Genomic DNA, 115343 nt, shown 5'->3' on the forward strand with positions numbered 1-115343 from the left:
GGCAGTGCGTTTACAAGAGCTGTTTGGCCTGGCCGAAACCCCGCGTATCGCTGGTGGCCGGCAAGTGGTCAAGCTGCACCTACTGTCCCCGGCCCGGCGCCCGGTGCAGGTGACTCAGGATCTGGCCAACTTCTGGCGCAGCACCTATGCCGAGGTGAAGAAGGATTTGAAGGGGCGCTATCCGAAGCATTACTGGCCGGATGATCCGTTGGTGGCTGAGGCGACGGCGCGGATCAAGCCGCGCAAGCCCTGATGCCCGCTGCCCGGTGGCGTGGTTGACGCGCGTAGTCACGGGACCCATCATGCAAAACGAGCCTGACTGTCATTTCTTAATCATGCCCAATATCGAAATCGCCAAAAAACCTGCCAGCCCACCGGGACGTGGACGTCCACGAGAGTTCGACGTCGATAGCGTTTGCGAGGTCGTTGCGCAGGTCTTTTGGGCGCGTGGCTATCGCGGCACGTCATTGGATGAAATCTGTAAGGCGACGGGGTTGATGAGGGGCAGCCTGTACGGTGCTTTTGGTGACAAGCATGGGATGTTGCTGGCGGCGATCGAGCATTACAGCAACGGTTCTATCGCCCAGTTGGCGGCGCGGCTGAACACCATCGAGCCTGCCGATCAATCGTTGAGGGCAGCGTTGATGCATTACACGCGCTCGGCTTCGGCGCTGGAAGAGTTGGATGGTTGCTTCATCGTCAACACCACCCTGGAAATGATGCCGGAAGACACCGCCCTGTATGCGCGCATCGAATCCTTCATGAGCCGGACCCTGACCTTGCTGACGGCGACGGTCATTCGTGGTCAGTCTGAAGGGGTGTTCAACGCGGCGCTGGATGAAAAGACCGTGGGGGATTATCTGCTGTGCATGATCCAGGGGTTGCGGGTGTTCGGCAAAATGGTGCACGAGGAGTCGCGATTGACGGCCATCGTGGACATGTCCATGGCGTCCATTGCACGTCGATGACCTGCATTCGCTGCGCCGAATACACCGATGGCCGCCTGATTGGGGCGGCCATCGGTGCAACTTCATGCGCGTTCTAGCTCATCAGACTTTCTTGAATACATATTGATAAACGCTGCTGGACACCTTCAGCTCGCCATCCTGCCGGCAATATTTCTCGATGAGCTCACTGGCCGCGTGCTTCAAGGAATCATCGCCGACCTGTTGGGCGATGTTTTTGTAGCGCAGGGTGCGCGTGTAAAAGTTCAGCACGGCGTCCGCGTCCGGGAACACCATGGTGCCGTCGAACCAGGGTTTTTTAACCAGTGTCAGTGATTGCGGCACGAACCTCATGATGTTGGCTTCGCAGAAGCTGTTGGTGCCTGGGGCAGTCAAGGCCGGGCCATCGAACGGGAACCCGAGTGTGAGCAGGGCGTGGTCCTGCAGCCGATTCAACTCACGCATCCAGTCGAAGTCGGCGGTCAGCAGGGCGATGTGTCCACCGGGCTTGACCAGGGTCGCCAGTTTTTCGAACGCCACTTTGATGTCTGGCACATGGTGCAGCACCAGGTTGGCCAGGATCAGATCGAAACTGCCTGGTTCAAACGGTGCATCCTCGATAGACGATTGAATGAAGCGGTGGTTGCCCGGCAAGGCTTCCACGCGTTCACGGGTGGCTTGCACCATTTCGGGGGAAATATCGATCGCCGTGATGTTGACGTCTTTCGAGCGCGCCACCGCATCGCTGAAGCGGCCCAGGCCAGCACCCGCATCCAGCACTTCGGTGAACTTCAGCTCTTTGAGTTCTTCGGCATACCATTGGCTGATGGAGTTCTTAGCCAGTGTTTCCCATGAGTCTGACCGCTGCTTGTAGTCTTCTGTCGTTGCGTAATGCGCTTCCAGGTGCTTGCGATCAAAGTAAGTATTCAGGCCCATCTTCAACTCTCCTTGCTGGTTTTTGTTTAGGTATGAACGAGGTGTAGCCAGTGCAGCCAATGTGAACGGTCGGGGTCCGTCAGCTCAGCGCGTTCAGGCGCTGAGCCGGTACGGCCTGATTGTTGGGGTGTGCGCGGATGAATGCGGGTTCGACCATGCTGTTGCCGACAACCCGGGCCAGGTTCGGCCATGGGTCGATGGGCAGTTCCAGGCGCTGGGCCGCGTAGACCTGAGGCGCCAGCGCGATGTCGGCGAGGGTCAAATGTTCGCCATGGGCGAAGCGCCCGGTCGTGGCGCTGCGGTCCAGCAGCGTCTCGATCGCCGTGAAACTTTCCTTGAGCCAGTGGTGCTGCCACTGGCGAACCTGATGCTCGTCGGCACCGTGCTGCGTTCGTAGGTAGTGGCCGACGCGAAGGGTGGTGACGTGGTGGGTGTCGGCGGCGATCAACTGGTACAGCGCCCGCACCCGTGCCCGGCCGGGTGGGTCCGGCGGCAGCAGCGGCACCTGCGGATAGACCTCATCCAGATACTCGATGATGGCCTGCGACTGCGTCAGTACCAGACCATGCAGTTCAAGGGCTGGCACCAGGCCTTGCGGGTTGACGCGCAAGTAAGGCGCCTGGCGATGTTCGCCCCGGGTGAGGTCGTGCTCAATCGAGATGTAATCCAGCTCCTTGAGGTTCAAGGCAATGCGCACCCGATAGGTCGCCGATGAGCGATAGAAGCCATGCAATCTGATCAAGAGCTGCTCCTTGAAAGCGCCGCCGCCGAGCGGCTGGATTCATCATTGGCCGATGCCGGAAAGGAAAGGTGAGAGTGACTGCTGATCGAGTCCCACAGGCCCAGGACACACCGTTGGGCATCGAGGGTCTGGCGCGAGGCGATGCCCGGACGAGGCAGGGCATGGGTGTAGAAATGCTGGCCTTCGACGGGGTAACCGATCGCCCATAGGCGCTTTTCTGGCTTGCCCTGCGCACTCAGGGGATGCAGGTCAGCGTCGATGTCGATCCCGCCTGGGTGGTAGTCGCCATTGCGGTAAGGCTGAATCAGCCCGCGAGACATCAGGTTCTTGGTCAACGCAGCGCCATCGCTCAAGGGCGAATAAGCGTCCAGCCGCGCAATGACCAACGCATCGGCATAACGTTGCTCGGTGTGTTGCGGGTAGTGGGTGTCGATCCTGAATTGGCCACGCTCGGCGTCCATGCTCAATTGCGCCCCCGGGCCTCCGGCGATATCGATCAAACCGGCCTCGCGCAATGCCAGGTACTCGAAGTTGCGCTGCCTGGGCGGCCCGAATGAGACACGGTTGGTGATGGCGTTGAACTGCTCCACGAAGAACCGATGGGAGTCAGGCGTCAGGCCGCTGAACTCGACGGCTACCCGCAACGCTTCGCGAGTGTCTCGAAGCACGTCGGTGGCGGCTTTCACCGGGCTGCCGATATTGCCCTTGAGCGCTTGATCCAGGTCGTCGCGAACCAGGGCTTCAAAAAATCGTCCGAAATCCTCCTGGCTGGCGAATGCCTGACCGTCGAGCGGCCACAGAATCCGGTTGATCGCCGCCCGTTCTTCGGCACTCGGCTCGAAACTTTCGGGGGCAACCGGTTGGCCGGTGGCGGCCACTCGATAGGCATACGCCATTTCCTTGATTACCAACGGCAACACGTCTTGGCGAAAATCCAGTTGCGCACTGCCGGTGCGAGCCAGCACCCGTTCGCGCTGCGCCAGCATGGCGGCCGGGGTGAAAAACTGCGCCACGTGCTTGCCGGTCAAACCTTTCTGATTAATGCCGCGGGAGGCGAAAGGCAGGCAGTTGCGAGAGAACAGCAACAAGCCCGGTTCCTCGCCAGACGGCAGATACTTCAGTCGCCCTTGCTGCTCGACGTAACGCCCGCCACGGCCCAGCGTCAGCGCCGAAATAACATCGTGGGCGGTCAGGCCGAAACCCTGGATGGCCACGGTTGCCTGAGGGGCAATCGTGTTCAGGTCTTGCACAGGATAAGGCGTGGGGAAATAGCTCAGGTGCGGATTTCTGGGGGCCTGCTGTACGGCAAATGTCGAAAACGCCAGGTCTTGAGCCGTCGGCTCGCGGTTGCCGTGGCCCGTGGTGATCACGGCATAGTCCACCTGACTGACTTCACCGTTATCCAGGACCACGTCGTAGCCTTCGTGCCGGGGGATCAGGTCGATGACGTTGTGGGGCCTCGGGTTGAGCGTGATGGTCGAAGGCAACTGCTGCGCCAGATGGTTATAGAACCAGGCGAGGTATTCCCCCAGCAAGCTGCGCGGCAGGTGGTCTGCGTCAGTGATCGGTTCACTGCTGTCGACGCAGGTACGGCAAAACAGTCCGCCGATGCGGCGGTAGCCCTCCAGGCGCGCCCATTGCACAAGGGACAAACCCTGCCCGGCGGCGCCCGCGATGCTCGACGGTGCGAACATCGTGACCTGGGACGACACCGTATTGATCAACAGGTGGTCCGGTTGTTGTGAATCGTGGACCCCTTCCCCAAGAGGTCGGCGATCGAAGATCTCGACCTGTAACCGCTTGCCGGCCGGGAGCGTGCGTGCGTGTTCCAGCATTCTTTCCAGCACAGTCAGGCCTCTTGGCCCCATGCCGATAATTGCCACTTTAATTAGCTGCATTGTTCGAACCTCCATGCTCTGCGCCAGCCCGGTGTGAGCCCTTTCATTCATTCGCCCAAGGGGCCGCATCCAGTGCCAGGGTGGAAACCGGCTGCTCGTGCAGGGCGACGATGTCCGGGTCGCCCTGCCAGGTAGGAAAGCGCAGGCGAACCGCCGGGTCGTGGCCCGGAATGATGTGCTGCGGCCCATCGGCCAGATGTTCGATGCGCTGGTGGCCATCCAGCATGTCGGCCACGTCGAGCACGATCGGGAATGGCCGGCGCGAGCGCAGGTTGTCCCAGTAATGCGCGGCATCGCTGGCCAGCACGACGAAGCCGCGAGCGGTATGCACCCTGACCACTTGCAGGCCCGCGGTATGGCCGCCGAGCAAATGCACGCTGATGCCAGGCGCAATGGTTTTGTCGCCGTCGGCGAACTCCACCCGTCCCGCATACAGACGCTCGATCGCCGAGGCGACGTCCCGCGCTTCGAACGGCTTGCGCAGCGGCACATGGCACATGCAGCGCCCGGTGCAATAGGCCATCTCGGCTTCCTGCAAATGCAGGCGCGCGTTGGGGAACGCATCGATGTTCCCCGCATGGTCGTAGTGCATGTGGGTAATGATGATGTCTTGTACCGCACCCGCATCTATGTCCAGGCGCTCCAGCAATTGCACCGGCGATTGCAGGTACGTGCGCTTGCGGCGCGCGGCCATTTCGGCGCTGAACCCGGTATCGACCAGCAGGGTGCGCTGGCTGTCCCGGATGACCCAGACATAGAAGTCCAGCGGCATCGAAATATCATCGTGGGGGTCGTCGCCCAGATAGTTTTCGGCACTGCGTCGTTCGCCATGGGTGGCATAGCGCAGGGCAAAGACTTCGTACTGGGGGAGCGGCGCGTCAGACGCAGAAGCATTCATTCCATGACTTCCAGCAGGGGTTCGTCGTCATCGAGCAACTCGACCGGGATCACGTCGTCGTTGGCGGCGAAGTGTTGTTCGAAGAAGAAATGTTTTTCGCCAAAGGCCGGCACAAGGTCGTCAAGCCAGGTGGCTTCGGGGTCGAACTTGGCGAAGAACGGACGGCGCACCCACAACGGATTACGCGCCTGCAGGAACTGCAGGACGAAGACCTTTTCCCCGGCGATTTCGGTGATCCCGTCAATCATGACCTTGCCCGGGAAAGCGCTCATCGAAGGGCCTCTGACCGTGCGCGCCAGGCCCGAGACGATGCGATAAGCCTGGGTAAAGATTTCATAGGCGCGGGCCAGCGGCAGGTTGAAGTACTCGCTGGGGCCGGTGTCGCGTTCCACGAACATGTAATAAGGAATGGCCCCCAGGCGAACCGCGGTGGTCCACAGCTCTGCCCAGTCCTCCGGCGCTTCGTTGACGTGCCGGATCAGCGGCGCCTGGACGCGGATGGTCGCGCCGGTGGCAATGATGTTGCGCACCGCTGCCTGTGCGATGGGGTGCTTGAGTTCACGCGGGTGGTTGTAATGACCCATGATCGCCAGGCTTCGTCCGGCGGTGACGACGCTCTCGAACAGGTCCAGCAGGTCGTGCGAATCTTTGTCGCTGATGAATCGCTGGGGCCAGTAGGCCACTGACTTGGTGCCTATACGAATGTTCTGCACATGCGCCAGTTCATCCGTGAGCAATGGCTCGATATAGGCCCGCAGCGCCCGGGCGCTCATGACCAGCGGGTCGCCGCCGGTAATCAGGACGTCGGTGACTTCGGGGTGCAACTTCAAGTACTCGACCAGATTCTGCGAGCATTTGGCATTGAACTTCAGGTCTTCCATGCCGACAAACTGCGGCCAGCGGAAACAGAAGGTGCAGTAGGCATGGCAGGTTTGCCCGGCGCTGGGGAAAAACAGCACGGTCTCGCGGTATTTGTGCTGGATGCCCGCCACCGGTTTGCCGTGCAGGAGCGGCACGTTATGGGTCATCTGGCCGGCAGGGTGCGGGTTCATGCGCTGGCGAATGATACTCACCTGCGCATCAATGGCTGCCTGCGGTGCACCAGCCGTCAGGAGATCGCGCAAGGCCACGTATTCGTGCTCACGCAGCATGTCGCGATGGGGGAAAGTCAGCCGATAGATCGGATCATCGGGGATGTTGTCCCAATCGATCAATTCGTCGAGCACGTAGTTGTTGACCCGAAACGGCAGCACCAGGGAAACGACGCTGATCACCTCCCGCTGCTCCTGCGTAAAGAATGCCCACTGCGGCGCCTTGCTGATGGATTGCCGGGTATAGGGTTTGAACGTCCACACTTGGTTATCTTCCATGAGCCCTCTCCTGAAGGATGGAAATCAAAACTAAAGGCCGGCAGGTGCCGACAGTCTTCGGGGGTGAAAATGCCGCAGGGTTTAAAGATCCAGCGTGACGTCGTACTCACCCAGCCAGGTATTCAGGCCAATGGCCATTTCCATACCAATCCGGTTCTGACGCGCCGAAGAAGCGCCGACCTCGGTGCTCAGCACCTGCTGGATACGTTGGCTGTCCAGCAGTGGCCGGGCCGGTGCATTGGGGTCGTTGGCAATCTGGCTCATCGAGGCGCGCAACTGGCGCTCGTAGGCCGGATCCTGGGTTGCCGGGTAGGGATTCTTGACGCGATCAAGAATCGACGCCGGCAACAGATCCTTCACGGCGGCGCGCAGGATGCTTTTCTCCCGGCCATCGAAGGCTTTCATTTCCCACGGAATGTTGAAGGCGTAATCGACCAGGCGGTGGTCGCAAAACGGCACCCTGACCTCCAGGCCTACCGCCATGCTCATGCGGTCCTTGCGGTCCAGCATGATCTGCATGCAGCGCGTCAGGTGAACGTAGGTTTCCTGGCGCATACGCCGGTTAACCGCGCTTTCTGCGGCCAATACCGGGACTTCATTGACGGCCTGGGCGTAGCTGTCCTTCAGGAACGTCGGAATATCCAGTTGCTTGACCAGGCCTGGATCGAGGAGGGCCTTGCCATCGAAATACTTGCCAGTGGCTGACGTCATCCAGCCAAAGGTGTTCTCGGCAATGGCCTGGGGATCGTGAAACCAGCGGTAGCCGCCAAACAATTCGTCTGCCGCTTCGCCTGACAGCGCGACGGTGGAGTGTTTGCGCACTTCCTCGAAAAGCCGATAGAGCGAAGGCCACATGTCGCCCCAGAACGCGGGCGGCAGATCCAGCGCGCGCACGACTTGAAGGTGCAATTGCGGGTCAGCCATCAGCGCGCTGTCGAGAATCACTTCTTCGTGGGTCGAATGAATCATCTCCACCAGCGCCTGGACGAAAGGCGCATCCGGCGTGAGGTTGAAGTTGTTGGCGACAAAGTCCTGGCCGTGGTCGCGGAACTCCAGGGAGTACGAGCGAATATTGTCTTTGCCGTTTTGCAGAAGTTTTTTGGACGCCAGCGCGGTGATGATCGAGGAGTCCAGGCCGCCCGACAGCAGGCTGCACAACGGCACATCCGCCACCACTTGGCGCCCGACGATGTCTTCGAGCAAGTCGCGGGTGTGGCTGATGGTCTGGCTGAGACTGTGCTCGTGCTCACGGGCCTGCAATTGCCAATAGCGCTGCTGGACAAGTCCATTGCGGGTGACCCGCACCCACTCGCCGGGCAGTACTTCACGCATGCCTTCGAAGATTGCATGGCCCGGTGTTTTGACCATCTCGAGGATTTCACGCAAACCATCGGCCTTGACCCGGCGCGGCACCAGCGGATTGGCCAGCAATGCCTTGGGTTCGGAGCCAAATACCAGGCCGTCACGGGTCTGGTAATAAAACAGTGGCTTGACGCCGGCGCGGTCGCGCACTAACAGCAACTGTTGGGTGCGAATGTCCCAGATGGCAAAGGCATAGATGCCGTTGAGCCGGTCAACAAAGGCTTCGCCCCATTCCAGATAAGCCACCAGCACGACTTCCGTATCACTGCGTGTCTCGAAGCGGTGGCCGCGAGATTGCAGTTCAGCGCGCAACTCCTGGAAGTTGTACACCTCGCCGCTGTAGGTGATGACGGCAGCATTCTGGCCGGTCTTGCCCTTGGCCAGCATTGGCTGACGACCTCCTTCAAGGTCGATCACCGACAGGCGTCGATGACCCAGGCCCACTGGTCCATCGATCCACAAGCCTTCAGCATCCGGCCCGCGCAACGCCATGGTATCGGTCATGTCCTGCAATACCTTGCGTTGTAAACGCAGGTCCTGGCTGTACGAAACCCACCCTGTGACTCCACACATACCGTGCTCCCTGTATTTTTATTGTGTATGACCGCGGCACACGCGCACACGAACAGCCTCCGTTGAATCAACGGAGGCCGATCTTTTAAATAGCGTGTTTGTATATATAAAACTTAGTTTGTTGCCAGTACGCGTTTAGCGGGTGCAAATATAAAGACGCTGATGGCTGCCAGTAACCACACACTAATACCGCCATATAACATCAGGATGCCAAATCCATGGGTTAATGCGTCATGCATGGCTGTCGAGGGTAATACGGCATTAAGTGTCGGGCTGATAAACGTACTGCCGGCCGCGACGGATTCCGCTAACGCACGCAAGTGAGTGCTGTCGACGTAGCCCGGTAACAGTTGTTTCAACTGCGTATAAACAGCTTGGGAAAGAATAAGCCCCATCAATGCAATATTGATGGCCAGTGAAATCATGCGGGCACTCATATCGATGCCCGATGCCATGCCGGCACGGCTGCTGTCTACGGAACCGGTGGTGGAGTTGGTCACCGGTGTGTTGGTGATGCCCAGGCCGATACCGGCCACCAGGCAGCCAGGCAACATCGTCAACCAACTGGCGTGTTCCAGGCTGCTGCCAAACTTCATCAGCATAAAGCCCAGGCCGATGGTGAACAGCCCGCAAGGAATCACGATGCCTGGGCGGTAGCGCAGGGCCAGGCGCTCACCGACGGGCGGGAATACCAGGGTCGGCAAGGTATAAGCGAGCAGGGCCAGGCCCGCCATGACCGGGTCGTAGCCCAGTCCGCTCTGGAAGTAGATGGGCAGGTAGATCATGAACGGCCAGAAGCTGAAGTTCATGCCGATCGAACCCATCAGCGCACCCGAAAAATTCCGGATCTTGAACACCGAGAAGTCGAACATGGGGTGGGGATGGGTCTTCTCGGCATACAGAAACAGCGCAAAACTGATCAGCGTCGCGGCCAGCACACCCAATGACTGCGGGCTGTCAAAGCCCAGGGTCGGGCCTTGGGTAATGAAGTACGCCAGGCCGAATACGGCCAGTGACAAGGTGACAATCCCCATGCTGTCCAGCTTCCTGGCCTGTGGATCCCGGGATTCCGTGACACCGACGAACACCAGCAGCAAGGTCACCACAGCGATCAGCACGTGAACCAGAAATACCCACTGCCAGTTGGAAACGGCGAGGATCATGCCACCAATGATCGGGCCGAAACCAAGGCCGACGCCAAACACGATGCCCCAGACGCCAAAGGCTTTACTGCGCTCGCGCCCTTCCTGGAATTGATGGGAGAGGATGGCGACCTGGGCGATAAGCATCGCGCCACCCGCCAGCCCCTGGAGGAAACGACTGGCGATGAGCACCGCCACGTCCTGGGCCATGCCGCAAATCAATGAAGTGATGCCAAACGCCAGGATACTGATAATGAATACACGCCGACGGCCAAATCGGTCAGCCAGTGTTCCGGTGGCCATCATGATGGTTGTGCAGGCAATGGTGTAGGCATTCATGATCCATTGCATTTGTTTAAAGTCAGCCTGCAAGACTGTTTCCAGTCCCGGCAGAATAACCGGCACGCTGGATATCTCCAGGCCAAACATGAGGGACGCGAGGCAAATAGCCGCCAGGGCTATATTATTTTTAGATCGGTGCGTAAGAGACACGGGTAAGCTCCCTGCAATTATCGATTAACGAGAATTGACATTTATCGAATGTACGAATGACAACTTGCCGACAGCGCAAAACGCTTTAACGTGCAGCGGCGCCTTGTACCTTAAGTTGTGAACGCCGGATCCAGGCCGCCACACTTCGCAAACTGATTGCAATGACTAACAGACTTACGCAAAGGACGACGTGAAGTTCCACGGTAGGTCGATGTAGGGTGTAAATGGTGAACGCGGAAATGAACATCGACCAGAGATAGTAACTTCCTACCCGATGCAGCCATTTCCAGGCGGATTTCCCCAGCCACGCAGCGGTTCGATCGAACGACGTGGCGACCATCGCATACATGAACAGGTAGCCGATGGCGCCGAGGATGCTGAAGGCAAAGGGTGGTTTAGCCGTGTCGAACAGCGCGGGTGCTGCGATGGCGAATGCGATGACCGCTGCCATGTGCACGGTGTGCGCGGCAGCGAAGGCCACCCCCAGGTAGCGCCGGTTACGTTTCAACCAGTGGGTGCGAGGTGCCGGCCATAGTGTGTGCAGCGCGGAAGCTGCGAATGCCGTGCAAAACAGCACCAGTGCAAAACGTGCGGAGAATACAGCCACCGCGCGCACTCCCACCACATCAGGCTGAGCGACCCCGATTGCCAGGGCGACAGCCAATACCACCGTCGTCAGGCTGGCGCACAGGTACCAGCCTTCCTGCCATTTTCCGTAATAGCTTGGGGTCGTCATGCCGACTGCTTCCAATGAATACACGTCCATGTTCCTCGAGTCAGCCGCTGGGTGGGCCGCGCTGACCAGAGTTTATTGGATCCAATAGATCCAGCTGGCGATGAACATATGACTGAGCATTCAATATGTCAAGATGTGTACGAAGAGAGGGCTTGGCGGTGATAGCCCGGTTTTATTGGGCTTAAGGCAGATTTGTCGGAGATTTTTCACATAAATAACGACACGTATTTATTTTTTAGCGGGTAATTATTGAATATTTATTCACTATTGTTGACCGCAGACGGCCGCAGTTCCCCAACCTGCGATGGACAGGTGCCGGGGACCGCTGGTGGTCATCATTGTTGGCTGGAACAGGCGAAGGGTTCTACGGCGCTGCCGGCAACAAAAACCGCGCAATCACCGGCAGATGATCGGAAATCCGCAGCGTATCGTCCTGCCGCACCGTAGCTTCCACCCGTTTGATCCGTGGACTGTAAAACAGGTAATCAACCGTTCGGTCCGGGCCATTCAAGCCCGGATCATTCGGGTAATGGGTCAGCCACTGCGCCCGATCGACGCCGCTGGCTTCATTGTTGGTGGGGATCATCGGGTATTTGTCCCACAGCACGTGCAGGGCGCTGTCGGCGGAGTAGGGCGTGCGCTGCTCGGCGGGCAGGCGTCGGTACTGGCCCAATGGCAAGAGATTGAAGTCGCCGCCGATCAACCACGGCGTGCCGCGACTTTCGTATTTATCGAGGACCTTGGCCACCGCCGTCATTTGGGCTTGCAGGGTGTCATCGGGTTGGCGGACACGGTCCAGATGCGTGTTGAGCACCGCGATCTGCCCGCCATCGCTCAACGGCAGGTACGTCACCAGCAAGGCGTTTTTCGGTTTGAACTGACGGCTGATGAAGTTGGCGGGCGCCACCGGCAGTTGCAGGCGTTCGGCATGTTCGATCTGGTAACGGCTCAGGGTTGCCAGTTGCCGGCCGACGCTGCCGAAGATGTGCGGTTCAGGGACGAAGTCAGCCTTCCAATCGAAGGCGTGGGCGCTGCACGGATAAAGGTCGGCGACCCGTTCCTGCAACAGTTTGAACTGATTCTGATAATCGCTGGCCTTGGCGCCGTCATCCAGTTCTTGCAGCAGGACCATGTCCGGTTGCTCGTCGCGAATCACCCGTGCTACCTCATCGAGGCTGAAGGCCATGTCTTCGAGGGTAGGTTTTTCGTCGTCGCCCTGGGCCAGGTCGTTCCAGAACACGTAGCGTTTGCCTGCCAGGTACTGGACGTTCCAGGTCATCACCTTCAAGGCTTGCCCTGGCACCAGAGTGGGCGCCTTGACGTTGCAACTGACGGGCAACACTTCCCTGGCATCGGGCCGCCAGGTGACGCTGTAGATCAACAGGCCCACCAGGCCGAGGATAATCAGCAGGCCCAGCAGGGTGTAGCGCAGTAGACGGGTCATTGGCTCGGCTTATAGCGTTACAAAGATGATCCCGAGCATACCCGAGAGCGGCGTCCGCGCCCAAGGGTAGAGCGGTCAGATGGGTCTATCGGTTTTGTCAGGTACTTCGCTGATCAACATGAACAGGCGGAACAGCACCACACTGGTGAACAATTGCAGGAAGCTGTGGGCGCTGTCGATCAGCAAGCCAAGCACCGGATTTTGTGGCTCCGGGTACATCTCCAGACTGGCACCCTTGAGCAGCCACAACGGCGCCATCACCGCGAGGATGCACACCAGGATGCGCAGGAAATGGCCGCGAGTCAGGCGCAGGCTTTCCTTCATCGCCGCCAACGGACCCATGCCGCGCAGCACCAGCAGGTACTCGGCGAAAGCCAGGGTCACCATCAGCCAGATACCCGGCAGGAAGTACAGCGACAGGCCCAGCAGAATCAGCAGCGTGTTGAGCGCTGTGAGCAGGGCGAAGCGTGGCCACAGGGAAGCGGAAGTGGCGAGCAGGTCGCGGATGCGCGGCGATTCGCCACGGCTGCGAGCGTCGAGAAACAGAATCAGCGCTGCGGTGTACAGCGGATACACCAGCAAACCGACGATCACGCTGTAACCGGGGAAACCATCCGGGCCGGCGGTGTTGTCGACCATTTGTTGCAAGAACGCTTCGAAAATCACCAGCGGCAGGCACAGTTGCACGATCTGGCCCAGATTGCGCTTGAAGAAATACAGGGAGTCACGCAGCACATCGAACGGATTCATCAGTCGGTATCGCAGGTTAAAAGCAGTCCCACACTTTAACCGATGAAGCGCCGGGGGGCGCAAACGTAAACGTTCGGTAAAGAGCATTGAAACATCCTGTATCAGCCCCATAACTGAGAGGCACCTTATCCACCGTGGATGAGGACGACGATATTCCCGGCAATCTACGAGGTCGCCATGAACAGCGAAGAACAAACCCTGATCGATGGACTGTTTTCCCGGCTGCAACAGGCCGAAACGGATTCAGCCCCGCGTGACGCCCAGGCCGAGGCGCGGATCAAGGAGCACCTGACTCGCCAGCCCGCCGCGGGCTATTTCATGACCCAGGCGATTCTGGTGCAAGAGGCTGCGATCAAAAGCCTCGACGAGCAGAACAAACAGCAAGCCCAGCAAATCCAGCAGTTGCAGGCCGAATTGCAACAGGCCAAGGCCTCCGCGCCGGCGCCGAGCAGTGGCGGTTTTCTGTCGAGCATCTTCGGTGGCGGCTCCCGCGATCCGCAACCTGCGCCGACGCAAAGTGCTCCGCCATCCACTGGCGGTTGGCGTGAACCGGCGCGGCCATCATTCAACTCGCAACCGCCACAGCAGAACTTCGGTGCACCGCAACAGAACTACGGCGCCCCGCAGCAAAACTACGCGCCGCAACAGCAAGCACCGGTCGGTAGCGGCTTCCTCGGTGGTGCACTGAAAACCGCCGCTGGCGTGGCCGGTGGCGTGATGCTGGCGCAAGGTATCAGCAGCCTGTTCCACGGCAACCAGCAACCGCAGGAAATCGTCGAAGTCATCAAGGAAGAGCCAGCCCAGGTCAACGACCACAGTGGCAATGACTGGAACAACGACCAGAACGTGGCCGGCAACGACTCCAACGATCAGAGCAATTTCACCGACGCCGACTACAGCGATGACAGCTCGTCATTCTTCGGCGGCGATGACGACGACTCCTTCGTCTGACCCACCACTCGTCCGGGGCGCACAAACGCCCCGGGCCGATTATTCGCGGAACAATCCTTCAGGCTGGCATACTGGGCGACTTTTCGGGCCTAGTGCCGGATTCAAGCCTGCGCCTGTGCGCCATGAGGGAAATGCGATGAAGAAAATCGCAGTGTTCGCCGACGTTCAAAACCTCTATTACACCGTGCGTCAGGCCTATGGTTGCCACTTCAACTATGCCGCGCTGTGGGCTGACATCAGCAAACAGGGCGAGATTGTCGAGGCGTATGCCTACGCCATTGATCGCGGTGACAGCAAACAGCAGCAGTTCCAGCAGATCCTGCGCAACTTGGGCTTCGTCGTGAAGCTCAAGCCCTACATCCAGCGCAGCGACGGCTCGGCCAAAGGCGACTGGGACGTGGGCATCACCCTCGACATCATGGACGCCGCCGACCATGTCGACGAAGTGGTGCTGGCTTCCGGCGACGGTGATTTCGATATGCTGTTGGAGCGCATCATCAGCAAACACGGCGTGCAAGCGGTGGCTTACGGCGTGCCGGGTTTGACCGCCAACTCGCTGATCCGCGCCGCCAGCCGTTATGTGCCGATCGAAGGCGCGTTGCTGCTCAAGAATTGATTTATACGGAGTTGAAACAGGTTTGGAACGCATAGCAGTCATCGACTTTGAAACCACCGGGATCTCCCCTAGCAGCAGCTGCCGGGCCACGGAAATTGCCGTGGTGATCCTCGAACAGGGACGCATCGTCGAGCGTTACCAAAGCCTGATGAACGCCGGCGTGCGCGTACCGGCCTTCATCGAACAACTCACCGGCATCAGCAACGCCATGCTGCGTACCGCGCCCTCGGCCGAGCAGGTGATGAACGAAGTTAACGAGTTCGTCGGCATCACCCCGCTGCTGGCGCACAACGCCGCGTTCGACCAGAAGTTCTGGGATTTTGAACTTGGCCGGATCAAACGCACGCGGTTGCAGAACTTTGCCTGCTCACTGTTGCTGGCCCGTCGGTTGATGCCGGCTGCGCCAAATCACAAACTCGGCACCCTCACCACCTTCGCCAGTTTGCCCAACACCGGCAAGGCTCACCGGGCCATGGCGGATGCGGAAATGGCCGCCAACCTGACGACGCATCTGGCTGAACAACTGCGCCAACAGCATGGGCTGCGCGAGCTGTCGCATGATCTGCTGGTCAGCCTGCAGAAAGTGCCGGCGGCGAAGATCAACGAGCATCTTAAGCGCCATCGCGGGTTCTGACTGACACCCCAACAATCCCCTGACACAACACAAATCCCCTGTGGGAGCGGGCTTACTCGCGAAGGCGGTGTGTCTGTCACATTGATGTTGGATGTGCCGACGCCTTCGCGAGCAAGCCCGCTCCCACATTGGATCTGCTGCGGCAATCAGATTGGTGTTTAACGACGCCTCCGATTCGATGATCGGTCCTACTGAATAATAGGGATTGTCTGTCTTGCCCCTCCTCTGGGGCATCGATAACCTTTTGTCCGTCGCTGCCAATGCAGCGATCGGGACTGCAAGCCCACCGATAGTTTGTTAGGTGCATACAAGCACACCTATAATCGCGTCGCTTTATCTGGCGACCATCGATTTATGGTAGCTGTGTGCGGGAGGCCTTCGGGTCTGCCGAGGTCCTAACAACTCGGTCTTGCAGACCTGCGCACAGCTGCCACCCATCATCTGCAAGTGATGACGGTAGCTCCAACTTTTGTTAGGACATTCGAATGGTCAAAATTACCCCCAATCCCCCAGATCACTACATCCCCCAAACCTTCATCCGCCATCACATCCAGCTGCGAGCACTTTTACTGCACGCAGAAGCCTGGTTTTGCGCCCGCGATATCGGCCGATTGATGGGTGTAGATATCGGCGGGCGACACGCGCTCAAGCTCGATGCCGATCAACGTCGGATGATGTGTTTGTCTGGAACCGACGAACCCCAGGAAACGCTGATGCTGAGCGAGTCCGGCGTGTACGCGATGCTGGTCTATCACTACTGCCCGGAGAACCGGAATTTGCGGCGTTGGCTGACTCACCATGTGGTGCCGATGCTGCGCGACGGTGCCGGAGCCGGTTCGAATCAAGCGCCAAGTTTGCGTTTGATGGAATGGGCGGGGGGCACATTAAGCCTGCTGCATTGGCGGACAGAACCATGGGTTCGTTTAAAAGACATGCCGTGTTTGCTAGGCGCCGGATATAGCGGCGTTCGCGGATTCTGACCACACCACTGAACCCCTGTAGGAGCTGTCGAGTGAAACGAGGCTGCGATCTTTTGATCTTGTTTTCAAAGCGCAAAATCAAAAGATCGCAGCCTCGTTTCACTCGACAGCTCCTACGGGATCGCTATTTGCCATTTCCTTCCAGCTGCCCCAACGGCACGCGCTTTTCTATCGCGCTGGACAACACAATCGATGTCTTGCTGAACCCGAACTTGGCAATGCGATTGATCAACTCTTCCAGCTCCGGCATCGACCCCACCGCCGCTTGCATGATCACGCACGGATCACCAGTGACCCGATGGCACTCGGTCAATTGCGGGATTTTGATCAGGTCGTCGTAGGCCTTTTGATTGCCGTGCTGGTTCAGGCGCAGCTCGATCACGCACTGGATTGGCAGGCCGATTTTCGACATGTCGACCGTCGCCTGGTAACCGGTAATCACCCCGGAGGCCTCAAGTTTGGCCACGCGCTCGGCGACGGCCGGGGCGGAGAGGTTCACTTTGCGCGCCAGTTCGGCGTAGGACGCCCGACCGTTTTCCAACAGGGCGCTGAGGAGCATGCGGTCGTACTTGTCCATCGTAAATTCCTGAAAATGACATGACTTTCGAAATCACGGTTTATCGCGCAGATCTCCGTGCTTTGAAAAGTGTACCGGCGCTATAAACAGGTTTTGTAACTTATTTTTAGCGCCTGGCCTTTCTAGAATATTCGATCTCCTTGTCTTGCCTGTCGAGCTGCCCATGCCTGGCTTACGTCGCTTCCCCTTGCCGTTGATCGCCGCATTTTTCGCGTTGTACGTGATTTGGGGCTCGACCTATCTGGTCATCCGCATCGGCGTGCAGTACTGGCCGCCGTTGATGCTCGGCGGCATTCGCTTTGTGATTGCCGGGACGCTGATGTACGCATTCCTGCGCTGGCGCGGGGCGCCGGCGCCGACCTGGGCGCAGTGGAAAGCGGCGGGGATCATCGGGATTTTGCTGCTCAGTTTCGGTAACGGCGCGGTGAGCGTGGCTGAACACACCGGGGTGGCATCCGGGGTAGCCGCGCTGGCGGTGGCGACGGTGCCGTTGTTTACCTTGCTCTGTGGATATTTCTGGGGCGCGCGTAATACCCGTCTCGAATGGGCCGGGATTGTGCTCGGGCTGATCGGCATCGCCATGCTCAACCTCGGCTCCAACCTGCAATCGAGCCCGTTGGGCGCGGCGTTGCTGGTGTTTGCCGCCGCGACCTGGGCGTTCGGCTCGGTGTGGAGCAAACATTTGCCGTTGCCCCAAGGCGCGATGGCCAGTGCCGTGGAAATGCTGGTGGGCGGCGTGGTGTTGCTGATCGGCAGTGCGGTCAGCGGCGAACACCTGGAGAGTCTGCCGCCGATGGAAGGCTGGGCCGCGTTGGCTTACCTGATCGGCTTCGGTTCGATCATCGCCTTCAACGCCTACATGTACCTGTTGAAAAATGTGCGTCCGGCGGCGGCCACCAGTTATGCCTACGTCAACCCGGCAGTGGCGGTGTTGCTGGGGATCGTGTTTGTCGGCGAGACCATTGGTATTGAAGAGGCGATTGCGATGGCGGTGATCATCAGCGCCGTGGTGTTGATCGGCTTGCCGCAGTGGCGACGGGCCCCGGTGCGACCTGCGGCGGTGGCGCCGACAGAATCCCGTGTGAATTAGGGTAAACTGCGCGCCATCGCCTATCCGCTCTGATTTTTCCTACGGTAATCCCATGACTTTCGCCTCCCTTGGCCTGATCGAACCCTTGCTGCGCTCTCTTGAGACGCTCGGCTACCAGACGCCTACGCCGGTCCAGGCGCAAGCCATTCCGGCGGTGCTGGCCGGTCGCGACCTGATGGCTGCGGCCCAGACCGGCACCGGTAAAACTGCCGGTTTCGCGCTGCCGCTGCTGCAGTTGCTGGCCATGGAAGGGCCGAAAGTTGCCTCCAACTCGGTGCGTGCGCTGATCCTGGTGCCGACCCGCGAACTGGCCGAACAGGTTCACGAAGCCGTGCGTCAGTACGCCGAGAACCTGCCGCTCAGCACTTACGCGGTGTACGGCGGCGTCAGCATCAACCCGCAGATGATGAAGCTGCGCAAAGGTGTCGACGTACTGGTGGCGACCCCGGGTCGTCTGCTCGACCTGTATCGCCAGAAGGCTCTCAAGTTCAATCAACTGCAAACCCTGATCCTCGACGAAGCCGATCGCATGCTCGATCTGGGTTTCTCCGAAGAGCTGGGGAACATCTACCGCGTACTGCCGAAGCAACGTCAAACGCTGCTGTTCTCGGCGACCTTCTCCGATGCGATCCGCTTGCTGGCCGGGCAAATGCTCAACGATCCGCTGAGTATCGAAGTCAGCCCGCGCAATGTGGCGGCCAACACCGTCAAGCAATGGGTTGTGGTGGTGGACAAGAAGCGCAAGCCGGAGCTGTTCATTCATTTGCTGCGCAAGGGCAAGTGGAAACAGGTGCTGGTGTTCGCTAAGACCCGCAACGGCGTGGACGCGCTGGTGGAAAAACTCCAGGGCCTGGGCATCAATGCCGACGGCATCCACGGCGACAAACCGCAAGCGACCCGTCAGCGGGCGCTTGATCGGTTCAAGGCCAGTGAAGTACAGATTCTGGTCGCCACAGACGTCGCGGCCCGTGGTCTGGACATCGAAGATTTGCCGTTGGTGGTCAACTTCGACCTGCCGATCGTGGCCGAGGACTACATCCACCGCATCGGTCGTACTGGCCGTGCGGGTGCCACCGGTGAGGCAATTTCCTTGGTGTGCGCAGATGAAGTGAATCAGCTGTCGGCCATCGAGATGTTGACCCGTCAGACACTGACTCGCCAGACCGAGCAGGATTTCGAGCCTGAGCATCGGGTTCCGGATACCGATTCCAGTGGTCAGGTGGTGAAGAAGCCGAAGAAACCGAAGAAGCCAAAGACCGCCGGTGGCGGTAAGCGCAATTTGGGTAAGTGGGTTGAGAGCGGGGACGCTTCGGCGGTGGAGCCTTCGATCAAGCCTGTGCGCAAAGTGCCGGTGTTTAACACTGGGCCGCGTAAGAAAAAGCCTTAATAAGATTCGGCGTCTGTTAGGCCGCCTTCGCGAGCAAGCCCGCTCCCACACTGGATCTGCATACGACACAGATCAAATGTGGGAGCGGGCTTGCTCGCGAAGGGCGCGCCGAGGTCTTCAGCTCTTGCGCTGTAGCCACTCCACCATCCCAAACCCAGCCGCGCGCCCACTGGCAAAACACCCCGTCAGCAGATAGCCCCCCGTCGGTGCTTCCCAGTCCAGCATTTCCCCCGCGCAGAACACGCCAGGCAGTTGCTTGAGCATCAAGCGCTCATCCATCGACTCGAACGTCACGCCACCCGCGCTACTGATGGCTTCATCCAATGGACGGGTTTTAACCAGCGTCAGCGGCAACGCCTTGATCGCTTTGGCCAGCAACGCCGGATCGGCAAAGCACTCGGCCGCCGTCAACTCTCTTAGCAACGCCGCTTTCACACCATCGATTCCAAGCTGACTGTGCAGGTGTTTGGACATCGAGCGCGAGCCGCGCGGTTTCTTCAGCGCAGTCTCAACTTTATCCACAGGCCGGCCCGGCAACAGGTCGATATGAATGGTCGCTGAGCTGTGCTGATTGATGGCTTCGCGAATCGGTGCCGACAGTGCATAGATCAAGCTGCCTTCAATCCCCGTGGCAGTGATCACACATTCCCCGAGGCGCGGGATGTCGTCATTCAAGCCAATCGCGATATTTTTCAGCGGCGCGCCAGCGAATTTGCTGACCATCAATTCGCTCCAGGCCTGCACCTCGAAGCCGCAATTGCTCGGTTGCAGCGGTGCCAGTCCTACGCCGCGCTGTTCCAAGGGCAGCATCCACGCGCCGTCCGAGCCCAGGCGCGACCAACTGCCGCCGCCGAGGGCGAGCAGGGTGGCGTCGGGTTTGACGGTGATTTCGCCGTCGGGACTGGTGATACGCAAATCACCGTGCTCATTCCAGCCGAGCCAGCGATGGCGGGTGTGGATAACCACGCCTGCATCGCGCAGTCGTTTGAGCCAGGCGCGGAGTAGGGGCGCGGCTTTCATGTCCGTAGGAAAAACCCGGCCAGAGCTGCCGACAAAGGTTTCGATGCCCAGGTCATGAATCCACTGGCACAGCGCATCGGCGCCGAATGATCGCAGCAACGGGGCGATTTGCGGCGCCCGTTCGGCGTAGCGCGAGAGGAACGCCGGGTAGGCTTCGGAGTGGGTGATGTTCATGCCACCGACGCCGGCCAGCAGGAATTTTCGTCCTACGGAGGGCATGCCGTCGTACAGATCGACTTTGATCCCGGCCTGGCTCAGGACCTCGGCGGCCATCAGGCCAGCGGGGCCGCCGCCGATGATGGCGATGTGCGGGGGGAGGGAAGTCGAGGGCTGGGTCATGGCATGCGCTGTGGTATGGCTGGATAAGCGGCGCATTCTATCAGCACAAGTCAGGGTGGGAGCGGGCTTGCTCGCGAAGGCGGAGTGTCAGTCGACATCTGCGTTGCTTGATACACCGCATTCGCGAGCAAGCCCGCTCCCACAGGGGATCACTGGTGTACTCAAAAGAGTGGTTAAAAAACAACCAGCGCTCTGCGCGCTATATACAGCCTGGGCTGCAGGCCCTTTCACTCAGGTTATCCACAGGCAGTTCCACAGGCATTGTGGGTAAAGATTCATACCTCAATGACAACCTGATGACTGCCACACCCGTTGTGCGCTGTGATGCAGGATGCCGTGGCGACGGGCCAGTGCCTGACGGTCCTTGCTGTAGCCGCCGCCGATCACCCCGACTACCGGAATGTCTCGGCCCAGGCAGTGTCGCATCACGCTTTCATCCCGGGCGGCGACGCCTTCGTCGGTCAGCTTCAGGTAACCCAGCGCGTCATCCTTATGCACATCGACCCCGGCGTCATACAGCACCAGGTCCGGTTGGTAGAGCGGCAGCAAATAGTTGAGCGCGTCGTCCACCACCTTCAAATAATCCGCATCGCCCATGCCCTTGGGCAAAGGAATGTCCCAGTCGCTTTCGGCTTTGCGTGCAGGAAAATTCTTTTCGCAATGCAGGGAAACGGTCACCGCGTCCGGGGTGTTGTGCAGGATCCGTGCAGTCCCGTCGCCCTGGTGCACGTCGCAATCGAAGATCAACACCCGATTCACCCGACCGCTTTCCAGCAGGTAATGGCTGATCACCGCCAGGTCATTGAAGATGCAGAACCCGGCCGGATAGTCGTAGTGCGCGTGATGGGTGCCGCCGGCCAGGTGACAGGCCAGCCCATGCTCCAGCGCCTGCTCGGCCGCCAGCAATGAGCCGCCAACCGCCCGCACCGTGCGCCGGGCCAGGGCTTCGTTCCACGGTAGGCCGAGGCGCCGCTGGTCTTCGCGGGACAACTCGCCGCTCATATAGCGTTCGATATACGCAGGGTCATGTGCGAGGGCGAGAATCTCTGCCGGACACAGTTCCGGGCGCAGCAGGTCGGCGTCCCGGACCAGACCACTGTCCACCAGGTGATCGCGCAGCAGGCGAAACTTGTCCATAGGGAAGCGGTGTTCCGCCGGAAACTCGGGGCTGTAGTCTTCGTGGTAGATCAAAGGCAGGGGCATGGCTGATTTGTGTAGGAATGCAGGTGGGATGAGTGAAGGATCCTACCAGCGATGTAGACTCGGAGTATGGAATTGGAGGGGCACAATGGAGCCGATACTGGAACTTGAAAGCGCACGCTTGCTGTTGCGGCAATGGAGCGATGAGGATTTGCCGGAGTTTGCGGCAATGTGCGCCGATCCGCAGGTGATGCGTTATTTCCCCGAGCCCTTGAGCCGACTGGAAAGTGCGTCGCTGATCGGACGGATCCGCGGGCACTTTGCCGAGCACGGTTTCGGCCTCTGGGCATTGGAGCGCAAGGACACCGGCGCGTTTATCGGTTTTACCGGATTGGGTGTGGTCGGTTTCGACGCGCCCTTTACCCCGGCCACCGAAATCGGCTGGCGCCTGGCCCGCGAACACTGGGGCCTGGGTTATGCCAGTGAAGCGGCGTGGACCGCTCTGCGCTGCGGCTTTGACCGGTTGGCGCTGAAAGAGGTCGTCGCGTTCACCGCGCAAGCCAATCTGCCGTCGGAGAAAGTCATGCAGGCCATCGGCATGCAGCATGATTCAGCCGATGACTTCGACCACCCGAAGCTCGCACCCGAGCATCCGCTGCGTCACCATGTCCTGTACCGCATCACCCGTGAACAATGGCTGCAAACCTTGCATGGATAAGCAGGCGCGGACGTTTACAATGGTCGCCATGTTGGCCTGGGCCATTAACTGAATCGACCGCCGCAGCCAAGACTGCGCGGCATTGCTTTGTGTGAGGAGAGCCTGAATGAGCCAAGTATTGGAAGATCTGGTAGACCTGCTGACCCTGGAACCGATTGAAGAAAACCTGTTCCGTGGCCGCAGCCAGGACCTGGGTTTCCGTCAGTTGTTCGGCGGCCAGGTGCTCGGCCAGTCCCTGTCGGCGGCCAGTCAGACCGTTGAAGAGGCGCGTCATGTGCACTCGATGCACGGTTATTTCCTGCGCCCGGGCGATGCCAAGTTGCCGGTGGTGTATCAGGTTGATCGGGTGCGCGATGGCGGCAGTTTCAGCACTCGCCGGGTGACGGCAATCCAGAAGGGCAACCCGATTTTCACCTGCAGCGCGTCCTTCCAGTACGACGAAGAAGGCTTCCAGCACCAGACCGAAATGCCCCAAGTGGTCGGCCCGGAAAACCTGCCGTCGGAACTGGAACTGACTCAACAACGCGCGCACTTGATCCCGGAACATATGCGCGAAAAACTGCTCTGCCCGAAACCGATCGAAGTCCGCCCGGTGACCGAGAAAGACCCCTACAACCCGCAAGCGGCCGACCCGATCAAGTACGTCTGGTTTCGTGCCGACGGTGCCTTGGCCGATTCGCCGGCGCTGCACAAATACCTGCTGGCCTACGCCTCGGACTTCGGGCTGCTGACTACCTCGCTGCTGCCCCACGGCAAATCGGTGTGGCAGAAAGACATGCAGGTCGCCAGCCTCGACCACGCGTTGTGGTTCCATTCCGACCTGCGCGCCGATGACTGGCTGCTCTATGCGATGGACAGTCCGTGGGCCGGTAATTCCCGTGGATTCTCCCGTGGCAGCGTGTTCAACCGTGCCGGGCAACTGGTGGCCTCGGTCACTCAGGAAGGCCTGATTCGTCATCGCAAGGATTGGGCATGAGCCTTACCGAGGTGCGGCACTGGGTGTTCGACATGGACGGCACCCTGACGGTGGCCGTGCATGACTTCGCGGCGATCCGCGTGGCGCTGGCGATCCCGGCCGAAGACGACATCCTGACCCACCTCGCCGCGCTGCCCGCCGAAGAAGCTGCCGCCAAACATGCGTGGTTGCTGGAGCATGAACGGGATCTGGCGCTGGGCTCGAAACCGGCACCCGGTGCGGTGGAACTGGTGCGTGAACTGGCCGGGCGCGGTTATCGCCTCGGCATCCTCACGCGCAATGCTCGCGAACTGGCGCATGTGACCCTGGAGGCCATCGGCCTGGCGGACTGCTTTGCGGTTGAGGATGTGTTGGGTCGTGACGAAGCGCCGCCCAAGCCGCATCCCGGTGGTTTATTGAAATTGGCCGAAGCCTGGAATGTGCCGGCGAGCGAGATGGTGATGGTCGGTGATTACCGCTTTGACCTGGATTGCGGTCGGGCGGCAGGGGCGCGGACGGTGTTGGTGAATTTGCCGGATAACCCGTGGCCGGAGTTGGCGGATTGGCATGCGGCGGATTGTGTTGAGTTGCGGCGGATGCTTTTCGCTTGAGTGGTTTGGTGTCTGGTTAATTGTCTTCGCGGGCAAGCCTCGCTCCTACAGTTGGAAATGCACTCCCCTGTAGGAGCGAGGCTTGCCCGCGAAGAGGCCCTGTCAGGCAACACAAAAACTCACTGACTGAACAGAACCTTCTGCCCCTCAGGCGACGTAAACATCCCATCCCCGTTATGCCCGACCCCAGGCACTTCGATCAGGCGCTGATTCACCCCTTGTGGATTTCGCCGCAGCAAATAATCAAAAAAGTTATGCCCGCGAGCCAGGCGATACGCCCCTTGGGCTTCCGCCTCGCAACCCTTGTCCAGCGCCGGGTGCTGCGGGTCGGTGTCCTGCTGACCCAGCAGATAAGTCACATCACGCTTGATGTAAACGCTCTCAATCTGCGGCGCCGTTTGCCCGCTGGCATAGATGGGCAGGTCTGTCAGACCATACTTCCAGCGATTGAAACCGGTGCAGCGCGCATGATCGAACGCCACCGGCCGCTGCTCGTTGAAGTAGGCGTAGGACGACGGGTTGGCCACCACGTAGCGGATTTTTACCCCGGCCGCCGTGAGCGCCGGTTGGTCGTGGGCCAGCAGTGCGTAGCGCTGCACCACCTGGCCGCCACCGGAGTGACCGGCGATGACGATTTGCTTCACGTCCGGAAATTGCCGGCGGTCGCTGAGCCGGTCGATGATTTGGTCGAGGGCGGCGAACGAACTCAGGGCAAACGGTGCGGTGGATAACCCGCCGGCCATCCAGTCATTCCCCTTCCAGCGCAACACACTGTCCGCCACGGGATGGCGCGTGACGTCGGTTTCATTGAGAAACTGCGGGGCGATCACCAGCGTGTTCGCGCTTTGCCCGGCCGCTTCAGCCGCCTTCTCGGCGCTGCGACGGTAGGTCTCGGCGTTGCGCAATCGACCATGGATGATGATCAGCACCCGCTCGATTTTCGCCGGCGCCGGGCCCATGCCCACCGCCATCTCACCTTCTTTCAACAATAGGCGCCCGGGGCTGATCTCTTTGACCCCGTGCTCGTCGGCCTGGGCACTCGCGCAGGCGATCAACAACACCAACAACCATTTATGCATTTACAGATTTTTCGCCGCAAAGGTATCGCACTGGCCGACCTGGCCCTGAGCGAAACCGGTTTTGAACCAGCGCACCCTTTGCGCTGACGTGCCATGGGTAAAGGAGTCCGGTACGACGCGGCCCTGACCTTGCTGCTGCAAACGGTCATCGCCAATCGCATTGGCGGCGTTCAGGGCTTCCTCGATGTCACCGGGTTCCAGCCAGTTCAGACGCTTCTGCGCATTGTTGGCCCAGACCCCGGCCAGGCAATCGGCCTGGAGTTCCTGACGCACCAGTAAACCACCATCGCCTTCCATCTGCCGACCTTGCTGGCGAGCGGTCTGAATTTTCGCGGAAACACCGAGCAAGGTCTGAACATGGTGTCCGACTTCATGAGCGATCACGTAGGCCTGGGCGAAGTCGCCGGCGGCGGAAAAACGCTGCGACATTTCCTGGAAGAACGCCATGTCCAGATAGACCTTCTGGTCGGCCGGGCAGTAGAACGGGCCGGTCGCGGAAGTGGCCAGGCCGCACGCCGAGTTCACCCGGTTGCTGAACAGCACCAGGGTCGGGTTTTTGTACTGCTTGCCGGCCTGTTGGAAAATCTGGCCCCAGGTGTCCTCGGTATCACCGAGGATCGAGCGCACGAACTCGGCTTGCTGATCATTCGCCGGTGGCGCCTTGCGCGTCTGGTTCGTGGCCGGTGCCGATTGCTCGGTCATTTGCCCGGTCAGTTGTCCAAGGATCTGCATCGGGTCCTGGCCGGTGATCCAGCCGATCCCGACAATCAACAGGATCGCCGTGAGGCTCAGGCCCTTGCCGCCGCCGAAGCGCATCCCGCCGCCACCACCGCCGACGTCATCACCTCGGGCATCGACCACGTTGTCGCTGCGTCGGCCTTTTTTCCATAGCATGTGGGAATCCTCGATGTGTACGTGGTGATGAGTGTTGTTGGTGTGTAGGTGCGGCGCCAGTCCGGTCGTCCATATTTCAACGTTAACCAGAAAACTACAGCGTTGTATTGAGCGTCAATCGCGCGGCAAATTCCGTCAGGCGCCGGGTATTTGTCCCAGAGATGGAAGCAGGGCGTTGTTCGCACACTTTTTTCGTTCGCCTGTGTAAGAATCTGGAACCAGGTTCTAAATTGTTGGAATTAAAATTCCAAAGGATTTCCATGACCATCAGCACCCCCCTCTCCGGTGTAAACAAACCCTTCAAAGGGATCTTGCTGATCGTTGCCGCGACGTTCCTGTTTTCCAGCCATGACGCGCTGTCCAAATACCTCTCCGGTTTCTACCCGATCATCATGGTGGTCTGGGCTCGTTACTTGGTGCACACCTTATTGATGGCCGGGATTTTTCTGCCGCAGTCGGGGTTGCGCGTCCTACGCACCAAGCGACCTTTACTGCAGTTGGCGCGGGCGTTGTGCTTGCTGGGGACCAGTCTGTTTTTCACCACCGGTTTGTTGTACATCCCCTTGGCCGAAGCCACGGCGGTCAACTTTCTTGCGCCGGTGTTGGTCACCGCGTTGTCAGTGCCGCTGCTCAAGGAACACGTCACTCGTGGCCAATGGATCGCGGTGATTTGCGGCTTTATCGGCGTGTTGATCATCGTCCACCCTGGCGGCGAACTGTTCACCCCGGCGATTCTGCTGCCGTTCTGCTCGGCGATGTTTTTCTGTTTCTATCAGTTGCTCACCCGCAAGCTCAGCCAGATCGACAGCCCGACCACCAGCAACTTCTTCGCCGGGTTGTGCAACACCCTGGTGATGAGCGCGCTGGTGCCGTTCTTTTGGCAGGTGCCGACCCTCGGTCATGGGTTGTTGATGCTGGCGTTGGGGAGCTGCGGGATGACCGCGCATTTGTTCCTGACCCAGGCCTTCCGCTACGCCGCCCCGGCGCTGCTGGCGCCGTTTGGTTATTGTCAGATTGTGTTTGCCGGGCTGCTCGGCTGGCTGTTGTTTTCCCACACCCCGACCCTGACCACGGTGGTCGGGATTGCGGTGATTTGTTGCAGCGGGCTGGCGGCGGCTTGGCAGCAGAGCCGCCGGTAGGGGATTAACACTGAACGAACTGTGGGAGCGGGCTTGCTCGCGAAGGCGGTGTGTCATTCAACATTATCGTTGCCTGACACACCGCCTTCGCGAGCAAGCCCGCTCCCACAGGGGGGTGGTGTTTTTACTGAGTGACGGTAGGAATCTTGCGCGGTGCCATGAAGTACATCCAGATCAGCGCGATGAAGTACATCGCCGGGATCATGGTGAACAGCACGGTGTAGTTGTTATTGGTGGCCGTCAGGATGTGCCCGACCAACTGCGTCATGAACATCCCGCCAATCGCCGCACACATCCCGCCGAAACCAAACACGGTGCTCATCATGTGTTTAGGCGTGTAGTCCATCACCAGGCTCCAGATGTTCGCGGTCCAGGCCTGGTGCGCGCCGATGGCCAGGGAAATGGCGGCCACCGCGACCCACAGGTTGCTCGATCCGGCCGCCATAATCACGCCGATGATGCAGCAGGCAAACAGGAACATGGACATCAGCCGCGCCTTGATCGGGTTGATCCCGCGACCGATCAGGAACGAGGACAGGATCCCGCCGCCGACACTGCCGAAGTCAGCCGTCAGATAAATGATGATCAGCGGGATGCCCATCTGGGTCACGTTGATGCCCAGGTTGTATTGCTGATTGAGGAACGGTGGCAGCCAATAAAGGTAGAACCAGAACACCGGCGCGGTCATTGAGTAGGCGAGGGCGAATGCCCAGGTGCCACGCATGCGCAGGATGGTGGAGAACGATACGCGGGATTGTTCCGGCTCGACTTCCTTCTGGATGTAGTCCAGTTCCGATTGTTTGACGGTTGGGTGATCTTCCGGGTTGAAGTACTTCAAGGCCCAGAACAGCAACCAGATCCCGCCCAGTGCCGACATGCACAGGAACGCTGCCTGCCAGCCCCATGCGTGAAGGATCAGTGGCAGCAGCATTGGCGTGAACATCGCGCCGACGTTGGTGCCGGCGTTGAAAATGCCGGTGGCCACGGCCCGCTCGCCGGCCGGGAACCACAACCGGGTGGTTTTCACACAGGCCGGGTAGTTCGCGGCCTCGGTCAAACCGAGAATAAACCGACAGACCATGAAGCCTGCGGCTGACGTGGCCAGGCCGTGGGCGCCGGTGGCCAGGCTCCACAGCAGCACTGCGCAGAAGAACACGCGCTTGACGCCGATCCGGTCGATCAACCGGCCTTGCAGCACGAAACCGATGGCGTAGCCGACCTGAAACCAGAAGTTGATGTTGGCGTAGTCCATCGCCGTCCAGCTCATTTCCTTGGCCAGGATTGGCTGCATCACGCCGAGTGCGGCGCGGTCGATGTAGTTCAGGGTGGTGGCAAAAAACACCAGGGCCAGCATGCCCCAACGGGTTTTGCCGACGGCCATGGCGCCGCGGATTTTATCGCCGATGCCACCGGAGGCAGGAGTCATGGAGGAACGCTCCATGGGAGAGCTTTGAGAAGGAGTCATGTAGGCCACCCGATTATTTTTATGTGGTGTTCTAGGTCTTTGGTAACCGAGCCTCGGCGGTTGATGGCCGGACTCAATGTGCAGTGGATGTTGGGCAGTGGACAAAAAATCGTCAATTCGCCAAGGGTCATTGTGTTCGATAATCGCACATAAAACTAACTGGCTAGTACACTTTGAATTGCCGTGTGGGAGCTTGGAGCCAATAATTTACCCCAAGAAAACGCGATCCTCGTAGGAGCTGTGTAGGAGCTGTCGAGTGAAACGAGGCTGCGATCTTTTGATCTTAAAAACCAACGTCAAAAGATCGCAGCCTCGTTTCACTCGACAGCTCCTACAGTCCACCAATCCTCCGTCCTACAGAGGGATGTGCAATCACCGGGAGTCGAGATATGCAACGTTCCATTGCCACCGTTTCCTTGAGCGGTACCCTGCCGGAAAAACTCGAAGCCATCGCCGCCGCCGGGTTTGACGGGGTGGAGATTTTCGAGAATGACCTTCTCTACTACGACGGCAGCCCCCGGGAAATTAGACAGATGTGCGCCGATCTCGGGATCGCCATCACGCTGTTTCAACCCTTCCGCGATTTCGAAGGCTGCCGCCGCGATCGTCTGCAACGCAACCTGGAACGGGCCGAGCGCAAGTTCGACTTGATGCAGGAACTCGGCACGGATCTGGTGCTGGTGTGCAGCAACGCGTCGGCCGATTCCCTCGGTGATGAACGCATCCTGATCGATGATCTGCACCTGCTGGCCGAACGCGCCGGCGCTCGTGGTTTGCGCATTGGCTACGAAGCGCTGGCCTGGGGCCGTCACGTCAATACTTATCAACAGGTGTGGAACATCGTGCGCCAGGCGGATCATCCGAGCCTCGGTGTGCTGCTCGACAGTTTTCACACGCTGTCGCTCAAGGGCGATCCGAGCGCTATTGCCGAAATTCCCGGCGACAAAATCTTCTTCGTGCAAATGGCCGATGCGCCGATCCTCGCCATGGACGTGCTGGAGTGGAGCCGGCATTTCCGCTGCTTCCCGGGCCAGGGTGAATTCGATCTGGCGGGTTTCCTCGCGCCGATCATCAAAAGCGGTTACACCGGACCGCTGTCGCTGGAGATCTTCAACGACGGTTTCCGCGCCGCGCCGCCACGGGCCAATGCCGCCGACGGTTTGCGCTCGTTGCTGTACCTGGAGGAGAAAACCCGCCAGCGCCTGGCGCAGGAAGCCAAGCCTGTGGCCAATGTCGACATCCTGTTCGAAACGCCCAAGGCTAGCGAATACAACGGCATCGAGTTTTTGGAGTTCGCGGTGGATGAAAGCCTCGGCGCCAAGCTCTCGCATTGGCTGGAGCGGCTGGGTTTCGTCAAGGCCGGGCAGCATCGCTCCAAGAGCGTCAGCCTGTTGCGTCAGGGCGATATCAACCTGATCCTCAACTCCGAACCGTACTCTTTCGCCCACAGCTTTTTCGAAGCCCACGGTCCGTCGCTGTGCGCCACCGCCGTGCGGGTCAACGACAGCGCCAGCGCGCTCGCACGCGCCGTGGCCTACAAGGGCCAGCCTTATCGTGGACTGGTCGGCCCCAACGAACTGGAGCTGGCGGCGGTGCGTGCACCGGACGGCAGCCTGATTTATCTGGTGGACCAGCACGCCGATGTCTACGGCACCGATTTCAATTTGCAACCGGCAGCCACCACCAGCGGTGGCCTGAAACGCATCGACCACATGGCCATGGCGCTGCCGGCGGACAGCCTCGACAGTTGGGTGCTGTTCTATAAAAGCCTGCTGGATTTCGAGGCGGACGACGAGGTGGTGCTGCCCGATCCGTACGGCCTGGTGAAGAGCCGGGCGCTGCGCAGCCGTGATAGTTCGATCCGTTTGCCGCTGAACATTTCCGAGAACCGCAACACCGCGATCTCACACGCGCTGTCGAGTTATCGCGGCTCCGGGGTGCATCACATCGCCTTCGACTGCGACGACATCTTTGCCGAGGTCAGCCGTGCGAAAGAGGCCGGCGTGCCGCTGCTGGATATCCCGCTCAACTATTACGATGACCTCGCCGCGCGGTTTGATTTTGATGACGAGTTCCTCAGCGAGCTAGCGTATTTCAACGTGCTCTACGACCGTGATGCCCAGGGTGGCGAGTTGTTCCACGTCTACACCGAGCCATTCGAAGGGCGGTTCTTCTTTGAAATCATCCAGCGCAAAAATGGCTACGCCGGTTACGGTGCGGCCAACGTCGCGGTGCGCCTGGCGGCCATGGCGAAGTCCCGAAGTGGTGCCGTACGTCAGGCAAAGTTGTAGGAAAATCGTAAATACGGGGTTAAACCACGGCCGCGCGACTTCCTTCACTGTGCAGCGCGGCCCATAATCGCCAGCCTGTGCAGTGATGGCCGTGAGCCCGCAATGACGATAACTTCAGAACTCCCCGTAGCCCCCGACGAACCACTTGTGGAGCCTCGCAAGAGTCGCAAGAACAACCCGGAAAAGACCCGCGAGAACATCCTGCAAGAGGCGATAGTCGAGTTCGTCCAGCAAGGACTTTCCGGCGCTCGCGTCGATGCGATCGCCGAACGCATCCACACCTCGAAACGCATGATCTATTACTACTTCGGCAGTAAAGAGCAGCTGTACGTCGAGGTGCTGGAGAAACTCTACGGCGATATCCGCAGCACCGAAAACCGTTTGCACCTGGCCGAACTGGCGCCGGTGGAGGCGATTCGGCGGCTGGTGGAATTCACCTTCGATCACCATGACCGCAATGTCGATTTCGTGCGCATCGTCTGCATCGAGAACATTCACAACGCCGAGTTTGTGAAGCGCTCCGATGCGATCAAGGCGATGAACAACACCATCCTCGATTCTCTGAATGAGATCCTGCGTCGCGGGGCTGAAGAGGGTGTGTTCCGGGCCGGCCTGGATCCGCTGGACGTGCATTTGCTGATCAGTTCGTTCTGCTTCTACCGCGTGTCGAACCGCCATACCTTCAGTGAGATATTTCAGATCGACTTGCCGGATGAAACCGTCAAGCAGCGTCATCGGGCGATGATTTGCGAGTCGGTTTTGCGCTATTTGCAGGCCTGACCTGTGGCGAGGGGGCTTGCCCCCGTTGGGCTGCGAAGCAGCCCCCCATTCAACCATTCAAACTCTGAAAATGCGCCAGCATCCGCGACGCATCCGGCACCACGCCACTGAACAATTCAAATGCCTTCACCGCCTGGAACACCGCCATGGTGCCGCCATCCAGTGTCCGGCAACCCAAGGCCCGGGCGTTGCGCAGCAGTTCGGTTTCCAGTGGGAAGTAAACAATCTCCGCCACCCACAAGTCAGTCCTCAACAGCTCCACCGGCACCGGCATGCCCGGCAGTTTTTTCATGCCCATGGGCGTGGTGTTCACCAGACCATCAGCCAGCGCCAAGGTACTCGCCAGATCATGCCCGGCCACGGCTCGGCCAGCACCGAAATGCTGATTGAGGTTGTTCGCCAGCGCCTGTGCCCGGCCGTCATCCACATCGAAAATGCTGAGTTGCTGGACGCCTTCGCTGAGCAACGCGTGGGCCACCGCCGCACCTGCTCCACCGGCCCCCATTTGGACTACACGCTCACGGGCAACGTCCTTCAAGCCTCGGCGAAAACCCTCGGCAAAACCCAGGCAGTCGGTGTTGTGGCCGATGCGTTTTCCATCCTTCAGCACCACCGTGTTGACCGCACCAATGCCCCGGGCCTCCGGGGACAAATCGTCGAGCAACGGGATGATCGCCTGCTTGCACGGGAAGGTGATGTTCAGCCCGGTGAAGTTCATGCGCTCGGCGGCCATCAGCAGGTCGGGCAGGGCGTTAAGGTCGAGCTGCAAATGGTCGAGGTCGATCAAGCGGTATAGATAACGCAGGCCCTGGGCATCGCCTTCATGCTCGTGCAGCGTTGGCGTGCGCGAGGCCTGGATGCCCGCGCCGATCAGCCCAGCAAGTACCACGGTGTTATGTGTCATGGCGCTCATCCCTTCAAACGTAGGCTGAAATGCTCCAGCGCCAGACGATAGCCGTGGCTGCCGAAACCGGCCATCACTGCGGTGGCAATGGCTGAGACGAAGGAGTGGTGACGGAACGGTTCGCGGGCGTGGACGTTGGACAGATGAACTTCGATCACTGGCAGTTCACAGGCGACCAAGGCATCGCGGATCGCCACTGAGGTGTGGGTCCAGGCTGCCGGGTTGATCACAATCCCGGCGCAGCGGCCACGGGCGGCGTGAATCCAGTCGAGCAATTCGCCTTCATGGTTGGTCTGGCGAAACTCCACCGTCAGGCCGAATTCCTCGGCGGCGCGTCCGCACATCGCGGAAATGTCGGCCAGGGTTTCGTGGCCGTAGGTCGCCGGTTCACGGGTGCCGAGCAGGTTCAGGTTCGGGCCGTTGAGCACCAGAACGATAGGGGGCATCGGATTCTCTCCACTTATTATTGTTGGCATTGGCTATTGATTTCAGCCTGTGGAGATAAATTGTACTAGCTGGTTAATTTGGTCAATTGAAGAGGTGGCGTCGCAGGTTTTTGTGTGCGGTGATCGGACGGTTTGAATATTCAGCGCGGCAAATGTTCGACCAGAAAATCTATGAACGCCCGCAACCTTAACGGCACATGCCGACTCTGCGGATACAGCAGGGTGAAGGGGCGCGAGCGTCCGCCATACGGTTTGAGCACTTCCACCAGCGAACCATCCGCCAACTCTTTTTCGACGATGAAACGATAGGTCTGAAACAAACCCGCAGCGTGTTTCGCCAGGGTCACGCCGCCCAGCACGTCGTCGGAGCAACTGAGGTTGCCCTCGGCAAGAATCTCCCGAGGCTCGCCATTGTCATTGAACAGCCAGGCAATCCGCCGGCCGCTGCTGGGCAATTCGTACTGAATGCATTCGTGCTGCGGGAGATCATCCAGGGTCTGCGGCACCCCGGCGCGCTTCAGGTAATCGGGACTGGCGATCATCACCAGCGCCGCGTCCTCCAGCTGCCTGGCGATCAAACCCGAATCCGGAATCGCCCGCACCCGGATCGCCATGTCATAGCCTTCGCCAACAAAGTCGATGTTGCGATTGCTGATATGCGTCTCGACCTTCACCGCTGGAAACCGCGCGCGAAACGCCGGCAGCAACGGCAAGATCCGGTGATGGGCATAGGTCGTAGGAATACTGATACGCAGGGTGCCGGACGGTTCCTGCTGCTGGCCCATGACCTCCCTTTGCGCTTCAACCAACTGCGCCAGCGCCTGACGGCATTCCTCGTAATAACGTCGACCACTGTCGGTCAACTTGACGCTACGGGTGGTGCGGGCGAACAACCGCACCGCCAAGCGTTCCTCCATGCGCGACACCGAACGGCTCACGGCGGCCGGCGTCACCCCGGCGACCAGCGCGGCGGCGGTAAAGCTGCCAGCCTCGGCGGCCAGGCAAAACAGCTCGATGCTGCCGAGCTGAAGATCGTCGAAATGTCGCTGCATGATTGATTACGCCGGGGATCAAATGAAGGCTCGAGCTCTGTATTTATCAAATGCCCGCGCATTAATACAGCCTGTTACTACGAAAGGATTGCTTACCATTTTCCGGGGTAGTGGGCAGGGCGTTCGTGGTCTCGAAAGCTAGGCTCAGTTCAGGTGGCTGATTTGGGGAAGTCAGCGCCAGTTATCGGAATTCCAAGGAATGTCGAGTCTTGCGACTTATTAACCTAACGGATGGGTTAGCATGAGATTATTCAGCTACAAAGGGTTTTCAATGGTGATCATGTTGCGCGATGAGCACTGCCCGCCACACGCGCATGTGGACGCCGGAACCTGGAGCGCGCGCTTCAAATTCAGTTTTTGGCACAACGCTGTCGAGCTTTGGGATGTGGTGCCGCTTTCGCGCCGCCCGCCGGTGGCGGTGCTGGAGGGATTGCGCCATGCCCTCAGGCAACCGGCCCACTTGCGCAGGGCGCGGGGCATCTGGTGGGACAAGTTGCACACCGCTTGCCTCGACAATCAGTTGTGGGACGGGGAGAGCAACGAAGTCGTGGTCATGAAACGGCTCGCCAGCACGACCTACATGATTGGGTCGGCGTATTACGAGCCTGATGAGAACAAGACCCTGCTGGCGCTGATAGGTGCACCGGAGGGCGTGGAGATCGAGTTATGAAAACGATATCGGCCAAACTGCAGGTGGATCGGCCAGTGACTGAAGAGGTGCTGGGCGAGGCAATTGAACGGGGGCGACTGCGCCACAAAAGTGCTTTGCAGGCGACGGCGGTGACCTTCCAGGATGGGTGCCTGACGATCCGCTTCGAGGATGGCGCTGGTTTGTTGCTACCTGTGAAACTCTTCCCGGAGTTCGATGGTTTTGAGGCCGAGGATTTTGCCGCCCTTACCGTCGGTTTTTCGGGCACCGCACTGTGCAATGAAGAGAAGGACTTGCACGTCTCCATCGCCGGGCTGATTTCCGCCAGCAAGCCGCTGATGAATATGGCGGCCTCGGTCATTTCCTCGCGCAATGGTCGCCAAAGCAGCGCCGCCAAGGCTGAAGCGGCCCGGGCTAACGGTAAAAAGGGCGGTCGCCCGCGCAAGGTCGAAGTCGTCCAATAAGCAGCACTCACAAAAAAGCCGTCATCAAGACGGCTGATTTGTATCTGGCACCTGCAATCAACGCCGGGTCAGCAGCACCCCGGATTCCATGTGATGGGTCCACGGGAACTGGTCGAACATCGCGCATTGGCTGATGCGATGGGTGTCATGCAGCTGGGCGATGTTGTCGGCCAAGGTCTGCGGGTTGCAGGAGATGTAGAGGATGTTGTCGAAGCGTCGGGTCAATTCGCAGGTGTCCGGGTCCATGCCGGCGCGCGGCGGGTCGACGAACACACTGCCGAACTCGTAGCTCTTGAGGTCGATGCCTTGAAGGCGACGGAACGGCCGCACTTCGTTCAAGGCTTCGGTCAGTTCTTCGGCGGACAAACGCACCAGGGTGACGTTATCCACAGCGTTTTCGCTCAGGTTGCTCAGCGCCGCGTTGACCGAACTCTTGCTGATCTCGGTGGCCAGCGCTTTGCGCGCACGGGTGGCGAGGGGCAGGGTGAAGTTGCCGTTGCCGCAATACAGCTCCAGCAAATCGTCGGTGCGATCGCCCAAGGCGTCGTAAGCCCAGTTCAGCATCTTCTGGTTCACGGTGCCGTTGGGCTGGGTGAACGCGCCTTCCGGCTGGCGGTAGCTGAACGTGCGGCCGCCGACTTCGAAGTGCTCGACCACGTAATCCTGGCCGATGACTTCGCGTTTGCCCTTGGAGCGACCGATGATGCTGACGTTCAGGTCCGCCGCCAGTTTCGACGCAGCGGTGTGCCAGTGCTCGTCCAACGGACGGTGATAGCACAGGGTGATCATCGCATCGCCGGCCAGGGTGGTCAGGAACTCCACCTGAAATAGCTTGTGGCTCAGGGCTGCACTCGCTTGCCACGCGGCCTTGAGCTGCGGCATCAGTTCATTGATGCGCAGGCTGGCGATCGGGAATTCTTCGATCAGGATCGGCGTGCGCTTGTCGTCCTGGGCAAACATCGCGTAGTGACGGTCGCCGCCTTCGCGCCACAGGCGAAACTCTGCGCGCAGGCGAAAGTTTTTCAGCGGCGAGTCGAATACGACGGGTTCTGGCGCACCAAACGGTGCCAGCAGGTCACGCAAACGCGTGACCTTTTCTTCGAGCTGTACGGCGTAGGCCTGGGAATCAAAAGTCATGCGTTGAACCAACCCAACTTGATCACGAACAGAATCGACAGAATCACCAGCGCCGGGTTCAGCTCACGGGCGCGGCCGGACAGCAACTTGATCACGGTCCAGGAAATGAAACCGAAGGCGATGCCGTTGGCGATGGAATATGTGAACGGCATGGCCAGCGCGGTGACCACGACCGGTGCGGCAACGGTGATGTCGTCCCAGTCTATTTCGGCCAGGCCGGATGTCATCAGTACTGCGACGAACAGCAGTGCCGGTGCCGTAGCGAACGCCGGAACGCTGGCGGCCAGTGGCGAGAAGAACAACGCCAGCAGGAACAGAATCGCCACCACGATGGCGGTCAGGCCGGTGCGGCCACCGGCACTCACGCCGGCTGCGGATTCGATGTAGCTGGTGGTGGTCGAGGTGCCCAGCAGCGAACCGGCCATGGCCGCGGTGCTGTCGGCGATCAGCGCACGACCCATTTTCGGCATGTGGCCGTCCTTGCCCATCAGGCCGGCGCGCTTGGCGACGCCGATCAGGGTGCCGGAGTTGTCGAACAGGTCGACGAACAGGAAGGCGAAGATCACGCTGACCAGACCGATGTCCAGTGCGCCCTTGATGTCCAGTTGCAGGAAGGTCGGGGCCAGCGAAGGTGGCATCGACATCACGCCGCCGAACGCGGTGAAGCCCATCACGATGGAAACAATGGTCACCGCCAGGATGCCGATCAGTACCGCGCCGCGCACGGCGAGTGCTTCGAGGGCGACGATCAGGGCAAAGCCCAGGGTCGCGAGGATCGGTGCCGGTTGTTTCAGGTCACCGAGGCCGACCATGGTCGCCGGGTTGCTGACCACGATGCCGGCGTTGTGCAGGGCGATCAGCGCCAGGAACAGGCCGATACCCGCAGCAATCGCCGAGCGCAGGGGCAGCGGGATGCTGTTGATGATCCATTCACGGATGCGGAAGATCGACAGCAGGAAGAAGCACACCGCCGAAATGAACACTGCACCCAGCGCCACTTGCCAGGTATGGCCCATGTGCAGGACCACGGTGTAGGTGAAGAATGCGTTCAGGCCCATGCCCGGCGCGAGGGCGATCGGGTAGTTGGCGATCAGGCCCATCACCGTCGAACCGAAGGCGGCGGCCAGGCACGTAGCGACAAACACCGCGCCCTTGTCCATACCGGTCTCGCCGAGGATGCTCGGGTTGACGAACAGAATGTAGGCCATGGCCAGGAAGGTCGTGACGCCCGCAAGAATCTCGGTCCGCACGTTGGTGTTATGTGCCTTGAGTTGAAACAGCCTTTCCAGCATGTCTGCTCCCCGTGGCGCGCAGTGCGCCGTGAATGTATCGACCTCAACAGCAAAGCACAGACTGCCCAGGGCGCCCGGAATTTTCTGTGGGTCGGAAAAAGCCGCGCATCATACCAGCCGCGTGGGGTAATGGCTGCGATCGTCGGCGATGTTTTGCCATTCGCTGAACTGAGCCATACTGCGCGCCTGTTTTGGGGGAGTCTTCATGGTTCGCATCAAGCGCAATTTTGTTCGGTCATTTGGGCTGTTTTTCGCGTTGCTGGCCGGTGTGCCTGCCGTAATGGCGGCGTCGGCACCGCCGTTGACCAATGTTCAGGTGCTCAAGGTCCAGTCCGCCACCTGTGGCATTGAAAATATTTCTGCCGGGCAAGAACGCACCACCTGCGATCACGGCGGGGCGAACATCAAGGTCTATGTGCTGGAAATGGGTTACGGACGCGGACCGCGTGCTTCCATCGACGGTTTTAGCGTCGCCGGCGGGCAGACCAACGTCTGCGCCTACGGCAACGGCAACCCGACGCAATGCACCAGCACCGAGACCAGGGTTGTCGGAAAGCTTTACGTCTATGACCTGGGCGACAGGCAGGAAGGGACATTCACCTTCAGCAACACCTCGATCAACGCGCCGGGCAACACGCTATCGACGCAGCTTTACATCAAGTAACGACCGGGCGCGAACCAGGGTCAATAAAGCTGACTACGCTTTAAGGATCATCCTGTGGACCGTGCCCATGACCTTTAGAGCTCTGATTACCCTCGCCGAGGGCATCGATGACCTGCAATGCGTGACTCTGGTCGATGTGCTGCGCCGCGCTCAAGTAGAAGTGGTGGTGGCCAGCATCGAGGGCCGGCGCATGCTCACTTGCGCCCGTGGCACCCGCCTGACCGCCGACGCCATGCTGGTGGATCTGCTGGCCCAGCCGTTCGACCTGATTGTTTTGCCCGGCGGTGCCGTTGGCGCGCAACACCTGGCGGCGCATCAACCCCTGCAACAACTGATCAAGGACCAGGCCGCCGCCGGGCGCCTGTTCGCCGGCATCGCCGAAGCCCCGGCGCTGGCGCTGCAAGCCTTTGGCGTGTTGCGTCAACGGCGCATGACTTGCCTGCCCACGGTCAGCAATCAATTGTCGGGCTGCACCTTCGTCGATGAACCGGTGGTGGTGGATGGCAACTGCATCACCGCCCAAGGCTCGAGCGCTGCACTGCCCTTTGCACTGGCGCTGGTGGAACAACTCTGCGGTAAAGCCACGCGCGCGACGGTGGCGGGGGAGTTGTTGGTTTAGAACCGATCAGGCGTGGACGGCAATCGGCTCGATGACCGGTTGCTCGCGATGTTCGGCCTGCCAGAGGTCATAGTCGATTTGAACCCCCAGCCACATGCGGGCTTTCCCAATGCCTGCCCGCTCCAGACGTACCGCCAGATCCGGGCTGATCGGCGCGTGGCCATGCAACACCCTGGAAAGATGTGGCCGAGCAAATCCGAGATGGCGGGCCAGTTCTGTGACACTGATGCCAAGCTCGGGCAGCACGTCCATCAAAAGCGTTTCACCGGGGTGTGGCGGGTTGTGCATGGGCATGATCCTGCCTCCTGTCAGTGATAGTCCAGATAGTCGACCAGTTCGATATCCGAGCCAATAAAACGAAAAATAACTCGCCAGTTACCCGAAACGCTGAGGGACCAATACTCGGCCAGTTCTCCCTTTAACGGGTGTAGCCGCCATCCCGGAAGATCAAGGTCCCCAGGCGCCACAGCGCGGTCCATGAACTGCAGCATCCGAGACAGATGTTTCGCATGGTCTGCGCGAATCCCACGAGTCGAACCTGATTCATAGAAGCCACGAAGGCCTTTGTGCTGAAAGGATTTGATCATGGGGGGGAGTGTAAGGCGATACATTACACTCGATGCGGTATCTATGTATCGCACTTGGTCGGCGAATATGTGCTTTGTGTGCGATTGCACCACAGATCAATTCCTTTGAACGCTCATCCAACCCCCGAAGTCGTACCCCTTATGACGGCGGTTTGCCAAAACGCCGCGAATGTATGACTAACCGTGAGGTGTTTATGAGCGCGACCACTCCCGAGGCGGCGACGCCGTCCTTCGCACGCCATCCGTTACGCCTGACGCTTAACGGCCAGGTGCGTCAGCTCGAGGTCCTGCCCTGGACCACGTTGCTGGATTTGCTGCGCGAGCAACTTGATCTGATCGGCACGAAAAAGGGCTGCGACCACGGCCAGTGCGGCGCCTGCACGGTGTTGCTCAACGGTAAGCGGGTGAATGCCTGCCTGACCCTGGCGGTAATGTGCGACGGAGCCGAATTGACCACCATCGAAGGCCTCGCCAGCGGCGAAGCACTGCACCCGATGCAGCAAGCTTTCATCAAGCACGATGCCTTTCAATGTGGCTATTGCACGCCGGGGCAGATTTGTTCGGCGGTGGGACTGGCCAATGAAGGTCGTGCTCACAGTACCGAAGAGATTCAAGAGCTGATGAGCGGCAACCTCTGCCGCTGCGGTGCCTACAGCAACATCCGCGATGCCATCGAAGAAGCCTTGCCCGCCTGTCGCCAAGGAGGTGGCCAATGAATCCTTTCCACTACAGCAAGCCGGACTCGGTGCAGGACGCCGTGCATCTCGCTGGCCCGGCGTCGCGCTTCATCGCGGGCGGTACGAATCTTCTGGATTTGATGAAGGAAAACCTGACCCGTCCCGAACATCTGATCGATATCACCGGTTTGCCATTGCGCGAGGTCACTGAAACGGCCTCGGGCGGGCTGATGATTGGCGCGTTGGTCAGTAACGCTGATCTGGCCTGGCACCCGTTGATCGAACAGCGCTATCCACTATTGTCCCAAGCGATTCTGGCAGGCGCATCGCCGCAACTGCGCAACATGGCCAGCACCGGTGGCAACCTGCTGCAACGCACCCGCTGCTATTACTTCTACGACGCCAATGTGCCGTGCAACAAGCGCGAACCCGGTAGCGGTTGCCCGGCGCGGGACGGGCTCAACCGGATTCACGCAATCCTCGGCGCCAGTGCGCAATGTGTCGCCACGCATCCGTCGGATATGTGCGTGGCACTGGCTGCGCTGGAAGCGGTGGTCCACGTGGAAGGTCGCATTGGTGCGAGAACCATCGAGTTCGCCGACTTTCACCGCCTGCCGGGCGACCACCCCGAGCGCGACAACCAATTGGCCGACGATGAGCTGATCACCGCCATCGAACTGCCCGCCACCGGTTTTGCCGAACACAGCCATTACCTGAAGATTCGCGACCGGGCGTCCTATGCCTTTGCGCTGGTTTCGGTGGCCGCTGCGCTGGATTTCACCGGTCCCGTGATTCGCCAGGCACGTCTCGCCCTCGGCGGCGTGGCGCACAAGCCGTGGCGCGACGAAGCGGTGGAGAGCTGGTTGGTGGGCAAAGCGGCCAGCGTCGAAACCTTCACCGCTGCCGCCGACGCCTTGTTGCAGAACGCGCAGCCTCTCGAACACAACGCATTCAAAGTCAAACTGGCCCGCCGGGCAATTGTTCGCGCCTTGAGCGATGCCGCGCGGGGAGGGCAAGCCTGATGACTACGTTCACTAAACCGATGGGGCAACCGCTGGATCGCGTCGATGGCCATCTCAAAGTCACCGGTCAGGCGCGCTATGCCGGGGAGTTTCCCGAAGACGGCCTGCTGCATGGCAGTGTTGTCTCCAGCCGCATCGCCTGCGGTCGTGTGCTCAACGTTGACGCGTCCAAAGCCCTCGCGCTGCCGGGCGTGGTCGCCGTGATCGATCACACCAATCGTCCGAAAATCGCCAGTTATGACAAGGACTATGAAGACGCCGACTCGGCTGACGGCTCTCCATTTCGTCCGTTGTACAACGACCGTGTCCTGTACAGCGGTCAGCCGCTGGCACTGGTTGTGGCGGATAATCTTGAGCTGGCGCGCTATGCCGGTTCGTTGATCGAGATCGAGTACGACGCCGAGAGCCATCAGACCGATCTCTTGAGTCTGCAGGGCGAAGCCCATCCCGCACCCGCCGAACTGCCGAAACCGCGTGGGAATTTTCAGGCCGAGTTCGCCGGCGCGGCCATGAGCCTGGATCTGAACTACAGCACGCCGATCGAACACCACAACCCGATGGAACCCCACGCCAGCACGGTGCTGTATCAAACCGATGGCAGCCTGCACATCCACGACAAGACCCAAGGCCCGCAGAACTGTCAGTCCTACGTGCAAAAGGTCTTTGGCCTGGAGAAAGAGCAGGTCAGGATTTTCGCTGCGTATGTCGGCGGGGCATTCGGTTCTGGTTTGCGTCCGCAGTATCAACTGCCGCTGGCGGTGATGGCGGCGCTGCACCTCAAGCGCTCGGTGCGAGTGACGCTGACGCGGCAGCAGATGTTCACCTTCGGCTATCGCCCGCGCACCTTGCAGCGCTTGCAATTGGGCGCGGCGGCCAATGGTCGCCTGCTCGCAGTGGCGCATACCGCCATCGGCCAGACTTCGCGTTTCGAAGACTTCACCGAGCATGTGGTGGAGTGGAGCGGCATGCTCTACCACTGCGACAACGTGCAGCTGACCTACAAACTGCTGCCGCTCGATGTCTTCACGCCGCTGGACATGCGGGCGCCGGGCGCGGCGCTGGGGCTGATTGGCCTGGAATGTGCGATGGATGAACTGGCCTGCGCGCTGGCCATCGATCCGGTGCAACTGCGCCTGATCAACTATTCCGAGCGCAATCAGAACGAAGACAAACCCTATTCCAGCAAAGAACTGCGCGAGTGTTACGCCCAGGGCGCCAAACGGTTCGGCTGGGAAAAGCGCGATCCTGAACCGCGCAGCATGCGCCAGGGCCGGCAGTTGGTCGGTTGGGGCATGGCCGGTGGCGTGTGGGAGGCGATGCAAATGAAGGCCAGCGCAAAGGCCTCACTCGATCACAACGGCAAGCTCACCGTCAGCAGCGCGACCACCGACATCGGCACCGGAACCTACACGGTGATGACGCAAATCGCCGCGCAGGCGTCAGGCGTTTCGCTGAAGGACGTCAACTTTGTCCTCGGCGACTCTTCATTACCCACTGCGCCGTTGCAGGGCGGATCGTTCACTGTGTCGTCGGTCGGCACGGCGGTGCAGCAGGCGTGTGAAGCGTTGAAGGAAAAACTGCTCGCCGTGGCTCGGCAAACGTCGCCGGCCTTCAGTGGCGTGACCTCGGAGCAGGCGGTGTTCGAAGACGGGGAGCTGTCATTCGGTGAGGCGCGAGTCCAGTTGGCCGATCTGGCCCGGGACAGCGGCGAGGATGCGATTGAGGTTCAAGTCGACGCCGAACCGGACAAAAAACGCGAAGCCTACGCCACTGCGACCCATTCGGCAGTATTCGTCGAAGTGTTGGTGGATGAGGATTTAGGCACGGTGAAGGTCAACCGGGTAGTCAGCGCGATTGCTGCCGGCCGGGTGGTCAATCCGAAAATGGCCCGCAGCCAGATCCTCGGCGGCGTGGTCTGGGGCATCGGCATGGCGCTGCATGAGGAGACGCAGACCGACCACGCGTTGGGTCGTCACATGAACCACAGCCTGGCTGAGTACCACATTCCGGTAAACGCCGATATTGGCGAGATTGACGTGCTGTTTGTCGAAGAACGCGACGAGATCGTCAACGCCCTCGGTTCCAAGGGCGTCGGCGAAATCGGTATCGTCGGGGTGGCGGCGGCGGTGGCGAATGCGATCTATCACGCCACCGGCAAACGGGTGCGGGACTTTCCCGTCACTCTGGACAAGCTGCTCTAGACCTTGGCTTCCTCGACCGCGACGTGCATGCGGTCGCGGTTGGCCAGGGTCGGGAACAGTTTGATCCAGGTCCCGGTCACCACCAGCGTACCGATGCCGCCCATGACCACGGCCGGCACGGTCCCGAACCAGTGGGCGGTGAGGCCGGATTCGAACTCGCCCAACTGGTTCGAAGCGCCGATGAACAGTCCGTTCACGGCGCTGACCCGGCCACGCATTTCATCCGGGGTTTCCAGTTGCACGAAAGAAGCGCGGATCACCATGCTGATCATGTCCGCCGCGCCCAGTACCACCAGCACCGCGAGGGAGAACCAGAACGAGGTGGACAGGCCGAAGGCGATGGTCGCCACGCCGAAGATGCCTACGGCGGTAAACATTACCCGTCCGACTTTGCGTTCCACGGCAAATCGCGCCAGGTACAGCGACATCAACAGCGCGCCCACCGCCGGCGCCGACCGCAGCAGGCCCAGGCCCCAGGGGCCGGTCAGCAGAATGTCCTTGGCGAACACCGGCAGCAGCGCGGTCGCGCCACCCAGCAACACGGCGAACAGGTCGAGGGAAATCGCCCCGAGGATGTCCGGGCGGCTGCGAATGAAGCGGATGCCGGCCAGCAGCGAATCCATGGTCGCCTTGCCCTTGTTCAACGGCGTCTGCCGTGCGGGCAGGTTGAGCATCAAGCAGCAGGCGATGATGTACAGAACGACCGTCGGGCCATACACCCAGACGCTGCCGAAGGCGTACAGCAAACCGCCGAGCGCCGGTGCCACGATGGTCGCTGATTGCTGCGCCGATTGCGCGGCGGCCACGGCCCGTGGGAACAGCGCACTCGGCACAATGCTCGGGAGCAGCGCTTGGGTGGTCGGCATCTCGAAGGAGCGTGCGGCGCCGAGCAGGAACGCGAGGATGAAGATCATTTCCCGGGTGACGTGATCGGTGGCGCTGCCGATGGCCAGGGACAACGCGATCAGGGCTTGCAGGGACTGGCAGATCGCCGCGACCTTGCGCCGGTCATAACGGTCCGCGACATGCCCGGTGTGCAGCATGAACAATACGCGCGGGGCGAACTCGACCAAACCCACCAGGCCCAGGTCCAGCACGTTGCCGGTCAGTTGGTACAGATTCCAGCCGATGGCCACGGTGAGCATCTGAAAACCGCTGGCGGTAAACACCCGGGCCAGCCAGAACGCAATGAAAGGACGGTGATGACGTAACAGCAGGGGCGCTTGGCTGGGCATCTGAAGGCAGGTCTTGAGCGAGGGGAGGGTTGAGACTATCACCAAGCTGTAACAAGAAGTTGCGCTGACCTAAATTTTAGGTAGCTAGACACCGATCTCCAAAACCCAGGAATCCCCCTGTGGGAGCGGGCTTGCTCGCGAAAGCGGTGTATCCGTCGAAATCAATTTGCCTGACCCACCGCTTTCGCGAGCAAGCCCGCTCCCACAGGGAATGTGTTGCTGCGGATTGCCAAAGCGATGAGGCAACCTGTCACGCGGCAAAAGACCACACCGTCCATCGTCAAAAATGGGACTACTCTTTCAACGTTGCTTGATCCAGATCAATACCCCACAAGGAATTGATCCGGCGGCCAGACGGCCAGACTCCCTACGTTGTGATGTTTGTAAAAAAAGAACGAATTCGAATTCGCCACACTCCATATCCGTGGGGGCAGAGTGGGTGCAGGGTCATAAGCCCTTCAGCCGGTATTACCTGACAGAGGAAGACTTATGTTCGGTTTGGAGGCACTTGATCTCGCCCGGATGCAGTTCGCGTTCACCATCTCGTTCCACATCCTGTTCCCGGCCATCACCATTGGCCTGGCGAGTTACCTGGCGGTACTCGAAGGGCTGTGGCTCAAAACCCACAATGACACCTATCGCGATCTGTACCACTTCTGGTCGAAGATCTTTGCCGTGAACTTCGGCATGGGCGTGGTCTCCGGCCTCGTCATGGCCTATCAGTTCGGCACCAACTGGAGTCGTTTCTCGGACTTCGCCGGGGCGGTCACCGGGCCGCTGCTGACTTATGAAGTGCTCACCGCGTTCTTCCTCGAAGCCGGTTTCCTAGGCGTCATGCTGTTCGGCTGGAACAAGGTCGGGCGCAAGCTGCACTTCTTCTCCACGGTCATGGTAGCCGTCGGCACGTTGATCTCGACGTTCTGGATCCTTGCGTCCAACAGCTGGATGCAGACACCCCAAGGCTTCGAAATCATCGACGGCCGAGTGATTCCGGTGGACTGGCTGGCGGTGATCTTCAACCCGTCATTCCCGTACCGCTTGATGCACATGGCGACGGCGGCGTTCGTGGCGACGGCTTTCTTTGTCGGTTCCTCGGCGGCCTGGCACTTGCTGCGCGGCAAAGACAACCCGGCGATCCGCACCATGCTCTCGATGGCCATGTGGATGGCGTTGATCGTGGCGCCCATTCAGGCAGTGATCGGTGACTTCCACGGCCTCAATACGCTCAAGCATCAGCCGGCGAAAATCGCGGCGATCGAAGGTCACTGGGAAAACATCGGTGATGAACCGACCCCGCTGATCCTGTTTGGCTGGCCGGACATGAAAGCCGAGAAGACCAAATTCGCGGTCGAGATTCCTTACCTCGGCAGCCTGATCCTCACGCACTCGCTGGACAAGCAAGTGCCGGCACTCAAGGACTTCCCGCCTGAAGACCGGCCGAATTCGACCATCGTATTCTGGTCGTTCCGGGTGATGGTTGGCCTGGGCTTCCTGATGATCTTCACCGGTTTGTGCAGCCTGTGGCTGCGTAAAAGCGACAGGTTGTACACCTCGCGGCCGTTCCTGTACCTGGCGTTGTGGATGGGGCCGTCGGGTCTGATCGCAATCCTCGCGGGCTGGTTCACCACTGAAATCGGCCGTCAGCCGTGGGTGGTGTATGGATTGATGCGCACGGCCGATGCATCTTCCAATCACAGCTTCATGCAGATGAGCATCACGTTGGTCATGTTCGTCGTGGTCTATTTCGCGCTGTTCGGTGCTGGCCTGGGCTACATGATGAGGCTGGTGCGCAAAGGGCCGAAGATCGACGAAGGCAAGGAAACCAACGACGGTGGTCCTGGCCAGAAACGTACGCCGGCCCGTCCGCTGTCCGCAGCTGACGATGATGACACCGACGGTGACCACCGCCACAGCCTGACCAAGGAGATTTGAATCATGGGTATTGATCTTCCGCTGATCTGGGCCGTGATCATCATCTTCGGCATCATGATGTACGTGGTCATGGACGGTTTCGATCTTGGCATCGGGATTCTCTTTCCGTTCATCCCGGGCAAGACCGACCGTGACGTGATGATGAACACCGTCGCCCCGGTCTGGGACGGTAACGAAACCTGGCTGGTACTAGGCGGCGCGGCGTTGTTCGGCGCCTTCCCGCTGGCCTATTCGGTGGTGTTGTCGGCGTTGTACCTGCCGCTGATCTTCATGCTGATCGGGCTGATCTTTCGTGGTGTGGCGTTCGAGTTCCGCTTCAAGGCCAAGGACGACAAGCGCCATCTGTGGGACAAGGCCTTCATTGGCGGTTCGGTGGCTGCAACCTTCTTCCAGGGTGTGGCGCTGGGGGCGTTTATCGACGGCTTGCCGGTGGTTAACCGACAGTTTGCCGGTGGTTCTCTGGACTGGCTGACGCCGTTCACGATGTTCTGCGGCGTAGCGCTGGTGATTGCCTACGCGTTGCTCGGCTGCACCTGGCTGATCATGAAGACCGAAGGCAAGTTGCAGGAGCAGATGCATAACCTGGCGCGGCCCTTGGCGTTCGTTGTGTTGGCAGTGATCGGTATCGTCAGCATCTGGACCCCGCTGGCCCATGCCGATATTGCCGCGCGCTGGTTCACCTTGCCGAACCTGTTCTGGTTCCTGCCGGTACCGATCCTGGTGCTGGTGACCATGTACGGTCTGATCCGTGCTGTGGCCCGCAACGCGAACTACACGCCGTTCCTGCTGACCCTGGTGCTGATCTTCCTCGGCTACAGCGGCCTGGGCATCAGCCTGTGGCCGAACATTGTGCCGCCGTCGATCTCGATCTGGGACGCTGCCGCGCCGCCGCAAAGCCAGGGCTTCATGCTGGTGGGCACGCTGTTCATCATCCCGTTCATCCTGGGCTACACCTTCTGGAGCTACTACGTGTTCCGCGGCAAGGTCACCCATGAAGACGGCTATCACTAGTAGGAGCAAAGCTTGCTCGCGATGGCGTCATCACTGACGCCATCCCCTTCAAGAGAGGATCGAACACATGTCCACCAAACCTTCCCTGCACGACATCGAACAGGCCGAAAAAAAGCCGCTATGGCAGCGGCTCGGATGGTTGGCGATGATCTGGACCGGCAGTGTCGTGGCCCTGTTTATCGTGGCCAGCCTGATGCGCATGTTCATGAATGCCGCAGGCCTGACCACCCACTGAAACACCCACAGTTCCCATCCCGATGCCTTGTGGCACGGCCTCAACCCTCCTGACGGAGGGTTTTTTTTGCCCGGGTTATTTGCGCGCCTTAAGAATCACGAATTTCGGGGTAGCCGCCACTTGCTCGACACCGCGGAACAGCCGCGCCAACTTGCTGTGATAACCCAAGTGACGATTACCGACGATGTACAACGCGCCGCCGACCACCAAAGCCTCCCGGGCCTGCTGGAACATCCGCCAGGCGAGAAAGTCACCGACGACTTGTTGCTGGTGGAAGGGTGGATTGCACAGCACCACATCCAGCGATTGCGGTTCCTGACCGGCCAAGCCATCGTCGGCGCGCACGATTACATCCCGTTCACCCAACGCCGCGCGCCAGTTTTCACTGGCCGATTGCACGGCCATGAATGACTCGTCCACCAGCGTGTAATGCGCTTCAGGGTTTTGCAGGGCGCTGGCGATGGCCAGTACACCGTTGCCGCAACCCAGGTCAGCAACCCGCGCTGCGCCGAGGTTTTTCGGCAGATGCGGCAGGAACGCCCGGGTGCCGATATCCAGGCCTTCGCGGCAGAACACATTGGCGTGGTTAAGCAGTTCGATCGCAGGCTCGTCGAGCAGGTAGCGCGATGGGTAGGGCGATGCGACAGGTGGTTTGGATTGCGCGGTGGCAATCAGCAACCGGGCCTTCTTCACCGCCAACGAGGCTTGTACCGGGCCGATGTAGCGCTCCAGCAAGTCCCCGGCAGCGCGAGGCAGGTGCTTGACCATCGCCGCCGCAATCACCTGGGCACCCGGGGCCAATTGGCCTTGCAGGCGAATCAGTTGTTCTTCAAGTAAGGCGAGGGTTTTCGGCACCCGGATCAACACCCGGTCGAACGGCCCAACGAACGCTTCACTGGCCGGCACGCTCGGCACTGCGTCAAACGCTTTCCCATTGCGGATCAGGTTCTTTTCCAGCCCCAGGAAGGCCAGGAACGAGTCGCCACTGCTGGTCACCTGAACCTTGCCTGCCAGGCTGGCGGCCAATGCGCCGAAACTGTCGTTGAGTACCAACACCCGAGAGTCCGCAGCCGGTTGTTGCTCGGCCAGATGATTGAGCAGGTATTCGTCGGCGGCATCGAACGCTTGCAGTGGTTCATTCTGCTGTTCGGGCTGGCGAATCAGGTCGAGTTGGGCGAAAGGTGTTTCGAGCAAGGGCATGGGGCGGGAGGCTCTGGATAATCAACGGGTATCCCGCAGCCAAGGGGCGATGTAGCGGGCAGAAACGACCGAGTGGACTGCGTCGTGAAGGGTCACACGTCACCACTCTGGAAGAATCGCAAATGGTACGTTTTTTTCTATTGGATTACCCGCAGGTTTTCCTTGAATCGAACCGCTTCAAATAACGCCGTGCCTGACCGCTTTGGTCACGGCGGCAGTTTTGTTGCAGACCCCGAGTTTTTCGATTGCCCGGTGCACGTGGAAATTCACAGTGCGCTCGCTGAGGCTGAGGATTATGGAAATTTCGTACGCGGTCTTGCCATCGGCGGACAGCTTCAATACCTCGACTTCTCTGGGAGACAGATGCGGTGCGATTGGTTTCGATACGCTTTTGGGCAATGCCTTGGCGGCCAGACTGTGCAGATGACGACTGATGAAAACCGTGAAGCCGAGATTTTCATACAATTCATAAGCGCTAATGGGGCAATGGCTTCTAGCCAGACTCAGAATGCTGCAAAGGCCGCTCTCCTGATCATGGATCGATTGCGACCAACCATGTTGAAGCCCTTCCTGTTGCAAGGCTTGCCACATCCAGGGCGTCTTTGAAAAAACCTCTTCGGTCCACATAATCGGCAACATGGATTGATTGCAATGAGCCACTATCGGGTCGATGGCAATGAATTTGTTTTCTTTATATTGGGTGTTCCATGCAGGGGGAAAGTTATTTCGGCTAAAGGTATGGTCCTGAGTACCAATAGTTTTTGATGTTATTGAAAACGCACAGAATTTATACCCCAGGTTTTTAATGAAATTGAGTGAAATCTGGTACGCGATGTCAATTTCATTGGAGTAAGACAATTGCGTTAACTGCGACTCCTTCCACATTTCCATTTTAGTCCTCCATATTTATGTATCACTGGGGTGGCCCTTTGGATCCAAGGATCCGGCACGCACCGAGTGTAGGAGGTTTCTGGTACGTACGCTCCAATTTTTTGGATATGTATGGCGTGCGAGAAGTGCATAACAGATTCTGGGTGTATGTAGCTGTGTGACGAAACTAAATTAATGTTGAAAAGCCATTTATGCGTTTAATTGTCATTTAGAACTAGCGTTTATTGTTATTTAAATAATAAAAAAGCCACCGCTGCTAAAGCCACTACAAATCGCCGGTGTTTAAGTCCTCGGCTTTGCGGGACACTGGGGGCACCTGTTCAATGGAGTGCCCCATGACCGCCAGTGCAGAAAAATTCACACGCCAGACCCTGCTCGACGTCCAGCCACTGACGCCGAGCCTGTTTACCCTGCGCACAACCCGGGACTCGGGTTTTCGCTTTCGTGCCGGGCAATTCGCGCGTCTGGGGGTGACCAAACCTGATGGCAGCACGGTGTGGCGCGCCTATTCCATGGTTTCGTCGCCGTATGACGAGTTTCTTGAATTCTTCTCCATCGTTGTGCCGGGAGGCGAGTTCACCAGCGAGCTGAGCCGTCTGGAAGTGGGGGATACGTTGCTGGTAGAACGCCAGGCCACGGGCTACCTGACTTTGGATCGGTTCGTCGATGGCCGCGATCTCTGGATGTTATCCACAGGCACGGGCGTGGCACCGTTCCTCTCGATCCTGCAGGATTTCGAGGTATGGGAAAAATTCGAACGCATCATCCTGGTCTACAGCGCTCGCGAAGGCCGCGAGCTGGCTTATCAGGACCTGATCGCAGGGCTGGCGCAGCGTGACTACCTGGCGGAGCATGCGCACAAACTGCAATTCATCCCGACGGTCACCCGCGAACAGATTCCTGGCGTCCTGAATGGTCGGATTACCACCCTGATTGAAAATGGCGAGCTGGAGCGGGCGGCGGGGCTAGAGCTGACGCCCGAGCATTCACGAGTGATGATCTGCGGTAACCCGCAAATGATCGATGACACGCGTAAATTGCTGAAGCTGCGTGATATGAACCTGAGCCTCAGCCGGCGACCCGGCCAAGTGGCGGTGGAGAACTATTGGTAATAAAAAACGGCGCCCCGAAGGCGCCGTTTTTACATCGCTACACAGCCTTCAAGGTCGGTCGTTCTGAGCCTTGAGCAGATCGCGGATCTCGCTCAGCAGTTCTTCTTCTTTGGTCGGCACCGGCGGCAGAGTCGGGGCCACGGCTTCTTCACGCTTCAGGCGGTTGATGGCCTTGACGCCCATGAAGATCGCGAACGCAACGATCACGAAGTCGATCAAGCTCTGGATGAACTTGCCGTACGCCAGCACCACCGCCGGGATGTCGCCATTGGCGGCCTTGAGCGTAACAGCCAAGTCACTGAAATCCACCCCACCGATCAACAAGCCGATTGGCGGCATGACCACATCGCCGACGAACGACGAGACGATCTTGCCAAACGCGGCGCCGATGATGATACCGACGGCCATATCGACCACATTGCCTTTGACCGCGAAGGCCTTGAACTCGTTAAGCACGCCCATAGGTTATTTCCTTGTTACAGATGAGGTTGGTGAACGCAGTGTAAATCAGCAAAACGCATCCTGCTCGACACAACTGCTTACAACGCTTGCCTGCTATCGACCTGCTCATTTGCAGAAAGTTTACAAAAGGCCACCATTCGCGCGCGGTTTACCCGCTCTAGGCCGGGCCTTCCAGCACCTTTTTACTATCGCCTCGGTGTGGCATTTCTATTTAGGTTTTGGGCTGGCGGTCACTAGCCTCTGTTGAGCGCACCTGGATGCGCTTTATAAAATCAGAGGAAACTCCTATGACAACTTCCCTTGGCCTTGGGGCTTATTCCCATCGCCGCGCCCTGGGCGTCTTGAGCGCCGGCCTGCTGTCCTTTTCCGTGAGTGCCGCGACACTCACCCGCGATAACGGCGCCGCCGTCGGCGACAATCAGAACTCGCAAACCGCCGGCGCCACGGGCCCGGTGCTGCTGCAAGACGTGCAATTGATCCAGAAACTCCAGCGGTTCGACCGTGAACGCATTCCGGAACGCGTGGTGCATGCCCGGGGTACTGGGGCCCACGGTACGTTCACTGTGACCGATGATCTCAGCGACCTGACCAAGGCCAAGGTGTTTGCCGGCGGCCAGAGCACGCCGGTGTTCGTGCGCTTCTCGGCGGTGGTCCATGGCAATCACTCCCCGGAAACCCTGCGCGACCCGCGCGGTTTCGCCACCAAGTTCTACACTGCCGACGGCAATTGGGACCTGGTGGGCAACAACTTCCCGACCTTCTTCATCCGTGACGCCATCAAATTCCCGGACATGGTGCACGCCTTCAAGCCGGATCCACGCACCAACCTTGACGACGATTCGCGTCGTTTCGATTTCTTCTCCCATGTGCCGGAAGCCACACGCACCCTGACTGAGCTTTATTCCAATTCCGGAACACCTGCCAGTTATCGGGAAATGGACGGTAATGGTGTCCATGCCTATAAGTTAGTGAATGTCAAAGGCGAAGTTCACTATGTGAAATTCCATTGGAAAAGTTTGCAAGGCATTAATAATCTCGATCCAAAGGCTGTCGAAAAAGTCCAGGGCAAAGACTACAGTCATATGACTAATGATCTGGTGGCTCATATAAATAAGGGCGACTTTCCGAAGTGGGACTTGTACGTTCAAGTCGTGAATCCGCAAGACTTGTCTAAGTTCGATTTTGATCCATTGGACGCCACCAAGATCTGGCCGGGTATTGCTGAGCGAAAAGTTGGACAAATGGTGTTGAACCGTAATCCGGCCAATGTGTTCCAGGAGACCGAGCAAGTTGCCATGGCGCCCGCCAATCTTGTTCCCGGTATTGAACCATCGGAAGATCGTTTGTTGCAGGGGCGAGTGTTCTCGTATGCCGATACGCAAATGTATCGCCTGGGGCCAAATGCTCTGCAACTGCCGATCAACGCGCCCAAAGTTGCGGTCAACAACGGTAACCAGGATGGCGCGATGAACAGCGGCGCCAGCAGCAGCGGCGTGAATTACCAGCCGAGCCGTTTGCTACCCCGTGAAGAACCTGAAGCCGCGCGCTACAGCCAATCGGCGCTGTCGGGCAGCACCCAGCAGGCGAAGATTCAGCGCGAGCAGAACTTCAAGCAGGCCGGCGATCTGTATCGCTCCTTCAGCCAGAAAGAACGCCAGGACCTGATCGACAGCTTCGGCGGCTCGCTCGCCACCACCGACGACGAGAGCAAGCACATCATGCTGTCGTTCCTTTATAAGGCCGACCCGGAGTACGGCACCGGCGTGACCAAGGTCGCGAAGGGTGATTTGGCGCGGGTCAAGGCGCTGGCGGCCAAACTGGTCGACTGATCCCCGTTTGCCTGAAACGCGGGGCCTCATTCGGGGCCCCGTCAGACCAAGGAGCCTACCCATGCGTTTTTATCTATCCCTGTTTCTGGCAGCCCTGTCGTTCAGCGTGTTTGCCGGACCGACGACGGAGGTCGCGAAAGATCCCGCCGCACTGAAAGCCCAATTGCAGGATTACTACTTCGATGCCGCGCGCCGTGGCGATGTGCCGATGCTCGACACATTTATCGAGGCCGGTTATTCCCTCGATACGAGAGACGACAAAGGCTACACCGCGCTGATTCTGGCGGCCTACCACGGCCAGAGTGCCGCCGTGGACCGCTTGCTTGCCGCTGGCGCCGATGCCTGCGCACAGGATCAGCGTGGTAACACGGCGCTGATGGGTGCCATCTTCAAGGGTGAAGTGCAGATTGCCCGGACCTTGCTGACCACCAATTGCAGTCCCGATCAGCGTAACGGCGCCGGGCAGACGGCGGCGATGTACGCCGGGCTGTTCAACCGTGTCGAGTTGCTGGATGCACTCAAGGCCAAGGGCGCCGACCTGAACGCCGAGGATCCGCTGGGCAATAGCGCCGCGCGTCTGGCCAGCGGTGAAATCCGCAACGCGCCGCCGCGCTGATCCGGCCCGGCTGCGCTATCATCGCGGTTTTTGCCGGGAGTTCAGATGGCCAAGGCCAAGCGCATGTACGGCTGCACCGAGTGCGGCTCAACCTTCCCCAAGTGGGCCGGCCAGTGCGGCGAGTGCGGGGCCTGGAACACGCTGACCGAAACCATGGTCGAGAGCGGCGGCGCTGCGGCGCCCAGCGGTCGTACCGGGTGGACCGGCCAACAAGCGCAGATCAGGACCCTGGCGGAAGTCAGCGTCGAAGAGATTCCACGTTTTTCCACAGCCTCCAGCGAACTCGACCGCGTGCTCGGCGGTGGCCTGGTGGACGGCTCCGTGGTGTTGATCGGCGGTGACCCCGGCATCGGTAAGTCGACCATTCTGTTGCAAACCTTGTGCAACCTCGCCAAGAGCATGCCGGCGCTGTACGTCACCGGTGAAGAATCCCAGCAACAAGTGGCCATGCGCGCGCGGCGTCTCGGTTTGCCCCAGGACAAGCTGCGGGTGATGACCGAAACCTGCATCGAAACCATCATCGCCACGGCCCGGCAGGAAAAGCCCAAGGTCATGGTGATCGACTCGATCCAGACGATTTTCACCGAACAACTGCAATCAGCACCCGGCGGCGTGTCCCAGGTTCGCGAAAGTGCGGCGTTGCTGGTGCGTTATGCCAAGCAGAGCGGCACGGCGATTTTCCTGGTGGGCCACGTGACCAAGGAAGGCGCCTTGGCCGGCCCGCGAGTGTTGGAGCACATGGTTGATACCGTGCTGTATTTCGAAGGCGAATCCGATGGGCGTTTGCGTCTGCTGCGGGCGGTGAAAAACCGCTTCGGCGCAGTCAACGAACTCGGCGTGTTCGGCATGACCGACAAAGGCCTGAAAGAAGTCTCCAACCCTTCGGCGATTTTTCTCACGCGGGCTCAGGAAGAAGTTCCGGGCAGTGTGGTCATGGCGACGTGGGAAGGCACCCGGCCAATGCTGGTCGAAGTGCAGGCGCTGGTGGATGACAGTCATTTGGCCAACCCGCGTCGGGTCACCTTGGGGCTGGATCAGAACCGGCTGGCCATGTTGCTGGCGGTGCTGCACCGTCACGGCGGGATTCCGACCCACGATCAGGACGTGTTCCTCAACGTGGTCGGCGGGGTCAAGGTGCTTGAAACCGCGTCCGACCTGGCGCTGATGGCTGCGGTGATGTCCAGCCTGCGCAATCGGCCGCTGCCGCATGATCTGCTGGTGTTTGGCGAAGTCGGGTTGTCGGGTGAAGTGCGCCCGGTGCCGAGCGGTCAGGAACGCCTGAAAGAAGCCGCCAAGCACGGCTTCAAGCGCGCCATCGTGCCCAAGGGCAACGCGCCGAAAGAGGCCCCGCCGGGGTTGCAGATTATTGCGGTGACCCGACTGGAACAGGCGTTGGACGCATTATTCGAATAACCACCGAACCCCTGTGGGAGCGGGCTTGCTGTGGCGAGGGAGCTTGCTCCCGCTTGAGTGCGAAGCGCTCACAAGATTTTGGGCCTGCTTCGCAGTCCAGCGGGAGCAAGCTCCCTCGCCACAAAAGCTCGCTCCCACATTTGGTATGGCGCCAGTCTTCAAACTTCGATCAACGCCCCCAATTCGCGCTCCAGTTCCTCTGGATCGCCCAGGTTGAACTCAATCAACCGCCGCAGGCGCTCGATGGATTCCAGGCTGATGTGTTTGCAGACAAATCCGAGCTGACCATGGTCATCGTGGGTCAACATCACGTCCATCTTGATCTCGACGTCGGCGTTCAGATGGATATCCACCAGGAAATGCCAGTCCGAATTACCCAGCCAGGGCTCGGGTTTTTCGATCAGCAGGCCCTTGAGCGACAGATCGATCAGCTTCACCGGCCAGGTGGATTCCCCCTGGCTCAGCTCGGTTCGGGCATCGAACGCAATACGTTTGAAGCGGCGGCGATCGGCAGGGTGGTCGCTCATGGCGCAATCCTCGTGAAGGTTGGCTGACTATAGACCTGCATCACCGAAGGCTGCCAGCACGGTAACGGCGCTCGACCAATGTCGGACTATGGTCTTTGGCGCCAGTAGAGCTAAACTCGAACTGGCTGTCTTTCTTGTCCACCCTGGCTGGAATAATAAAATGAAAAATAATAATAGCCTGCTACGCCATCTACCCTGGCTGCTGCTGGCAATCGTAGGAGCGTGCGCCCTGGGCGTAGTGGCATTGCGTCGAGGCGAGGCGATCAACGCCTTGTGGATTGTGGTCGCCGCCGTGGCCATTTATCTGGTTGCTTATCGTTACTACAGTCTGTTCATCGCCAACAATGTGATGCAACTCGATCCACGCCGGGCCACCCCCGCCGTGCTCAACAACGATGGCCTGGACTACGTTCCGACCAACAAACACATCCTTTTCGGTCACCACTTCGCAGCGATTGCTGGCGCAGGGCCTTTGGTCGGTCCGGTATTGGCGGCGCAGATGGGCTATCTGCCCGGCACGCTCTGGCTGATCGCTGGCGTGGTGCTGGCGGGTGCGGTGCAGGACTTTATGGTCCTGTTCATGTCCACCCGCCGCAATGGCCGCTCCCTGGGCGACATGGTCCGGGAAGAAATGGGCCGCATCCCGGGGACTATTGCGCTGTTCGGTTGCTTCCTGATCATGATCATCATCCTCGCGGTGCTGGCGCTGATCGTGGTGAAAGCCCTGGCCGAGAGTCCGTGGGGTATTTTCACGGTGATGGCGACCATCCCGATCGCGATGTTCATGGGCATTTACATGCGCTACATCCGTCCGGGTCGCATCGGCGAAATCTCCGTGGTCGGCGTGTTGCTGCTGCTGGGCTCGATCTGGCTGGGCGGGCAGATTGCCGCCGATCCGGTGTGGGCCAAGGCGTTCAGCTTCACTGGCGTGCAGATTACCTGGATGCTGGTCGGCTATGGTTTCGTCGCCGCCTCGTTACCGGTGTGGCTGATCCTGGCGCCGCGTGACTACCTCTCCACCTTCCTGAAAATCGGCACCATCATCGCTCTGGCGATTGGCATTCTGGTGACCATGCCCGAGCTGAAAATGCCGGCATTGACCCAGTTCGTCGATGGCACCGGGCCGGTGTGGAAGGGCGGTCTGTTCCCGTTCCTGTTCATCACCATTGCCTGTGGCGCGGTGTCCGGTTTCCACGCGCTGATTTCTTCCGGCACGACGCCGAAGCTGCTGGATAACGAAGTCAATTCCCGCTACATCGGCTACGGCGCGATGTTGATGGAATCCTTCGTCGCGATCATGGCGATGGTTGCCGCTTCGGTGATCGAGCCAGGCGTGTATTTCGCCATGAACAGTCCGGCGGCCGTGGTCGGCGGTGACGTGGTGGCTGTGGCGCAAACCGTCAGCAGTTGGGGTTTTGCAATAACGCCGGAAGCGCTGCAAGCGGTGGCCCATGACATCGGTGAAACCACCATCCTGGCCCGTGCCGGTGGTGCACCGACGTTGGCGGTCGGTATCGCGCAGATCCTGCACAGCGTGCTGCCGGGTGAAAACACCATGGCGTTCTGGTACCACTTCGCGATCCTGTTTGAAGCACTGTTTATCCTGACGGCGGTGGACGCCGGTACTCGTGCCGGACGCTTCATGCTCCAGGATTTGCTTGGTTCTTTCGTGCCGTCGCTGAAACGCACGGAATCCTGGACTGCCAACCTGATTGCCACCGCCGGTTGTGTGGCGATGTGGGGCTGGTTGCTGTACCAAGGCGTGATCGACCCATTGGGCGGGATCAACACCTTGTGGCCGCTGTTCGGCATCTCCAACCAGATGCTCGCCGGCATCGCGCTGATGCTTGCCACCGTCGTACTGATCAAAATGAAACGCCAACGCTATATCTGGGTGACCCTGATGCCAGCGGCGTGGTTGTTGATCTGCACCACCACTGCCGGCTTCATCAAGCTGTTCGACGCCAACCCGGCGATCGGCTTCCTGTCGCTGGCGAAAAAATACAGCGATGCCCTGGCCAACGGCCAGATCCTCGCCCCGGCCAAGGACATTACGCAAATGCAGCACGTAATCTTCAACGCCTACACCAACGCAACGCTGACGGCGCTGTTCCTGTTCGTGGTATTCAGCATCCTGTTCTATGCGCTCAAGGTCGGTATTTCGGCCTGGGGTACAAAAGAACGCACGGATAAAGAAGCACCCTTCCAGGCTGTACCGGACGCGTGATCGAGGATTGCAACGATGTTCAATGACCTGAGTCGCCTCGGTAAATACCTCGGTCAGGCCGCGCGCCTGATGGTCGGCATGCCCGACTACGACAACTACGTCGAGCATATGCAAAACAAACACCCGGACAAACCGGTGATGAGCTACGAGATGTTCTTCCGCGAACGTCAGGAAGCGCGTTACGGTGGCAAGGGTGGGCCGAAGTGTTGTTAAACCGATAGCCCGGTAGATGCAAATCCCCCTGTGGGAGCGGGCTTGCTCGCGAAGGCGGTGTATCAGTTGGATTTGATGTTGACTGACACACCGCCTTCGCGAGCAAGCCCGCTCCCACATTTGTTTTGTGTTGTTTTTTAATTTTGCGAACAGGAGATTCCAGTTGTCCTCTCCCATCCCGGTAACGATCCTCAGCGGCTTCCTCGGCGCGGGTAAAACCACGCTGTTGCGCTACCTGCTCAAAGCCGAGCACGGCCTGAAAATCGCCGTGATCGAAAACGAATTCAGTGACGCCGGCATCGACACCCAACTGTTGGGCGAAGAGCCGGTGCAAGTGATGACGCTGTCCAATGGCTGCGTCTGCTGCACCATTCACACCGACCTGACCAAGGCCCTGTACCTGCTGCTCGAACGCCTGGACAGCGGTGAAATCGCCTTCGATCGCCTGGTGATCGAGTGCACCGGCCTGGCCGATCCGGCCCCGGTGGCGCAAACCTTCTTCATCGATGAAGAACTGCGCGAGCGCTACATTCTCGACGGCATCATCACCCTGGTGGACGCCGCCCACGCCGAGACGCACCTGACCCAGACCATCGCCCAGGCGCAAATCGGTTTTGCCGATCGATTGCTGGTGAGCAAACGGGATCTGGTGGACGAGCCAACCTTCACCGCCCTCAGCGAGCGGCTGACCCGCATCAATCGTCGTGCGCCGATTCGCGTGGTCGAGCACGGCAAGATCGACCTGGCGGAACTGCTCGATGTGCGCGGTTTCAACCTCAACGCTGACCTCGGCGGTGGCGTGAGTCTGCGACCGGTGAGCAAAGCGCCGTCCATCGACCGCATCTCCAGCTTTGTGCTGCGCACCGACAAACCGCTGGATCTCGACAAGCTCAGCGAGTTCATGAACGAACTGCTGGAAGACCATGGCAAGCAATTGCTGCGCTACAAAGGCGTGTTGAGCATCGTCGGCGAGCCACGGCGCATGGTGTTTCAAGGCGTGTTGAAGTTGTACGGCTTCGATTGGGACACCGAATGGGCCGAGGGTGAGGCACGGGAAAGTGTGATTGTGTTTATTGCCGATGATTTGCCGGAAGAGAAGATTCGGGCGGGGTTTGAGCGAGTGGCGGCGGATTGAAATTGTCAGTTTGTCTGTGATGACGCCTTCGCGGGCAAGCCTCGCTCCTACAAGGGTGGCGACATACCTGTAGGAGCGAGGCTTGCCCGCGAAGACAATCTAACCAGCAACACGACTCTGACTGAGTGTCGGTCCAGCGTTCAACAACATCCCCTCCAGATAATCCAGATGCCGGCTCAGCAGTTCCACCGCCGTCACCGCATCCCGACGCTCCACAGCCTCCAGAATCCCCAGATGAACCTGCCACACGCAATAGTCTTGCGCCTGTGCATCAAACTGCGCAATCGCCAAGGACGTCAGTGGCACCAGGCTGCAGAGAAAATGCGCCAACGGTGCGTTCCCGGCCATTTCCGCCAAGCGCAAATGAAACTCCCCGGATAACCGAATCGCCGGACCGCGTGCGGTGCAGTGGCGCTCGCTGTCGATCAAGGCCCGCAATGATTTCAGATCTTGTGGACGGGATTGCTGACAGGCCAGTCGCACCAGCGTGATCTCGGTTAGCCGCCGGGCATGCAGCATTTGCCGGGTCTGCTCGTGATCCAGCGACGCGACGCGCGGACGATGGTTGGTGCGAAGGACGATGATCTGCTGATGCGACAGTCGCGTCAGTACGCCGCGAACGTCACTGCGACGGGCACTGAACATCTGCGCCAGGCTTTCTTCGGTAAAGCGACTGGCTGTATCGATGCGCAGTTCGAGAATCGCGTCGAAGATCTGTGAGTAGAGATCATCCGCCCGCCGGGGGAAGGGCAGGGCAGTGAGGGTTTGCGCTGAGGCGAAGCTGTTCATGGCCTGTCTCCAGTTCGGATTGTTTCAACTGCCGAGGTTGTCGTCCGGAATGTTCAGTTCGATGCCCATGCGCTGGCCTTCACGAAGGATGTGCCGACGCATTTCGGCGCTGGCCTGGGCGCTGTTCTTGCTGCGGATCGCACGGACCACGGCTTCGTTTTCCTCCAGGCGTTCGGCCAGATGCTCCGGCGAATTGCGCAGTACTTCGGCGCTTTGCTTGAGGGCGTTGCTGGTCTGTTGCACCACGCTCTGGAAGATCGGGTTCGAGGTCAGGGTGAACAGTTCTTCGTGGAACGCGATGTAGGCGTTGACCCCGGCTTCGGCGTCGTTGGCTTCCAGCGCTTCGCGCATGTCCATCAGGGTCAGGCGCAGTTGCCCGACTTCCTTACTGCTGATCGACTGGGCGACGAGGCCTACGATGAACGGCTCAAGGGTGTAGCGCAGTTGCAGCACGTCTTCCAGGCTGGCGCCGGCGACCGCGCTGTCGTGGTGTTGGCTGTCGCTGAGGTTGGCTTCCAGCACCACCACGCCTTTGCCCGGCATCGAGCGCACCAGCCCTAGGGTTTCCAGCACGATCACCGCTTCGCGCAGGCTCGGGCGGCTGATGCCCAGTTGTTCGGCCAGTTCACGCTGGCCCGGCAGCATGTCGCCGGAGCGCCACTGACCCCGGGCCAGCGCGGCCCGAAGTTTTTCTACGACTGAATTGACGACCGTTGAAGTGGTAATCACTGTTGGCTCCATGGGTAATGGCTGGGGAGCCTGCCCCGAGGCAGACTCCCGCATGATTCAAAATTCCTGTTGATGCGCCGGCGCGACCGGTTTTCTCGGCTGGAAGGTATAGCCCTGCTGCCCGGAAAGCACCTTGTTTGCGCGCTGGATATCGATGTCTTTTTCCCACCGGGCAATGGCCACGGTGGCGACGCAGTTGCCGATCAGGTTGGTCAGCGCACGGCCGATGCCCATGAACCAGTCCACCGCCAGTACCAGCACCAGGCCGACTACTGGAATTGCCGGGATCGCCGTGAGGGTTGCCGCCAGAATCACCAGCGCCGAGCCGGGGATGCCGTGGGCCCCTTTGGAGGTGATCAGCGACACCAGCAGAATCGTCAGCAGGTCGGTCATGGCCAGCGGCGTGCCGGTGGCGTTGGCGATGAAGACGATGGCCAGGGTCAGGTAGATCGAGAAACCGTCGAGGTTGAACGAGTACCCGGTTGGAATCACCAGCCCGACCGTCGAACTGCCGATGCCCAGGTGCTCAAGCTTGCGCATGATCTGTGGCAGCACGGCGTCGGATGAGGCGGTGCCCATGACAATCAGCAGCTTCTTCACGCAGGTACTTGAGCAACGGCCACATACGCAGGCCGGATAGGCGCATCACCAGGCCGAGGATCAGCGACACGAACGCGGCGCAGGTCAGGTAGAACAGGCCCACCAGACTGCCCAGGTGTTGCAGGGAATCCAGGCCATATTTGCTGGTGGTGAAAGCGATGGCGCCGAACACGCCAATCGGCGCCAGGCGCACGATCATGCCCATGATGCGGAAAATCACGTGGCTGAGTTCGTTGATCAATCGGGAAATGCCCGAGGCCGCTTCACCCACCAGATTCAACGCGCTGCCAAACAGTACTGAGAACAACAGCACCTGCAGGATGTTGTTGTCCGCGAACGCGCCGATCACCGACGTCGGAATCAGGTCCATCAGGAACTGCGTAGTGGTGTGCATGTGCTGGCCGCGCTGGGCGATGTCGCCTATATCGGCCGTGGAGAGCTGCTCCAGATGAATGTTCGCGCCGCTGCCGATACCGGTGCTGAAGGCGAACACCAGGCCGATCACCAGAGCGATGGTGGTCAACACTTCGAAGTAGATCACCGACTTGAGGCCGATGCGCCCGACCTTCTTCAAGTCACCGGCGCCGCTGATGCCGCTGACCACTACGCAGAACACGATGAGGCCGATGAGCATCTTTATCAGTTTGATGAAACCGTCGCCCAGGGGTTTGAGCTGTGCGGAGTATTCGGGAAGGGTCAGCCCGCAGACGATGCCGAGCACCAGTCCGAGAACCACTTGGAGGAAGATTGAACGCGAGCACCATCTGAGCATGGGAGGAATCCTGGTCGGTGTCCTGGCTGCCGTGCGCTTGAACGCATCAGATTCAGGACTTAATTATTGTGGTCTTACCGGTATGTCCAGTGCAGGCGCAGTCTAGGCGCTGTTTTTGGCGAATCGCAAGTGAAAAATGTACGATTGGCTTGACCGGTCTTACCAGTTGGGCGCAATGCCCCGACCTTGAGCCTTTTCCCGGTTTGAAAAAAATCCAGGCGAAAAAAAACCGGCCATCACTGACCGGTTTTTTTATCGCTGCGATTTAGCGGTGCATCAAGCGCCGTATACCGGCAGTTTCTTGCAGATGGCCTTGACCTTCTCACGAACGGCGTCGATCACCGCTTCGTTGTTCAGGTCAGCCAGGATGTCGCAGATCCAGCCGGCCAGCTCTTTGCACTCGGCTTCCTTGAAGCCACGAGTGGTCACGGCCGGGGTGCCGAAGCGCAGACCGGAGGTCACGAACGGGGAGCGTGGATCGTTTGGCACGGAGTTCTTGTTCACGGTGATGAAAGCCTTGCCCAGAGCGGCGTCGGCGTCTTTACCGGAGATTTCCTGCTTGATCAGCGACAGCAGGAACAGGTGGTTTTCAGTACCGCCGGACACCACGTCGAAACCGCGCTCGATGAACACACCGGCCATGGCCTTGGCGTTCTTCACCACTTGTTGCTGGTAAGTCTTGAACTCAGGCTGCAGCGCTTCTTTGAAGCAGATCGCCTTGGCAGCGATCACGTGCTCCAGTGGGCCACCCTGGGCGCCCGGGAATACGGCGGAGTTCAGCTTCTTCTCGATGTCGGCGTTGGCGCGAGCCAGGATCAGGCCGCCACGTGGACCGCGCAGGGTCTTGTGCGTGGTGGTGGTCACGACGTCAGCGAAAGGCACCGGGTTCGGGTAGACGCCAGCGGCGACCAGACCGGCCACGTGGGCCATGTCGACGAACAGGTAAGCACCGACTTTGTCAGCGATTTCGCGGAAACGCGGGAAGTCGAGGATCTGCGAGTAGGCAGAGAAACCGGCCACGATCATTTTCGGCTTGTGCTCGACCGCCAGGCGCTCGACTTCGTCGTAGTCGATCAGGCCGTTGGCATCGATACCGTATTGAACGGCGTTGTACAGCTTGCCGGAGGACGAAACGCTGGCGCCGTGGGTCAGGTGACCGCCGTGGGCCAGGCTCATGCCCAGGATGGTGTCGCCCGCTTGCAGCAGGGCCAGGTAAACGGCGCTGTTGGCTTGGGAACCGGCGTGCGGCTGAACGTTGGCGTAATCGGCGCCGAACAGTTCCTTGGCGCGGTCGATGGCCAGTTGCTCAACCACGTCGACGAACTCGCAACCACCGTAGTAGCGCTTGCCCGGGTAGCCTTCGGCGTACTTGTTGGTCAGTACCGAGCCTTGAGCTTCCATCACCGCAGGGCTGGTGTAGTTTTCCGAAGCGATCAGCTCAATGTGTTCTTCCTGGCGCTGAGCTTCTTGCTCCATGGCGGCAAAGAGATCGGCGTCGTACTTGGCAATAGTCAAATCACGGCTGAACATGGCGGTCCTCAAGGATCGGGGCAGAAAAGGGGGGCATTCTAACCCAACGGGTTTTAGATGGCATATGAAAGGACATCATGTCGCAGACAAGTGGGCTTCATGAGGGGATCAGCGGTGATCGTGCCGGCCTGTGGCGAGGGGGCTTGCCCCCGTTGGGTCGCGAAGCGGCCCCCCGGCATTTCCCCAGTCAATTGTGCAAACAGATTTTGCGACTGCTTCGCAGCCGAACGGGGCAAGCCCCCTCGCCACAAAACCCGCTCAATCAATCAAACATGAACAGCGCATCATTACTGAACTGCGCTTCAAACCGGCTCGCCGGCATCGGCCGCCCGAACAGATACCCCTGAACCTCGTCACACCCATGCTCACGCAGGAAGTCGAGTTGCTCATGGGTTTCCACACCTTCCGCGATTACCGCCAGATTCAGGCTGTGGGCCATGGCGATGATCGCCCGGGCAATCTGCGCATCCTGCTCGCCTGACGGCAGGCCGTCGACGAAGGTGCGGTCGATTTTCAGCACGTCGATGGGGAACTGCTTGAGGTAATTGAGCGATGAATAACCGGTGCCGAAGTCATCGACCGCAATGCTCAGGCCGAGGTTTTTCAACCCGGCAAGAATCTGCATCGCCTCGCTGACTTCGCGCATCAGGATACTTTCGGTCAGCTCCAGCTCCAGGCACGCCGGCGGCAGGCCGGTTTCCTTGAGGATGTTGGCGATGCGGTTGCCGAGCTGGCCGTCGGAGAACTGCCGTGCCGAGATGTTCACCGAAACCTTCGGCACCCGCACCTTGGCCTGATGCCAGGTCTTGAGCTGACGGCAGGCCTCGCTGATCACCCAGTCGCCGACGTCCACCACCAGACCGAGCTCTTCGAGCACCGGAATGAAATCCCCCGGCGGCACCAGCCCGCGACGCGGATGGCGCCAACGCAGCAGGGCTTCGGCGCCGGTCAGGCGTTTGCCGTCGCCGCTGAACTGCGGCTGGTAATACAACACGAATTCGTCTTGCTCCAGGGCGTGGCGCAAGTCGCTTTCCAGCTCCAGGCGCTCCAGGGCGCTGGCGTTCATGTCTGCCTGATAGAACTGGAAGTTGTTCTTGCCGCGCTCCTTGGCGTGGTACATCGCGGTGTCGGCGTTCTTCATCAACTGGCTGAGTTCATTGCCGTCCTGCGGGCTCAGGGCAATACCGATACTCGCCGTGACAAAGAACTCGCGGCCCTCCAGCACAAACGGTTTCACCAGGCTGGCAAGAATCTGTTCAGCCACGTGAATCGCCCGGTTCAACGCCACTTCGCGGTTGATCCGTGGTTGCAGCAGCAAGGTGAACTCGTCACCGCCCATGCGCGCCACGGTGTCGTCATCGTCAACGCAACCGAGCAGGCGCGTGGCCATTTCCTTGAGCATACGGTCGCCGGCGGCGTGGCCCAGAGAGTCGTTGATCGGCTTGAAACGGTCGAGGTCGAGGAACATCAGCACCACCCACGACTTCTGTCGTTCCGCCGATTGCAGCGCGGTGTGCAGGCGATCCTGGAACAGCGTGCGGTTGGGCAGGTGGGTCAGGGCGTCGTAATAGGCCAGGCGATGAATCCGCTGCTCACTGGCCTTGCGCTCGCTGATATCGCTGAAGAAGCACACGTAACTGGCGAGATCGCCTTCGTCGTCGAGCACCGCCGTGATGCCGACCCACGCCGGGTAATGCTCGCCATTGCGCCGTTTGAGCCAGACTTCGCCTTCCCAGGTGCTGTGCTGATGCAATTGCTTGAGCACATAACGCAGATGCGCTTCCTGTTGCTCGTCGACGGTGAGCATGTTCGGCAACTGGTCGAGGACCTGCGACACCGCATAACCGCTGACGCGACTGAACGCTTCGTTGGCCTGGACAATGTAGCCAGCCGGGTCGGTGATCAGGATCGCCGAGGTCGAATGCTCGAATACCGTGGCCGCCATGCGCAGGTCTTTCTCGGCGCGGCGCTGCTGGCTGATGTCGCGACCGACCCCGAGCACGCCTTCGAAACCGCCATGTTCGTCCCAGACCAGCACCAGTCGCAGTTCGATCGGGATCTTGCGTCCGTCGGCCCGCAAGCAGTCGAACAGGAACAACTGGGTCTGCACCTGACTGCGCAACAACGCCAGTTGCTCGGGTTTATCCAGGGCTTTGCTGACCCGGTCCATCAAGCTGTAGATGCCGGACAGCTGTTGCGGGTTGGCGATGGTCGATTGCCAGCCGTTCTGGAAAATCCAGTCGACGTCATAGCCGAGCACCGCTTGCACCGACGGGCTGACGTAATTGAGCGACAGCTTGCTGTCGGTGGAGAAAATCACGTCGCTGATGCTTTCGGCGAGCATGCGGTAGCGCTGTTCGCTGTCACGCAGGGATTCACTGGCCTCGATCTGCTCGGTGATGTCCTTGGCCACACCGATGATCCGCGTGACTTGATCGTGCTTGTCCCGCGCCAGGGCTTGCTCGCGAATGTCGAAACGCCGCCAGTTCCCATCGCGATGACGGAAACGCAGCTGGCATTGCAGCAATTGCGAAAAACCGCCCTGGCGCTGGGTCTGGCGCGAGCGGTGGTAATAGTCGGCATCTTCGGGGTGCAGCAGGATTTCCCAGAAATACTCGCCCATCTGGTGCAGCTCGGTGCGGTTGTAGCCCAGCGTCTGCCCCAAATGGTGGTTGCTGAAGATCATTCGCTGGCTGATCACGTCCTGCACGTACAGGTGATCCGGCACGGTGCGCACCACGTCGGACCAAAAGCCCTCGCGCTCCAGCAGCGACAGCTCGATGAGCTTGCGGCTGGTGATGTCGTTGATGCTCAGGATCACCGCTTTGTAGTCGTGTTGCTCTTCCGGCAGGCGCAGCACCAGCCACAGGTGCTGGTCGCGGCCGTTGGTGTCCTGGAGTTTGATTTCCAGTTCGAGTTGTTTTTGCTGGTTGAGTACGGCTTCAAGGACTTGGTTGCCGATCGCGGTGCCATCCAGCGGACAGCCGTCGATCAGCAGTTTCCAGGCCTGATCGCAGGAATTGACGTTGAGCAATTGCAGGGCGACCTGGTTGACCTCGGTGATGCGCAATTCCTGCAACAGTTGCAGGCGTTGTTCCGGGACTTCGAGCCAGGCTTTGAGTTGTTCAGTGTTGTTGAGCTGGGCCTTGTCGAAAAAGCTTTTCAGCCCGGACAGGTCGAGCACGCACAGCGCTACGCCGGTGCCTTCGAAAATGTCCTGATAGCGGCGGCGTCCTTCATGCAACTGACGCTGACGTCGGCGCATGTTCAGCAGTGCGATAAATGGCAGCAGGGAGAACGCCAGGCCCAGTAGGCATTTGCCGATGAACGCGGGCAGCAGTTGTTCGAGCACCTGTTGACGGTCGAACAGCCCGCGCAGTTGCCAGTCGCTGCTGCTCAGGGGCACGGTCAACACGCTGTTGGCCAGGTCATCGTCGCTCAGCGTGCCCTGGCGGGTGACGGGCAGGGCTTCATCGCGACTGATGATTTGATGATTGACGCGGTTTTCCACCAGCCACAATGGGCGAATCCCGGCTTCGCTCTGTTTGGTCAGCGAGGAGAAAAATGTCGGGGTCAGGCGCAAAGCCCAATAACCGCGAGTGCTGCCGCTGGCCTGATGCAGCAGCAAATGCACCACCGAGCCATCGTCGGCGTTGCTGAAATAGTGGGCTTGCGAACGGCTGCGGCGCACCAGATCGCTGAGGTAGTCGGCGTCCTGGCTGTCGGCGGCGCTGTCGCTGAGAATTTTGCCGGACGGGCTCAATAACGCCAGGCTGCGCAGGTCGGGCAGCGACTGCTGCAATTTGCGCAGCAGCGCCTGCTGTTCGTCGGCGGATTGCGGTTGCTCGACGATCGGTAGCAGATTCAGCGCGATCTGCGCGTTGAGCGCCATGTTCAGGCTGACTTGCGAGGCCAGGTCGGCGGTGTAGTCAATGGTGTACTGGCGCTGGTTTTTCTGGGTTTCGCGCAGTTGATCCAGCAATTGCCAAAACAACAGCGCGAGCAGCAACAGCACGAGTGTCGCCAGCGCGCCCTTCAATGTTCCGCGCAGGGGGAGCCGAGCGCGGCAGCCGGTGCACGGTTGGAAAGAGGCGGCGTGACATTAGACAAACTGAAATCCTGCGGTTTGGCTGGACTGGCGCGACGTGCACTATAAGCCGGACGCCCGGAGGGCGGCTAGCATGCCTTGAGTTGTGGCTAAGTGCCAGCCCCTCCCTGCTGGACTGCCATCGGTCATTCAGGTAGCTTTGCCGGTTACGCGGGAGCGTTCCAGCTCCTAGAATCAGGTTTTTTCAGCGCGCGCGCATTGATGCTTATCAAGCGACGACGCGCACAGCCTGGCCGGGCTTTGCCTGCGCTCCAATCATTCATCTGTCACTGACCCAAGGTTCTCCATGGCTCAATACGTCTTCACCATGCATCGGCTGGGCAAAGTTGTTCCGCCGAAGCGGGAAATCCTGAAAAACATTTCGCTGTCCTTCTTCCCCGGCGCCAAGATCGGCGTACTCGGCCTCAACGGTTCGGGTAAATCCACGCTGCTGAAAATCATGGCTGGCGTCGACACCGAGTTCGAGGGCGAAGCCCGTCCGATGCCGGAGCTGAACATCGGCTACCTGCCGCAGGAACCAATCCTGGATCCGACCAAGACCGTGCGTGAAGTGGTCGAGGAAGCGGTCAGCGTGATCAAGAACGCCCAGGCACGCCTGGACGAGGTCTACGCGGCTTACGCTGAAGAAGATGCCGACTTCGACAAACTGGCGGCTGAACAGGCCAAGCTCGAAGCCATCCTGCAAGCCAGCGACGGTCACAACCTGGATCGCCAACTGGAAGTCGCCGCCGATGCGCTGCGTCTGCCGGCGTGGGATGCCAAGGTCGAATTCCTGTCCGGTGGTGAAAAGCGTCGTGTGGCCCTGTGCCGCCTGCTGCTGTCCGCCCCCGACATGTTGCTGCTCGACGAACCGACCAACCACTTGGACGCCGATTCCGTCGCCTGGCTGGAGCACTTCCTGCACGACTTCCCGGGCACCGTGGTAGCGATCACGCACGACCGTTACTTCCTGGACAACGTTGCCGGCTGGATCCTCGAGCTCGACCGCGGCGCCGGTATCCCTTACGAGGGCAACTATTCGGGTTGGCTTGAAGCCAAGTCCGATCGTCTGGCTGCCGAATCCAAGCAGCAGTCGGCCCACGAAAAAGCCATGAAGGAAGAACTGGAGTGGGTGCGCAAAGGCGCCAAGGCCCGCCAGTCCAAATCCAAGGCTCGTCTGCAACGCTTCGAAGAAATGCAATCGCAGGAATTCCAGAAGCGCAGCGAAACCAACGAGATCTACATCCCGGCCGGTCCGCGCCTGGGTGACAAGGTCATCGAATTCAAGAACGTCACCAAGGGCTACGGCGATCGCGTGTTGATCGACAACCTGTCGTTCTCCATGCCGAAGGGCGCCATCGTCGGCGTGATCGGCGGTAACGGTGCGGGTAAATCCACGCTGTTCCGCATGCTGATGGGCAAGGAACAACCGGATTCGGGCAGCATCGAAGTCGGCGAAACCGTGCAACTGGCGTGCGTCGATCAAAGCCGCGAAGACCTGGACGGCAGCAAGACTGTATTCCAGCAAATCTCCGACGGTTCGGATCAGATCCGCATCGGCAACTACGAGATTCCGTCGCGTACTTACGTCGGTCGCTTCAACTTCAAGGGTGGCGATCAGCAGAAGTTCGTCAAGGACCTGTCCGGTGGTGAGCGCGGTCGCTTGCACCTGGCCCTGACCCTGAAGGAGGGTGGCAACGTCCTGCTGCTCGACGAACCGTCCAACGACCTCGACGTTGAAACCCTGCGTTCCCTGGAAGAAGCCCTGCTGGACTTCCCGGGCGCCGCCATTGTGATCTCTCACGATCGGTGGTTCCTTGACCGCGTCGCGACTCACATCCTGGCGTACGAAGACGACTCGCAAGCGATCTTCTTTGAAGGTAACTACACCGAGTACGAAGCGGATCGTAAAAAGCGCCTCGGCGAAGCGGCTGCCCAGCCGCACCGTGTACGGCACAAGAAACTGGCCTGATATCGGGTTGGTTGCATGAAAAAACGGAGCCTTCAGGGGCTCCGTTTTTTTTATGGGCTTTATTCAGGCAGACCGAGGAGCGGCATTCGCGAGCAAGCCCGCTCCCACATTTGGAATGCATTCCCCTGTAGGAGCGGGCTTGCTCGCGAAGACGGCCTCAAAATCACCCCACTTCTATGCCCAAAACCTCAATCACCAAATCCCCCGCCGGCCGCTTCCACAGCACCTCATCCCCCACCTGCGCGCCCAACAATGCCCGCCCCAGCGGCGAACCCCAATTGATCAACCCACTGGCAGCATCCGCCTGATCCTCGCCCACCAACTGCACGCGCTGCTCATTGCCCTGTTCATCAGAAAAGGTCACCCAAGCGCCAATCTGCACTTTGTCAGTCGAGGAGGCCGGGACCACCAATTGAGCGCTTTGCAGGCGCTGGTTGAAATACCGCCAGTCCCGTTCAAGATCAGCTTGGCGTTGCTTGTCGGCCAGTTCACCTTTCGCGCCTTGCTCATTCAGCAGGCTCTGCAGCTCGGCGAGTTTCGCTTGTAGCTGGGCGAGGCCGGCGGGGGTGACGTAGTTGGGTTGCGCGCTGACCTGCCGTTCGACTGGCTGATCGGCTTGCGCGGCGGCGTTATCTTCATTGACGAAAGCACGGCTCATGGTTTTCTCCCGTTATAGGGTTTGGGCCATGCTCGCAGGGATTAAGTTTCGACGGATGTCTGCCAGCGACTCAGGGCGAGCGATACGCTCGGGCGGCGTCCTGGTCTTTCTGTTGCTGCCAGGCTCGGTCGCGGTCGTCCCAATGGTGACTGCGATAGTCCTCGCGATCGCGGTTTTCCAGCATCGCCTGGCACTGGCGGAAGCCATCGCTCCAGCCCTCGGCGTACTGTTTGTCCTTGAGATAGCGCGGGACGTTTTTGCGAAACTCACCGGTCATCGCCCCGGCCGCCTGACGACCACTGACGCAACCGTCATCGAAGCCGTCAGCGAATGCCGGCGGGTAACCCTTGGCGATCAGATCTTCGTGGGTCGACTGGCAACCCGCGCACAACAGCAACAACCCCATTACACCCACACAACGCCACATCTCGGACTCCCGGCCGTTTGACGGCCTATAAGGGAAGTCTAGAAGTCGATTCGTCAGGCGTTTGTGAAAGGGCTGTGATTAATCCGTTGGATGGCACGAATCTCCCTGTGGGAGCGGGCTTGCTCGCGAATGCAATGTGTCAGTCACCGTAGATGTTGACTGACACACCGCTTTCGCGAGCAAGCCCGCTCCCACAGGGGTTATGGGTCAGTAGTGATACCACTTCACTTCAAGCATCACTTCGTTCTCGGGGGAGGCGAGGTGGCTGAATTCGCGTTGGGCGCTCAGGCGCAGACCCAGGTTGCGCGACAATTCCCACTGCTGGTTCAAGCTCACGCTGCGGCGCACTTCGCCGTTGGTGAAGAAATCGCCTTTGGTTTCCAGGCTGAAATTGCCCAGCGGGTTTTTCCACAACACGCCACTGTTGAAGCCCGCCGCCGGGGCGACAAATCCGGCGAAGTCGTTGTTGTGTTCGATGCGCACCGTGCCCAAGGCAAACCCGAGCATGTCTTCGCCGAGTTGCCAGGTCCCGCCGGCACCGCCGTTGACGTGGCTGACCAGGGTTTCATCGTCATGTTTGCCTGGCACCCGTTCCAGGCCGCCGGTGACTTGCCAGGACAGCGGCTGCAACAGCTCATTGCGCGGGGTCAGGGAGCGGATGGTCGCCAGGTCCAGTTGCTGCAATTGCCAGTGATTGCCTTCGTACTGGCGCAGTTTCATTTGCAGGATTTCAATCTGCGCGCCCAGCGGAAAGCTCTCGGCGTTGTCGTTGAGATCGTGATAGGCCATGCGCAAGCCGTACTCGCCGAAAGCCTTGTCGCCCCGGGTGCCGATACCGGCCTGCCAGGTGCGGGATTCGTGACCGTCTTCAGGCAAACCTGGACGCGGGATGTCCAGCTCTGGCGGCGGGTTCTGGTTGATCGCGCGCAGCAGTTCGAAACTGCGCTGAGCCCGTTGCGGATCGCGCTCCTGGCCATTGGCGCGGTAGCGTTCAAGTCGGTAGGCCGCGTCGATGATCAGTGCTTGGCGATCCTTGGACTGCGCTTTGAAGGCAGGGTCTTGCAGTCGTTTTTGATCGGCGCTGACTTTCAGCACCCAATCCTGTTCTTCACCGTTCAGCGGCTCGGCGCGGCTCAGCAATTCACGCTCGCGGGACGGGCGATATTGGATTGATTCCACCAACCCGGCTTCTTTCACGGCTTTGACGGTATCGGTCGGGATCGCCGTCAGCGGGAATTGTTCGGTCAGACGCAAGCTTGGCCGCGCCACTTGCAGTAATTCGAGCAGGCGATACGAGCAGTTTTCGTCGAAGAAGAAATAGTCGAACTGGATCTGCTTGAGTTCCCAGACGTGCTCGACCATGCGCTCGGTTTCTTGCTGGGTCAGGTTGAGCCGGTATTCCCACAGGTCGCGGTTCTCGAGGCTGCGGTATTCGGACAATTTTTCCTGATACGGCACCAGCGCAAACAAACCCGGATAGCCGCCCATCAAACCTTTCCAGGCATACAGGATGCTGTTGTCCGAACCTTCGATGTAAGCGCCGAAGTTGATCGCGTAACTGAGCAGGGCGGTCTGGTCGCTTTGCACATTGGCCTGGTCGATGCGCAACAGGGTGTGGCCGAACATCGAGGACGGACTGTTGAGGTACGCCGCCGGGAAAATCATCACCGCGCTGTGGGGCGCGACATCCTTGAACCATTGCGTGAATTCGGCGCAGTCCAGCTTCGGCAAATCGCTCAGGTTGAGTTGTGCCTTGAGCCAGCGAGTGCGCGCCGGATAAACACATTGCGCATGTTTTTCGCCGGCGCTGGCGGGGGCGTACAACGCCTGTACCGTTGCGGCCAGTTCACGGTCCGGGTGTTCATTGCCGTCGGCGGCGAGGAAGAACTTCTTGTCGCTGACATAGCTGCGCCAGCCGCCAAGTTTGGCGGTTTCGTAATGACCCAGGGAAATCCAGAAAGGGTCGTTGGCCAGTTGCTGCAAACGTTGATCGTCGATGTGTGGCGCGGCGGACAGCGGGGCGCAGACACAGAGCGCCAGCCAGGCAAGGCGTTTGAGCATAGTGGGCAACTTAAGTCGGAAGAAACAAAGACCCAAAGAGGGGCAGGTCCAAAAAACAAAAGCCGCTCCCCGAAAGGAGCGGTTGGTTCGAGCTTAAGCTTGAGTGGCGTACTTGGCCAGACGAGGATCGCTCTTCAGGACGGCCAGGGTGTTGGTATGCACGTCGTCAGCGGTCACGTCAGCTTTGCTGAAGATCTGCTGAAAGTGCTCGTGAGTCACAGCGGCGAAGTGCGCGCGATCTTCCGGCGCCACGCCCAGTACCACGGCATAGGTAGTCAGCGCTTCGCCGTTACCTTTGGCCATGTCTTCGGACAGCTCGTTCATCATGCCATTCATGGCAATCCAGGATTTGCCGCCATAGGTCAGCGCCGCGTTGGTCGAGCAACCGTTGGTACCGGAAGTCATACCAAATGTTGCGTTACCCGAGGTGCCGTTCGTGGTGGATGCCAGGAAGTGAGCCGGGGTGCCGCGCTGTCCTTCGAACAGCATGTTGCCCCAACCACAATCCGGGCCGCCTGGCGCTTGAGCCATAGCATTGAGGGATACAACGGTGAAGAGAGTACCGAGAAGAATCCGTTTCATAGCTTTGTTCTCTTTGTGTGCATACCAATGGACAAGGGGTTCTGGTGCCAACTCGACACCAGTGGGCCGGTTATTAGTTCCAGCCGCGCAGTTTGGAGTTTAGGCACGTTCCAAGGGTTCCGTGATTTTTTCCAAAACATTCGCGGTAAACATTGATTTGCCCCCGCCCCGCCGGGCGATGGTGGTTTGTCTATGCTTTGACTTGAGGCGCGCCTTGCCAGTCGGGTATGGGCAGCGCCAGAATGCCGCTATCTGCCCCGCCTGATGTAAGGAAGCCCGATGCCTGATCCTGTTGCTGCCAGCTTGCGTCTAGCGCCCGAAGCGCTGACCCGTCCGTTTTCCGCTGAACAGTTCAGCTTCTCTACCACCAATGATCTGGAGCCCTTCCGCGGTGTGCTTGGCCAGGAACGTGCTGTTGAAGCCTTGCAGTTTGGTGTGGCCATGCCACGCCCCGGTTACAACGTTTTCGTCATGGGCGAGCCCGGCACTGGCCGTTTCTCGTTCGTCAAACGCTACCTGAAAGCCGAAGGCAAGCGCCTGCAGACCCCGGCGGACTGGGTCTACGTCAATAATTTCGATGAACCGCGCGAACCCCGTGCCCTGGAATTGCCATCCGGCACCGCCGGCGCATTCATCGGCGACATCAACGGCCTGATCGACAACCTGCTGGCAACGTTTCCGGCCGTGTTCGAGCACCCGTCCTACCAGCAAAAGAAAAGCGCCATCGACCGCGCCTTCAACCAGCGCTACGACAAGGCGCTGGACATCATCGAGCGCCTGGCATTGGAGAAGGAAGTCGCGCTGTATCGCGACGCGAGCAACATTGCGTTCACCCCGATGAGCGAAGGCAAGGCGCTGGATGAAGCCGAGTTCGCGCAATTGCCGGAAGCCGATCGCGAGCGTTTTCACGAAGACATTTCCGGTCTGGAAGAGCGTCTGAACGAAGAACTCGCCAGCCTGCCGCAATGGAAGCGCGAGTCGAGCAATCAACTGCGCCAGCTCAACGAAGAAACCATCACCCTGGCCTTGCAGCCGTTGCTTTCGCCGTTGTCGGAGAAATACGCCGAGAACGCCGCGGTGTGCGGTTACCTGCAAGCAATGCAGGTTTACCTGCTGAAAACCGTGGTCGAGCAATTGGTCGACGACAGCAAGGTCGATGCCGTCGCGCGCAAGATGCTCGAAGAGCAATACGCGCCAAGCCTGGTGGTCGGACATTCGGCCAGCGGCGGCGCACCGGTGGTGTTCGAACCGCACCCGACTTACGAAAACCTGTTCGGCCGTATCGAATACAGCACCGATCAGGGAGCGCTCTACACGACGTATCGGCAGCTGCGCCCGGGTGCATTGCATCGGGCCAACGGCGGCTTCCTGATTCTTGAAGCGGAAAAAATGCTCAGCGAGCCGTTCGTGTGGGATGCGCTCAAGCGCGCCCTGCAATCGCGCAAACTGAAAATGGAATCGCCGCTCGGTGAACTCGGGCGTCTGGCCACCGTGACCCTGACTCCGCAGCACATTCCGTTGCAGGTCAAAGTCATCATCATCGGCGCCCGGCAGCTCTACTACACGCTGCAAGACCTCGATCCGGACTTCCAGGAGATGTTCCGCGTCCTGGTGGACTTCGACGAAGACATCCCTATGGTCGACGAGAGCCTGGAGCAGTTCGCCCAGTTGCTCAAGACTCGCACTTCCGAAGAAGGCATGGCACCGCTGACCGCCGATGCGGTGGCGCGTCTGGCGACCTACAGCGCACGTCTGGCGGAACACCAGGGGCGTTTGTCGGCGCGCATTGGCGACCTGTTCCAACTGGTCAGCGAGGCGGATTTCATTCGTCACCTGGCGGGTGATGAAATGACCGATGCCGGGCACATCGAGCGTGCGCTCAAGGCCAAGGCGACCCGCACCGGGCGCGTCTCGGCGCGGATTCTCGACGACATGCTGGCCGGGATCATCCTGATCGATACCGATGGCGCGGCAGTCGGCAAGTGCAACGGGCTGACGGTGCTGGAAGTCGGTGACTCGGCGTTCGGCGTGCCGGCGCGGATTTCCGCCACGGTGTATCCGGGTGGCAGCGGGATTGTCGACATCGAGCGTGAGGTCAACCTGGGCCAGCCGATTCACTCCAAAGGCGTGATGATCCTCACCGGGTATCTGGGCAGCCGTTATGCGCAGGAATTCCCGCTGGCGATTTCCGCGAGCATCGCGCTGGAGCAGTCCTACGGCTATGTCGATGGTGACAGTGCGTCGTTGGGCGAAGCGTGCACGCTGATCTCGGCGCTGTCGAAAACACCACTCAAGCAGTGCTTTGCGATCACCGGTTCGATCAACCAGTTCGGTGAAGTGCAGGCGGTGGGCGGGGTCAACGAGAAGATCGAAGGCTTCTTCCGCCTCTGCGAGGCTCGCGGCTTGACCGGTGAGCAAGGGGCGATCATTCCCCAGGCTAACGTGGCGACGTTGATGCTCGACGAGAAAGTGCTGGCGGCAGTGCGCGCGGGGCAGTTCCATGTCTACGCGGTCCGCCAGGCTGACGAAGCCCTGAGCTTGTTGGTGGGCGAGCCGGCCGGTTCGCCGGACGAGAACGGCGAATTCCCTGAAGGCAGCGTCAATGCGCGAGTCGTGGAACGCCTGCGAGTGATCGCGGAAATGATCAGCGAGGAGGACCTCAAGGAAGCCGAGAAGGAGATTGCGCTGGAAGCGTTGGTCGAGGCCAAGCCTGCCTGATCTGAGTTCACGCCAAACCCCTGTGGGAGCGGGCTTGCTCGCGAATGCAATCTGTCAGCCGACATCGATGTTGGCTGACACTCCGCCTTCGCGAGCAAGCCCGCTCCCACTTTTTTTATGCATTGGTGAAATCGACAATCAGTAGAAAAAGTGCCATCAGTCTGACGTCAATATTCACACAATGACCGCTCGGCGCCTTCTGGTTTCGCTTTGCTTGCGATACGAACTTTTCTTCTATTCTCAGCTCAAGGATAAGGACAGTAATCACTGGATCGAAACAGCCTTCCGATGGAGGCTGAATACCGGATCTACCGAGGGTCGCCGCCATGTCGCGCAACCTCTGCCTCACACGTCAATGCCTGGGCCTTGTGACCCGTATCGAGTGCGCCATCCGCCCATTGGCGGGGGATACGGGCATGTGGACCTTACTCTTCGCCGCCGGAATGGCCGGCGAACAACCTTCCGCCATCAAGGCTCAAGGCCCGTTTCATGGCCCGTTCGTGGCCGAATCGATCCTCGACACGATTGTTGAAAGCCTGACCCTGCATGGCTATGAGCTGGCCGATGATCCGCAAATCTGGAGCCTGCACTTGCAAGCCCAGCTGCGGGAAATCAATGGTGGCCGTAGTCGAAGCCTGGGTGGCTTCGAGTTTCGCCCTGATCATTGATCAGCATCGGGCATCTCGGTTTTGTCGAGTTTGACCTCAAAACCATATTGCACGGTGGCGAGGTCGGTGCGTTGGTAGGTTTCCAGCCGTGTTGGCTGGCCGTAGAAATAATGCACGCCAAATAGCGCGGGGCCTTCTGCGCTCGCGTCATGTGTGACCGAAAGAATCTCTTTCAGATAATTACCGCTGTCGTCCTTGGCGAAAAAGCGCCATTCCTGGGCGGGAAACAGCTTCAGATCGACCACCAGCGCATTGCCTTTGAGTTCCAGACCCTTGGGCAGCTGGTTCGCGTCGAGTGATTTCTGTTCGATCGTGGCCAGGAACAGCGGCATCGAGCCCACCGCGAAAACCGGTGTTTCTGGAAACAGATTCAAATCGTAAGTAATGACCCCGCGCAACGGATCGATCTGGTAAGCCTCGGCCGGCAATTCAATCGGTTCATCGCGCTTACCGTTATCGTCGGCGGTGAAGAACGTGACCGGGCTCTCGCCGGGGCTGAAGGATGAACCGAGCAGCTCATCGTTGAAGCTGCGCGGATGATCGAACTCGATACGCGCCGCACTCGGGTCATCCACCGACTGGGTAATGCTGACACTCTTTTTCAGCTGTTCCTCGCCGAGTGTCGCGCCTTTGAGCCAGATCGGCGCCTGATCGTCGTACACCACCACCGGCAAGCTCAACGGCTGGATGGTTTTTTCGGTGGTGTCGTGATCAAAGCGGCGTATCGGCAGGTTCAGGTCCTTGCGCGTCACGGTGGCGCTGGAGAAGTCCAGCACACTGACTTCGAGCGTCTCGATCGGGCCGTTGAAATACACCTTGGTGTAATGCCGGGTCTGCTGCTTCTCAAACGCTCGCTGGTCTTCATCCAGTTGCTTTTCAAGCGTCTCGGTCCAGGCTTTCTGTTGTTGCAGTTGCGCGAGTTGTTTTTGGTAAAAGGCGATTTGCGCGGCGGTTTCGTTGATCGAACCCGAGCGCGAGAGAAACTGCCCGGTGCTGTCCCTGGCTTGCACGATCAGCGGGTTGAGCGGTGTTTCGCTGACTTCCGGGGCCAGCGGCAAGGCGTTACTGAGTTCGACTTCGGCGTAGTTGGTACCGAGCTTCAGCAGGGTGACGCTGAGGTTGTCGTTGGTGCGGGTCTGGCCAACGTCTTTTTTCGTCAGGTCGAAGCTGTACAGGCGGCGTGGCGCAACCACCTCGACCTTGCCTTGCAGGCTGACCGGTTGTGGCTGGTTCTTGTTTTCCACGTCCAGGCCGTCGATGAATGGGTAAGTTACCGTCAGGTCATCGGGGTTGGTCAGGTTCGAACTCGAAGGGCTCAACTGGATGCCGGGATCGGTTTCCGACCATTCTGGCTGGAAGGGGATGACGCGCTTGTTGCTCAGGGTCACCGATTGCCATTCCAGGCCATGGGGGAAGAGGAAGGCTGCTGGAATGCTGAAGTTGAAGGGGAATACCGGCTGCAGATCGGTCAGGTAATCGGAGCTGGAGTCCTTGTGCAGTACGAAGAGGCCGTTGATGTAGGTGTCCACCAGCGCTTGCGGCGTGGGGTAGTGCTTGAGCACCGCCAGGGCATCTTCGCTGTACTCGGTTTGCAGCGGTTTGCTGTCGAGCTTGAGTTGCGCCCGTTCGAGCAACAGCAGCGAACCGCCCAGTTCGGCGACGGCGTCCTTGAGTTTTGGGTCCGCAATGGCATCCAGGGACTTTTCGAACTGCGCGGTTTTTTCTTCGAGGCTGACCTGGCGCTTCTCATCGCTGGGTGAACATCCGCCGAGCAGCAGCGCGAAGCAAAGTCCGGCACTCGTTAAAGGCAATCGCACATCCATTTCCTGTCTTCCTGTCCGGTGTCGCTAAGCTGTCAATGGTTTGGACACTAGCAGAAAAACCTTGTCACACACGCGCAGGTTGCGGATTTCCGGGCGGTTTCTGGCTGTTACATACGGCTGATATACTCGCGGCCATTTACCAGCCCTTGTGTGAGACTCAATGGAACGCTTTATCGAAAATGCAATGTACGCCTCCCGCTGGCTGCTGGCGCCGATCTACTTCGGACTGTCCCTGGGCTTGTTGGCACTGGCGTTGAAGTTTTTCCAGGAAGTTTTCCATGTCATCCCCAATGTCTTCTCGATGGCGGAATCGGACCTGATCCTGGTGCTGCTGTCGCTGATCGACATGGCGCTGGTGGGCGGCCTGCTGGTGATGGTGATGATCTCCGGTTATGAAAACTTCGTGTCCGAGCTGGACATCGACGAGAACAAAGAGAAGCTCCACTGGCTGGGGACCATGGATTCGTCTTCGCTGAAGATGAAAGTGGCGGCCTCGATCGTGGCGATTTCGTCGATCCACCTGCTGCGGATTTTCATGGACGCCAAGAACGTCGATCCCGAGCATCTGAAGTGGTACGTGATCATCCACATGACCTTCGTGATCTCGGCGTTTGCGATGGGCTACCTGGATAAACTGACCAAGCATTGATCCCACAAGCCCCCTGTGGGAGCGGGCTTGCTCGCGAAAGCGGTGTGTCAGTCAACATCAACAGAGACTGGAAGATTGCATTCGCGAGCAAGCCCGCTCCCACAAAGGCAGGGCGAAACAGACGGGCGGTGCGGTTTGTGGCTTGTGCTTTGAAGCGTCGAGGCATATGCCTGTAGGGGTCTTGATTCGTCACTGTCAGAGGTGCGCTCATGAACCTGCAAGAGCTGAATGCGTATGCCATCGCCGGGAAGGTCGATGAGCTGAACCTGATTTCGCTGGAAGGCGGGATCTATCTGCTGGAAGCGCGGATGCATGGTGCGGCGTATCCGTTGAGCGATACCCGCGGCCAGATGTTTCATCTACGTTCGGTCGAACATGCGCGCGAAGTGCTGCACGCTTTTCCCAAGCTGCAATTCAACCTGGTGCACACCTCGGTTCATGACGAGATGTGCGGACTCGGCGCCAGTGCCGAGGAAAGCCTGAAGGTACCGATTGCCTTCCGGTCGACCTGGCAGAGCTGATCATCACCCTTGCATCTGTGCTAGTCTGCTCGCCCTTTTGGTTCCGGGCGCTCCGGGATGCGCTGTGCTCGCACGGCAAGTTCCAGGGCTGTCCGCACAGCGGAGCAGTGTCATGTCCGAAGTAAATCTGTCCACCGACGAAACCCGCGTCAGCTACGGTATCGGCCGTCAGTTGGGCGACCAACTGCGCGACAACCCGCCACCGGGCGTTAACCTGGACGCCATTCTGGCTGGCCTGACCGACGCGTTCGCCGGCAAGCCAAGCCGTGTGGGCCAGGAAGAAATGTCCGCCAGCTTCAAAGTGATCCGCGAGATCATGCAAGCCGAAGCGGCTGCCAAAGCTGAAGCGGCTGCTGGCGAAGGCCTGGCCTTCCTGGCTGAAAACGCCAAGCGTGACGGCATCACCACCCTGGCTTCCGGCCTGCAATTCGAAGTACTGACTCAAGGTGAAGGCGCCAAGCCGACCCGTGAAGATCAAGTGCGCACTCACTACCACGGCACTCTGATCGACGGCACTGTGTTCGACAGCTCCTACGAGCGCGGCCAGCCTGCAGAATTCCCGGTTGGCGGCGTGATCGCTGGCTGGACCGAAGCCCTGCAACTGATGAATGCCGGCAGCAAATGGCGTCTGTACGTGCCGAGCGAACTGGCTTACGGCGCTCAAGGCGTTGGCAGCATTCCGCCGCACAGCGTACTGGTGTTCGACGTCGAGCTGCTCGACGTACTGTAAGACCTGAACCTGTAAACCTGTAGGAGCGAAGCTTGCTCGCGAAGGCGGTGTCTCAGTCAACGATGATGTTGAATGTGATGGCCTCTTCGCGGGCAAGCCTCGCTCCTACAGGGTTTTGTGCCATCTTCATATTTCAAGCTTATGGTGCAGTTCATGCGACGGGCGCAACGCCCGGGCATAGCAGAACAGAAACAGATTACGCACCAGTTCCTTGAGCACCACCGGCTCGCTGGAACTCAAGCCACTGACGTCCAGGTCACCCTGATCCTGCAGCTCGTTCAAGGCTTCCTCTTCAAGCACCGCACAGACTTCCCCGGTTTCCCGATGCAGGATCCTGAGGTATGGGTGTGGGCGGTCCAGCCAGGCATCGATCAAATAAGTCATGGGTCTCATCTCCATTGATTGGTTTCAATGAGAATAATTCTTATTCATCAAATAGCAAGGGCCTATTGGCGGTTTGTGTTTTTTTCAGGGTAAAGGTTGCGTAAGGTCAAAACGGCTGGCGTTTGGCTACTGCGAGGGATTGCGGGGCGAAGGGGGAGGGTGAAGCACCATCCCACGCCGGGCGCGGGATGGAACACAGCAACTTCAGACTTTTCTGACGAACTCGGATTTGAGCTTCATCGGGCCGATGCCGTCGATCTTGCAGTCGATGTCGTGATCGCCATCGCACAGGCGGATGTTCTTGACCTTGGTGCCGACCTTGACCACCAGGGACGTGCCCTTGACCTTGAGGTCCTTGATCACGGTGATGGTATCGCCGTCCTGCAGGACATTGCCCACCGAATCCTTTTTCACGGTGTCATCGGACGCCGCTTCGGCTTCGCCGCTGGCGGACCACTCGTGGGCGCACTCAGGGCAAATCAGCTGCGCGCCGTCTTCGTAGGTGTATTCGGAATTGCATTTCGGGCAGGGTGGCAACGTGCTCACTAAAGCTCCTTGGATTGAGGATCGCTAAAAGTCGCACATTATATAGGGTTTATACGGAGGAGGGGGTGACACATGATTTGTAGGAGCGAGGCTTGCCCGCGAAGGCGATCTGTCAGCCAACATCAATGTCGACTGATAGACCGCCTTCGCGAGCAAGCTTCGCTCCAACAAGGGCGCGTGTTAGTGCGTGCGGGCTACCGCAAACTCACTCAACTCAACCAGCGCATCGCGATATTCGCTGGCCGGCAGGGCGTCGAGGCATTTGATCGCGCGGGCCACGTAATCGCGGGCCAGCGATGCGGTGTAGTCCAGCGAGCCTGAAGCCTCAACGGCCTCGCGGATGCTTTCCAGGTCTTCGATACCACCTTTCTGGATCGCCTGGCGTACCAGTGCGGCCTGCTCCGGGGTGCCTTCGCGCATGGTGTAGATCAGCGGCAGGGTCGGTTTGCCTTCGGCCAGATCGTCACCGACGTTCTTGCCCAGGGTTTCCGCGTCGCCTTTGTAATCCAGCAGGTCATCGACCAGTTGGAAGGCTACGCCCAGGTGATCACCAAACGTACGCAGGGCTTCAGCCTGTTCAGCGGTGGCTTCGCACAGGGCGGCGGCGCTATGGGTCGAGGCCTCGAAGAGCATCGCAGTCTTGCCGCGGATGACTTCCATGTAGGTTTCTTCGGTGGTGCTGGCGTCGCGGATCTTCGACAGCTGCAGCACTTCGCCTTCGGCAATGATCCGCGTGGCCTGCGAGAGGATCTTCATCACTGGCATGGAGCCTAGTTCGACCATCATTTCGAAGGAGCGCGAATACAGGAAGTCGCCCACCAGCACGCTCGGGGCGTTGCCCCACATGGCGTTGGCGGTCGAACGGCCACGGCGCATGCCGGACATGTCGACCACGTCGTCATGCAGCAGGGTGGCGGTGTGCAGGAACTCGATAGTGGCGGCCAGCAGGCGCAGGTCATCGCCTTCGCGACCCAGTGCCTTGCCACACAGCAACACTAATAGAGGACGCAGGCGTTTACCGCCCGCCGAGGTAATGTAGTCGCCGATTTTCGATACCAGCGGCACTCGGGAAGTCAGCTGCTTCTTGATGATGCCGTCGACGGCGCTAAAATCGTCCGCCACCGCGCGGTAGAAAGCTTGGGGTTGCATCAGCGACAGTTGCTCCAGAAGGGTTGCGCGGCATGCTAGGACCCACGTCCGCAGGTGTCAAGGTACGATGGACGGCCTCTTGCATCGCCAAGTCAGCTTGCGTACAATCGCGCACCCTGAACTTCCTGGGCAGCACCTGCCTTACGCAATTGCAATCAGGCCTTCCAGCCTTATGCAGCCATGCCAGCCAATACCTCTTCTTATAAAGAGCTGGGTGAGCAGGATTATCGGAGAAATACCATGTCGTACGCAGTAATTGTTACTGGTGGCAAGCAATACAAGGTCGCCCCAGGTGAATACCTGAAGATCGAAAAACTGGAAATCGCTACTGGCGAATCCGTGACTTTTGATCGCGTTCTGTTGGTCGCCAATGGCGATGACGTGAACATCGGCGCTCCAGTTGTTGCAGGCGCTACCGTTGTGGCTGAAGTGATCTCCCAAGGTCGTCACGATAAAGTCCGCATCATCAAGTTCCGTCGTCGTAAGCACCACATGAAGCGTATGGGCCACCGCCAGTGGTACACCGAGATCAAAATCACCGGTATTCAGGCTTAATTTCAGCCTAATTCCTCACTAGGAGAATTGACTCATGGCACACAAAAAAGCTGGTGGTAGTACCCGTAACGGTCGCGACTCAGAAGCCAAACGCCTTGGCGTGAAGATGTATGGCGGCCAGGTTATCATTCCGGGCAACATCATCGTGCGTCAGCGCGGCACCCAATTCCACGCTGGTTACGGCGTTGGCATGGGTAAAGATCACACTCTGTTCGCTAAAATCGACGGCGTGATCAAGTTTGAAGTAAAAGGCGCTTTCAACCGCCGTTACGTAAGCATTGTTCCGAAGACTGCAGTCGTCGCGGCATAATTACGTAGTTGCTGGAAAAGCCCTGTCTCGCGACGGGGCTTTTTCGTTTGTGGGGTGAGTCTCTTGCAAAGCTGTTTGTGATGGGTGATAGCAGCGGGATTTGCGGTAGTTGCTTGAGGTCGCTGCGCTCATTTTTGCAAGAGTCTTATGTCTAGTTTTTTTCGGCTCGTCCGTATGACGAGAGGCGTTTTGTTATGAAGTTTGTTGATGAAGTATCGATTCGAGTAAAGGCCGGTGACGGCGGCAACGGTTGCATGAGCTTCCGTCGCGAAAAATTCATTGAAAACGGTGGCCCGAACGGCGGTGATGGCGGTGATGGCGGCTCGGTCTACATGGTCGCCGACGAAAACCTCAACACCCTGGTGGACTACCGTTACACCCGGCACTTCGATGCCGAGCGTGGTTCCAACGGCGGCAGCACCGACTGCACCGGCAAGAAAGGTGAAGAATTGGTACTGCGCGTACCGGTCGGCACCACCGTTATCGACTCTGCAACCCAGGAAATCATCGGCGACCTGACCAAGGCCGGCCAGCGTCTGCTGGTGGCTCATGGCGGCTGGCACGGTCTGGGTAACACCCGTTTCAAATCCAGTACCAACCGGGCTCCACGCCAGACCACTCCGGGTAAGCCGGGTGAGGCGCGTGACCTGAAGCTGGAAATGAAGGTATTGGCTGACGTTGGTCTGCTGGGCTTGCCGAACGCCGGTAAAAGTACCCTGATCCGCGCCGTATCGGCTGCCAAGCCGAAAGTTGCTGACTACCCGTTCACCACTCTGGTGCCGAACCTGGGTGTGGTCAGCGTCGATCGCTGGAAAAGCTTCGTTGTCGCCGACATTCCGGGTCTGATCGAGGGTGCTTCCGACGGCGCGGGCCTGGGGATTCGCTTCCTCAAGCACTTGTCGCGTACCCGTCTGTTGCTGCACCTCGTGGACATGGCGCCGCTGGATGACACCAGTGCGCCGGACGCTGCAGAAGTGATCGTCAGCGAGCTGACCAAGTTCAGCCCGTCCCTGGCTGAGCGTGATCGTTGGTTGGTGCTGAATAAGTGCGACCAGATCCTTGAGGAAGAGCACGAAGAGCGCGTCAAGGAAATCGTTGATCGCCTGGAATGGACTGGCCCGGTCTACGTGATCTCCGCGATCTCCAAGCTCGGTACTGAGCGTCTGTGCCACGACATCATGCGTTACCTGGAAGATCGTGCTGATCGTCTGGCTGCTGACCCGGCCTACAAAGAAGAAGCTGGCCGAACTCGATCAGCGCATCGAAGATGAAGCCCGTGCCCAGTTGCAGGCCTTGGATGACCAGCGTGCCCTGCGCCGTAGCGGCGTGAAGTCGGTCCATGACATCGGCGACGATGATTGGGATGAAGAAGATGTGGATGATGAAGACGGTCCGGAAATCATTTACGTGCGTGACTGATTCGTTGCGATAAACTTGAACGCCGCTCACTGGAGCGGCGTTTTAGTATCTGGAAATCGATTGTTGGTAATAAATAGCCACGATTAACGTTACGGGCAGTGCCAGGTCGCGCTGTCCTCAAGCTAAGGTTGAAGATGATGCGGAGCAAGGTGACAGGTGCGCAGCGTTGGGTCGTGAAGATCGGCAGCGCTTTGCTGACGGCGGACGGCAAGGGCCTGGATCGCGCGGCAATGGGTGTCTGGGTTGAACAGATGGTGGCCTTGCATGAGGCGGGCGTCGAGTTGGTGCTGGTGTCCTCCGGGGCGGTGGCGGCCGGCATGAGCCGTCTGGGCTGGACCGTACGACCCAGTGCGATGCACGAGTTGCAGGCGGCTGCCGCTATCGGCCAGATGGGTTTGGTGCAGGCCTGGGAGTCGAGCTTCGGTGAGCATGGCCGGCATACCGCGCAGATTCTCCTGACCCATGACGACCTGTCTGACCGCAAGCGCTACCTGAACGCCCGCAGCACCTTGCGTGCATTGGTCGAGCTCAAGGTGATCCCGGTGATCAACGAGAACGACACCGTGGTTACTGACGAAATCCGTTTCGGCGACAACGATACGCTGGCGGCGCTGGTGGCCAACTTGGTCGAAGCTGACTTGCTGGTGATCCTGACTGATCGCGACGGCATGTTCGACGCTGACCCGCGCAACAATCCGGACGCTAACCTGATTTACGAAGCCCGCGCCGATGATCCGGCGCTGGACGCTGTAGCTGGCGGCACTGGTGGTGCGCTGGGTCGTGGCGGGATGCAGACCAAATTGCGTGCCGCGCGGCTGGCGGCTCGTTCGGGGGCTCATACCATCATCGTCGGCGGTCGCATTGATCGCGTGCTGGATCGTTTGAAGGCTGGCGAGCGCATCGGCACGTTGCTGTCGCCGGAGCGCGGCCTGCTGGCGGCGCGCAAGCAATGGTTGGCGGGGCATCTGCAAACCCGTGGCACTCTCGTGCTGGATGCGGGTGCGGTCACGGCGTTGTCCAAAGGCAACAAAAGTTTGCTGCCGGTAGGCGTCAAGCTGGTCCAGGGCAGCTTCCGTCGTGGCGAAATGGTAGTTTGCGTGGCGCCGGACGGTCGAGAAATCGCTCGCGGCCTTGCCAATTACAGCGCCCTTGAGGCGCAAAAAATAATCGGCCAATCGTCTGATGCGATTGTCGGTCTGTTGGGTTACATGGCGGAACCGGAGCTGGTTCACCGCGATAACCTGATCCTGGTCTGAGGGAAAACTGGAATGCGTGTAGCAAAGGGATTATTGGGTTTGTTGCTGGCGATGCCGTTGCTGGCATCGGCAGAAGAGATTGGTCAGGTGTCGACGGTGTTCAAATTCGTCGGCCCGAATGACCGCATTGTGGTCGAGGCTTTCGACGATCCCAAGGTTGAAGGCGTGACCTGCTACCTGTCCAGGGCCAAGACGGGCGGCGTTAAGGGCGGCTTGGGGTTGGCCGAAGATCGTGCTGAAGCATCCTTGGCGTGTCGTCAGGTCGGGCCGATCAATTTCAAGGGTGAGCTGAAAGATGGCGACGAGGTGTTCAAGGAGCGCACGTCGCTGGTGTTCAAGACCATGCAGGTGGTGCGCTTCCTCGATAAGAAGCGCAACACGCTGGTGTACCTGGTCTACAGCGATCGCCTGATCGAGGGCAGTCCGCAGAATGCGGTGACGGCCATTCCGATTCTGCCGTGGCCGCACGCTCAATAAGCTAACAAAGATCCAAAATGTGGGAGCGGGCTTGCTCGCGAAGACGGAGCGTCAGTCAATACAGATGTTGACTGATGCACCGCTTTCGCGAGCAAGCCCGCTCCCACATTTTTTTGTGTTGAATTCATCAAATCGCAGGCAATAAAAAACCGACCCTGAGGTCGGTTTTTCAACAAGCTTACAGCTTAAGCGGCTACAGCAAGGTTCAGAGCCTTGACGTGACCGTTCAGGCGGCTCTTATGACGAGCAGCCTTGTTCTTGTGGATGATGCCTTTATCGGCCATACGGTCGATAACTGGCACGGCCAGAACGTAAGCAGCTTGAGCTTTTTCAGCGTCTTTTGCGTCGATGGCCTTAACTACATTCTTGATGTAGGTACGAACCATGGAACGCAGGCTGGCGTTGTGGCTGCGACGCTTCTCAGCCTGTTTTGCACGTTTTTTGGCGGAAGGTGTGTTGGCCACCGTCGAGCTCCTCGAAAGACTTTTTAGGAAATAGCAAACAAAATAGGCCGCGAATCATGCCGATGAGTTGATGTCTTGTCAAGGGCGGTTGAGACGTTCCGCTAAGTGGTAGGTATAAAGAGGCGGGATATTTATTTCCGGCGCTTGACCTGTAAACTCGCGAGCTTTGGCTCTGTGCTGCTGCGGCGCGGAGTATCGCATAAGTGGGCGCTTTGTTCGCCTGCTGTTTATCGACAGGCGCAAACTCTTTCAATGAATCTGCTCAAATCGTTGGCCGCCGTCAGCTCTATCACGATGCTTTCCCGGGTTCTGGGGTTCGTTCGTGACACGCTGATCGCGCGTACATTTGGTGCCGGGATGGCGACTGACGCCTTCTTTATCGCCTTCAAACTGCCCAATCTGCTGCGGCGAATCTTCGCCGAGGGGGCTTTTTCCCAGGCCTTCGTGCCGATTCTGGCTGAATATAAAAGCCAGAAGGGCGAGGAGGCGACGCGAACCTTCATTGCCTACGTCTCGGGCCTGCTGACATTGGTACTGGCGCTGGTCACGGCGCTGGGGATGCTCGCCGCGCCTTGGGTGATCTGGGCCACGGCGCCAGGCTTCACCGATACGCCGGAGAAGTTCGAGCTGACGTCCAGTCTGTTGCGGGTGACGTTTCCTTATATATTGCTGATCTCCCTGTCTTCATTGGCCGGGGCGATCCTCAATACCTATAACCGCTTCTCGGTGCCGGCCTTTGTGCCGACACTGCTCAACGTCAGCATGATCATCTTTTCGCTGTTCCTGACGCCGTATTTCAATCCGCCGGTCATGGCTCTGGGTTGGGCGGTACTGGTCGGTGGTCTCGCGCAACTGCTTTACCAACTGCCGCACCTGAAAAAGATCGGCATGCTGGTGCTGCCACGCTTGAACCTGCGCGATACGGGCGTCTGGCGGGTGATGAAGCAAATGCTGCCGGCGATCCTCGGTGTCTCGGTCAGCCAGATTTCCCTGATCATCAACACGATTTTCGCGTCATTCCTGGTGGCCGGCTCCGTTTCCTGGATGTACTACGCCGACCGCTTGATGGAATTGCCGTCCGGCGTACTCGGCGTGGCGCTGGGCACGATTTTGCTGCCGACCCTGGCCAAGACTTATGCCAGCAAGGATCGACAGGAATATTCGCGAATCCTCGATTGGGGCCTGCGCCTGTGCTTCGTGCTGGTGTTGCCGTGCTCTCTGGCGCTGGGGATTCTGGCCGAGCCGCTGACGGTTTCGCTGTTCCAGTACGGCCAATTCAGCGCGTTTGATGCGTCCATGACTCAGCGTGCGTTGATCGCTTATTCCGTCGGTTTACTCGGGATTATCGTGATCAAAGTGCTGGCGCCGGGCTTTTATGCGCAACAAAACATCCGCACTCCGGTAAAAATCGCGATATTCACGTTGATCGTCACGCAACTGTTCAACCTGGTGCTGATCGGCCCGCTGGCCCATGCCGGTCTGGCGCTGGCCATCAGTATTGGTGCCTGCATCAACGCCAGCCTGTTGTTCTATCAACTGCGCAAGCAGCAGATGTACCAGCCGCAGCCAGGTTGGGCGAAGTTCGGGCTCAAACTGGTGATTGCCGTGTTGGTGATGTCCGCGGTGTTGCTGGCCGGGATGCATTTCATGCCGGCCTGGGATCAGGGGCATATGCTGGAGCGGTTCCTGCGCCTGGGTGCGTTGGTAGTGGCTGGTGTGGTCGCTTATTTCGGCATGTTGCTGTTGATGGGTTTCCGTTTGCGCGACTTCAATCGCAAGGCGTTGAGCTGAGGCGTTTGCCTCGATAAACATGGGCGAGCCGGCAGTTTTGTCGGTTCGATTACTTTGGGTTACGGTGTTGCCTGTCGTCGGCCGCCGGGTGTGGTTATAATCGACCACTTTATGAGCAAGAAGCGCGTTATGCAGCTGGTTCGAGGCCTCCACAATCTGCGCCCCCAGCATCGGGGCTGTGTCGCCACTATTGGCAACTTTGACGGTGTTCACCGTGGTCACCAGGCTATCCTGGTCAGGCTGCGTGAGCGTGCGCTCGAGTTGGGCGTGCCCAGCTGCGTGGTGATTTTCGAGCCACAGCCGCGGGAATTCTTTGCCCCCGACACCGCGCCAGCGCGTCTGGCCCGGCTGCGGGACAAACTGCAGCTGCTGGCCGACGAAGGCGTTGACCGGGTCCTGTGCCTGGCGTTCAACCATCGTCTGAGCAAGCTCAGCGCCGCCGAATTCGTCGATACGATTCTGGTGGATGGCCTGGGCGTGCAACATCTGGAGGTCGGTGACGACTTCCGTTTCGGTTGCGACCGGGTCGGTGATTTCGATTTCCTGCAACAGGCCGGTGTCCTGCAGGGCTTTACCGTCGAGGCGGCGCAAACCGTCGAGCTGGACGGTATTCGCGTCAGCAGCACCCAGGTGCGTAATGCCCTGGCCGCCGCCGATTTTGCCTTGGCCGAACGCCTGCTCGGTCGTCCGTTCCAGATCACCGGGCGAGTGCTGCATGGCCAGAAGCTGGCGCGCCAGCTCGGTACACCGACCGCCAATATCCAGCTCAAGCGTCGTCGCGTGCCGTTGTCCGGGGTTTTCCTGGTCAATGTCGACATCGACGGCAAGACCTGGCCAGGCGTCGCCAATATCGGCGTGCGGCCAACGGTCCAGGGTGATGGCAAGGCCCACCTGGAAGTACACCTTTTAGATTTTGCCGGCGATCTGTATGACCGGCGTTTGACGGTGGTTTTCCACCACAAGCTGCGTGAAGAGCAGCGTTTCGCCTCTCTGGAGGCGCTTAAGACGGCGATCAATGCGGATGTCGCCGCCGCCCGTGCCCTGTCGCACCTAGCGCCAATCGCTAATGAAGAGCCTTAAATGACCGACTATAAAGCCACGCTAAACCTTCCGGACACCGCCTTCCCAATGAAGGCCGGCCTGCCACAGCGCGAACCGCAGATTCTGCAGCGCTGGGACAGTATTGGCCTGTACGGTAAGTTGCGCGAAATTGGCAAGGATCGTCCGAAGTTCGTCCTGCACGACGGTCCTCCGTACGCCAACGGCACGATCCACATCGGTCACGCACTGAACAAGATTCTCAAGGACATGATCATCCGCTCGAAGACCCTGTCGGGTTTCGACGCGCCGTATGTTCCGGGCTGGGACTGCCACGGCCTGCCGATCGAGCACAAAGTCGAAGTGACCCACGGCAAGAACCTGGGCGCGGACAAGACCCGCGAACTGTGCCGTGCCTACGCCACCGAGCAGATCGAAGGCCAGAAATCCGAATTCATCCGTCTGGGCGTGTTGGGCGACTTCGCCAACCCGTACAAGACCATGGACTTCAAAAACGAGGCCGGTGAAATCCGTGCCTTGGCCGAAATCGTCAAGGGCGGTTTTGTGTTCAAGGGCCTCAAGCCTGTGAACTGGTGCTTTGACTGCGGTTCGGCCCTGGCTGAAGCGGAAGTCGAGTACGAGAACAAAAAGTCCTCGACCATCGACGTGGCCTTCCCGATTGCCGATGAAGCCAAACTGGCTGCCGCTTTCGGTCTGGCGTCGCTGGCCAAGCCTGCTTCGATCGTGATCTGGACCACCACCCCGTGGACCATCCCGGCCAACCAGGCGCTGAACGTTCACCCGGAATTCAACTACGCCCTGGTCGACGTCGGCGACAAACTGCTGGTGCTGGCTGAAGAGCTGGTCGAGTCGTGCCTGGCCCGTTACAACCTGGAAGGTTCGGTCATCGCGACCACCACCGGTAAAGAACTGGAACTGATCAACTTCCGTCACCCGTTCTACGATCGCCTGTCGCCGGTTTACCTGGCCGAGTACGTGGAACTGGGCGCTGGCACCGGCGTGGTTCACTCCGCCCCGGCTTACGGTGTGGACGACTTCGTGACCTGTAAAGCCTACGGCATGGTCAACGACGACATCCTCAACCCGGTACAAAGCAACGGCGTGTATGTACCGTCGCTGGAGTTCTTCGGCGGCCAGTTCATCTGGAAGGCCAACCCGGCGATCGTCGACAAGCTGACTGAAGTCGGTGCGTTGCTGCATACCACCATCATCGAACACAGCTACATGCACTGCTGGCGTCACAAGACCCCGCTGATCTACCGCGCCACCGCGCAGTGGTTCATCGGCATGGATAAAGAGCCGACATCTGGCGAAACCCTGCGCAAGCGGGCGATCAAAGCCATCGAAGAAACCAAGTTCGTCCCGGCCTGGGGCCAGGCGCGCCTTCACTCGATGATCGCCAACCGTCCGGACTGGTGCATCTCCCGCCAGCGCAACTGGGGCGTGCCGATCCCGTTCTTCCTGAACAAGGAAAGCGGCGAGCTGCACCCACGTACTGCCGAACTGATGGAAGAAGTCGCCAAGCGCGTCGAAGTCGAAGGCATCGAAGCCTGGTTCAAGATGGACGCCGCCGAGTTGCTCGGTGACGAAGCGCCGCTGTACGACAAGATCAGCGATACCCTGGACGTCTGGTTCGATTCGGGCACCACGCACTGGCACGTCCTGCGCGGTTCGCACCCGATGGGCCACGAGACCGGCCCGCGTGCCGACCTGTACCTGGAAGGCTCGGACCAACACCGTGGCTGGTTCCACTCGTCGCTGCTGACCGGTTGCGCCATCGACAATCACGCGCCGTACCGCGAGCTGCTGACCCACGGTTTCACCGTCGACGAGTCCGGCCGCAAGATGTCCAAATCGTTGGGCAACGTGATCGCGCCACAAAAGGTCAACGACACCCTGGGCGCCGACATCATGCGTCTGTGGGTCGCTTCCACCGATTATTCGGGTGAGATGGCGGTTTCCGATCAGATTCTGCAACGCAGTGCGGACGCCTACCGGCGGATCCGTAACACCGCGCGTTTCCTGCTCTCCAACCTGACCGGTTTCAACCCGGCCACCGACATCCTGCCGGCCGAAGATATGCTCGCGCTGGACCGTTGGGCCGTGGACCGCACGCTGTTGCTGCAACGCGAGTTGCAAGAGCACTACGGCGAATACCGCTTCTGGAACGTCTACTCCAAGATCCACAACTTCTGCGTGCAGGAGCTGGGTGGTTTCTACCTCGACATCATCAAGGACCGCCAGTACACCACTGGCGCCAACAGCAAGGCTCGCCGTTCGGCGCAAACCGCGCTGTACCACATCAGTGAAGCGCTGGTGCGCTGGATCGCACCGATCCTCGCGTTCACTGCTGACGAACTGTGGGAATACCTGCCGGGCGAGCGTAACGAATCGGTAATGCTCAACACTTGGTACGAAGGTCTGACCGAACTGCCGGAAAACGTCGAACTGGGCCGCGCCTACTGGGAGCGGATCATGGCGGTGAAGGTTGCGGTCAACAAGGAAATGGAAATCCAGCGCGCGGCCAAAGCCGTCGGTGGCAACCTGCAAGCCGAAGTGACGCTGTTCGCCGAAGAGGCGCTGAGCGCCGATCTGGCCAAGCTGAGCAACGAACTGCGCTTTGTCCTGATCACCTCGACCGCTAGCGTTGCTCCGTTTGTACAGGCACCAGCCGATGCGGTGGTTACCGAAGTCAGCGGCCTGAAACTGAAAATCGTCAAATCGGCCTTCGCCAAGTGCGCCCGTTGCTGGCACTGCCGTGAAGACGTCGGCGTGAATCCGGAGCATCCGGAAATCTGCGGTCGTTGCGTCGACAACATCAGCGGCGCGGGCGAGGTTCGTCACTATGCCTAATGCGGCTGGCCGTTTCGGACGGCTGAGCTGGCTTTGGTTGAGCCTGCTGGTCCTGGTCATTGACCAGGCCAGCAAGTTCTACTTCGAAGGCAAGCTCGAGATGTACCAGCAAATCGTGGTGATCCCCGATTTGTTCAGCTGGACCCTGGCCTACAACACCGGCGCGGCGTTCAGCTTCCTGGCCGACAGCTCCGGCTGGCAGCGCTGGTTGTTTGCCCTGATCGCAGTCGTGGTCAGTGCGGTGCTGGTGGTCTGGCTTAAACGCCTGGGCCGCAACGAAACCTGGCTGGCCATCGCTTTGGCGTTGGTGCTGGGTGGTGCGTTGGGTAACCTGTACGACCGCATTGCCCTGGGCCATGTGATCGACTTCATTCTGGTGCATTGGCAGAACCGCTGGTATTTCCCGGCGTTCAACTTTGCCGATAGCGCCATCAGCGTCGGGGCTGTGATGCTCGCGCTGGATATGTTCAAAAGCAAGAAAACCGGAGAAACCGTTCATGACTGAACAGGTATTGGCTGAGCAACGCATCCGCCAGAACACGGAAGTCACCTTGCACTTTGCATTGCGCCTGGAGAACGGCGACACGGTCGACAGTACCTTCGACAAAGCCCCGGCGACCTTCAAGGTCGGCGACGGTAACCTGTTGCCAGGTTTCGAAGCTGCACTGTTCGGCTTCAAGGCGGGCGACAAGCGCACGCTGACGATTCAGCCGGAAAACGCGTTTGGCCAGCCCAACCCGCAAAACGTGCAGATCATCCCGCGTTCGCAGTTCAAGGACATGGACCTGTCGCCGGGTTTGCTGGTGATCTTCAACGATGCGGCCAATACTGAGTTGCCCGGTATCGTGAAAGAATTCGATGATGACCAGGTCACCATCGACTTCAACCACCCGCTGGCTGGCAAGACATTGACCTTTGACGTTGAAATCATCGACGTCAAATCGCTGTAACTTGTGGGAGCGGGCTTGTGTGGCGAGGGGGCTTGCCCCCGTAGGGGCGCGAAGCGCCCCCAAAACCGGCCTCCGCGATTCTGAATGAGTCTGCGGTGAATGGTTTACGATTGCTGCGCAATCGAACGGGGGCGAGCCCCCTCGCCACAATAAGCCCGCTCCCACAATAAAGTTTTTCACTGTTTTCGCTATTTCTTGCGCGCAAGACACGAGGCACAGCATGCAAATCAAACTCGCCAACCCCCGTGGCTTCTGCGCCGGCGTGGACCGGGCGATCGAAATCGTCAACCGCGCCCTGGAAGTCTTCGGGCCGCCGATCTATGTGCGCCACGAAGTGGTCCACAACAAATTCGTCGTCGAAGACCTGCGCTCCCGCGGGGCGATCTTCGTTGAAGAACTGGATCAGGTGCCGGACGACGTCATCGTGATCTTCAGTGCCCACGGCGTTTCCCAGGCCGTGCGTACCGAAGCCGCCGGCCGTGGCCTGAAGGTATTCGACGCCACCTGCCCGCTGGTGACCAAGGTCCACATCGAAGTCGCGCGCTACAGCCGTGACGGTCGTGAATGCATCCTGATCGGTCACGCCGGTCACCCGGAAGTCGAAGGCACCATGGGCCAGTACGATGGCACCAATGGTGGCGCGATCTATCTGGTTGAAGACGAAAAAGACGTCGCCACGCTGCAAGTGCACAACCCCGATAAATTGGCGTTCGTGACCCAGACCACCTTGTCCATGGACGACACCAGCCGCGTCATTGATGCCCTGCGTACGCGTTTCCCGGCCATCGGTGGTCCGCGCAAGGACGACATCTGCTACGCCACGCAAAACCGTCAGGACGCAGTCAAGCAATTGGCTGACGAATGCGACGTGGTGCTGGTAGTCGGCAGCCCGAACAGCTTCAACTCCAATCGTCTGCGCGAACTGGCTGAACGCATGGCCACCCCGGCTTACCTGATCGACGGCGCCGAAGACCTGCAAAAGAGCTGGTTCGACGGTGTCGAGCGTATCGGCATCACCGCTGGCGCCTCCGCGCCTGAAGTACTGGTGCGTGGCGTGATCCAGCAGTTGCAGGCGTGGGGCGCGACCGGTGCCGATGAACTGGCCGGTCGCGACGAAAACATCACGTTCTCCATGCCTAAAGAGCTGCGCGTGCGTTCTTTGCTTTAAGCCTTTTCTCCTCCGCACACAGCGCCTGCGCAACCTTCAGGTTCTCCAGGCGCACGCGGCCAGTTGCAGCCAGCACCAACCGTTGGTGACTGACTGGCTCGCGGGTCGCGCAGAGGTGCAATGTCCCCGCTTGAAAAGCCTTGTCTGGCATCAGTGGTTCTCCGAGACCACTGAACCGAACAAAATTCACGACCCGCCAATTGCCGACAATCGGCACTCGAGCACCGCTTCGATGCTCGAACAGCAGTGGATTGCGGGTGTCCTCATGTCCCTTGCCACTGACATCCACAATAATCCGCCAACCCTGGCTCCAGTCGTCGTCGATGGCGTGGATTATCACGGTCTGGCTGCGGATGATCGCTTCGGTCCTCGCGCTGCGTATGCCGCTGATAAGCGACTGCGCCGCCTCGTCCCGATGGTTCGATTCGGTGAGCGCGGCGAACGCCGGACTGACCAACAGCAGAACAATCCCGGCAATTGCCAGTCCCATAAGCAGTTCGATCAGGCCAAAGCCTTGCTGATGCATGGTTTTCCCTCCGTGGAGTGCTGCAATTCGCACAATCCTTGCGCGAGTCATGGCAAAACAACCGTACATCTCTCGGTTGAATGTTCTAGCGTGTAGAAGCAGGTATAGCCGACGGCAACGGAGGGCACCGATGGATCATCGTACAAAAGGTTTCACGCTGGTCGAGGTGCTGATCACGCTCGCGGTTTTTCTGGTTTTGATCACGATGGCCGTTCCGATGTTTACCCGTTCGGTGCAAGGTACCCGCGCCGATACCGAGATTGGCGACCTGCAGCGCGCACTCAATTTCGCCCGGCTGGAGGCCATCGATCGGGGTGTCACTACGCGATTGCGCCCGACCGCCAGTGGCAGCGTCTGGACCGGGGAGTTGACGGTCTACGACGGTACTGGCACCCCGGCCAATGTATTGCGGGTTGTTCCAGCGCTGAGCACCGGCGCGACTCTAGCGCTACCCTCAGGAGTGACCGCCATCGATTTCAACAATCTGGGTGGTTTGTCGTCACCGTCCACGGCGGTGGTGATCACTTATAGCCTGGGGGCGCAAAGCAGGACGCTGAATGTGTGTTTGAACGGACGGATTCTATTGGGTGGAAATTGCGGATGAGGCAATGGAGCAGGCGCGCACAGGAGGGCATGACGCTGATAGAAGTGTTGGTCGCGTTGTTGATTCTGACCGTGGGGCTATTAGGCGCGGCGGCGATTCAGTTGAACGCGCTCAAATACACCGACAGCGCGCGGATGACCAGCCAGGCGAGTTTTATCGCCTACGACATGATGGACCGAATCCGCGCCAACTCCGGCGCCGACTACACCGTGACGCCTCCGACCTCGGCCAACCTGAACGTCGCCCGGGACCAGGACCTCTACGATTTCACCACCAATATCGTCAACTTTGGCGGCGCGACCGCCACCGGCAGCGTGACGCTCAATCAGCGGGTGTACACCATCACCATCAATTGGGATGACTCGCGCGCCGCCAATGTCGCCAATTCGCGCCGCACCTTTGTCCTGACCAGTCGTGCCGCGGTCGATCCGGCGGCGACACCATGAAGCAATCCAGCCGAGGGTTCGGCCTGATCGAATTGCTGATCGCCCTGGCGTTGAGCCTGATCGTGGTGCTGGGCGTGGCGCAGGTGTTCATCTCGGCCAAGAACACTTACGTCAGCCAAAACACCGCCGCCGGGATGCAGGAAGATGCTCGGTTCGTGTTGAGCAAGATGATTCAGGAAATTCGTATGGTCGGGATGTTTGGTTGCCTGGGGACGGTGACGGATGCCAGTTCTACTGGCGATTTCAACGCCAGTCAGATTGCGCCGATCAGTTGGGACAACGCCAATCTCAAGCTTACGCTGGTGACGGCAGATGTAGGCAACACGGGCGGTACGCCGACCTGGACGGTAGTTTCCGACTGTAAAACCAGCGCCACGGCTTACACGGGTGCAAGAGCGATTAGCGGGCAAATATCTTTTCCGATTCGTCGGTTGATCTACAGCTTCAGCAACAACCAATTATTGATGGGGGTCGGCAGCGGTACGCCAACCCAGGCTGTGCTGGTCAATAACGTCAGTGCGTTTGGCGTATTGTTCGGTGTGGCCACGAGTACCACTGATGTGGCGGCCTCCAGCTACAGCGCCAATCCATCCAATCCCGCGCTGATACGCAGTGTGCGCCTGACCCTGACGCTGAGGGACCCCAACAGCCGCGTGCGCGATCAAACCTTCACCGTGGTTGCCGCTTTGCGCAACCGGCTTCAGTAGGGGAGCGCCGGATGAGAACCCCACCAAACATGCAAAACAGCCAACAGGGCATGGCCTTGCTGATCAGCCTGGTCTTTCTGTTGCTGCTGACCCTGATCGGCGTTTCATCGATGCAGAACGCGACCCTTCAGGAAAAAATGGCTGGCAGCGTGACCCTGCGTAATCAATCTTTCCAACTGGCCGAGGCTAACCTGCGCATCGGTGAAAGCGCGGTGCAACTGGCGAATTACACGCTGGCGGTTTGTGGCAGCACGACGCAATGCGCGCCGCCGGCCGAAGCGACGACAGTGACCGGCGCCGGGCTCAATTCCACGTCGGGGGTCAACTGGATCGCTGCCGGTGGCGGGTTTTACGGGGTGCAGAACATCGGCACCACGCTGACTGCAGTGAATGTGCCGAGCAATACCTCGGCGACGCTGTACCGGGTCACGGCAGTAGGCATCGTCGGCAATAACATTCGCAGTGTGGTGGAGAGCATCTATGCCAAGTATTGATGCTCGCGGTGGCTGGCTCCGACGATGGGTGCAGGTGCTGTTCGGCGCGTTACTGAGCCTGTACCTGATGGCGCCTGCGTATGCCTTCACGCCTTCGGACTCACCGCTTTTGAGCGCCGCCGCCGTCTCGCCGAATGTGATGTTGCTGATCGATGACTCGGGCAGCATGAACACCATCATTTTCGCGGCGGGTTTTGATCCGGCGGTCAATCGCACACCAGCCCGGCAGTGCAACGCCTTTATCGGCCTGTGTCTGAGCTCCTCCGATATTGTCGGCAGCTCGATCTTCCTCTCTAGCCTGCCAACCTCAGGCTGTTCAGGTGGCGCCTACGCGTTCTACAACAACAGCCTGACCCCGCAATGCATCAAGCTTCCCGACCCGGTCGGCAACGGCAACACCCGTTACACCGACGATTACCTGTCGTACCTGGTGGGATTGGCCAACGGCAGCAACCGTGATTTCACCAACGGTTCGATTCCGACCGACTATCGCATCAACGTGGCGCGCAACGTTTCCACCTCGCTGGTAAGCAGCAACCGCGGCTTGCGGATTGGGCTGGCAACGTTCAACCCGCCCACCAGCAACAACTCCGGCAATGGCGGTTATATCGCCCGTTCGGTCAGCGATCTGGCGGTGGTCAGTGGCAGCGTGACCCAGGCCCAGGCGGACACCAACTACAACGCGCTGATCAGCGCGATCAACGGGCTGGGCGCCGTGGCCAATACGCCGTTGGCTGAAACCTATTACGAAATCACCCGTTACTTTCGCGGCATGGCGCCGTACTACAACTCGACGCCGGCGACCTACACCAGCCCGATCCAGTACCGATGCCAGAAGAACTATGGCGTGGTGATCACCGACGGCTTGCCGACCTACGACCGCACGTTCCCGACCAACGATCCGCTGGGTACCAACCACTTGCCTAACTGGGACGGGATCAACAACGACGGCAATAACACTGCTGGAGACGACGAGGGCGACACCCTCTATCTGGACGACATCGCCAAGTTCGCCTTCGACATCGACATGCGTTCGACCGGTACGGATCTGGCGGGCAAAAACTGGACCTCTGCGGATTTTCCCAAGCAGTACATGAACACCTACACCGTAGGCTTCACCGCGGCCAACCAGATGTTGTCGGATGCCGCCGCTTACGGCCAGGGCCTGTATTACCAGGCCAACGATGCCGCCGGCCTGAACACGGCGCTGTCCTCCGCGTTGAGCAACATCACTTCGAAGGCGGGCTCGGGCGGTAGCGGTGTCACCAGCAGCAGTACGCTGAGCAGCGGTTCGAGTTACTTCCAGACCACTTATGATCCGAAAGATTGGCGCGGGACGATCAAGGCCTACGGCTTCACGGCCAACGGCGCGGTCAACACGGCGGCAGTGTTATGGACCACCGACACGGCCATCGTGCCGGGCGCCGCTGCGCCGACCTATCAGTCCTGGAACACTCTGACCAACGCCGCGATAACCTTGTCCTACAGCAACTTTTCTCCGGCCCAGCAAACGTCACTCGGCCTCAACCTGCCGACCGGGATTGTCGGCAATGATCTGGTGGAGTGGAGCAAGGGCACCAACAAGGCTGGGCTGAAGGTGCGCACGGTGTTGCTGGGCGACATCATCAATTCGCCCCTCGCGTTGGCCTCGCCGACGGAGCAGACCGCTGCGGATCTGGTGGGCGACTCGACCTACACCACTTATCTGGCGACCAAAGCCACCAACATGAGTGCGAGCCTGGTGGTCAATGCCAACGATGGTTTCCTGAATGTCATCAACGCGGCCAACGGTGCCCGACGTTATGCCTACATGCCTTCCAGCGTGTTGCCATCGTTGCGCTACATCGCCGATCCGACCTACATCAACGGCGTGAACCACAAGTTTCTGGTCGACGGCCAGGTCGGGGTGTTCGATGCGCAACTCGGCACTGCCTGGAAAACCCTGGCCCTGGGCGGGACAGGGGCGGGTGGCAGGACGTTCTACGCGGTGCAATTGTTCGACGCATCGGCAGGTAATGCCTTCAAGGCGCTGTGGGAATTCAGTGCTCCGGCCACCGCTAACACGGCGAACGTCTTCAATGATCTGGGTTATGCCTACGCCCGCCCGGAAGTGGCACGCTTGGCCGATGGTCGCTGGGCGGCCTTCATCTCCAACGGCTACGGGAGCAATTCGGGGGTGGCAGCGTTGTATGTGGTGGATGTGCGTGACGGTTCGCTGATCAAGAAAATCGTGGTCGACAGCACCGAAACCACCAATGGCCTGTCTTCGGTGAAGCTCAAGGTCAACTCGCAGAACGTGGTGCAAGCCGCTTATGGTGGCGACCTGAAAGGGCGTCTGTGGAAGTTCGACCTGAGTGGCGCCACGACCGACACTTGGGGCCTGGCGTTTTCCGGCAAGCCATTGTTCACGGCGCCGGGTGGCGCGACGCAGCCGATCACTGCACAACCGCTGCTGGCGGACAACTCCCTGGGCGGCAAGCAGGTGTTTTTCGGCACCGGGAAATTCAATGAGACGGCGGACAAGACCAACAAGGATCTCCAGGCGTTTTACTCGGTGTGGGACGCAGACGGCGGGTCGGGGCAGATTACCGTGTCGAGTTTGCAGGCGCAGTCGGTGACCGGGGTGACCTCTGGCAGTGCCGGCGGGCAATTCATCACCACCACCCAGAATGACACGACCTACCCGGCCGAGAAGGGCTGGTACCTGTCGCTGGTGTACAACAACGTGCTGACCGGTGAACGGGTGATCAATCAGGCTAATCTGGTAGCCGGCCGGGTCGTGTTCACCACCGCCAGTGTCGACACCACTGACCCGTGCGCCAGTTTCGGCACCGGCAAACTGGTCGAACTGGATGCGTTCAGCGGTAAGATGCTCAATTACGCGGTGCTCGACACCAATGGCGACGGGGTGGTCGACAGCACGGATTCGATCTCCAGCGGGGTGATTTTCACCGGGGGTATTCCGACCCTGAACGCGATCGTCAACAATGCGGGCCGCAAGATCGTGAACGACTCCAGCGGTGGCATCACCTCCCTGGTGGAGAAACCCGGCGGTGGCGGCAGCCGTCGCATCATGTGGCGACAAATACAGTAAGTGAGAGTTGAGGCATGCGCAGATCCAACCGAGGTTTTACCCTGATCGAAATCATGATCGTGATTGCGATCATCGGTATCGTCATCACCATTGGCTATCCGAGCCTCACCGAATACGTGAAAAAGGGCCGGCGCACTGAAGTTGCCGGGTTGCTGTCCGAGCAGGCGCAGATTCTTGAGCGGTTCTATTCCAAGAGTAATGTCTATACCGGCGCCACCGGCCTGAGCACGGGGAACGACTTCTACACCATCACCCCGACCATTACCGACCAGACCTTTACCCTGACTGCCGTGCGCAAGTCCGGTACGGCCATGGCAACCGACAAGTGTGGAGACTTCACCATCACCAACACCGGCGTCAGAAGCATGGTTAACGCCACGGCCACCACCAAGGATTGCTGGGGCCGCTGAGTCTCTTTTTCGGGCGCCTTTTGCGCCCTCTGTCTATTGAACGGTTGGATCAGAACATGAGCAGTCAACAGCAAGTGGTGATTGTCGGCGGCGGGGTGATCGGCCTGTTGACCGCGTTCAATCTCGCGTCCGAAGTGCAGAGCGTTGTGTTGCTGGATCGCTCGAGCGTTGGCCAGGAATCCTCCTGGGCCGGCGGTGGCATTGTTTCGCCGCTGTATCCATGGCGCTACAGCCCGGCGGTCACGGCGCTGGCTCACTGGTCCCAGGATTTTTATCCACAGCTGGGCGAGCGACTGTTCGCTGCCACCGGTGTCGATCCCGAAGTGCACACCACCGGGCTGTATTGGCTGGATCTGGATGACGAGGCCGAAGCGCTGGCGTGGGCCGAGCGAGAAAATCGCCCACTGCGGGCTGTGGATATCTCGGCGGCCCATGACGCGGTGCCCGTCCTGGGCGGTGGTTTTTCCCGGGCGATCTACATGGCCGATGTGGCCAACGTGCGTAATCCGCGACTGGTGAAATCCCTGAAAGCGGCGTTGCTGGCACTGCCCAACGTGACGATCCATGAGCAATGTGAAGTCAGCGGATTTATCCGTGAAGGCGACATGGTGGTCGGCGTGCAGACGTCCACGGGGGCTATTCATGGCGATCAAGTGGTGCTGACAGCGGGCGCGTGGAGCGGTGACCTGCTCAAAAGTCTCGGTTTGGCGCTACCGGTCGAGCCGGTCAAAGGCCAGATGATTTTGTATAAGTGCGCGGCGGATTTTTTGCCGAGCATGGTCCTGGCCAAGGGGCGTTATGCGATCCCGCGGCGCGACGGGCATATTCTGATCGGCAGTACGCTGGAGCACGAAGGGTTCGACAAGACCCCGACCGAAACGGCGCTGGAAAGCCTGAAGGCTTCGGCTGTGGAATTGATTCCTGCGTTGGCTGAGGCCGAAGTGGTGGGGCACTGGGCCGGGTTGCGGCCGGGGTCGCCGGAAGGCATTCCATATATTGGTCAGGTGCCCGGGTTTGCCGGGCTTTGGCTTAACTGCGGGCATTACCGCAATGGACTGGTGCTGGCGCCAGCGTCGTGTCAGTTGTTTGCGGATGTGATGTTGGGCAGGGCGCCGATTATTGATCCGGCGCCGTATGCGCCGGTGGGGCGGATTTAGGCTTTAGATATTTATCGTTTGTCCGATCGTCTTCGCGAGCAAGCCCGCTCCCACAGTGGATCTTCAGTGATCACATAATTTGTGAACAACAGAGATCCACTGTGGGAGCGGGCTTGCTCGCGAAGAGGCCCTCAATCCAACCCTAATTTCTTCAGCCTGTAGCGCATCGAACGAAACGACAAATTCAACCGCTGCGCCGCCGCTGTACGGTTCCAGCGGGTTTCCTCCAGGGCCTGGAGGATCAGTTTGCGTTCGACGTTCTCCAGATAATCTTCCAGATTGTCGATCCGCGTCAGGTCTGGCACACCCGCTTCAGCGGCGCAGTTGCCTTCGGCCAGGCGCAAGTCCCCGGCTTCGATCTGTTTGTTCTCGCACAAGGTGTGAGCACGTTCGAGCATGTTCTCCAGCTCCCGCACATTGCCCGGGAAACGGTAGCTTTTCAGTGCTTCAAGGGCTTGCGGATGCAGTTTGGCGGCGGGATATCCGGTGCCGGCGGCCAGGCGCTTGAGCACATGGTTGGCCAGTGTCTCGATGTCGTCCCGGCGTTCGCGCAAGGGCGGGACGCGCAACTCGATCACGTTCAAACGGTAATACAAATCCTGGCGAAAACGTTCGGCGCTGACTTCGGCGTCGAGGTCTTTGTGAGTGGCGCAGAGGATACGTACATCGACCACGGTTTCCTGCTGGCCGCCGACGGCGCGCACGGCTTTCTCCTGGATCGCCCGCAGCAGCTTGACCTGCATCGCCAACGGCAAATCCGCCACTTCGTCGAGGAACAGAGTGCCGCCATGGGCCGCCTGGAACAGTCCGGGATTATCTTCAATGGCGCCACTGAAGCTGCCTTTGCGGTGGCCGAAGAATTCGCTTTCCATCAGTTCTGACGGGATTGCCCCGCAGTTGACCGGGATAAAGGGCCGGCCGGCCCGTGGACCTTGTTCGTGGATCAGGCGCGCGACCAACTCCTTGCCGCTGCCGGATTCGCCGCTGATGTACACCGGGGCCTGGCTGCGGGCCAGTTTGTCGATTTGTTTACGCAGGTTGCGCATCGGCAATGATTCGCCCAGCAACCGACGATCGATGGCGGTGCTGGCGCCACCCGGAGCAGGCAGACGCAGGGCGCTGGTGACCAGTTCCCGCAATCGGGTGAGGTCCACCGGTTTGGTCAGGAAGTCAAAGGCACCGGCCTTGAGGGCGTTGATCGCGGTTTCGAGGCTACCGTAAGCGGTGATCATCGCCACCGGCACTTGGGGATAACGTTGCTGGATGTGTTGCACCAGTTCCAGGCCCGTGCCGTCGGGCAGGCGCATGTCGGTCAGGCACAGATCGAATGTTTCCCGGCCCAGCAGCGCCTGGGCTTCGCCAAGGTTGCGGGCACTGAAGGTATCGAGTTTCATCCGTCCCAGGGTGATTTCCAGGAGTTCGCGGATATCCGGTTCGTCGTCGACGATCAGGACTTTTTGCCGTGGGCTCATGTTCAACTTTGTTTCCGTCCGTGTGCAAAGGTGATGCGAAAGCAGCCGCCGCCTTGGCGTGGTTTGAAGTCTAGGCGGGCCTGGTTGCTTTCGCACAGCTCACGGGACAGATAAAGCCCCAGGCCAGTGCCCTGGCTACTGGTGGTGAAGAAGGGTTCGAACAAGTGCGCCTGCTGGTCCGGCGCCACACCGGGGCCGTTGTCCAGTACTTCGAGGACTGGCAGTTGGCTGTCGGCGTCGACAAACAGCTCCAGCCAGACCTCGGCCGTTTCATGGATCAAGCTGCTGTGACGCCAGGCATTGCGCAATAAATTGTCGAGAATCTGCGTCAGCTGATTCGGGTCCATCAACGTTTTGAAGTGGCCCATGCCGATGCGCAGGTGAATTTGCTGGCCTTCGGTCGCGGCCTCGCGGGTTTCAGCGACGTATTGCTCGAGCCACGGCTTCAGATCGAGCCGTTGCGGTGCGGTTTGCTGGCGGCGGGACAGTTGCAGGACGTTTTCGATAACCCGATTCATTCGCTGAGAGTGGTCTTGGATAATCTGGGTCAGACGCCGATCCGCGCCGTTCAGTTCCTCGGACTCCAGCAGCAACTGCGCGGCATGACTAACGGCGCCCAGCGGATTACGGATCTCGTGGGCGATCCCGGCGGTCAGGCGACCCAGGGCAGCGAGTTTCAATTGCTGTGCCTGCTGGGCGATCTGGGCGAGGTCTTCGAGAAAGATCAGGGTCTGATGGTGCGGGCTCTGGTCCAGGGCGATGAAGCTCGGCTGCAGTTCCAGGCCGGAGCGGGCGATCTTCAAGCTCTGAGGGCGCAAGGTCGGGTTGTTGAGCCACAGTTGCAGGCGCTCGACCAGGATCGGCGAGTATTCATCGATCAGCTGGCCTTCGAGGCGCTCCTGACCCAGCAGTGACAGGGCGCTGTGGTTGGCCAGTTGTACCCGCCGCTGCTCATCGAGCACCAGAATCCCGGTGCGCATGCGCTGCAGGATCAGGGCGTTGAGGGCTTCGAGGCTGACGACCTCACTGGCGCGCTGCTCGGCGAGGTGTTCGCTGACTTCCAGGCGTCGAATCAAACCTTGCACCAGCAACGCGGCGGCAAAGCACAGGGCGCCGAGGGTGCCGGCTTGCAGGTAGTCACTGGGGCTGGTGGGGCGGGTGAAGCTGAGCAGGAAGCTCAAGCCGACAATGCCAAGGGCCGCGACCGCCGCAATCAACAGGCCGATACGCCCGCGCAACAGGGTGTTGCCGATGGCCACCGACACAATCAGCAAGTTGCCAATGGCGCTGGCCACACCGCCGGCGGCATAGAACAGGCCGCACAGCAGCAAGACGTCGACCAGCGTCAGGCTGAACAACTGCGCCGGGCGCCGGGTGTTCTCCAGGAACACCACCAGCAGGATGTTCAGCACCAGGTACAACCAGCTGCCACTGCGCAGCAGATCGTTATTGGCGAACGTCAGCAACTGGTTGTCCATGTTGCTGGAGATCAACAGCACCAGGGTGATACCGACGCTTAAACGGTAAAAATGATAAAGGCGCAGCAGTCGCTGGGCCTGTTTGCTGCCGGGGCTGGAGGCCTCAGCGATCACTTGAGCCCGGGCCTTGCTCGAGGTGAGCCTGGCTGCAATACCACTGTTGTTGGAGGTTCAGCGCACGGTCGCGCGGCAGGTGCACGCCACAGTGGGCGCAGCGCACCATCGGCGCCGCATCCAGCTCGGCATTGGGGCGAGGCGTGGAAGCGGATCCCTTGAACTTGCGCCAAAACCATACCGCTGCGGCAATCAGGGCGATCCAGAACAGTAAACGAACCATGGCGGGCTGCTTTTCGAATGATGATCAGGCAGTTTAGCCAAGGACATGTCAGGCGCACAGCGTAATAAATCGCGGCAATAAAAAAGGGAGACTCAAGAGTCTCCCTTTTTGCACAGCCTGTGGGGTTAGTCGAACACACCAAAGGTCATGTAGCTGAACCACGAACGGTCGCCGTTGTTGCCTTCCGCTTCGTGTTGCTCTTCCTCGATCACGTCGCCGTTTTCGTCTCTAGGCTTGAGATCGTTCGGAATCGCGTCTTTCGCGTCCTGGAACTGCTTCTGCACGTCCTGGTTGGCGCGGGTTTCACCCGGTGGCAGCGGCGGACTGGATTCGATCAGGCCCAGGGTGGCCTTGCTCAGCCACGAACGGTTATCCGCTTCGTCGACCGATGGTCTGAACTGACCGTCCACCAGGCTTGGGTGGTTCGGGTAGTTGAGCTTCAGGGTTTCGAGGCTGGTTTCGGCCAATTCGTCCAGGTGCAGACGCTGGTAGGACTCGACCATCACCGCCAGGCCGTCACCGACCGATGGGGTTTCCTGGAAGTTTTCCACCACATAACGACCACGGTTCGCGGCGGCGACGTAAGCCTGACGGGTCAGGTAGTAGTCGGCGACGTGAATCTCGTAGGAGGCCAGCAGGTTGCGCAGATAAATCATGCGCTGTTTGGCATCCGGAGAGTAGCGGCTGTTCGGGTAGCGGCTGGTCAGCTGGGCGAACTCGTTGTACGAGTCGCGGGCAGCGCCCGGGTCACGCTTGGTCATATCCAGCGGCAGGAAGCGCGCCAGCAGGCCGACGTCCTGGTCGAAGGAGGTCAGACCCTTGAGGTAATACGCGTAATCCACGTTCGGATGCTGTGGGTGCAAACGAATGAAACGCTCAGCGGCAGACTTGGCAGCCTCAGGCTCGGCGTTCTTGTAGTTGGCGTAGATGAGCTCGAGTTGAGCCTGATCAGCATAGCGCCCGAACGGATAACGCGACTCCAGCGCCTTCAGCTTGGCTGTGGCGGCGGTGTAGCTATTGTTGTCCAGATCGGTCTGAGCCTGCTGGTACAGCTCGACCTCGCTCAGGTTTTCGTCGACGACTTCCTTCGATGAGCAAGCAGCGGTCAATGCGAGGATGGCGATCAGCAGCAGGTGTTTCACTTGCATGGCGGCTTGCGTCCCTATGACGGCCGCTGTCTTGGGCGGGGCCGTCCTGTTATGATGAGCGCCCCGTTGAATAGCCTCGGGGCAAAAGACGCCGTATTTAACCACAAGCGCGCAGCCGAAACCAAAGGCTGTGCCGACGCCTAGTCTGAGCATGTCCGATAAAATTGAACTTCGCGCAGAGGTGCCGTCCGAATTGGGCGGCCAACGCCTCGATCAAGTCGCCGCACAATTATTCGCTGAGCACTCGCGCTCGCGCCTTTCCGCCTGGATCAAAGACGGCCGCCTGACTGTGGATGGGGCGGTTATCCGCCCGCGAGACATCGTTCATGGTGGTGCCATTCTTGAACTCACTGCCGAGCAGGAAGCTCAGGGCGAATGGATCGCTCAGGACATCGAGCTGGACATCGTCTACGAAGACGACGACATCCTGGTGATCAACAAGCCTGCGGGCCTGGTGGTGCATCCGGCTGCGGGCCACGCTGATGGGACCTTGCTCAACGCCTTGCTGCACCATGTGCCGGACATCGTCAATGTGCCCCGCGCCGGTATCGTGCATCGCCTGGACAAGGACACCACCGGTCTGATGGTGGTGGCCAAGACCATTCAAGCGCAGACGCAACTGGTTACACAGTTGCAGAGCCGCAGCGTCAGCCGGATCTACGAGTGCATCGTGATCGGCGTAGTGACGGCCGGTGGCAAGATCAACGCGCCGATCGGTCGTCACGGCCAGCAACGCCAGCGCATGGCGGTGATGGAAGGTGGCAAGCAAGCCGTCAGCCACTATCGCGTGCTCGAGCGTTTCCGCTCCCACACCCACGTGCGGGTGAAGCTGGAAACCGGTCGTACGCACCAGATTCGCGTGCACATGGCCCACATCAACTACCCGTTGGTCGGAGATCCTGCCTACGGCGGTCGTTTCCGCATTCCGCCGGCAGCCAGTGTGACCATGGTCGAATCGTTGAAGGCGTTTCCGCGTCAGGCACTGCACGCGCGGTTCCTGGAGCTGGATCATCCGACCACCGGTAAGCGCATGAGCTGGGAATCGCCACTGCCAGACGATTTCGTCTGGTTGCTGACCCTGCTCAAGCAAGACCGTGAGGCGTTCATCGGATGAGTGACTGGCTGATTCCCGACTGGCCTGCGCCTGCCGGGGTGAAAGCCTGCGTTACCACCCGTGCGGGCGGCGTCAGTCTGGCGCCGTTCGACAGCCTCAACCTCGGCGATCACGTCGATGACAGCCCCGAAGCCGTGGCCGAAAATCGCCGCCGCCTCACCGATCATTTCGCTATTCAACCGGCCTGGCTGCAACAGGTTCACGGCATTGTCGTGGCTCATGCAGACCCGAGTCAGGTCGTCACGGCCGACGCCAGTTGGACGCAAACCCCCGGCATCGCCTGTGCGGCGATGACTGCCGACTGCCTGCCCGCATTATTTTGCGACCGTGCCGGCACTCGTGTTGCGGCGGCCCATGCCGGTTGGCGTGGATTGGCTGCAGGTGTGCTGGAGGCGACTCTCGACACTTTGGCCGTGGCGCCGGAAGACGTATTGGTCTGGCTCGGCCCGGCCATCGGTCCGCAAGCCTTTGAAGTCGGCCCGGAAGTCCGGGAAGTCTTCATTCAGCAACTGCCTGAAGCGGCCAAAGCCTTCGTCCCGAGCCAGAACGCCGGCAAGTTCATGGCCGACATCTATGAGCTGGCGCGTTTACGCCTTGCGGCCCGTGGTGTCACCGCTGTTTATGGTGGCGGTTTCTGCACCGTGACCGATCCTCGCTTCTTTTCTTACCGCCGCAGTCCACGCACTGGTCGGTTTGCCTCCCTGATCTGGCTCGAACGCTAGACTTCCCTGATCTACATCAACTGTACGACGCTTGAAACTCCCAGAATCGACCGCATCTATAACGGTATCTGGCAGGTTTCTTCATTCAGGATGGTTTCTTAGGTCCGGCCTGCTCAAAAGGAAGGTGACCCATGCGTATAGACCGTTTAACCAGTAAATTGCAGTTAGCCCTCTCCGACGCCCAATCCCTGGCCGTCGGCCTCGATCATCCGGGCATTGAACCGGCGCACTTGATGCAAGCGATGCTTGAACAACAGGGTGGTTCGATCAAACCTCTGTTGATGCAAGTGGGCTTTGACGTCAACAGCCTGCGCAAAGAGCTGACCAAAGAGCTCGATCAACTGCCGAAAATCCAGAACCCGACCGGCGACGTCAATATGTCGCAGGATCTGGCGCGTCTGCTCAATCAGGCCGATCGCCTGGCCCAGCAGAAGGGTGATCAATTTATCTCCAGCGAGCTGGTGTTGCTCGCCGCCATGGATGACAACAGCAAGCTTGGCAAGCTGTTGCTCGGCCAGGGCGTGAGCAAGAAAGCCCTGGAAAACGCGATCAACAACCTGCGTGGCGGCGAAGCGGTCAACGACGCCAACCACGAAGAGTCGCGTCAGGCGCTGGATAAATACACCGTCGACCTGACCAAGCGCGCCGAAGAAGGCAAGCTCGATCCGGTGATCGGCCGTGACGATGAAATTCGCCGGACCATTCAGGTCCTGCAACGCCGTACCAAGAACAACCCGGTGCTGATCGGTGAGCCTGGCGTGGGTAAAACCGCCATCGCCGAAGGCCTGGCCCAGCGCATCATCAACGGCGAAGTGCCGGATGGCCTCAAGGGCAAACGCCTGTTGTCCCTGGACATGGGCTCGCTGATTGCCGGTGCCAAGTATCGCGGTGAGTTTGAAGAGCGCCTTAAATCCCTGCTCAATGAACTGTCGAAGCAGGAAGGGCAGATCATTCTGTTTATCGACGAACTGCACACCATGGTCGGCGCCGGCAAAGGCGAAGGCTCGATGGACGCCGGCAATATGCTCAAGCCGGCATTGGCACGCGGCGAACTGCACTGCGTTGGCGCAACCACGCTCAACGAGTACCGCCAATATATAGAGAAGGACGCGGCCCTCGAGCGGCGATTCCAGAAAGTGCTGGTGGAAGAGCCGAGCGAAGAAGACACCATCGCGATCCTGCGTGGCCTCAAAGAGCGTTATGAGGTTCACCACAAAGTAGCGATCACCGACGGCGCGATCATTGCGGCGGCCAAACTCAGCCATCGCTACATCACCGACCGTCAGTTGCCGGACAAGGCCATCGACCTGATCGACGAAGCCGCCAGCCGCATCCGCATGGAGATCGACTCCAAGCCGGAAGTGCTCGATCGTCTGGAGCGTCGCCTGATCCAGTTGAAGGTGGAATCCCAGGCGCTGAAGAAAGAAAGTGACGACGCGGCGAAGAAACGCCTGGAAAAACTCCAGGAAGAAATCGTTCGCCTAGAACGTGAGTATTCGGACCTCGAGGAAATCTGGAATTCGGAGAAAGCCGAAGTCCAGGGGTCGGCGCAGATCCAGCAGAAAATCGAACAGTCCCGTCAGGAACTGGAAGCCGCCCGCCGCAAAGGCGACCTGAACCGCATGGCCGAGCTGCAATACGGGATCATCCCGGACCTGGAGCGCAGCCTGCAAATGGTCGACCAGCACGGCAAAAGCGAGAACCAGTTGCTGCGCAGCAAGGTGACTGAAGAAGAGATCGCGGAAGTCGTGTCGAAATGGACCGGCATCCCTGTGTCGAAAATGCTCGAAGGCGAGCGCGACAAGCTGATGAAGATGGAAAGCCTGTTGCACCAGCGTGTAATCGGCCAGAACGAAGCGGTGATCGCGGTTTCCAACGCGGTGCGGCGTTCGCGGGCCGGGTTGTCCGACCCGAACCGTCCGAGCGGTTCGTTCATGTTCCTCGGCCCGACCGGCGTCGGTAAAACCGAGCTGTGCAAGGCGCTAGCCGAATTCCTCTTTGATACTGAGGAGGCGATGATTCGCATCGACATGTCCGAGTTCATGGAGAAACATTCCGTGGCCCGACTGATCGGCGCACCACCAGGCTACGTAGGCTATGAAGAGGGCGGTTACCTGACCGAGGCGGTGCGTCGCAAGCCTTATTCGGTGATCCTCCTGGACGAGGTCGAGAAGGCCCACCCGGACGTGTTCAACATCTTGCTGCAAGTGCTGGAAGATGGCCGATTGACCGACAGCCATGGCCGCACGGTGGATTTCAAGAACACCGTGATTGTCATGACCTCCAACCTCGGTTCGGTGCAGATCCAGGAACTGGTGGGTGATCGTGAAGCGCAACGTGCAGCGGTGATGGATGCGATTTCCACGCACTTCCGGCCGGAGTTCATCAACCGGGTCGACGAAGTGGTGATCTTCGAGCCGCTGGCCCGGGATCAGATCGCCGGCATCACCGAGATCCAGTTGGGTCGCCTGCGCAGTCGCCTGACCGAGCGCGAGCTGAAACTGGAGCTCAGCCCTGAGGCGATGGATAAGTTGATCGCCGTCGGCTACGACCCGGTGTATGGCGCACGGCCGCTCAAACGAGCGATCCAGCGCTGGATCGAGAACCCGCTGGCACAGCTGATTCTGTCCGGGCGATTCATGCCAGGCGAGACCGCTGTCGGCCGTGTGGAAAACGACGAAATCGTTTTCGACTGAGGCGTAATGCCAGTGAAATAAAGAAGGCCTCGCATTGCGAGGCCTTTTTTTCGCCAGGCTGTTGAACTCAAAGGAAAAGGCTTGTAAAGTGCGCCCCGCAGTAAGTCACCCGGAAGGGTTTCTGCTCCCCAAGCGGAAATCTGAAATAAGTTGCAAATCATTAACTTGAATGCAATTTAGGGGGTTGACAGAGGTGCTTAAGATTGTAGAATAGCGCGCCTCAGACACACGAACGCAGCGATGCGAACGGGTCGAAGAGACGCAGTAAGCTTCACCGTTGTAAATTGAAATATGTAGTTCCGTGATAGCTCAGTCGGTAGAGCAAATGACTGTTAATCATTGGGTCCCAGGTTCGAGTCCTGGTCACGGAGCCAATTTCAAACCGGGGTATAGCGCAGTCCGGTAGCGCGCCTGCTTTGGGAGCAGGATGTCAGGAGTTCGAATCCCCTTACCCCGACCATTTTTGGGTCGTTAGCTCAGTTGGTAGAGCAGTTGGCTTTTAACCAATTGGTCGTAGGTTCGAATCCCACACGACCCACCATTTTTGAAACCAGTTAACGCTGGGGTCAGATCTTAAGATCAGAGGCCAAAAGCGCTGATCGAAGAAGGCGACTTGTGAAGGTCGCCTTTTTTTTACCGGGGTATAGCGCAGTCCGGTAGCGCGCCTGCTTTGGGAGCAGGATGTCAGGAGTTCGAATCCCCTTACCCCGACCATATTAAAAATCCTCGTATCGAAAGATACGGGGATTTTTTTGTCTTCGAAAAAGTGCAATCCCTCTTCAAGTCATCATACAACTTGCCGATAACGAGCGAACGGGGCGCATACAGCGCGTCCATTTCCAGCCATAAAAACAAAAGGCGCTCGTTATGTTGCTTCGTCAGCTGAATATTGCCCCCCGTGCGGCACTGGGGTTTGCCCTGATTGCGGTGCTGGTGGCGTTGCTCGGGGTGTTCGCACTGGGGCAGATGTCGAGCATTCGAGACAGTGAGGTGGCGGTTGAAAGCCAATGGTTGCCGAGCATCCGTGGTGGCGATGAAATCCGCGAGATCATGCTGCGCATCCGCACCATCTCCCTGCGCATGGCCCTGGATCAGGACCCGAAGAACATTCCCCAGTACCGCAGCCAGATGGACACCCGGGACAAGGAGCTGAGCGACAAGATTGCTGCCTACGACAAACTGGTCAACACCGCTGAAGGCAAGCAGTTGTATGACCAGTTCAAGAGCACCTTCGCCGCTTACCGCTCGGGTATCGCCCAATCGTTCACCCTGGCCGAGCAGGGCCGTCGCGATGAGCTGACCAAACTGCTGCTGGTGGACATGAAGACCGTGGTCGATGGCTCCGGCAAACAGCTGAATGACCTGGCGGACCTGTTCGCCAAACAAGTCGCCGCCGAAAGCCAGAAATCTGCGGCGCACTACGAAACCTCGCGCACCATCGTCAGTCTGTTCATCGGCCTGGCGGCGCTGGCCACCGTCGGCCTGGCGATGTTGCTGACCCGCAGCATCGTGCGTCCCTTGAATGAAGCGGTAAACGCTGCGGAAAACGTGGCCCGGGGCGATCTGACCAACCCGATCGAAACCCATGGCAGCGATGAAGTCAGCCGTTTGCTCAAGGCGCTGGCGACCATGCAGCAGAATTTGCGTGAAACCCTGCAAGGCATCAGCGGCTCGGCCACCCAACTGGCCACGGCGGCGGATGAATTGAACGCGGTCACCCTCGACAGTACTCAGGGCCTGCAACAGCAAAACAACGAAATCGAACAAGCGGCCACGGCGGTCAACGAGATGACCACCGCTGTGGAGGAAGTCGCACGCAACGCGGTGTCTACGTCCGACGCTACGCGTCAGTCCAGCGAGTCGGCGCACCTGGGCCAGGAACGCGTCAGCGAAACCGCCAGCGCGATCAGCGCTCTTGCCAGCGACGTACAGCACACCGGTGAGTTGGTGCAGTCCCTGGCCAATCAATCCCAGAATATCGGCAAGGTGCTGGACGTGATTCGCGCCATCGCCGAGCAAACCAACCTGCTGGCGCTCAACGCTGCGATTGAAGCGGCGCGGGCGGGGGAGAGTGGTCGCGGTTTTGCGGTGGTGGCCGACGAAGTGCGGGCGTTGGCGCACCGCACCCAGCAATCGACCCAGGAAATCGAACAAATGGTCCAGGGCATGCGCAGCGGCTCGACCTTGGCGCTGGATTCCATGCAAGCCAGCGCTTCCCGGGCTGCCAGCACGCTGGTTTTGGCCGAGCGCGCTGGCGAGGCCTTGCAGACCATCACCGCGTCGGTGCATGAGATTCACGAGCGCAACCTGGTGATCGCCAGCGCCGCCGAAGAACAGGCGCAAGTGGCAAGGGAAGTCGATCGCAACCTGGTGAATATCCGCGACCTGTCGGTACGCTCCGCCGCCGGTGCCGATCAGACCAGCGCCTCCAGCCATGAGCTGTCAAAACTGGCCAATGCCCTGCAGGGCATGGTGCAACGCTTTCGCGTGTAAATCTGTCAGGCACAAAAAAGCCGCGCTTCCCGTCGAGGGATGCGCGGCTTGTTTGTTCTGAGGCTTAGGCGCCGTCTTGGTCTTTCAGGTGTTCGAACAGGCCTTTTGGCATTTTCTTGCCGTTGGCTTCGAAGTTGGCTTTCACGTTGTTGTAAGCCTCTTGCTCGTCGATGAAACCGTCATGGTTGGTGTCGATCTTGTCGAAGTTGGACTTCGGCGCGACGGCCTGGAATTCGGCACGGGATACTTTGCCGTCGCCATCGGTGTCGGTCTTGGCCATCGACGCATCGCCGCACTTGCCTTCGCCACACTTGCCTTCAGGGGTTTTCACCGTTTGCTCGGCCGATGCCAGCAGGTAGCCTTGGGTCAGTGGCTGGGCCGCGAATACGGAACCAGTCAACATCATGCCACCGGCTAAAACAGCGCCGAGCAGACCGATAGTGTTTTTAGTAGTACGGGACATTTGAAATCTCCTGGGTTGCACGACACAACCGCTCGATAAAGGATGCCGCGTAGTGCGGCGTTAACCGAAGCAGGCGGTGCCTTGCTCGGGTGTGGCCATTTAGCCGGGCGGGTGTATCGCTACTGTGTCGTGCAAGGGGGAGTTTGTAAGCGAAGGGGCAAAATCGTGGGGCGGGATACAGTGAGACACACATCCAAGAGTTGATGCAGAACAAATGTGGGAGCGGGCTTGCTCGCGAAGGCGGTGTGTCATTCAACAGTGATGTCGACTGACACTCCCTCCTCGCGAGCAAGCCCGCTCCCACAGGGGGTTTGTGTTAATGCAATTTAAGGCGCGGCTCAGTCCCACGCCCAATTTTGCTACCCAGCATCAACATCGCCGTGCGAAACGCGCCATACAACGCCATCTGGTGCATCCGGTACAGCGACACGTAAAACATCCGCGCCAGCCAGCCTTCCAGCATCACGCTGCCGGTGAGGTTGCCCATCAAGTTACCCACAGCCGAAAAACGCGACAGCGAGATCAGCGAACCGTAGTCGGTGTATTTGTATTCCGGCAACGCCTTGCCTTCGATCCGCAG

Annotated in this window: 105 protein-coding genes, 4 tRNA genes and 3 pseudogenes (2 of these 112 only partly in view); 63 read left to right on the forward strand and 49 right to left on the reverse strand. The window is 59.5% G+C overall.

The annotated features are described in order from the left end of the window. Positions 1–253 carry the 3' end of an ATP-dependent helicase HrpB gene (gene hrpB / locus NK667_RS31715; protein WP_054616710.1) on the forward strand. Its footprint begins 2267 nt before the window's first position, so the window shows 253 of its 2520 coding nt (coding positions 2268–2520); its start codon lies off the left edge, out of view; it ends in the stop codon at positions 251–253. 49 nt (positions 254–302) lie between these two features. Further along, positions 303–968, forward strand: coding sequence for a TetR/AcrR family transcriptional regulator (locus tag NK667_RS31720; RefSeq protein WP_236708648.1), 666 nt, complete (start codon positions 303–305; stop codon positions 966–968). Between the two features lie 81 nt (positions 969–1049). On the opposite strand, the gene NK667_RS31725 is transcribed toward NK667_RS31720, so the two are convergent. From NK667_RS31725 to NK667_RS31770, 10 genes are all read right to left on the reverse strand, one after another. After that, positions 1050–1880 carry a class I SAM-dependent methyltransferase gene (locus NK667_RS31725; RefSeq protein WP_054616709.1) on the reverse strand — a complete coding sequence of 277 codons (831 nt, stop codon included), beginning with the start codon at positions 1878–1880 and terminating at the stop codon, positions 1050–1052. Between the two features lie 79 nt (positions 1881–1959). Next, positions 1960–2622, reverse strand: coding sequence for a maleylacetoacetate isomerase (maiA, locus tag NK667_RS31730; protein WP_236708647.1), 663 nt, complete (start codon positions 2620–2622; stop codon positions 1960–1962). Then, complete coding sequence (locus tag NK667_RS31735; RefSeq protein WP_054616708.1) at positions 2619–4520, reverse strand: FAD/NAD(P)-binding protein; 1902 nt, start codon at positions 4518–4520, stop codon at positions 2619–2621. The genes maiA and NK667_RS31735 overlap by 4 nt, the downstream gene beginning before the upstream one ends. Positions 4521–4563: 43 nt before the next feature. Further along, entirely contained in the window at positions 4564–5418 is an 855-nt protein-coding gene (locus tag NK667_RS31740; protein ID WP_054052608.1) for an N-acyl homoserine lactonase family protein, read from the reverse strand. After that, positions 5415–6788, reverse strand: a complete 1374-nt coding sequence (locus NK667_RS31745) for a KamA family radical SAM protein (RefSeq protein WP_054052610.1) — start codon at positions 6786–6788, stop codon at positions 5415–5417. Before NK667_RS31745 ends, NK667_RS31740 begins: the two co-directional genes overlap by 4 nt. Before the next feature lie 81 nt (positions 6789–6869). Then, the gene (asnB, locus tag NK667_RS31750; RefSeq protein ID WP_054616707.1) at positions 6870–8723 is read right to left on the reverse strand and encodes an asparagine synthase (glutamine-hydrolyzing); all 1854 of its coding nucleotides are present in this window, start codon (positions 8721–8723) and stop codon (positions 6870–6872) included. A gap of 113 nt (positions 8724–8836) precedes the next feature. Further along, positions 8837–10294 carry an MFS transporter gene (locus NK667_RS31755; protein ID WP_236708646.1) on the reverse strand — a complete coding sequence of 486 codons (1458 nt, stop codon included), beginning with the start codon at positions 10292–10294 and terminating at the stop codon, positions 8837–8839. Positions 10295–10442: 148 nt separating this feature from the next. Continuing rightward, entirely contained in the window at positions 10443–11117 is a 675-nt protein-coding gene (locus NK667_RS31760) for a cytochrome b family protein (RefSeq protein WP_152981114.1), read from the reverse strand. A gap of 340 nt (positions 11118–11457) precedes the next feature. Then, positions 11458–12537, reverse strand: a complete 1080-nt coding sequence (locus NK667_RS31765) for an endonuclease/exonuclease/phosphatase family protein (RefSeq protein ID WP_054616705.1) — start codon at positions 12535–12537, stop codon at positions 11458–11460. A gap of 75 nt (positions 12538–12612) precedes the next feature. After that, the gene (locus NK667_RS31770) at positions 12613–13287 is read right to left on the reverse strand and encodes a YciC family protein (RefSeq protein ID WP_054052621.1); all 675 of its coding nucleotides are present in this window, start codon (positions 13285–13287) and stop codon (positions 12613–12615) included. A gap of 177 nt (positions 13288–13464) precedes the next feature. Between NK667_RS31770 and NK667_RS31775 the strand changes: the two genes are divergently transcribed. The 4 genes from NK667_RS31775 to NK667_RS31790 all read left to right on the forward strand — a co-directional run bounded on the left by NK667_RS31775 (position 13465) and on the right by NK667_RS31790 (position 16468). After that, positions 13465–14238, forward strand: a complete 774-nt coding sequence (locus NK667_RS31775; RefSeq protein WP_054616704.1) for a DUF2076 domain-containing protein — start codon at positions 13465–13467, stop codon at positions 14236–14238. A gap of 136 nt (positions 14239–14374) precedes the next feature. After that, positions 14375–14854 (forward strand): LabA-like NYN domain-containing protein, encoded by a 480-nt coding sequence (locus tag NK667_RS31780; RefSeq protein ID WP_054616703.1) that lies wholly within the window; start codon positions 14375–14377, stop codon positions 14852–14854. A 22-nt stretch (positions 14855–14876) separates the two neighbouring features. After that, positions 14877–15488 (forward strand): 3'-5' exonuclease, encoded by a 612-nt coding sequence (locus NK667_RS31785; RefSeq protein WP_054052626.1) that lies wholly within the window; start codon positions 14877–14879, stop codon positions 15486–15488. Positions 15489–15973: 485 nt separating this feature from the next. Beyond that, a complete protein-coding gene (locus NK667_RS31790; RefSeq protein ID WP_054616702.1) occupies positions 15974–16468 on the forward strand; it encodes a BRO-N domain-containing protein in 495 nt (164 codons plus the stop codon). A 124-nt stretch (positions 16469–16592) separates the two neighbouring features. On the opposite strand, the gene NK667_RS31795 is transcribed toward NK667_RS31790, so the two are convergent. After that, on the reverse strand, positions 16593–17045 hold the full coding sequence (locus NK667_RS31795) for an Lrp/AsnC family transcriptional regulator (protein ID WP_054052630.1): 453 nt from the start codon (positions 17043–17045) through the stop codon (positions 16593–16595). A 163-nt stretch (positions 17046–17208) separates the two neighbouring features. Between NK667_RS31795 and yedA the strand changes: the two genes are divergently transcribed. Then, positions 17209–18135 (forward strand): drug/metabolite exporter YedA, encoded by a 927-nt coding sequence (gene yedA / locus NK667_RS31800; protein WP_054616701.1) that lies wholly within the window; start codon positions 17209–17211, stop codon positions 18133–18135. A gap of 52 nt (positions 18136–18187) precedes the next feature. Further along, a complete protein-coding gene (locus NK667_RS31805) occupies positions 18188–19522 on the forward strand; it encodes an RNA helicase RhlE1 (RefSeq protein WP_054616700.1) in 1335 nt (444 codons plus the stop codon). Positions 19523–19639: 117 nt separating this feature from the next. On the opposite strand, the gene NK667_RS31810 is transcribed toward NK667_RS31805, so the two are convergent. Both NK667_RS31810 and NK667_RS31815 read right to left on the reverse strand, forming a co-directional pair. Then, positions 19640–20881, reverse strand: coding sequence for a TIGR03862 family flavoprotein (locus NK667_RS31810; protein WP_177331476.1), 1242 nt, complete (start codon positions 20879–20881; stop codon positions 19640–19642). A 282-nt stretch (positions 20882–21163) separates the two neighbouring features. Beyond that, complete coding sequence (locus NK667_RS31815) at positions 21164–22084, reverse strand: histone deacetylase family protein (protein ID WP_054616698.1); 921 nt, start codon at positions 22082–22084, stop codon at positions 21164–21166. Between the two features lie 85 nt (positions 22085–22169). Between NK667_RS31815 and NK667_RS31820 the strand changes: the two genes are divergently transcribed. From NK667_RS31820 to NK667_RS31830, 3 genes are all read left to right on the forward strand, one after another. Further along, positions 22170–22739: a GNAT family N-acetyltransferase gene (locus tag NK667_RS31820; RefSeq protein ID WP_054052640.1), complete on the forward strand. Its 570-nt coding sequence runs from the start codon at positions 22170–22172 to the stop codon at positions 22737–22739. A 106-nt stretch (positions 22740–22845) separates the two neighbouring features. Beyond that, on the forward strand, positions 22846–23715 hold the full coding sequence (tesB, locus tag NK667_RS31825) for an acyl-CoA thioesterase II (RefSeq protein WP_054052641.1): 870 nt from the start codon (positions 22846–22848) through the stop codon (positions 23713–23715). Continuing rightward, entirely contained in the window at positions 23712–24305 is a 594-nt protein-coding gene (locus tag NK667_RS31830) for an HAD family hydrolase (protein ID WP_054616697.1), read from the forward strand. The genes tesB and NK667_RS31830 overlap by 4 nt, the downstream gene beginning before the upstream one ends. A 119-nt stretch (positions 24306–24424) precedes the next feature. On the opposite strand, the gene NK667_RS31835 is transcribed toward NK667_RS31830, so the two are convergent. After that, complete coding sequence (locus NK667_RS31835) at positions 24425–25384, reverse strand: alpha/beta fold hydrolase (RefSeq protein WP_054052646.1); 960 nt, start codon at positions 25382–25384, stop codon at positions 24425–24427. Further along, a complete protein-coding gene (gene ypfJ, locus NK667_RS31840; protein WP_054052648.1) occupies positions 25385–26278 on the reverse strand; it encodes a KPN_02809 family neutral zinc metallopeptidase in 894 nt (297 codons plus the stop codon). 260 nt (positions 26279–26538) lie between these two features. Here ypfJ and NK667_RS31845 point away from each other — a divergent pair, with 260 nt between their 5' ends. Next, complete coding sequence (locus NK667_RS31845; protein ID WP_054052650.1) at positions 26539–27417, forward strand: DMT family transporter; 879 nt, start codon at positions 26539–26541, stop codon at positions 27415–27417. A 124-nt stretch (positions 27418–27541) separates the two neighbouring features. On the opposite strand, the gene NK667_RS31855 is transcribed toward NK667_RS31845, so the two are convergent. Then, a complete protein-coding gene (locus NK667_RS31855) occupies positions 27542–28858 on the reverse strand; it encodes an MFS transporter (RefSeq protein WP_236708657.1) in 1317 nt (438 codons plus the stop codon). Positions 28859–29271: 413 nt separating this feature from the next. On the opposite strand from NK667_RS31855, the gene quiC reads away from it, so the two are divergent. Further along, a complete protein-coding gene (gene quiC / locus NK667_RS31860; protein ID WP_054616695.1) occupies positions 29272–31173 on the forward strand; it encodes a 3-dehydroshikimate dehydratase QuiC in 1902 nt (633 codons plus the stop codon). Between the two features lie 102 nt (positions 31174–31275). Continuing rightward, the gene (locus NK667_RS31865) at positions 31276–31953 is read left to right on the forward strand and encodes a TetR/AcrR family transcriptional regulator (RefSeq protein ID WP_054616694.1); all 678 of its coding nucleotides are present in this window, start codon (positions 31276–31278) and stop codon (positions 31951–31953) included. A gap of 49 nt (positions 31954–32002) precedes the next feature. Here NK667_RS31865 and NK667_RS31870 read toward each other — a convergent pair whose 3' ends face one another. The 3 genes from NK667_RS31870 to NK667_RS31880 form a co-directional block, all read right to left on the reverse strand. Continuing rightward, the gene (locus tag NK667_RS31870; RefSeq protein WP_054617218.1) at positions 32003–32857 is read right to left on the reverse strand and encodes a shikimate dehydrogenase; all 855 of its coding nucleotides are present in this window, start codon (positions 32855–32857) and stop codon (positions 32003–32005) included. A 5-nt stretch (positions 32858–32862) separates the two neighbouring features. Next, on the reverse strand, positions 32863–33303 hold the full coding sequence (gene aroQ, locus NK667_RS31875) for a type II 3-dehydroquinate dehydratase (protein WP_054616693.1): 441 nt from the start codon (positions 33301–33303) through the stop codon (positions 32863–32865). Between the two features lie 140 nt (positions 33304–33443). After that, a complete protein-coding gene (locus NK667_RS31880) occupies positions 33444–34355 on the reverse strand; it encodes a LysR family transcriptional regulator (protein WP_054051468.1) in 912 nt (303 codons plus the stop codon). Positions 34356–34596: 241 nt separating this feature from the next. Between NK667_RS31880 and NK667_RS31885 the strand changes: the two genes are divergently transcribed. Together NK667_RS31885 and NK667_RS31890 are read left to right on the forward strand one after the other, a co-directional pair. Further along, entirely contained in the window at positions 34597–35025 is a 429-nt protein-coding gene (locus tag NK667_RS31885; protein ID WP_054051467.1) for a hypothetical protein, read from the forward strand. Then, positions 35022–35468 (forward strand): DUF2442 domain-containing protein, encoded by a 447-nt coding sequence (locus NK667_RS31890; protein ID WP_054616692.1) that lies wholly within the window; start codon positions 35022–35024, stop codon positions 35466–35468. The genes NK667_RS31885 and NK667_RS31890 overlap by 4 nt, the downstream gene beginning before the upstream one ends. A gap of 57 nt (positions 35469–35525) precedes the next feature. Here the strand turns inward: NK667_RS31890 and trmA are convergent, their stop codons facing one another. After that, on the reverse strand, positions 35526–36605 hold the full coding sequence (gene trmA / locus NK667_RS31895) for a tRNA (uridine(54)-C5)-methyltransferase TrmA (protein ID WP_054616691.1): 1080 nt from the start codon (positions 36603–36605) through the stop codon (positions 35526–35528). Continuing rightward, on the reverse strand, positions 36602–37897 hold the full coding sequence (locus NK667_RS31900; RefSeq protein ID WP_054616690.1) for an NCS2 family permease: 1296 nt from the start codon (positions 37895–37897) through the stop codon (positions 36602–36604). The genes trmA and NK667_RS31900 overlap by 4 nt, the downstream gene beginning before the upstream one ends. Before the next feature lie 205 nt (positions 37898–38102). Here NK667_RS31900 and NK667_RS31905 point away from each other — a divergent pair, with 205 nt between their 5' ends. Together NK667_RS31905 and NK667_RS31910 are read left to right on the forward strand one after the other, a co-directional pair. Further along, positions 38103–38561: a DUF4879 domain-containing protein gene (locus NK667_RS31905; RefSeq protein ID WP_054616689.1), complete on the forward strand. Its 459-nt coding sequence runs from the start codon at positions 38103–38105 to the stop codon at positions 38559–38561. 67 nt (positions 38562–38628) lie between these two features. Further along, positions 38629–39180 carry a DJ-1 family glyoxalase III gene (locus NK667_RS31910; protein ID WP_054616688.1) on the forward strand — a complete coding sequence of 184 codons (552 nt, stop codon included), beginning with the start codon at positions 38629–38631 and terminating at the stop codon, positions 39178–39180. Between the two features lie 6 nt (positions 39181–39186). Here NK667_RS31910 and NK667_RS31915 read toward each other — a convergent pair whose 3' ends face one another. Then, entirely contained in the window at positions 39187–39474 is a 288-nt protein-coding gene (locus NK667_RS31915; RefSeq protein WP_054051454.1) for a HigA family addiction module antitoxin, read from the reverse strand. A gap of 14 nt (positions 39475–39488) precedes the next feature. Next, positions 39489–39767 (reverse strand): type II toxin-antitoxin system RelE/ParE family toxin, encoded by a 279-nt coding sequence (locus NK667_RS31920; RefSeq protein WP_054616687.1) that lies wholly within the window; start codon positions 39765–39767, stop codon positions 39489–39491. 194 nt (positions 39768–39961) lie between these two features. Here NK667_RS31920 and NK667_RS31925 point away from each other — a divergent pair, with 194 nt between their 5' ends. From NK667_RS31925 to NK667_RS31935, 3 genes are read left to right on the forward strand one after another with little or no spacing between them, the layout of a single operon-like run. Next, entirely contained in the window at positions 39962–40483 is a 522-nt protein-coding gene (locus NK667_RS31925; RefSeq protein WP_054616686.1) for a (2Fe-2S)-binding protein, read from the forward strand. Continuing rightward, entirely contained in the window at positions 40480–41466 is a 987-nt protein-coding gene (locus NK667_RS31930; RefSeq protein ID WP_054616685.1) for an FAD binding domain-containing protein, read from the forward strand. Before NK667_RS31925 ends, NK667_RS31930 begins: the two co-directional genes overlap by 4 nt. Further along, positions 41466–43667: a xanthine dehydrogenase family protein molybdopterin-binding subunit gene (locus NK667_RS31935; protein WP_054616684.1), complete on the forward strand. Its 2202-nt coding sequence runs from the start codon at positions 41466–41468 to the stop codon at positions 43665–43667. The genes NK667_RS31930 and NK667_RS31935 overlap by 1 nt, the downstream gene beginning before the upstream one ends. On the opposite strand, the gene NK667_RS31940 is transcribed toward NK667_RS31935, so the two are convergent. Further along, positions 43664–44902, reverse strand: coding sequence for an MFS transporter (locus tag NK667_RS31940; protein WP_054051444.1), 1239 nt, complete (start codon positions 44900–44902; stop codon positions 43664–43666). The two genes, NK667_RS31935 and NK667_RS31940, sit on opposite strands and share 4 nt — an antisense overlap. Before the next feature lie 489 nt (positions 44903–45391). Between NK667_RS31940 and NK667_RS31945 the strand changes: the two genes are divergently transcribed. The 3 genes from NK667_RS31945 (at position 45392) to NK667_RS31955 (ending at position 48080) form a co-directional block, all read left to right on the forward strand. Then, entirely contained in the window at positions 45392–46834 is a 1443-nt protein-coding gene (locus tag NK667_RS31945) for a cytochrome ubiquinol oxidase subunit I (protein WP_054616683.1), read from the forward strand. 3 nt (positions 46835–46837) lie between these two features. Next, on the forward strand, positions 46838–47845 hold the full coding sequence (gene cydB / locus NK667_RS31950; RefSeq protein WP_054051440.1) for a cytochrome d ubiquinol oxidase subunit II: 1008 nt from the start codon (positions 46838–46840) through the stop codon (positions 47843–47845). Between the two features lie 67 nt (positions 47846–47912). After that, on the forward strand, positions 47913–48080 hold the full coding sequence (locus NK667_RS31955) for a DUF2474 domain-containing protein (protein WP_082356715.1): 168 nt from the start codon (positions 47913–47915) through the stop codon (positions 48078–48080). Positions 48081–48155: 75 nt separating this feature from the next. On the opposite strand, the gene NK667_RS31960 is transcribed toward NK667_RS31955, so the two are convergent. Beyond that, entirely contained in the window at positions 48156–49280 is a 1125-nt protein-coding gene (locus tag NK667_RS31960) for a methyltransferase (RefSeq protein WP_054051438.1), read from the reverse strand. A gap of 177 nt (positions 49281–49457) precedes the next feature. Continuing rightward, on the reverse strand, positions 49458–50171 hold the full coding sequence (locus tag NK667_RS31965; RefSeq protein ID WP_054051436.1) for an autoinducer binding domain-containing protein: 714 nt from the start codon (positions 50169–50171) through the stop codon (positions 49458–49460). A 335-nt stretch (positions 50172–50506) separates the two neighbouring features. Between NK667_RS31965 and NK667_RS31970 the strand changes: the two genes are divergently transcribed. After that, entirely contained in the window at positions 50507–51283 is a 777-nt protein-coding gene (locus tag NK667_RS31970) for a ferredoxin--NADP reductase (protein WP_054051434.1), read from the forward strand. Between the two features lie 48 nt (positions 51284–51331). Here NK667_RS31970 and mscL read toward each other — a convergent pair whose 3' ends face one another. Beyond that, positions 51332–51745 carry a large-conductance mechanosensitive channel protein MscL gene (gene mscL / locus NK667_RS31975; protein WP_054051433.1) on the reverse strand — a complete coding sequence of 138 codons (414 nt, stop codon included), beginning with the start codon at positions 51743–51745 and terminating at the stop codon, positions 51332–51334. 287 nt (positions 51746–52032) lie between these two features. On the opposite strand from mscL, the gene katB reads away from it, so the two are divergent. The 3 genes from katB (at position 52033) to radA (ending at position 55603) form a co-directional block, all read left to right on the forward strand. Next, on the forward strand, positions 52033–53574 hold the full coding sequence (katB, locus tag NK667_RS31980) for a catalase KatB (protein ID WP_054051431.1): 1542 nt from the start codon (positions 52033–52035) through the stop codon (positions 53572–53574). Positions 53575–53635: 61 nt separating this feature from the next. Beyond that, positions 53636–54190, forward strand: a complete 555-nt coding sequence (locus NK667_RS31985; protein WP_054616682.1) for an ankyrin repeat domain-containing protein — start codon at positions 53636–53638, stop codon at positions 54188–54190. A 45-nt stretch (positions 54191–54235) separates the two neighbouring features. After that, positions 54236–55603, forward strand: coding sequence for a DNA repair protein RadA (gene radA / locus NK667_RS31990; protein ID WP_054051427.1), 1368 nt, complete (start codon positions 54236–54238; stop codon positions 55601–55603). A gap of 158 nt (positions 55604–55761) precedes the next feature. On the opposite strand, the gene NK667_RS31995 is transcribed toward radA, so the two are convergent. Beyond that, positions 55762–56130, reverse strand: a complete 369-nt coding sequence (locus tag NK667_RS31995) for a PilZ domain-containing protein (protein ID WP_054616681.1) — start codon at positions 56128–56130, stop codon at positions 55762–55764. A gap of 160 nt (positions 56131–56290) precedes the next feature. Between NK667_RS31995 and NK667_RS32000 the strand changes: the two genes are divergently transcribed. The 3 genes from NK667_RS32000 to yjiA all read left to right on the forward strand — a co-directional run bounded on the left by NK667_RS32000 (position 56291) and on the right by yjiA (position 59705). Further along, positions 56291–58357, forward strand: coding sequence for a carbon starvation CstA family protein (locus tag NK667_RS32000; protein ID WP_054051422.1), 2067 nt, complete (start codon positions 56291–56293; stop codon positions 58355–58357). Positions 58358–58372: 15 nt separating this feature from the next. Next, complete coding sequence (locus NK667_RS32005; protein WP_054616680.1) at positions 58373–58570, forward strand: YbdD/YjiX family protein; 198 nt, start codon at positions 58373–58375, stop codon at positions 58568–58570. Positions 58571–58733: 163 nt separating this feature from the next. Beyond that, positions 58734–59705, forward strand: a complete 972-nt coding sequence (gene yjiA / locus NK667_RS32010; RefSeq protein WP_054616679.1) for a GTPase — start codon at positions 58734–58736, stop codon at positions 59703–59705. 99 nt (positions 59706–59804) lie between these two features. Here the strand turns inward: yjiA and NK667_RS32015 are convergent, their stop codons facing one another. From NK667_RS32015 to NK667_RS32035, 5 genes and pseudogenes are all read right to left on the reverse strand, one after another. Next, on the reverse strand, positions 59805–60494 hold the full coding sequence (locus tag NK667_RS32015) for a GntR family transcriptional regulator (protein ID WP_054616678.1): 690 nt from the start codon (positions 60492–60494) through the stop codon (positions 59805–59807). A 24-nt stretch (positions 60495–60518) separates the two neighbouring features. Next, positions 60519–61223: a FadR/GntR family transcriptional regulator gene (locus NK667_RS32020; RefSeq protein ID WP_054616677.1), complete on the reverse strand. Its 705-nt coding sequence runs from the start codon at positions 61221–61223 to the stop codon at positions 60519–60521. 57 nt (positions 61224–61280) lie between these two features. After that, positions 61281–62595, reverse strand: a pseudogene (locus NK667_RS32025) (C4-dicarboxylate transporter DctA). Positions 62596–62871: 276 nt separating this feature from the next. Continuing rightward, positions 62872–64125: a serine hydroxymethyltransferase gene (gene glyA, locus NK667_RS32030; protein ID WP_054051411.1), complete on the reverse strand. Its 1254-nt coding sequence runs from the start codon at positions 64123–64125 to the stop codon at positions 62872–62874. A 262-nt stretch (positions 64126–64387) separates the two neighbouring features. Continuing rightward, positions 64388–68235, reverse strand: a pseudogene (locus NK667_RS32035) (bifunctional diguanylate cyclase/phosphodiesterase). Between the two features lie 284 nt (positions 68236–68519). Between NK667_RS32035 and ettA the strand changes: the two are divergent. Beyond that, entirely contained in the window at positions 68520–70184 is a 1665-nt protein-coding gene (gene ettA / locus NK667_RS32040) for an energy-dependent translational throttle protein EttA (RefSeq protein WP_054616675.1), read from the forward strand. 163 nt (positions 70185–70347) lie between these two features. On the opposite strand, the gene NK667_RS32045 is transcribed toward ettA, so the two are convergent. The 4 genes from NK667_RS32045 to NK667_RS32060 all read right to left on the reverse strand — a co-directional run bounded on the left by NK667_RS32045 (position 70348) and on the right by NK667_RS32060 (position 73912). Then, complete coding sequence (locus NK667_RS32045; RefSeq protein WP_054616674.1) at positions 70348–70842, reverse strand: GreA/GreB family elongation factor; 495 nt, start codon at positions 70840–70842, stop codon at positions 70348–70350. 70 nt (positions 70843–70912) lie between these two features. Further along, entirely contained in the window at positions 70913–71269 is a 357-nt protein-coding gene (locus NK667_RS32050) for a hypothetical protein (protein ID WP_054616673.1), read from the reverse strand. Positions 71270–71476: 207 nt separating this feature from the next. Next, positions 71477–73330: an Lnb N-terminal periplasmic domain-containing protein gene (locus tag NK667_RS32055; RefSeq protein ID WP_054616672.1), complete on the reverse strand. Its 1854-nt coding sequence runs from the start codon at positions 73328–73330 to the stop codon at positions 71477–71479. Between the two features lie 93 nt (positions 73331–73423). Beyond that, positions 73424–73912 (reverse strand): DUF3015 domain-containing protein, encoded by a 489-nt coding sequence (locus NK667_RS32060; protein WP_054051400.1) that lies wholly within the window; start codon positions 73910–73912, stop codon positions 73424–73426. Positions 73913–74191: 279 nt separating this feature from the next. On the opposite strand from NK667_RS32060, the gene NK667_RS32065 reads away from it, so the two are divergent. Then, on the forward strand, positions 74192–76630 hold the full coding sequence (locus NK667_RS32065; RefSeq protein ID WP_054616671.1) for a Lon protease family protein: 2439 nt from the start codon (positions 74192–74194) through the stop codon (positions 76628–76630). 326 nt (positions 76631–76956) lie between these two features. Further along, the gene (locus NK667_RS32070) at positions 76957–77298 is read left to right on the forward strand and encodes a PA4575 family protein (RefSeq protein WP_054051392.1); all 342 of its coding nucleotides are present in this window, start codon (positions 76957–76959) and stop codon (positions 77296–77298) included. Here NK667_RS32070 and NK667_RS32075 read toward each other — a convergent pair. Beyond that, positions 77292–79121: a hypothetical protein gene (locus NK667_RS32075; protein ID WP_054616670.1), complete on the reverse strand. Its 1830-nt coding sequence runs from the start codon at positions 79119–79121 to the stop codon at positions 77292–77294. The two genes, NK667_RS32070 and NK667_RS32075, sit on opposite strands and share 7 nt — an antisense overlap. Positions 79122–79281: 160 nt before the next feature. Between NK667_RS32075 and NK667_RS32080 the strand changes: the two genes are divergently transcribed. From NK667_RS32080 to NK667_RS32090, 3 genes are all read left to right on the forward strand, one after another. Beyond that, positions 79282–79770, forward strand: coding sequence for a TIGR00645 family protein (locus tag NK667_RS32080; RefSeq protein WP_054051388.1), 489 nt, complete (start codon positions 79282–79284; stop codon positions 79768–79770). Between the two features lie 209 nt (positions 79771–79979). After that, on the forward strand, positions 79980–80291 hold the full coding sequence (locus NK667_RS32085) for a DUF6482 family protein (protein ID WP_054051386.1): 312 nt from the start codon (positions 79980–79982) through the stop codon (positions 80289–80291). Between the two features lie 112 nt (positions 80292–80403). After that, on the forward strand, positions 80404–81021 hold the full coding sequence (locus NK667_RS32090) for a BamJ family beta-barrel-assembly machinery protein (protein ID WP_054051384.1): 618 nt from the start codon (positions 80404–80406) through the stop codon (positions 81019–81021). A 126-nt stretch (positions 81022–81147) separates the two neighbouring features. Here the strand turns inward: NK667_RS32090 and NK667_RS32095 are convergent, their stop codons facing one another. The 3 genes from NK667_RS32095 to NK667_RS32105 form a co-directional block, all read right to left on the reverse strand. Beyond that, on the reverse strand, positions 81148–81405 hold the full coding sequence (locus NK667_RS32095) for a PA4570 family protein (RefSeq protein WP_054051383.1): 258 nt from the start codon (positions 81403–81405) through the stop codon (positions 81148–81150). A gap of 204 nt (positions 81406–81609) precedes the next feature. After that, positions 81610–81951, reverse strand: a complete 342-nt coding sequence (locus NK667_RS32100) for a zinc ribbon domain-containing protein YjdM (RefSeq protein ID WP_010467527.1) — start codon at positions 81949–81951, stop codon at positions 81610–81612. Between the two features lie 180 nt (positions 81952–82131). Next, positions 82132–83100 (reverse strand): polyprenyl synthetase family protein, encoded by a 969-nt coding sequence (locus NK667_RS32105; RefSeq protein WP_054051381.1) that lies wholly within the window; start codon positions 83098–83100, stop codon positions 82132–82134. 240 nt (positions 83101–83340) lie between these two features. Here NK667_RS32105 and rplU point away from each other — a divergent pair, with 240 nt between their 5' ends. The 5 genes and pseudogenes from rplU to NK667_RS32130 all read left to right on the forward strand — a co-directional run bounded on the left by rplU (position 83341) and on the right by NK667_RS32130 (position 87117). Then, positions 83341–83655, forward strand: a complete 315-nt coding sequence (gene rplU / locus NK667_RS32110; protein ID WP_003176051.1) for a 50S ribosomal protein L21 — start codon at positions 83341–83343, stop codon at positions 83653–83655. Positions 83656–83689: 34 nt separating this feature from the next. Continuing rightward, a complete protein-coding gene (gene rpmA / locus NK667_RS32115) occupies positions 83690–83965 on the forward strand; it encodes a 50S ribosomal protein L27 (protein WP_046048788.1) in 276 nt (91 codons plus the stop codon). Positions 83966–84159: 194 nt separating this feature from the next. After that, positions 84160–85384 (forward strand): annotated as a pseudogene (cgtA, locus tag NK667_RS32120) (Obg family GTPase CgtA). Between the two features lie 137 nt (positions 85385–85521). Continuing rightward, positions 85522–86640, forward strand: a complete 1119-nt coding sequence (gene proB / locus NK667_RS32125) for a glutamate 5-kinase (protein ID WP_054616668.1) — start codon at positions 85522–85524, stop codon at positions 86638–86640. Between the two features lie 12 nt (positions 86641–86652). Next, the gene (locus tag NK667_RS32130; RefSeq protein ID WP_054616667.1) at positions 86653–87117 is read left to right on the forward strand and encodes a CreA family protein; all 465 of its coding nucleotides are present in this window, start codon (positions 86653–86655) and stop codon (positions 87115–87117) included. A 185-nt stretch (positions 87118–87302) separates the two neighbouring features. Here NK667_RS32130 and rpsT read toward each other — a convergent pair whose 3' ends face one another. Beyond that, the gene (gene rpsT / locus NK667_RS32135) at positions 87303–87581 is read right to left on the reverse strand and encodes a 30S ribosomal protein S20 (protein WP_008154937.1); all 279 of its coding nucleotides are present in this window, start codon (positions 87579–87581) and stop codon (positions 87303–87305) included. 252 nt (positions 87582–87833) lie between these two features. On the opposite strand from rpsT, the gene murJ reads away from it, so the two are divergent. The 6 genes from murJ to ispH all read left to right on the forward strand — a co-directional run bounded on the left by murJ (position 87834) and on the right by ispH (position 95402). Continuing rightward, entirely contained in the window at positions 87834–89372 is a 1539-nt protein-coding gene (gene murJ, locus NK667_RS32140; RefSeq protein WP_054051374.1) for a murein biosynthesis integral membrane protein MurJ, read from the forward strand. Positions 89373–89501: 129 nt separating this feature from the next. Next, the gene (gene ribF, locus NK667_RS32145; RefSeq protein ID WP_054051371.1) at positions 89502–90452 is read left to right on the forward strand and encodes a bifunctional riboflavin kinase/FAD synthetase; all 951 of its coding nucleotides are present in this window, start codon (positions 89502–89504) and stop codon (positions 90450–90452) included. Continuing rightward, positions 90453–93284 carry an isoleucine--tRNA ligase gene (gene ileS / locus NK667_RS32150; protein ID WP_054051369.1) on the forward strand — a complete coding sequence of 944 codons (2832 nt, stop codon included), beginning with the start codon at positions 90453–90455 and terminating at the stop codon, positions 93282–93284. Further along, positions 93277–93789, forward strand: coding sequence for a signal peptidase II (lspA, locus tag NK667_RS32155; RefSeq protein ID WP_054051366.1), 513 nt, complete (start codon positions 93277–93279; stop codon positions 93787–93789). Before ileS ends, lspA begins: the two co-directional genes overlap by 8 nt. Positions 93790–93796: 7 nt before the next feature. Continuing rightward, positions 93797–94234, forward strand: coding sequence for an FKBP-type peptidyl-prolyl cis-trans isomerase (gene fkpB / locus NK667_RS32160; RefSeq protein WP_177331483.1), 438 nt, complete (start codon positions 93797–93799; stop codon positions 94232–94234). A 220-nt stretch (positions 94235–94454) separates the two neighbouring features. Then, positions 94455–95402, forward strand: a complete 948-nt coding sequence (gene ispH / locus NK667_RS32165) for a 4-hydroxy-3-methylbut-2-enyl diphosphate reductase (protein ID WP_254744532.1) — start codon at positions 94455–94457, stop codon at positions 95400–95402. On the opposite strand, the gene NK667_RS32170 is transcribed toward ispH, so the two are convergent. Beyond that, entirely contained in the window at positions 95371–95928 is a 558-nt protein-coding gene (locus NK667_RS32170) for a GspH/FimT family pseudopilin (protein WP_054616666.1), read from the reverse strand. The genes ispH and NK667_RS32170 overlap by 32 nt on opposite strands. Before the next feature lie 130 nt (positions 95929–96058). Here NK667_RS32170 and NK667_RS32175 point away from each other — a divergent pair, with 130 nt between their 5' ends. Genes NK667_RS32175 through thiO form a run of 7 tightly spaced genes read left to right on the forward strand, consistent with a single transcriptional unit; the run spans position 96059 to position 102840 of the window. Next, positions 96059–96532 carry a GspH/FimT family pseudopilin gene (locus NK667_RS32175; protein WP_054616665.1) on the forward strand — a complete coding sequence of 158 codons (474 nt, stop codon included), beginning with the start codon at positions 96059–96061 and terminating at the stop codon, positions 96530–96532. Further along, on the forward strand, positions 96529–96978 hold the full coding sequence (gene pilV, locus NK667_RS32180; RefSeq protein WP_054051356.1) for a type IV pilus modification protein PilV: 450 nt from the start codon (positions 96529–96531) through the stop codon (positions 96976–96978). Before NK667_RS32175 ends, pilV begins: the two co-directional genes overlap by 4 nt. Then, positions 96975–97685: a PilW family protein gene (locus tag NK667_RS32185; protein WP_054616664.1), complete on the forward strand. Its 711-nt coding sequence runs from the start codon at positions 96975–96977 to the stop codon at positions 97683–97685. Before pilV ends, NK667_RS32185 begins: the two co-directional genes overlap by 4 nt. An 11-nt stretch (positions 97686–97696) precedes the next feature. After that, positions 97697–98179: a pilus assembly PilX family protein gene (locus tag NK667_RS32190; protein WP_054616663.1), complete on the forward strand. Its 483-nt coding sequence runs from the start codon at positions 97697–97699 to the stop codon at positions 98177–98179. Next, positions 98166–101273: a pilus assembly protein gene (locus NK667_RS32195; RefSeq protein ID WP_054616662.1), complete on the forward strand. Its 3108-nt coding sequence runs from the start codon at positions 98166–98168 to the stop codon at positions 101271–101273. The genes NK667_RS32190 and NK667_RS32195 overlap by 14 nt, the downstream gene beginning before the upstream one ends. A 14-nt stretch (positions 101274–101287) precedes the next feature. Then, positions 101288–101683, forward strand: coding sequence for a type IV pilin protein (locus NK667_RS32200; protein WP_054616661.1), 396 nt, complete (start codon positions 101288–101290; stop codon positions 101681–101683). A gap of 56 nt (positions 101684–101739) precedes the next feature. Continuing rightward, positions 101740–102840, forward strand: a complete 1101-nt coding sequence (thiO, locus tag NK667_RS32205) for a glycine oxidase ThiO (protein WP_054616660.1) — start codon at positions 101740–101742, stop codon at positions 102838–102840. 131 nt (positions 102841–102971) lie between these two features. Here thiO and NK667_RS32210 read toward each other — a convergent pair whose 3' ends face one another. The 4 genes from NK667_RS32210 to NK667_RS32225 form a co-directional block, all read right to left on the reverse strand. Next, positions 102972–104312, reverse strand: coding sequence for a sigma-54-dependent transcriptional regulator (locus NK667_RS32210; RefSeq protein WP_054616659.1), 1341 nt, complete (start codon positions 104310–104312; stop codon positions 102972–102974). A gap of 2 nt (positions 104313–104314) precedes the next feature. Then, positions 104315–105904 (reverse strand): sensor histidine kinase, encoded by a 1590-nt coding sequence (locus NK667_RS32215; protein WP_054616658.1) that lies wholly within the window; start codon positions 105902–105904, stop codon positions 104315–104317. Further along, on the reverse strand, positions 105894–106127 hold the full coding sequence (locus tag NK667_RS32220) for a PP0621 family protein (RefSeq protein WP_054051339.1): 234 nt from the start codon (positions 106125–106127) through the stop codon (positions 105894–105896). The genes NK667_RS32215 and NK667_RS32220 overlap by 11 nt, the downstream gene beginning before the upstream one ends. Before the next feature lie 125 nt (positions 106128–106252). Further along, positions 106253–107275: an outer membrane protein assembly factor BamD gene (locus NK667_RS32225; protein ID WP_054051337.1), complete on the reverse strand. Its 1023-nt coding sequence runs from the start codon at positions 107273–107275 to the stop codon at positions 106253–106255. Between the two features lie 151 nt (positions 107276–107426). Here NK667_RS32225 and rluD point away from each other — a divergent pair, with 151 nt between their 5' ends. The 8 genes from rluD to NK667_RS32265 all read left to right on the forward strand — a co-directional run bounded on the left by rluD (position 107427) and on the right by NK667_RS32265 (position 114300). Then, complete coding sequence (gene rluD / locus NK667_RS32230; RefSeq protein WP_054051336.1) at positions 107427–108389, forward strand: 23S rRNA pseudouridine(1911/1915/1917) synthase RluD; 963 nt, start codon at positions 107427–107429, stop codon at positions 108387–108389. After that, on the forward strand, positions 108386–109111 hold the full coding sequence (gene pgeF, locus NK667_RS32235; RefSeq protein ID WP_054616657.1) for a peptidoglycan editing factor PgeF: 726 nt from the start codon (positions 108386–108388) through the stop codon (positions 109109–109111). The genes rluD and pgeF overlap by 4 nt, the downstream gene beginning before the upstream one ends. A 131-nt stretch (positions 109112–109242) precedes the next feature. Further along, a complete protein-coding gene (clpB, locus tag NK667_RS32240; protein WP_054051331.1) occupies positions 109243–111807 on the forward strand; it encodes an ATP-dependent chaperone ClpB in 2565 nt (854 codons plus the stop codon). A gap of 298 nt (positions 111808–112105) precedes the next feature. Continuing rightward, positions 112106–112181 (forward strand) — tRNA-Asn (locus NK667_RS32245). A 9-nt stretch (positions 112182–112190) separates the two neighbouring features. After that, positions 112191–112267, forward strand: a tRNA-Pro gene (locus tag NK667_RS32250). 5 nt (positions 112268–112272) lie between these two features. Continuing rightward, a tRNA-Lys gene (locus NK667_RS32255) sits at positions 112273–112348 on the forward strand. 96 nt (positions 112349–112444) lie between these two features. Beyond that, positions 112445–112521, forward strand: a tRNA-Pro gene (locus NK667_RS32260). Between the two features lie 153 nt (positions 112522–112674). After that, positions 112675–114300: a methyl-accepting chemotaxis protein gene (locus NK667_RS32265; protein ID WP_054616656.1), complete on the forward strand. Its 1626-nt coding sequence runs from the start codon at positions 112675–112677 to the stop codon at positions 114298–114300. A 64-nt stretch (positions 114301–114364) separates the two neighbouring features. Here NK667_RS32265 and NK667_RS32270 read toward each other — a convergent pair whose 3' ends face one another. Continuing rightward, positions 114365–114763, reverse strand: a complete 399-nt coding sequence (locus NK667_RS32270) for an HvfA family oxazolone/thioamide-modified RiPP metallophore (protein ID WP_054616655.1) — start codon at positions 114761–114763, stop codon at positions 114365–114367. A gap of 316 nt (positions 114764–115079) precedes the next feature. Further along, positions 115080–115343, reverse strand: partial view of an NAD(P)/FAD-dependent oxidoreductase gene (locus NK667_RS32275; protein WP_054051324.1) — the 3' end only. Its footprint extends 1035 nt past the window's final position; the window shows 264 of its 1299 coding nt (coding positions 1036–1299); its start codon lies off the right edge, out of view — the gene reads right to left on this strand; its stop codon occupies positions 115080–115082.

The sequence above is a fragment of the Pseudomonas nunensis genome, from assembly GCF_024296925.1.
GTDB lineage: Bacteria > Pseudomonadota > Gammaproteobacteria > Pseudomonadales > Pseudomonadaceae > Aquipseudomonas > Aquipseudomonas nunensis.

Coding starts and splice junctions, on each gene's coding strand:
- NK667_RS31720 (WP_236708648.1), top strand. CDS start 303: ATGCAAAACGAGCCTGACTGTCATTTCTTAATCATGCCCAATATCGAA.
- NK667_RS31725 (WP_054616709.1), bottom strand. CDS start 1,880: ATGGGCCTGAATACTTACTTTGATCGCAAGCACCTGGAAGCGCATTAC.
- NK667_RS31735 (WP_054616708.1), bottom strand. CDS start 4,520: ATGCAGCTAATTAAAGTGGCAATTATCGGCATGGGGCCAAGAGGCCTG.
- NK667_RS31740 (WP_054052608.1), bottom strand. CDS start 5,418: ATGAATGCTTCTGCGTCTGACGCGCCGCTCCCCCAGTACGAAGTCTTT.
- NK667_RS31745 (WP_054052610.1), bottom strand. CDS start 6,788: ATGGAAGATAACCAAGTGTGGACGTTCAAACCCTATACCCGGCAATCC.
- asnB (WP_054616707.1), bottom strand. CDS start 8,723: ATGTGTGGAGTCACAGGGTGGGTTTCGTACAGCCAGGACCTGCGTTTA.
- NK667_RS31755 (WP_236708646.1), bottom strand. CDS start 10,294: ATGTTTGGCCTGGAGATATCCAGCGTGCCGGTTATTCTGCCGGGACTG.
- NK667_RS31765 (WP_054616705.1), bottom strand. CDS start 12,537: ATGACCCGTCTACTGCGCTACACCCTGCTGGGCCTGCTGATTATCCTC.
- NK667_RS31770 (WP_054052621.1), bottom strand. CDS start 13,287: ATGAATCCGTTCGATGTGCTGCGTGACTCCCTGTATTTCTTCAAGCGC.
- NK667_RS31775 (WP_054616704.1), top strand. CDS start 13,465: ATGAACAGCGAAGAACAAACCCTGATCGATGGACTGTTTTCCCGGCTG.
- NK667_RS31780 (WP_054616703.1), top strand. CDS start 14,375: ATGAAGAAAATCGCAGTGTTCGCCGACGTTCAAAACCTCTATTACACC.
- NK667_RS31790 (WP_054616702.1), top strand. CDS start 15,974: ATGGTCAAAATTACCCCCAATCCCCCAGATCACTACATCCCCCAAACC.
- NK667_RS31795 (WP_054052630.1), bottom strand. CDS start 17,045: ATGGACAAGTACGACCGCATGCTCCTCAGCGCCCTGTTGGAAAACGGT.
- yedA (WP_054616701.1), top strand. CDS start 17,209: ATGCCTGGCTTACGTCGCTTCCCCTTGCCGTTGATCGCCGCATTTTTC.
- NK667_RS31805 (WP_054616700.1), top strand. CDS start 18,188: ATGACTTTCGCCTCCCTTGGCCTGATCGAACCCTTGCTGCGCTCTCTT.
- NK667_RS31810 (WP_177331476.1), bottom strand. CDS start 20,881: ATGACCCAGCCCTCGACTTCCCTCCCCCCGCACATCGCCATCATCGGC.
- NK667_RS31815 (WP_054616698.1), bottom strand. CDS start 22,084: ATGCCCCTGCCTTTGATCTACCACGAAGACTACAGCCCCGAGTTTCCG.
- NK667_RS31820 (WP_054052640.1), top strand. CDS start 22,170: ATGGAGCCGATACTGGAACTTGAAAGCGCACGCTTGCTGTTGCGGCAA.
- tesB (WP_054052641.1), top strand. CDS start 22,846: ATGAGCCAAGTATTGGAAGATCTGGTAGACCTGCTGACCCTGGAACCG.
- NK667_RS31830 (WP_054616697.1), top strand. CDS start 23,712: ATGAGCCTTACCGAGGTGCGGCACTGGGTGTTCGACATGGACGGCACC.
- NK667_RS31835 (WP_054052646.1), bottom strand. CDS start 25,384: ATGCATAAATGGTTGTTGGTGTTGTTGATCGCCTGCGCGAGTGCCCAG.
- ypfJ (WP_054052648.1), bottom strand. CDS start 26,278: ATGCTATGGAAAAAAGGCCGACGCAGCGACAACGTGGTCGATGCCCGA.
- NK667_RS31845 (WP_054052650.1), top strand. CDS start 26,539: ATGACCATCAGCACCCCCCTCTCCGGTGTAAACAAACCCTTCAAAGGG.
- NK667_RS31855 (WP_236708657.1), bottom strand. CDS start 28,858: ATGGAGCGTTCCTCCATGACTCCTGCCTCCGGTGGCATCGGCGATAAA.
- quiC (WP_054616695.1), top strand. CDS start 29,272: ATGCAACGTTCCATTGCCACCGTTTCCTTGAGCGGTACCCTGCCGGAA.
- NK667_RS31865 (WP_054616694.1), top strand. CDS start 31,276: ATGACGATAACTTCAGAACTCCCCGTAGCCCCCGACGAACCACTTGTG.
- NK667_RS31870 (WP_054617218.1), bottom strand. CDS start 32,857: ATGACACATAACACCGTGGTACTTGCTGGGCTGATCGGCGCGGGCATC.
- aroQ (WP_054616693.1), bottom strand. CDS start 33,303: ATGCCCCCTATCGTTCTGGTGCTCAACGGCCCGAACCTGAACCTGCTC.
- NK667_RS31880 (WP_054051468.1), bottom strand. CDS start 34,355: ATGCAGCGACATTTCGACGATCTTCAGCTCGGCAGCATCGAGCTGTTT.
- NK667_RS31885 (WP_054051467.1), top strand. CDS start 34,597: ATGAGATTATTCAGCTACAAAGGGTTTTCAATGGTGATCATGTTGCGC.
- NK667_RS31890 (WP_054616692.1), top strand. CDS start 35,022: ATGAAAACGATATCGGCCAAACTGCAGGTGGATCGGCCAGTGACTGAA.
- trmA (WP_054616691.1), bottom strand. CDS start 36,605: ATGACTTTTGATTCCCAGGCCTACGCCGTACAGCTCGAAGAAAAGGTC.
- NK667_RS31900 (WP_054616690.1), bottom strand. CDS start 37,897: ATGCTGGAAAGGCTGTTTCAACTCAAGGCACATAACACCAACGTGCGG.
- NK667_RS31905 (WP_054616689.1), top strand. CDS start 38,103: ATGGTTCGCATCAAGCGCAATTTTGTTCGGTCATTTGGGCTGTTTTTC.
- NK667_RS31910 (WP_054616688.1), top strand. CDS start 38,629: ATGACCTTTAGAGCTCTGATTACCCTCGCCGAGGGCATCGATGACCTG.
- NK667_RS31915 (WP_054051454.1), bottom strand. CDS start 39,474: ATGCCCATGCACAACCCGCCACACCCCGGTGAAACGCTTTTGATGGAC.
- NK667_RS31920 (WP_054616687.1), bottom strand. CDS start 39,767: ATGATCAAATCCTTTCAGCACAAAGGCCTTCGTGGCTTCTATGAATCA.
- NK667_RS31925 (WP_054616686.1), top strand. CDS start 39,962: ATGAGCGCGACCACTCCCGAGGCGGCGACGCCGTCCTTCGCACGCCAT.
- NK667_RS31930 (WP_054616685.1), top strand. CDS start 40,480: ATGAATCCTTTCCACTACAGCAAGCCGGACTCGGTGCAGGACGCCGTG.
- NK667_RS31935 (WP_054616684.1), top strand. CDS start 41,466: ATGACTACGTTCACTAAACCGATGGGGCAACCGCTGGATCGCGTCGAT.
- NK667_RS31940 (WP_054051444.1), bottom strand. CDS start 44,902: ATGCCCAGCCAAGCGCCCCTGCTGTTACGTCATCACCGTCCTTTCATT.
- NK667_RS31945 (WP_054616683.1), top strand. CDS start 45,392: ATGTTCGGTTTGGAGGCACTTGATCTCGCCCGGATGCAGTTCGCGTTC.
- cydB (WP_054051440.1), top strand. CDS start 46,838: ATGGGTATTGATCTTCCGCTGATCTGGGCCGTGATCATCATCTTCGGC.
- NK667_RS31955 (WP_082356715.1), top strand. CDS start 47,913: ATGTCCACCAAACCTTCCCTGCACGACATCGAACAGGCCGAAAAAAAG.
- NK667_RS31960 (WP_054051438.1), bottom strand. CDS start 49,280: ATGCCCTTGCTCGAAACACCTTTCGCCCAACTCGACCTGATTCGCCAG.
- NK667_RS31965 (WP_054051436.1), bottom strand. CDS start 50,171: ATGGAAATGTGGAAGGAGTCGCAGTTAACGCAATTGTCTTACTCCAAT.
- NK667_RS31970 (WP_054051434.1), top strand. CDS start 50,507: ATGACCGCCAGTGCAGAAAAATTCACACGCCAGACCCTGCTCGACGTC.
- mscL (WP_054051433.1), bottom strand. CDS start 51,745: ATGGGCGTGCTTAACGAGTTCAAGGCCTTCGCGGTCAAAGGCAATGTG.
- katB (WP_054051431.1), top strand. CDS start 52,033: ATGACAACTTCCCTTGGCCTTGGGGCTTATTCCCATCGCCGCGCCCTG.
- NK667_RS31985 (WP_054616682.1), top strand. CDS start 53,636: ATGCGTTTTTATCTATCCCTGTTTCTGGCAGCCCTGTCGTTCAGCGTG.
- radA (WP_054051427.1), top strand. CDS start 54,236: ATGGCCAAGGCCAAGCGCATGTACGGCTGCACCGAGTGCGGCTCAACC.
- NK667_RS31995 (WP_054616681.1), bottom strand. CDS start 56,130: ATGAGCGACCACCCTGCCGATCGCCGCCGCTTCAAACGTATTGCGTTC.
- NK667_RS32000 (WP_054051422.1), top strand. CDS start 56,291: ATGAAAAATAATAATAGCCTGCTACGCCATCTACCCTGGCTGCTGCTG.
- NK667_RS32005 (WP_054616680.1), top strand. CDS start 58,373: ATGTTCAATGACCTGAGTCGCCTCGGTAAATACCTCGGTCAGGCCGCG.
- NK667_RS32015 (WP_054616678.1), bottom strand. CDS start 60,494: ATGAACAGCTTCGCCTCAGCGCAAACCCTCACTGCCCTGCCCTTCCCC.
- glyA (WP_054051411.1), bottom strand. CDS start 64,125: ATGTTCAGCCGTGATTTGACTATTGCCAAGTACGACGCCGATCTCTTT.
- ettA (WP_054616675.1), top strand. CDS start 68,520: ATGGCTCAATACGTCTTCACCATGCATCGGCTGGGCAAAGTTGTTCCG.
- NK667_RS32045 (WP_054616674.1), bottom strand. CDS start 70,842: ATGAGCCGTGCTTTCGTCAATGAAGATAACGCCGCCGCGCAAGCCGAT.
- NK667_RS32050 (WP_054616673.1), bottom strand. CDS start 71,269: ATGTGGCGTTGTGTGGGTGTAATGGGGTTGTTGCTGTTGTGCGCGGGT.
- NK667_RS32055 (WP_054616672.1), bottom strand. CDS start 73,330: ATGCTCAAACGCCTTGCCTGGCTGGCGCTCTGTGTCTGCGCCCCGCTG.
- NK667_RS32060 (WP_054051400.1), bottom strand. CDS start 73,912: ATGAAACGGATTCTTCTCGGTACTCTCTTCACCGTTGTATCCCTCAAT.
- NK667_RS32065 (WP_054616671.1), top strand. CDS start 74,192: ATGCCTGATCCTGTTGCTGCCAGCTTGCGTCTAGCGCCCGAAGCGCTG.
- NK667_RS32070 (WP_054051392.1), top strand. CDS start 76,957: ATGTCGCGCAACCTCTGCCTCACACGTCAATGCCTGGGCCTTGTGACC.
- NK667_RS32075 (WP_054616670.1), bottom strand. CDS start 79,121: ATGGATGTGCGATTGCCTTTAACGAGTGCCGGACTTTGCTTCGCGCTG.
- NK667_RS32080 (WP_054051388.1), top strand. CDS start 79,282: ATGGAACGCTTTATCGAAAATGCAATGTACGCCTCCCGCTGGCTGCTG.
- NK667_RS32085 (WP_054051386.1), top strand. CDS start 79,980: ATGAACCTGCAAGAGCTGAATGCGTATGCCATCGCCGGGAAGGTCGAT.
- NK667_RS32090 (WP_054051384.1), top strand. CDS start 80,404: ATGTCCGAAGTAAATCTGTCCACCGACGAAACCCGCGTCAGCTACGGT.
- NK667_RS32095 (WP_054051383.1), bottom strand. CDS start 81,405: ATGACTTATTTGATCGATGCCTGGCTGGACCGCCCACACCCATACCTC.
- NK667_RS32105 (WP_054051381.1), bottom strand. CDS start 83,100: ATGCAACCCCAAGCTTTCTACCGCGCGGTGGCGGACGATTTTAGCGCC.
- rplU (WP_003176051.1), top strand. CDS start 83,341: ATGTCGTACGCAGTAATTGTTACTGGTGGCAAGCAATACAAGGTCGCC.
- rpmA (WP_046048788.1), top strand. CDS start 83,690: ATGGCACACAAAAAAGCTGGTGGTAGTACCCGTAACGGTCGCGACTCA.
- proB (WP_054616668.1), top strand. CDS start 85,522: ATGCGGAGCAAGGTGACAGGTGCGCAGCGTTGGGTCGTGAAGATCGGC.
- NK667_RS32130 (WP_054616667.1), top strand. CDS start 86,653: ATGCGTGTAGCAAAGGGATTATTGGGTTTGTTGCTGGCGATGCCGTTG.
- murJ (WP_054051374.1), top strand. CDS start 87,834: ATGAATCTGCTCAAATCGTTGGCCGCCGTCAGCTCTATCACGATGCTT.
- ribF (WP_054051371.1), top strand. CDS start 89,502: ATGCAGCTGGTTCGAGGCCTCCACAATCTGCGCCCCCAGCATCGGGGC.
- ileS (WP_054051369.1), top strand. CDS start 90,453: ATGACCGACTATAAAGCCACGCTAAACCTTCCGGACACCGCCTTCCCA.
- lspA (WP_054051366.1), top strand. CDS start 93,277: ATGCCTAATGCGGCTGGCCGTTTCGGACGGCTGAGCTGGCTTTGGTTG.
- ispH (WP_254744532.1), top strand. CDS start 94,455: ATGCAAATCAAACTCGCCAACCCCCGTGGCTTCTGCGCCGGCGTGGAC.
- NK667_RS32170 (WP_054616666.1), bottom strand. CDS start 95,928: ATGCATCAGCAAGGCTTTGGCCTGATCGAACTGCTTATGGGACTGGCA.
- NK667_RS32175 (WP_054616665.1), top strand. CDS start 96,059: ATGGATCATCGTACAAAAGGTTTCACGCTGGTCGAGGTGCTGATCACG.
- pilV (WP_054051356.1), top strand. CDS start 96,529: ATGAGGCAATGGAGCAGGCGCGCACAGGAGGGCATGACGCTGATAGAA.
- NK667_RS32185 (WP_054616664.1), top strand. CDS start 96,975: ATGAAGCAATCCAGCCGAGGGTTCGGCCTGATCGAATTGCTGATCGCC.
- NK667_RS32190 (WP_054616663.1), top strand. CDS start 97,697: ATGAGAACCCCACCAAACATGCAAAACAGCCAACAGGGCATGGCCTTG.
- NK667_RS32195 (WP_054616662.1), top strand. CDS start 98,166: ATGCCAAGTATTGATGCTCGCGGTGGCTGGCTCCGACGATGGGTGCAG.
- NK667_RS32200 (WP_054616661.1), top strand. CDS start 101,288: ATGCGCAGATCCAACCGAGGTTTTACCCTGATCGAAATCATGATCGTG.
- thiO (WP_054616660.1), top strand. CDS start 101,740: ATGAGCAGTCAACAGCAAGTGGTGATTGTCGGCGGCGGGGTGATCGGC.
- NK667_RS32210 (WP_054616659.1), bottom strand. CDS start 104,312: ATGAGCCCACGGCAAAAAGTCCTGATCGTCGACGACGAACCGGATATC.
- NK667_RS32220 (WP_054051339.1), bottom strand. CDS start 106,127: ATGGTTCGTTTACTGTTCTGGATCGCCCTGATTGCCGCAGCGGTATGG.
- NK667_RS32225 (WP_054051337.1), bottom strand. CDS start 107,275: ATGCAAGTGAAACACCTGCTGCTGATCGCCATCCTCGCATTGACCGCT.
- rluD (WP_054051336.1), top strand. CDS start 107,427: ATGTCCGATAAAATTGAACTTCGCGCAGAGGTGCCGTCCGAATTGGGC.
- pgeF (WP_054616657.1), top strand. CDS start 108,386: ATGAGTGACTGGCTGATTCCCGACTGGCCTGCGCCTGCCGGGGTGAAA.
- clpB (WP_054051331.1), top strand. CDS start 109,243: ATGCGTATAGACCGTTTAACCAGTAAATTGCAGTTAGCCCTCTCCGAC.
- NK667_RS32265 (WP_054616656.1), top strand. CDS start 112,675: ATGTTGCTTCGTCAGCTGAATATTGCCCCCCGTGCGGCACTGGGGTTT.
- NK667_RS32270 (WP_054616655.1), bottom strand. CDS start 114,763: ATGTCCCGTACTACTAAAAACACTATCGGTCTGCTCGGCGCTGTTTTA.